The organism is Paenibacillus sp. J31P316 (assembly GCF_056269105.1).
Map to the genome: position 1 here is coordinate 346,029 of NZ_JBWDNI010000001.1, position 115,343 is coordinate 461,371.

A 115,343-nucleotide genomic window follows, 5' to 3' on the forward strand; every position below is an offset into this window, starting at 1 on the left:
TTCGACGGCAATGCTTCCCGCAGCGAGCATGTCGAACAGCTTCTCGCTCTGCTCGATGGCTTCGTCGATGACCACGGCAAGCGTTTCGCGGATTTCGCCTTGCAGCAGGCGCGTAATGATGGATTCGAATACGCTGTGCTTGAATTTATAGGTCAGCGCGCTCTGCGCGGCCGTCTCCAGCAGATGGCCTTCGTCGAAGACGATCGAGCTGTGCTCCGGCAGCAAGGGCAGCTGTCCCTCGCGCTTGCGCGCTTCGTAGGTCCACACATGCTCCATATAGAAATCATGCGAGCAGATGATAATATCCGCCGCTTTGCGGTAATGCTCCCGAGAGAGCGTCTGGCCGCAGCGGTGGCGCCTGCTGCAGACGAGGCAATCCTGAAACACGTCCCAAGAAATCGCATTCCACTGCTCGTCCGTCAAATGAGGATAATCCTTCCGATTGCCGTAAGGCTGAAAAGCCTGCATCGTACCGGGATTGTTCACGAAATCCGGCAGCGAAGCATGGACCCCTCCGAACGCTTCCAAATCGTCGTTGCCGCCCCGCGCGTCATCCAGCTTATTCAGACAAATATACTGGTCCATCGATTTGCCCAGCCGTGCATCGATCGTCAGATCCAAATAGCGCGCAAGCTTGGCTATATCGCCTTCAGGCTTGACTAATTGCTCGATCAGCGATTCGTCCGCACACGCGATAATCGCCGGCTTGCGCGTATACCGCGCATAGTTAATGGCATAAAGTAAATAGACGAACGTCTTCCCCGTGCCGACGCCGGCTTCGGCGAAAATCGTCCGTTTCTCGTTGTAAGCGCGCTCCAGCTGAAACGCCATGTAGATCTGCTCATCCCGCAGCTCGAAGCCCGCTTCGGGCAGCCGCTCATAGAAGACGTCGGCGATCCAGTCGCTCGCTTGCTGGATGAACGGCGTTTTCGGGTCAAATTCAAACGGATAATTGTTCACGTCTCGAGAGCCTCCAATCAAACATCAATCATAGCATGACCGCGCAAGAAAAGGCTAACCCGTTTTTGCGGATTAGCCTTGAAACTGGCCCTGGCCTGCTTCAATTTCATTCCAAATACGATTCTAGACAGGAATCGAGACACGAATCAAGAGACGAATCAAGTCACGAATCAGGACATGAATTAGGACACGAATCAGGACACGACGTCGAAGCCTTGGTCCTCGATCGTCGATTTGATCTGAGCGATCGTGATTGTCTTCTCCTCGAAGTCAACCGTCACGCGGTTGGCCGGGAGATCCACTTTCGCGGCTACGCCCTTCTTCTTCAGCGCACCCTCGATGCTGTTCACGCAATGCTGGCACGACATGCCTTTTACTTCAATAACGCTCGTCATCGTCTCATCCATCTCCTTCTATAAATAATCGCAAGCTATATGACTTTCGTCTTAACGCTGCCGGTACCGCTGCAGCCGCAGCGCGCTGAGCACGACCGATACGGAGCTCAGCGCCATCGCCGCCCCCGCTACCCATGGTGCCAGCAGTCCTGCCGCCGCGATCGGAATGCCGACCGCATTGTACGCCAAGGCCCAAAATAAATTCTGCTTGATATTCGCCATCGTCCTGCGGCTCAGGTCCATCGCATCGGCAAGACTGTTCAAGTCGCCGCGCATAAGCGTAATGTCGGCCGCCTCCATCGCGATATCGGTGCCGGTACCCATGGCGATGCCGATATCCGCCGTAGCCAGCGCGGGAGCGTCGTTGATGCCGTCTCCCACCATGGCAACCTTCTTGCCCTGCGCCTGCAGCTTTTTGACCTCTTGAGCCTTGCCCTCGGGAAGCACTTCGGCAAGCACACGGTCGATCCCGGCCTGCTTGGCGACGGCGAGCGCAGTCGCTTCATTATCGCCCGTTACCATCATAACCTCCAAGCCGAGCGTCTTCAATGCGGCGACCGCCGCACGCGATGTCGGCTTGATCGTATCCGCGACGGCAAGGCTTGCCGCATAGCTGCCGTCGACGGCAGCCAGCATGACGGTCTTCGCGCGCTCTTCGAGCTCCGCAAGACGCTCAAGCCGGGCTTCGCTTAGGGCGATCCCGCGCTGCGACAGGTACCGGCGGGTGCCGATGACGATCTCGCGGCCATCGACCACCGCTTCGATGCCGAAGCCCGGCACGGCTGCGAAGCGCTGCAGCCCCGCGGATGGCGCATGTCCCTGTTCCCGCAGTCCGGCGACGATCGCTTCCGCGAGCGGATGCTCGGAACTGCTCTCCGCCGCCATGATCCAGCCTAGAAGCTGCTTGGACTCAAAGCCTGGCTCAAGTTCCAAATCGGTCAGCCGAGGCTTGCCTTCCGTCACCGTGCCCGTCTTATCCAGCACGATGACATCGAGTCCATGGGCACGCTCGAGATGCTCGCCGCCCTTGAACAAGATGCCGAGCTCGGCTGCCCGCCCCGAGCCGGCCATGATGGAGGTCGGCGTTGCCAATCCCAGCGCGCACGGACAGGCGATGACCAGCACCGCGATGGCCGTGCGAAGCGCATCCGTGAATACGCCGGGACTGAATGCGAAGTACCAAAGCAGGAACGTAACGACCGCAAGCCCGATGACGATCGGCACGAAGATGCCCGAGATCGCGTCCGCGATTCGCTGGATCGGCGCCTTGGATCCCTGCGCCTCCTCGACGACGCGGACGATCTGCGCCAGAACGGAGTTCCGTCCGACGCCGACAGCGCGAATCGTCAGCGATCCTTTGCCGTTCATCGTGGCGCCGATGACGCGGTCATCGGCTTCTTTGCTTACCGGCACGCTCTCTCCCGTCAGCATGGACTCGTCTACGTATGAACTGCCGCGGACGACCGTGCCGTCGACGGGGATTTTCTCCCCGGGCTTGACGAGAACGAGATCGCCCGCCACGACGTCCGCGAGCGCCAGCTTCAGCTCTTGGCCGTCGCGGACAACCGTCGCATGCTTGGCCTGCAAGCCCATCAATGCCCCGATTGCCTGCGAGGTGCGTCCTTTGGCCAGCGTCTCCAGCAGCTTGCCAAGCAGCAGGAAGCTAATCAGGAGCGCGCTCGTTTCATAATACAGTTCCAACCTATGCGCGCCGTTCTTGAGCGATGCCACCGTCTCATATAGGCTGTAGAAATAAGCGGCCGACGTCCCCATCGCGACCAGCACGTCCATATTGGCGCTGCGGTTCCGCAGCGCTTTATAAGCGCCGACATAGAATGGGCCGCCGATCCAGAATTGTACCGGCGTAGCCAAGGCCAACTGGAGCCAGGGGTTCATGAGCCACTCCGGGATCGCCAAGAAAGACAAGAAAGGAAAATGCCCCGCCATGGCAGCAAGCAGCGGGAGCGATAGGACGGCTGCAATATAGAAGCGCAAGCGCAGCCTCCGCAGCTCTGTCGACTTGCCTGGTAGAACGGTCTCCGTATGCAGCTCCGCCTGATAGCCGAGCGCCTCGATTCGGTCCACCATGGCCGCGGGATCGGTAACGTCGCCGTCGTATTCCACCCGCGCGGTTTCCATCGTCAAATTAACGGCTGCATTCGCCACGCCATCTATTCGATTAAGCCCTTTCTCGATCCGGGACGAACATGCCGCGCAGGTCATCCCGCTGATGCGAAGGGTCGTGTTTTCCATCGTCATCGTTGTCAAATCCTTTCCCGATCTATATACCTCCATGGGGTATATGTTGTCTCAAAACCACTATAACATACCCCATGGGGGTATTTCAATAGACAAAAAAAAGACCTTGCAATCGCGGACGCTGCCGGCCTTCTCCTTATTTGATCAGCTTGTTCATCGTGACCATTAATTCCTTCACGACCTCATGGTCGCCCTGCTGTATGCGATCGATGACGCAGCTGTTCATATGATGCTCCAACAACAGCTTCCCTACGCTGTTCAATGCCGATTGGGCAGCGGCAATTTGGTTCAGTACGTCGTCGCAATACGTGTCTTTATCAATTAAGCCTTTAACGCCGCGGATCTGTCCTTCGATTCGATTCAGCCTGGAAATCAGTTTGTTCTTCGTCTCCTGGCTGTGCGAACTCGTGCGGTGTACGGCATGACCCTCATCCGCATTGGTTACATCGTGGCAGGTTTGGTCCATCACGTTACCCTCCCTTATTATTACTCACTATATCATACCTAAGGGGGGTATACAATGTGCTGTCATCCTTGATACAGAAACACGGCAGCCAATACGAAAATGCCCAAACCGAATACGTACGGATGAAGCAGCACCGTCCCTGCTTGGGAAGCCTCCGTCTTCTCCGAGGCGCCGGGAGCTGCCGTCTCTTCGTTAATCAGCTGATGCAATACAATATGTATGAACACGAAAATAACGTCTACGAATAAGACCATCATCGCGGCGTGGCGGCCGATCATCACGCCAAGCATCGCTCCCATCATGCCGCCCATAATGCCTGCGAGCATGCCGTCGAGCGCGGCCATCGTACTGACCGGTTTGCCTGCCAAATACCCGCATACGACGCCGAGCAGCACCGCGCCGGCCGTTGGAACCGCAAGATCGCCGGGGAGCATTAAGCCCGCGATCGTACCTGCCGCAAGACTTTGCATCATGCCGATGGTCATCGCGATCATCATGCCTGCCATGCAGCTGATTGCCGCGCGTCTTCGGTAGGCGCAATAGATCGAACGGCCGGACAAGCCCGTCACGGCTGCCAGGCTTGCGAGATAGAACACGTTCATGATTCCGGCTCCCTTCAACCGTTTATCTAGAATCGTATTCGTAAAGCGCTGTCAATATTCATTTCATGAGGAATTTCTAATCGAATTCTCATAGAACCTATGAAAGCCTTATCACGCATGTATTCCAAAGGTTTCAAGTAAATGTTGGAAGAAAAACATGTGGTATAGTTGTCCTAGGTTAAAAGTCCTACCGTCTTGTAAGCGATCGTCAAATCCAATCACCTACACCAAGGGGGAACTTCACATGATGAAAAACAAATTCGGTAAATTAGTATTGAGCGTTACGGTCAGCTTCTCGCTGCTTTTGGGCGGCACGGCAGTACTCCAAGCAAAGCCGGCTCACGCCATTTCTTCTTCGAAAGCATCGAGCGTTATCTCGTCCGCCAAAAAATATTTGGGCACGCCGTACAAATTCGACGCTTCCACGTCGACGACGCGTAACTTCGACTGCTCATCGTTCACGAAGAAAGTATTCGGAATGCACGGCGTTACGCTTCCGCGATCGTCCCAAGCCCAATCTAAAGTCGGCAAGGCCGTAAGCAAGTCCAACCTGCAGCCTGGCGATCTGGTCTTCTTCTACAAGCCCGTTCATCACGTCGGCATCTACATCGGCGGGGGTAAAATCATCCACACGTACGGCGATCCGGGCGTTACGATCGACACGATCAACTCCGGCTGGTGGAAATCGCATTACGCCTTCGCGCGCCGCGTTTCTTAGCCGAATGGCTTATCATTAATAATACCCGCACTTACGCTCATTTAATCAGAAGGAGCGCCGTTCCGATGCGAACGGCGCTCCTTCTTTGCGTTGTCGTTGTATGCGTTCGTGTTGGCGTTTGCGCGACTGTCAGGCCGGCTACTCGCCGCGTCGTTTTTTCCACCGATCCCTGATAATCGCAAGACCAGGGAATCGGACAAAATATCGCGGCCGCTCGACGCCGGCTAACTGCGCGCCGTAGATACCGGCATGGCCGGAGAACATGTAGCTGACCAGACAGACGATTGCCATGTAACCTGCACCATGAAAGCCGAACAGCTCCAAGCCGAGGCAGAAGCAGGCGGCAGGCGCGTTAGCCGCTCCGCTGAAGACGCCGATCAAACCAAGTCCCGCCAGGAAAGGAACGCCAAGCTGCAGCACCGGCGACAAAGCGTTGCCGAGCGTTCCTCCGATGACGAACAAAGGCGTCACTTCGCCTCCCATGTAGCCCGAGCCAAGCGTAATGACCGTGAAGATCGTTTTCCACAGGAACGCGAATGATGACAGCGGCTCGTCAAAAGCTCGCTCAAGCAGCGGAAGGCTAAGTCCCAAGTACTCGCGCGTCCCGACCGCATACACGAGACCAATCACGATGAACCCGCCGATAAAGCTCCTCCAGCCGGCATGTTCGGCAATCGCAGCCATGCCTCGCTTAACGATTAGAATGCCAAGCGTGAACAGCAGGCTCATCAAACCGAACGCCGCCGCTGCCGCCAATACCTTCAACAATACGAACAATGAGAATGCCGGAATGTCTCCCCAGGCATAATGCAGATGATGAATTCCCCATGCGCGCGTTACGAAATCGCCTGCGAAGGCCGCTGCGACGGAAGGCACGAGCATGCGGAGCGCTATCCATCTCCCCATCGTGACGACTTCCAGCGCAAACACGGCGCCAGCCAGCGGCGTGCCGAACACGGAGGCGAACCCTCCGCTGATGCCACACAGGAGCAGCATGCGTCGTTCGGCACCTTCGGAACGAACCAGCCGGCTCAGGAAATCTCCAATGCTTCCGCCCATCTGAACCGCCGTTCCCTCTCGGCCTGCGGAACCGCCGAACAAATGCGTCGCCCACGTGCCCAGCAGCACGAACGGCGCCATAACGGCAGGCACCGGCTCGAACGTGCCGGCCGGCCCGTCGCCGCGGCGAATTTGCTCCACGATCAAATTATTGCCTTTTCCGGCATTCGCGCCGTACTTCTTATACATGAGGCTGACAAGCGCCCCGCTAAGCGGCAGCAGCCATAACAGCCACGGATGGTCCAGCCTCGTATCCGTCAGCCGGTCCAAGCCTGCCAGAAACAATGCCGACGCCGTTCCGGTCAAGCCGCCCATTATCAAGCTGAGCACGGTCCATCGTATGATTTTCCCCATATTCCCCTCATAAGCCAATGCCGGGTTCCCGTTCATCGCTTGCCGTTGTTTTCTCTATGATAGCGGCTTTCCTCGCCATCCGGCAACATTTCTGCGGGTATAGAGTATAAAAGGCATGCAAAAACGTCCATCCTAAACAAAAGGATGGAGGTGAACCAACCATGGCAAAAGACGTACTGTGCGAAGTGAACTCCTGCAAGTATTGGGGAGCGGGCAACAACTGCAACGCGTCCTCGATCTACGTGGTCAGCAACCGAGGCAAGGAAGCGCATAACTCCGAAGAAACGGACTGCAAAACGTTCGAAGCGAAAATTTAACGTATAGCTGCGGGCCGCCTTTTCCTAGAAGGCGGCCCGTTTTATTGCCTCACCACCAGTATAGCCAATGGTGATAATAATTATCAGTGAGAATGAAAGTTTCGAAATTCAGTGCATTTGCGCGGCTGCGACGTCCTGTTCCTGCAGCCGCAGCTGCTGCGTCGCGAACTCGCGGTACATGGCATGACTGCCGAGCAGCTCCTCATGCGTCCCTTTGCCCGTCACGCGGCCCTTCTCCATAAAGACGATCTGATCCGCATCCACGACTGTCGACAGACGATGCGCGATGACAAGCGTCGTTCGTCCCGCCATCAGATTTTTAAGCGCCTCTTGAACAACGACTTCGGATTTGCTGTCCAGACTGGATGTTGCCTCGTCCAGCATCAGAATCTTCGGATCCCGCAGCAGCGCCCTGGCAATCGCGATCCGCTGCCGCTGACCGCCCGAGAGCTTGATGCCGCGTTCTCCGACCTCCGTCTCGTAGCCTTTCGGAAGCTCGCTGATGAAGTGATGCGCATACGCCATTTCCGCAGCGCGCTCCAGCGTTTCCTGACTGACTTCGCTGTCGATGCCGTAGCAGATATTCTCGCGAATGGTGCCGGCGATCAACGGGCTTTCCTGCGAGACGTATCCGATCTGCTTGCGCCAGGAGGACAAGGAGAAATCCTCGATATCGTCGGCGCCTAGCTTGATGGTGCCGCCGGTCGGCTCGTAGTAACGTTCCAATAGCGAGAACAACGTCGTCTTGCCGCCGCCGCTCGGTCCGACGATTGCCGATACCGTGCCTGGCGCCACGTCGAAGGTCAAGTCTTTGAGCACGGGCTCGCTGTCGTTGTAGCCGAAGCTCAGCTGCTCGAAGCGAATCGCTTGATCGGCCGCTTCGGCCGGCTTTCCAAGGTCGTGATTTTCTTCAGGCGAGTCGAGAATGTTGATAATGCGCTCCGTTGCGCCGATCGTTTTCTTGAATTGGGTGAAGAAAGTAGAGATTTGCGACATCGGCATGACGATTTGCATGAGATACAGAATGAACGCTACCAGCTCGCCGGCCGTCAAGGCGCCGGAGGATACCCGCATGCCTCCGTACCCGACGATGACGACAAGCAGCATCATCATGACGAAGAACATCAGCGGCGCGATCAAGGCTTGGATTTTGGCTTCCCGGCGACCGAAGCGGAACAAGCCGTTAATCCCTTTCTCGCCTGCCTTGTATTCCCGCGGCTCGGCATTCATCGATTTCACCAGACGAATCTCGGAGAGCACCTGGGTCAACGTCGAAGTAAAGGAGGCCGTCTCGGCCTGCAGTCCTTTGGATACTTGATACATCTGTCTGCCGAGCGGGACCATGAACAGCGCCGCCACGGGAATGACCGCCAGCATGACGGTCGTCATCTGCCAATCCATGTAGAAGAGAACCACGATGGAGCCGATGACCGAGATCATGCCGGTGAGGAAGCCCGTGAAGTTCTCGGCGATGAGCTGCTTGACGACGCCCGTATCGTTCGTCATGCGGCTGATCGTCTCGCCGGTCCGGTTGTTGTCGTAGTACGACACCGGCAGCTTCAGCAGCTTCTTCCACAGCTGGTCCCGAAGATTAGCCACGAGCCGTTGGCCGGCCATATTCAGCATATACATCGACAATCCGCTGACGACCGCCTGCAGGATGAATATCCCGCCGAACGAAGCGATTTGCTGAACGGACAAGCTACTGATATCGAATCCGTCGACGAGCTTCTTCGTGAACAGCGGGATGACGAGCGAGATCAGCGTGCCGGCAAGGCTCATGACGACCGCGGTGATGATGAGGCTTTTGGACGGCTTCGTCCGTTTGAGCAGCTTCAAGAAAAGCTTCCAGCTGCCTTTCGCCTCGCGTTGTTGTGGTTCATGTTGTTTGGGTTCTTGCTGATTGGGTTCTTTTTGAGTGCGTTCTTGCTGCTTGGGTTCTAGTTGATCTGTTTCTTGTTTATATCGTGAATCATCCATTCGATCCAGTCCTTCCTTCATCCATCCAGGTTAGTTTGATTAGCGCTTGAACCAAGCTTAACAATGGATTTTGAACGGATTATGAACAGAACGGCACGATGTGCTCGAACAGCAGACGCTTCGCGAACATGGCGCTCGGCTTGCCCTCCGGTTCTTTCCGAATCGCCGCGACCAACGAGAGCGACGGAACGACGAAGATGAATTGACCGCCATACCCCTTGGCAAAATAGCAATCCACCGTGCCGTTATGCGCCGCGTCGGACACCCACCAATGGTAGCCGTACGTGCCGAAGATCGGCGGATCGTAATGCTGCAGCCCTTTATGATGCGTCGTCGTCGACGCTTGCACCCACGCTTGGCTGATGACGCGATTGCCCTCCCACTCGCCGCCTTGCAAATACAGCTGGCCGAATTTGGCCATATCGCCCACCGTTAAGTGCAGGCCCGTGCCGCCTTCGTGAATCCCTTGCGAGCTGTTCCATCTCGGCTTCTTGAAGTTCAGCTTGCGAAACAGCGTCTCCTGCGCAAATTCATACGCGGAACCGCCCGTCGCCTGAGCGAGAATCGCCGACAACAGATGCGAGCCCCCTGAATTGTAAGCGAAAGCTCCCCCGGGTTCATGCGCCATCGGCTGCGACAAAATATACGCGATCCAATCGTCGGAACGCCTCATCTGCCAGTACGGCTTATCGAAATCCGGCCAGTCCAGGCCGGAGGTCATCGTCAGCAGATGCCGGAGCGTTATCCGGCCATAGCGTTCGTCCGCCGCTTCGGCAAGCGCCGGAAAATACGTGGAGACGGGCTCCTCGATACCGGTCAAATCCCCTCGGTCGATCGCAATTCCGATCAGCGCCGACACGAAGCTTTTCGTGGCCGAATAGACCGCGCCAAGCCGGTCCGCTCCCTTCTCATGCCAGATCCATAACGGTTCGCCGTCCCGCAGGACGACGACGTCTTTGATGCTCCACTCCCGCAGCCTGCCCAGAAGCTCCGCCGTAACGAATGACGGCTGTCGCGACACTGTATATGTACTCATAGCTGCCCACCTTTTTCTTCGCATGAATTATGCCTTTATGTTCCAGTGCGGATGTGTACAATAGAGAGGGGCGCATCCGTCGGCATCCTGCCGCGGCAACGCATTCCCTGCACTTCTAACTAGGAGGTTCTACCTGAAATGGCCTTTATCCAATGCGACTTCTTCTCCGATGTTCTCGGCATCTCCAGCTCGATGTACGTTATTTTACCGCAAAACGCGCAATCGCAAATCGGCATGTCGTCGAAGGCGGAGCAAACGAAGCATAAGACGCTGTTCCTGCTACACGGCTTGTCCGACGATCATACCATTTGGCTTCGCCGCACGTCCATCGAACGGTACGTCGCCCCGCTCGGCCTGGCTGTCGTCATGCCTGCCGCGAACCGCAGCTTCTATTCGAACATGGTCAGCGGCGCCGATTACTGGACGTTCATCAGCGAAGAGCTGCCCGCGCTGGCCCGCTCCTTCTTCCCGCTGTCGGACCGCCGCGAGGATAACTTCGTCGCCGGCCTGTCCATGGGCGGCTATGGCGCATTCAAGCTTGCGCTGAACAAACCGGAGCAATACGCTGCCGCAGCCAGCCTGTCCGGCGCGCTCGACATTTCCACCATCGAAGAGCGGATGCCGGCAGACTACAAGCTGATTTACGGCGATACGGAATTGGCCAAGCAGCTGCCGAACAATCTGTTCTTGGCCGCGCAAGCGTTGAAGGATTCAGGCAAGCCGATCCCAAGCTTATTTCAAGTTTGCGGCACGGAGGACTTCTTGTATGCGGATAACGTCAACTTCCGCAAGCACGCCGAAGAACTGGGACTTCCGCTTACGTATAAGGAAGGACCTGGAGACCACAACTGGGAGTACTGGGACGAGCATATTCAGCAGGTGCTGAAATGGCTGCCGCTCGGCAAATAAACGTCAACATGAACGGCAGTCAGCTTTTGTGCAGCGCTAAGCACGCAAAGCCGCGGCAGCAGGCATCAGCCTTGCTCCGCGGCTTTGCGTCGTTGGATGCGGTCTCGAATGCATACGTCGGGCATCAGCCATGCAGCAAGATCGGCGAAATCGCGATACCCGAAGGAAAGCTTCCCGTAGGCAAAATCGCGATCGGCAATTGACTGGCCACTTCGATAGCGGCTACATAGCCGAACGTCAGAATGGTCACGTAAATTTTCAATCCGTCCGCGGTGATGGCGATATCGCTCGCATTGCTTCCTTTCGGCAGCTCGATCTTGGTCAATATTTCGTTGCGGGTGACGTTGATTGCCGTGATTTCGTCCGAGCCGCGGCAAACCACGTACGCAAGCGCTCCGTCCGGCGTTACGATGACTTGCTGCGGCTCGCTCCCGGCATCCAGCTGAATCGTTGCGGCCAAGTGGTGCTTCGAGGTCTGCATGCAATAGAGGCGGTCATGACGAACGTCGGTAATATAAGCGAACGCGCCATCTGGCGTAATTGCGACCGCGGATGGGTGTGCGTCAATCGGCAGTTTGACGGTCGCTTCGATGGCTAACGTTTCCGTGTCGATGATGGCAATGGCCCCATGGTTGATCAGACCGCAATAAGCCTTCTTGCCGTCCGGCGAGATCACGATCGAAGCAGGGTCGCTTCCCTTCGGAAGCGGCAGGAGCTTGATGAGCGACCTGGCATCCGTGTCGAACACGGCGACGTAATCCTGGATCATCGTCGTCACGAAAGCTTTGGCACCGAAGGGCGATATGGCCAGCGCAAACGGAACCGCCCCTTCCGGGAAGGTCAGCTCGCCAACCGTCTCGTGCGTGAGCGTATCGATGATTTTGACCGTCTTATCCCCTTGGCAGGTCACGTACACCTCTCTGCCGTCCGGCGTAAAATCCAGCATTCGCGGGCTGCATCCGGCCGGCAGCTTGATCGTGGCGACTCTAGCATTCGTGTCGGTCTGAATGACCGTGAGAGAATGGTGGGTGTGGTTGGCGACATAGGCATGCAGCAGATCGTCCGCGTTCGACGACTGCGGCTCCAGGACGCGCTGATCGATCACGAAGCCCGAAGCGTCCAGCTCCGCAAGCGACGCCGATACTTCTCCGGCCGACATGCCGCTGACCGTCACGCGAATCCCGTAAATCGCGGGCAATAGGACACCGCGCGTAACCGAATATTGACTCTTCGCACGTCCGGCGGCACCTAGAAGAACATTCGCGAGCGTTTCCGTTCGCACGGAACCGTACCCTGTCTCTATGCCTGCTTTGGCCTCCTCATCTCCTTCGCCGTTGGTTACCGAATACAGCTGAACGACCGCCCTCGCCTGCTGCCTGCCCCGATTCAATAGACTGATACTCAAGCTGGCCGCACGCCGCTTCTCCCGATTAAACAGCAAGCCCGTGTCCAATACCGGCAAAGGTGGACGCCTCCTCTACTCTTCCATTCCTCTATTCTATGATTGGCCGGCGCGAATGGAGCGGGCATTCCTCCCGGGAGCGAATAGTAGATTGCAAAGGCAGCTTATAGACCGGATGGCGATAAAAGGATCTAACAGAAAAAAGACATTCCTGAGCGTACCCGGGAATGTCTTTTCATGTCCTCAGCCTTGCGGGCCGTCTGCCAGGAGCGTGCGGATTTCGTCCAGCCGGGCAATCATCGTTCTCAGCTCGATGGCGAGGAAATCCTCGTCGGCTTTGCGGAATGCCTCGCGCAGCCGTTCCAGCTGGCCGATGGCGTCCGGAAGCAGCCGGAAGGCGTCTTCCGCATGCTGATAATAGGCGTGTACGTGCGTTGAAGGCGTGTCGCTCACGGGTGTCTTCTCCTCCTTGGCTTGATGCTCAGACTTCACTCTAGCATTTCAAGCCGAAGCGTGTAAAGCGGCACCTTTGCTGCTACTGTCCTTGCTGCACTCGCTGCTCTTGCTGCGCCTCTATCAGCACTTCCCCCTGCACTCCCGTCCTAGCTCCCTCGGTACGTACTGTACCCGAACGGCGCCACGAGAAGCGGCACGTGATAATGAACGCTCGGATCGTTGACGGTAAACCGGATCGGGACCCAATCGAGAAAAGCACGATCGCCGAAATACCCGCCTACGTCGAACAAGAGTTCATACACGCCGGCGTGCAATTCTTCATCGGCAAGCAGCGGCCGATCCACGCGTCCGTCTTCGTTCGTCGTCACTTCGGTGACCAGGATCGGTTCTTTGCCGGACGCGGAATGGACCAGCAGCCGAATTCGCAGCCCCGCTGCAGGAACGCCCCGTGACGTATCGAGCACATGCGTCGTCAGCCTGCCGCCTCCGCTCATGGCTTAGCGACTTCCTTGGCCTCCGCCTGCACCGGATAAAGTCCGTCGGCGTCAAAGCGGAACTGCGGATCCGACAAATCTTCGCGCGTCATGGTGAAGCCCTGGAAGCCGAACGGCGGACGCGGCTCCGTATATACGCCGGCCGAAGTATCCGGGTCCTTGTCCACGATCGTTTCCCATGTCCGGTTGTTGGATTCGAAACGCACTTCGGACAGCTGCGGGAAGCGGTCCAGCATATGCAGCCCGATGCGGGTAATCAGATATTGAATGGACGGCGACGAATAAGCATGGAACGCCTGCTGGGCAAGATCGCGGACGTGCTCCGCCGGGACGTAGCCGCCCCGCTCGCCGTACCGCGCATCCGCGAGATCCCGATAACGCCAATGGATGTTGAGGAAAATATATAAGGGCCGGTCGTAGCTTTCGGGCAGCGTCGTATATTCGTCCCGCACGAAGCCGTAGAAGGAGCTTCCGCTGACTTTGATCAGCTGCAGATCGGACAGCCCGCTCCAATGGTCCGCGACGTCGGCGCCATCCTCCGCGCGTCGCAGCGTCATAGCCGCGAAAGCATGATCATTATGAGAACGGCGATAGACGAGTTCGCTCTCCTGCAGACCGCCGTCACCCCGGACGAGCAGCGCTTGGAACGGAAGCCGGTCGCCGCGGATTTCGATAGCCGAGATATGGGCGTATTTCTCGAAGAACGCCTCGCCGATAAAGGCCAGGAATCCTTCCGTCGTGCTGCCATCGTAATCCGCCGCGCGGCGCAAAATGAAATTCTTCATCGAGTCCGTCGCGACGACGCGGCTGTTGTCGCCTTCGCTGAACGAGGTCATCAGCTGCTCGCTGCTGACGGCGAACGTAATATTGTGCGCGAAAATGACGTTACCGTCTCCCGTGAAAGCGGACTCGGGAATCGGCTTTACTTCAAGCGGAGTCGCATAAGTACGATAAGTCAGCACGTCGCCTTTGCCGTAGTATAGTGTACGGCCGTTGTTTAATTGCAGCATGTCGTCATCCCCTTCGTCGTCGTTACTCTTCAATGCGGCCGTGCAGCCGCAGCTCGGCAATGCGCTGCACTTCCAACAGCGCCTGCCTGCGTTCCTGCTGCTTCGTATGATTCAGGCGTTCAGCCATCGCGGCCAAAATATCCGCTTTCGTCTTCCCGCGGACGGCGATAATGAACGGAAAACCGTGCTTCTCTACATAGGCGGCGTTCAACTCGGCGAACCGTTCGAATTCATACGGCGTCAACCTGTCCAGACCGGCAGACTGCTGTTCCTCTATCGAATCCGCAGTCATGCTGACGCGCGAGGCCAAATCCGGGTGGGCGCGAAGGAGACCGAGGATCCGTTCTTCCGGCGCTTCTTGCACCGCCTGCATCATGGCTTCGAGAAGCTCGTTGACGGAATGGAAGGGACGGCGCTTCCATGCGTTCTCCGCCACCCAGGGCGAATGCTCGAATACGGAACCGAGCTGATGGACGAATATCTCGCGGCCGAGCGTGTTCAACTGCCATAATTGAATGTTCATCGCCAGTACCCCTCGTGAACGGACGCGGCTTCCTGTTCAAGCTCCGAGAACGGACCGATGACTTCGATCGGCTTGCGCCCGCGGTCGAAGACGTCCCTGCAGGGCAGCTGAAGCGTCAAGTTGCGGCCATCGTCGCCGGTCATCGAGGAGAGCCGTTCCTCCGCCATCGCGTAGACGACCGTGCCGACGTTGCCCCAATAAATCGCCCCGGCGCACATCGCGCAAGGTTCCGTCGAGGTGTACATCGTGAAGGTCCACAGCTCTTCTTTCGCGAAGCGCTTGGACGCTGCCGCCATCAATGCGGCTTCGGCGTGACCGGTGCAGTCGCGCTCCGTCACCTCGATGTTGCCCTGCTCCAGCACGACGCTGCCGCCGGCATCGACGAGAATGGCGCCGAACGGCGTGTTTCCCGATGCTCTGGCCTGTCTCGATACCTCGATGCTTCTGCGTAAATAATCGATATGCCGTTCACGTTGATTCACGGTCGTTCCCTCCTTTGGTCAATGGCGCGCTTGACGGCGCGGACGATGCCGCCGTAGCCCGTGCACCGGCAAAGATTGCCGGAAAGCGCCTCTTCGATCTCGTCTTCACTCGGATTCGGGATGTCTTCCAGCAGCGCGGTCACGGAAATAATCATGCCCGGCGTGCAATAGCCGCATTGATAGCCGCCTTCGTCCAGAAAAGCTTGCTGCACGGGGTGCAGCGATTCGGGCTGCGCCAGCCCCTCGATCGTCGTGATCGTCTTGCCGCTGCATTGATACGCCATCGTCAGGCAGGCATTGACCGGTTTGCCGTCGATCAGTACCATGCAGGCACCGCAGCGGCCTATTTCGCACGATCGCTTCGTGCCGGTCAGCTCCAAATCCTCGCGGATGATCGCCAGAAGCCGTTTATCGGCCGGCTGCCGAAGCTGAACGTCTTCGCCGTTTACCGTGCAGTGAAAGACGGATGAGGGCGTAGGCTGCAAGTCGGATTGCTTCTTCATCGTCCTTCCTCCCTTCTAGGTAAACGCAGGGCGCTCGGCAAGCCGCTGCGGATCGATCGGCAGCCGGTTCAGCCGTTTGCCCGTCGCATCGTGAATGGCAGCCAAGATAGCGGGAGCAAGGCCGACGGAACCGATCTCGCCGATGCCGCGCGGTCCGTAATTGTCGCCCTCGGGCAGTTCTTCGATCGGTTCGACGGCCATCTCGCCTGCCGCATCGACGATCGTCGGGATCAAATACGTGTCCAGATTAGCCGTCACGTACTGCCCATCCTGCATGAGCGCTTCCTCCGTCAACGCGTACCCGAGCGCCATGATGCTGCCGCCCTCGATCTGGCCAAGATACCCTTGCGGGTTAACGACCGGACCGGCGGCTACGGTATGATATTGCTCCAGCACCCGAACGCGCCCGGTTAACGTATTGACCTCGGCTTTGACGGCTACGGCGGCGAATGTATATAAGTAGTGCGCGCCGGTTCTCGGGAAAGGCGAGGCTGGAAAAGCGAACGACGTCTCGGCAGCGATCGGCCGCGGAGAGCGGCTGGCGAGCTGCTCGTACGTAAGCAGCAGCCGCTCCTGCGCATCGCCGCGCGCAGCGTCGCTGGCGATATTGCCGCCGGCTGCATGGTCAGCGGCTGCAGCGACGAGGTCGACATGATTGCCGGCAGCTTGCCTGCCCGCGCGGCCGTGCCCCACGCGAGTTGCATGGCTGCTCCAAATGCCGCCGCGGCCGAGACGCAGCCGTTCCTCCGGCAGTCCCAGCAAGACGCCGGCTGTCGCAAGCAGTTCCTTCTGAAATCCCGGACGCAGATGCTGCAGCGATTTCCACATCATCGTCGTCGCTCTGGAAGCAGTCGTCGAACCGCTGTTAGGCACGACGTCCGTGTCGCCGATGACGAGGCGCAGATCGTCAGGGGCAAATCCGAACTGCTCGATCAGCATTAATTCCAGCGATGCGAGCAGCCCTTGACCGCATTCCTCGTAGCCGAACTGAGCTTCGATTTTACCGTCCGGGGACAATTTGAGCCGCCCCCCGCCCGGGTCGGGGATGCCCACGCCGAGCCCGGCTCCATGCATGATGAACGCGGCGCCGATGCCGGTTTTGAGCCATGGCGCCTGCGAATTGTTCATGATCTCGGAGGTTTGCCCCCTCTCTTTCACCGCATGCTTAAGTACGCGTTCGCTCCATAGCGGCGAAGCCGCCAACGCATCCCATACCTGCTTGGCGCCGTTCGTCGGCGCGATCGGCTGCCCGAACGGTCCGGGCGCATCAGGCTCCCTCATATTGCGAAGCCGGAAGTCCCACGGGTCCATGCCGCACGCATCAGCCAGCCGGTCCATCTGTCCCTCCAGCGCGAAGATCGCCTGGTTGCCTCCGAATCCGCGAAACTCTCCGGACATGCCGTTGTTCGTGTAGACCGACACGCTGTCCACCTCGACGCTTCCATAGCGGTAGGGACCGATTACATGCTCCGTTGCGAAGTTCAGCACTTCAGCGCCGAGTGTCGCGTACGGCCCTGTATCTGCCGTAATCCGCACCTGATGCGCGAGAATGGCGCCGCTCTCGTCGATGCCCGTTTTCATGCGGATCACCATGGGATGACGCTTCAAGCCGGCCCTTACCGATTCTTTCCGGGAATTGTGGATTTTGACCGGACGATTCGTTGTCAGCGCGAGCAGCGCGCCGTACGGCTGAACGTTGAGCTCATCCTTGCCGCCGAAGGAACCGCCGATCGGACTCGACAGAATGCGGATCCGCTCCTCCGGCATCGCCGTAATCCGCGAGAGCTGCAGCCGATCCATGAAACCATGCTGCGTCGGCGAATGTACGGTCAACCGGCCGTCCTTCTCCGGCACGAACAAGCCGCCTTCCGTTTCCATGTAGGTGTGCATCTGCCGCGGTGAATCGTAGGTCTCTTCAATAATGTACGTACACGAAGCGAACGCTTCGTCCACATCCCCGCGTTGATAATCGGTCCGATGCAATATATTTCCATCCCCGTGCAGACGCGGCGCACCGTCGGCAAGCGCGGCTGCAGGGCTATCCACGATCGGGAGCAGCCGGTACTCCACTTCAATCAGACTCAGCGCCTGTTCAGCGATCGCATCCGTATCGGCAGCGACCGCCGCGACGGCGTCTCCGACATATCGAACCCGATCGACGCATAACACAGGCTGATCCTGAACCGCGATACCGTATCCGTTCAAGCCGGGAACGTCCCGATAAGTCAGCACGGCATGCACGCCGGGCAGCGCCCGCGCCTTATCGGCATGAATGGCGAGAATTGCCGCGTGGGGATGCGGACTCCGAAGCACCCGGCCGATGAGCATGTCGGATGCGGTCCTGTCAGTGAGATAGGCAAGCGCGCCTGTTACTTTGCCGGGGCCGTCCGGTCTGGCGCGCCAGCGTTCTCCGCTGGATTGGCGGTTTAACAGCATGTTCATCCCTCCTTCGCTGGTTGTCGTCTGTCATCCCGCTGCTTGCAGCGCTTTAAGCCGATACCGCCTCGCGGTAAGTCTGCCATAAGCCGGCGGACATGACGGCCGCCGTCGTTTGCTTACGGTATTCGTAGGAGACGAAAGCATCCTGCCTTGGCTGCACTTCTTGCAAAATCACCTCATAAAGCCGCTCCATCAGCTGCGGGCTCATCATCCGGCCTTGCAGCAAAGCCTCCGATTCCGTAAGCCGTTGGGGAATCATCAATCCGCCGCCAGCCGCTAGACGGATTGATTGGATTACGCCGTCCTGCGATAGAACGGCACGGTACGCCGCGGTGACGACCGAAGGGGTGAATGCCTCCCGCCGGCCGATTTTGTGATAGCCTTCGATGACGCGTTCCGCGCCTCCTTCGAACTCGGATGCATCTCCTAATACCAGCTTGACCTGAAGCAGCAAGCCGGTTGACGGTCTCATACCGCCGCGAATGCCGTCCAGCCAATCGGCTGCAGATTCCGCAGACGGGCGGAGACCGTCATGCCAGTTCAGTTCAGCGTCGCAGACGAGCAGCGCAGGCAGCAGGTCGCCTGTCTTGCAGGCAATGTTGCCCCCAAGCGTTCCTAAATTTCGAATGGACGGAGCGGCAATGTTCTTGGCCGCCTCGCGCAGCAAGGGGATCGATCTGCCGATTAGCGGATCCCTGCGAATGACGGACAGCGGCGTCATCGCGCCAATCGTTAATTCCTTGGCTTGGACGGCGATCCCCCTCATCGCCGGGATGCTGGAGACGTCGATCAGATGACCGGGTCTATGCGCGCCGTTCTCCCATTGCGCCGAAAGCCAGGTGCCACCGGAAATAAATGCGCCTTCCGCACCGAATGTTTCTTTCAGCCGGATGGCTTCCGCCGCATCTTGCGGGTGCCAGATGACGCTCATTGGCCTTCTCCTTCCCATTGGCTAGAGTTTTTTGTCAGCTTATATCACACGTTCGTTACGCTCCATACGCGCATTACTTACAAAACGTCAATCTTGCATAAAACGTCAATCTTGCGCAAAACGCCAATCTCATACATCGATTCCACATTCGCTCACTTCGCTCGCGCTTGTACTTGCGACCAGATCAGCCGCGCTTTATCGAGCTGTTCCTTCGTATCCACATCGACGAACGACCATTCCGACGCATAGCGAACGACCTTTCCCCGATAATCCGGCGACTGCAGAATGCCCCGGGCTCCCGCATCTCCTTCGAGCTGACACAGCTGCGAAAACAACGATTTGCTGAAAATAACCGGAGGCGCCGAAATCTTGCCGTTCCCGCTGGCCACGAAATCGACCGTCGGATCTTCCTTGTAGACCGCTATCAACCGCTGCAGCTGCATGACGGATATAAAAGGCTGATCCGCCAGCGTGATAAGCACGGCGTCTAGCTCTTCCGGCAAGAGCGCCTCTACGCCTGCACGGATCGAACGCGACATCCCCTCCTGCGCGTCCTTGCAGGGGGTAATACGGAATTTCGGCAGACTGCCGAAGCTCCCTGCTTTGTCATAGAGCCAGAGCAGCGGATCTCCGGGACGAACCACGACTACGATCGGCTGGAAGCCGCAGCTGCGAAGCGCAAGAAGTCCGCGGCTGCCGACCGTAATGCCCGGAGCAAGCTCGAGCGGAAGCTTCGCCTCACCCATTCGCCGGCTGAAGCCAGCCGCCAAATATATCGCTCCGATTCTCATAAGATACCGCCCTCCTCTCCCCTTCGCTCACCCTAGTGCTGCGAACCGCAATCAGCTGCGCCGCAATGCTGATGGCAATTTCCCGCGGCCCGTCCGCGCCGATCGGCAGTCCCACTGGCGCATGGACGTTCGGCGATCGCTCGAGCCCATCGAACAGCTGCTCGATCCGAGCCCGTGAGCCAAGCACCCCGATATAACGCAGACCGAGCGGAAGCGCCAGCTCGAGCAGCTCGCGTTCACGATGCAGCTGATGGCTGCAGAGCAGCAAATAATCACCGCTGTGCATCTGCAGCGTCGACGCGATAAAAGCCGGCGTTCCGATTACGCATTCGCCTTCTCCGCGCCCTTCCCGCCAATCGGCCGTAATGACTCGGAAGCCAATGCCCGCAGCCAATCCGGCAACCGCTCTGGCGTCCTGGCCATCGCCGAACAAGATCAATCTTGGCTTAGGCATGATCCGCACGGCCAGATAACCGCTATGCGGTGCAGAACCTGCAGCCATCCGCTTGGATGCGTCTTCTGTCAACGCCGACCGAACGCTTCCCGGCGTTCCGATTTCTTCATCTGAATGACAAGGAACCTCCGCAAGCAAGACATCGTCACCGCAGGTCAACGTGTAGGCAATCGATTCCTCATCCCATTCCCGAATCAGCAGTGCTTCCAGGCCTTGTTCCAGGCAGTCCTGCGTTAAGCGGAGCAGATGCAGCAGTTCGCCGGCTACGGGTTCCAGCAGAATCGTGACTTCTCCGCCGCAGCCCATCGCCTCGCCCCATATGGCATCTTCCTGCGGTCTCATGTTATAGGTGATGCATTCATGTTTGCCTGTCGCCGAGATCGCTTCGGTTCTCGCCTGAAGATCCTCTTCCAGGCAGCCCCCGCTGATGCTTCCAACTCGTCTGCCGCAGGGCAGAAACAGCATCGCTGCGCCTTCCTTCCGATAGGCGTGACCTCTGACATGTACAACGGTCGCCAGTACCGGTGTGCTGCCCTCTGGATGATCGAGGACAACGTTCAACAAGGATGCCATATCCATCGCGCTCTCCTCCTCGGTAATCGACGGCCCGAATGCGGCACGGCTTGCGGCCGCGCATGATTTCCGACTCTCATAGGCTATGTTATGTTATATTATATTACATGAAAACTCGTTAGTGAATGCTTATGTTATGTTTGCGTCAGGTTCATCGATTTGAAGACAAAAAAATCCTCCTTGCCATAGCCCCGATCAGGGCGGCAAGAAGGATGATTTCGTTCCTTATTTCAATTACTGCATGTAATTTTGCGTCGTTGACTGGCCGCTTCCCGCAGTCGGCAAGGAGCCCTGTACTTGAGCCATCGCTTGATGGATCTTTTGCTGAACAAGCTGGATTTGACGCCTTTGGGCATCCATCTGCATCTGAATTTGGTTTTCCGCCAACTTCAGTTCGCTCTCCACGCTGTAGAGCGCTTGGGCGATAGATTGCAAATGCTGCGACTTCGGGTCCAGTCCTGCGCTCTTGAGCGCTTCCTTTGCCTTCAGCTGCTCTTGCTCCTGCCTGATCTTCACCTGCTCCTGAAACTGCTCGTACGATAGCTGCTGACTGTTGATCGATTGTCCCGACAGATCGTTATTCATGGACGTGCCTCCTCGGTATGCATCGGTTTCTGCCGATTTAGCTTGCCCCGTCCATGGATAATTATGTATGCCGGTCCGCGGACAGTCAGGACTTGGTCTGTCCGAGCTGCGCCGCCAATGCTTGTACCTGCTCGTCGCTCAGCTTTCCTCCGGCGTAGCGGACTTGCTGGTACTGCTGCAGGAGCGCTTCGGAGGCGGCTGCCGGAACGGTCTCCAACCCTTTCGCGTTCAGCTCGCCTTGAATTTCGCGAGGCGTCAGATGCGCCTGATGCGGGAAGCCTTTTTTGACGGCATTGCCCACCCAGCGCCGATATAAGTAACGAATGCGCGATTCATTATCCGTCAGGTCCTTCCATTTGACCCGGTCTTCCTTGTTTCTTCCGAAACGCTGCCGGAATGACCGCTCCGTCCTCTTGATCCGCTCGACCTCATCGACGTAGCCGCGAGCCGTTACCGCATGATCCCGTTGGAACAATCCTGCAAACTTTCGGCGAAGGTCGTTCAGCCAGCCAGGCAGACGGTTCAGACGCCGGGCGATCACGTAAAGAAACACGAGGGCGAATAAAGCGACGATGCCGTACATGATGTAATCCGCCCAAGCCGGCAGCTTCTTGGATTCGTCCGCCGGCGGGAGCATCGAAGTCGGGGGCGTCATGTCCTGCACCGGAGGCGGTTCTTGCTGTTGGTCGCCGTTACCGCTGAACAGGCCGGTCAGCCAATCCGCAAACGCATGCCACGCCTGGCTGATCAAATGCTGCTGCTGGAAGGCCAGCGAGATCAGCACGGCAACGCCGATGGCGATGCCGACGAAGATGCGATTATTGCGCCGGACGGAAGGCTCGACCGTCGGGCTCGCCGCGCCGGAGAGCGTCTCGCGTCCGACCATGTTCCGGTTCGTCAGGAACAGCGAGATGAACAGCGCCGCCATCCCCGCAAGGAGATAGAGCGCGCGGTACCCATCGAATGTATCCCGGACGACATCCACGAGCGAGCCGACGAAATAAAGAAAGACGCCGACGATAAAGTCCTGCGAAGCCAGCCGCGCCCCGAGCGGCATTCCCGGAAGTCTGCTGCCCCGATACGCGAAGAATACGGCAAGCACCATGAAGACGATGCTTCCTGCCGTAACGCCCAGAAGAGGGATGCCGCAAGCCGCTGCTACGAGAAGGCCCAGCAGTAATTTCGGAAAAGGATGCACGAACTTGAACAACGCATTAAGGCCATAACCGATCCAATAGACGGCAAGAAGCAGCAAGCAGACGAGCGCGAGTTCCATCGCGCCAGGCGGCTTAAGGACGTAAGCGCCGAGCACGATCGGGAAGAAAAGCATAAGCTCCAGCAGGGAGCCCAAGATCAGACTGCCGCCATAGCGCCTTAACAGCGTACTCATACCGCCTCCGCCTCCTCTGCCGCGATCGGAAGCCAGTCGACGGCGTGGCCGTCCTTCCTCAGCTTCGCCATCATGTTCTCGATGCGTTCGCTCATGAACGCGGAAATAATGACGATGTCGCTCCGTTCGCCCCACTCCGGCGCAAGCTGTTCCAGCATCGCATCGAACGGAAGCGTGCGGGCAATGACGAGCTTCGACAGCTGGCCGAACAAATAATTCAGATGCTCGTGCCCGCCTCCCCGCTCAGTCGTCATGATGCTGCCCGGGTTGTCCAGTTCATGCCCGTTACAAGCGAAAGCGGTTTCAAGTCCCTGTTCGGTCGCCATTTGCAAAATGCCCGCGGCAAGCCGGATGCCGTGCTCGATGACGGCCGTATCGTTGACGGCCTGCCACATGCCGGCGTGATCCTCGACGTTCAAAAGGACGATCAGGCGAAAATCCGCCGTGTAGTCGCGACGGTGAACCTGCAGTCCCCCGGTGCGCGCCGTAGCGCTCCAGTTAATCATTTTGAGCGGATCGCCCGGACGGTATTCGCGAACGCCGCTGATGGCGAACGGATCCTCCACGATCCATCTCCGAACGGCAATATCCCCTTGCCAGCTCCTGGACGGCAGCTGGATCAAGTCGCGGTCCGCCGGGAGCGGATATACGAGCAGCTCGACCTGCAGCGGCACGGATTTCCAGGTGCTGAATAAACCGAACAGATCGCCGAACGTAAGCGAAGCGCTCGAGATCCGATAACAGCCCCGCTGCGCGGCCGAGACGGCATGTCGCCGCGTCAGCTGCTTATTGCCCATCAAGCTGAACAAGCTGCGATGATTTTGAAAATATTCCCCGTTGCTGACGGCGAAGTTGGCATCGCTTTGGAACCGGAGTCCCGCATGAAGCTGCGATTCCACCCGGAGCCAAGGTACGGGAAGCAGCTTGTCGTTCACAAGCTTCTCCACCATCTCGACGTCGTCCCCCTCGAAGCAGGTGCTTACGCTGAACGAACGGGTATAGCCGACCTTGCGCATGCCGAAATACCGAAACAGATAACGCTGCAATACGATGACGATCACGGCGCTAATGATATACCAATGTATGCCCATGTGTGGCCTCCCCTCTGCATTGGCGCCGGCTAAGCGCGGCTGATGAGCGGCGCGTCGGCAGGCACCGGAATGGCCGCCAAAATGCTCTGAACGACATGCTCCGCCGCATCCGCCCGCATCCGCTGCACGCTGCGCAGCGAGATTCTGTGCGCAAGCACAGGCACTGCCATCGCCTTGACGTCGTCGGGAAGCACATGGCTTCTGCCTTGGATCGCCGCTCTAGCCTGGCAGGCGCGCAGGAACGCCTGGCTGCTTCGCGGACTGGCGCCAAGCGCGGCGTCGGGATGCTTGCGCGTCGCTTCCACGATCGCGAGCATATAGGAGAGCAGTTCTTCGCTGACTTCTACGCTCGTATACTGCGACTTCGCTTCTTCGATTTGAGCGGTATCGACGACGGGCACCAGCTGTTCGAGCGGACTGTTCGCCATGAAGCGTTTCATGATCGCGATGCCTTCCTCCGTCGACGGATAGCCCATCTTCAGCTTGAATAGAAACCGGTCGAGCTGCGCTTCCGGCAGCGGGAACGTCCCCTGCTGCTCGACCGGATTTTGCGTCGCGATAACGAGAAAAGGCCGTCCCAGTTCATGCGTCGTGCCGTCGATGCTCACCTGACGTTCTTCCATGCATTCCAGCAGACTGGACTGCGTCCGCGGCGTAGCCCGGTTGATTTCGTCAGCCAGTACGATATTGGCGAACAGAGGGCCGGGGCGGAACTCGAATTCACCCAGCTTCTGATTATAGAAATGGATGCCCGTCAAGTCCGACGGCAAGAGGTCAGGCGTGAATTGAATCCGTTTGAATGCGCCGCTGATCGATTTCGCGACCGCTTTGGCCAGCAGCGTCTTCCCCGTGCCAGGCACGTCTTCGAGCAGGACATGACCCGAGGTCAAAATCGCGATGATCAATTGATCTACAATGTCTTCCTTGCCGACGATGACTTTGCTTACGTTTGCGCGTATGATGCTCGCGGTTTGCGCAATATTCCCCACATTCATCTTGCTGAGCTCCTCTCGTTTTCCAGCGAATGGCAGTGCTTACTCTAGTAGTATACCTGCATTTCTCTCGATGGGCTACCTATTGAGAGCGTTATCGCACCGGGGTAATTGCTTCCATGCCCCGCATGTAAGGCCGCAGCGCCGGCGGAATGTAGACCGTACCGTCCTCCCGCTGATGGTTCTCGAGGAGCGGTATAAGGAGGCGCGGCGTCGCTGCCATGGTATTGTTCAGCGTATACGCATGCTTGAGCTTGCCCGTCTCGTCCCGATACCGGATATTCGAGCGTCTGGCTTGAAAATCGAGCAGCAGCGAAGCCGAATGCGTCTCCCCATAGTTTCCGCGGCTCGGCATCCACGTCTCGATATCGTATTGCTTGAAATTCTTCTGCGACAGATCGCCGGTACAGACGGCAACGACGCGGTAGGGCAGCTCGAGCAGCTGCAGTAGTTCCTCACTGTTGGCCGTCAGCTCTTCCAGCATAGCCAGCGCTTCCGGCATATTCGCCTGGCAAATGACGACCTGTTCGACCTTCGCAAACTGATGCACGCGGTAGAGTCCTTGCACGTCCCTCCCCGCCGAGCCGACCTCGCTCCGATAACAAGCGCTGATCGCGCCGAGCAGCTTCGGCGCTTGGAGATCGACGATCTCCCCGCCATAATACGAGACCAGCGGTACCTCCGAGGTACCGGCCAGCCACTTGTCTTCGCCTTGGATGGCATAGCTTTGGTCGCGGTTGCCTGGGAAGAAGCCCGTCGATATCATCGTCTCCTCCTTGACCATGACCGGCACATCTAATACGTCGAAGCCTTTGCTGATCAACAGGTCCAGCGCCAGCTGCTGTACGGCGCGATGCAGCATTAAGCCGCCGTTCTTCAGGATATACTGGCGGGTTCCTCCGACTTTGACGCCGCGCGGAATGTCGATGATGTCCAGCGAGTCGCCGAGCTGTACATGGCTTTGCGGCTCAAACGCAAATACAGGGAGCTGTCCCGCTCTCCTTACCTCCACATTATCACGGTCGCTTGCCCCATCCGGCGTATCCGGCGAGATGAAGTTCGGCACTTGCAGCATCAGCACTTGGAACTGACGCTCCAGCTCCCGATGCAGCTCTTCCGACTGCTTCAGCTTGGTCAGCAGCGCCGCCGTATCCTGCTTCGCGCGATCCGCCTCGTCCTGCCGCCCGTCGCGAAGCAGCTGTTCTACCGCCTTCGAACCGCGGTTGCGTGCCGCGCGCAGCTCCTCCATCTCTCGTTGCTCCGCCCGCCGCCGTTCATCGACCTTCAGCAGCTCGTCGATCTCGATCGCGATGCCCTTCCGTTTCGCCGCCGCTTGAACTTCCTCTGACCGTTCTCGAATCACTTGAATTTCCAACATGTCGAACACTCCTCGATTGGTTTTGGGTAAACAAAAAACGCGCTCCGATCCCACTATCATGGGACGAAGAACGCGTTCGCGGTGCCACCCAAATTAGTCAATCCAGAATTGACTCTCTCGGTTCCGCGGGTAACGGCGCGGTGCCGGACTGCTTGGAGAACGAGGCATGAGCATGCCTGTTCTGTACGCAACGCCTCCGAGTTGGATACTCATCATTGGCCTGTTAGCTTATTGCATGAAGTATAGCAGAGCATCCGCCGGATGGCAACCGGCATTGCCCCAGTTCGGTCCTGCGAATTAAAGCACGGAAGAGATGAGCTCGTTATCCAACACTTCGCGCTCGAACGCTTCGGCGTACTTGGACATGCAGTTGCAGTAGTAGTCTCTTCTGCAGATCGGGCAAGGCACCGTCAGAAGGCGGTTTACGCCGATCAGCTTCCATTCTGGATTCTTCGAGAAAATGAGCCGTATTTGCGTATTGTCGGACATCGTTACGACGAAATGATATAGACCTGCTGCCGGATTCACATCAGCCGCTGCAAAATCTTTAAATTTAATGTTGAATTTCATAATCGATCTCCTGTTTTTGTAGATTTGAAAATTCCTTGTAAGCTTATTAAATTTGCGTCTGAATGTCAATTTATTTATCTAGTCTATCCCAATTGCGAGCCTCTCAATCATGCAAAGAGGCAGTTCTCTTCCTATTAGAAGAGAACTGCCCCGGCTCGGGCTCTACTAAGCGCCCGTCTGGATGGCCAGCGACTGCTGCATCTCGAATTGGGTCATGTACAGCTTCTTGTACAGACCGCCCTGCTTGATCAGTTCGTCATGCGAGCCCTGCTCGGATATTCGGCCGTCCTGCACGACGAGAATGACGTCCGCGTCCCGAATGGTCGACAGCCGGTGCGCGATAATGAACGCGGTACGACCCTCCAACACCGTCTGAAGCGCAGCCTGGATATGCTGCTCCGTCTCGGTATCGACGCTGGACGTCGCCTCGTCGAGGATGAGGATACGCGGATCCGACAGCAGCACTCGGCCGAAGGCCAGCAGCTGGCGCTGACCGACGGACAGCTTGGAGCCCCGCTCCTCGACCTGCGTCATGAAGCCGTCCGCGAACTGCGAGGCGAACTTATCGATACGGACGCTTTCCGCGGCCTGGTGGAGCGCTTCATCGGAGGCGTCTTCGTTGCCGTAGCGGAGATTGTCTTCGATCGTGCCGGAGAAGATAAACGAATCCTGCAGCACGATGCCCATTTGCCTGCGCAGCGATTCCAGCTTCACCGACGATACGTCCTGGCCGTCAATCAAGATCGTCCCGCCTGTCGCGTCATAGAAACGCATGAGCAAATTGACGATCGTGCTCTTGCCGGCTCCCGTCGGCCCGACGAGCGCGACTCGCTGCCCCGGCTTGATGCGCAGGTTCACATTCCGCAGCACGTCCGGCTTATCTTCCCCATACCGGAACGATACATTGTCGAAGACGACCTCGCCTTGAATTTGTTTCATCGCCTTGGCATCCCGGCGATCCTTCACTTCCGGTTCGGTATCGAGAATCTCGAAGATCCGTTCCGCCGAAGCCATCGCCGACAGCACTTGGCTGTATACTTTGGACAGCGCGCTGAGCGGTCCCCAGAAACGCCACAAGTAGTTGATGAACGCCATGATGAAGCCGAGCGTCAGCTCTTCGTTCATGACTTCCCGCGCGCCGAACCATAACACGATGCATGTTCCGATCATCCCGATCATCTCGACGGACGGCCATACCATCGATTCCAGCGTGATCGCGCGCATGAACGCGTTCTTGTTGCGCGTATTCAACTGCTCGAATCGCTTATTGTTCTCCTTCTGCCGGGAGAAGGCTTGGATGACGCGAATGCCTTGGATCGTTTCGTTCAGATTGCCGTTAATCGCCGACATCGTCTTGCGGGAATGCGACCAGGAGCCTTCGATCTTCGGCTGCATCAAACCTACGATGATGTACAGCAGCGGCAGCGTAATGAAGGATAATAGCGCCAGTTTCCAGTCCATCCACAACAGGATGGCAATGATGCCGACCAGATGCGTGAATTCCATGACCATCGTGATCAATCCGCCGTTGATGAGCTCTCCGATGGCATTCGTATCGTTCGTAATCCGGGACATGATCTTCCCTGCCGGCCTGCCGTCGAAGAATCGGAACGACAAGCTCTGCAGGTGATTGAACAGCTGCTGGCGCAAGTCGAACAGGATGCGCTGCCCCGTGAAATTGATCATCTTCGTATGCAGATATCCGAGCAGCCAGCCGATGGCTTTAGTACCGAGCAGTATGGCACCGAGGAGGTTAATGATCATAAAATCTTTATCCATGATGCCGTTATCGATGATGTATCTGACAAGCAGCGGCTCTGCCAGGCTGAGTGCCATATTAATAAGAACAATGATGGTAACAAAGGTTAATACCTTGCGATAGGGAAGCACATAGCGGAAGAGCCGCTTCAAATATGCGCGGTTAAACGGCTTCTCTTCGATCTCTTCGCCGGAATCCCATTCCACCTGACTCACGTCTATCCCCTCCTGAATCTCGATATGGATGCCATTCTGACGCTACCTTGAAGCGGCAGCTTCCTGCATTTGGAACAGGTTGCGGAAGAATCCTTCCTGCGCGAACAGCTCCCGATGCGTCCCTTGCTGCACGATCCGTCCGCGGTCCAGCACGACGATGCGGTCTGCCCGCTTCACGGACGACAAGCGCTGCGCGATGATGAACGTCGTGCGTCCCTTCATGACCTCGAGCAGCTCCTCGTGAATGGCCGACTCCGTAGCCGTATCCACGCTCGCCGTCGCTTCATCCAAGACGAGAATCGGCGGATCCATCAGGATCGCCCGGGCCAACGCGACACGCTGCCGCTGTCCGCCGGACAGCCCAACCCCGCGTTCGCCGATGATCGTGTCATAGCCGAACGGCATGCCTTCGATGAACGTATGAATCTGCGCCTTGGAGGCCGCCCATTCGATCTGCTCCTGCGTCGCTTCGGGAACGCCGTAAGCGATATTCTCGCGGATCGTGGCGGAGAACAGGAACGTCTCCTGCGGCACGATGCCGATCTTCCTGCGCAGGCCTTCGAGCTCGTAATCTTTGACGTCGACGCCGTCGATCAGCAGCGCTCCGCGGCTCACGTCGTAGAACCGCGACATCAGCGCGATCAGACTGCTTTTGCCGGAACCGGTTGCGCCAAGCACCGCGATAACTTCCCCCTGCCGCACGTTCAGCGTGATCTCTTCCAGCACGCCGTCTTCCTTCTCCGGATCTTGATCGGCGAAATGGAACGCCACGTCTTTGAACGCGACATTGCCCTCGATTCGCTTCACGTCCTGGCTGCCGTCCGCTTCCGCAGCGATGTCGACAGGCGTATCCAGCACCTCGAATACGCGCGGCGCCGCTTTCATCGCTTGCTGCATGATGTTGATCTGCCAGCCGAGCATGTTCAGCGGCCAGATAATGCCCCATGTGTACCACTGGAACGCCATGAACGTACCGAACGACATCTTGTCGTTGGCAACGTACAGCGCGCCGAACCATACCATCGTGACGAACACGATGCCGCCGTAGAAGTTCATCAGCGGAAAAGCTGCCGCTTCCATCTTCGCCCGCTCCATGTTGGTCGCGAAGTTATCCTCGTTGCGCGCTTCGAATTTGCGCTGCTCCACTTTCTCGCGAGCAAATGCCTTGACGACCCGGATGCCGGAAATATTCTCCTGCAAAGTCGTCGTTAATTTGCCCATCTGCTCCCTGACCTGGCCCCACGCCGGACCGACCTTCTTATTGAACCGGTACAAGGCGTACATGAGCAGCGGAATGGTCGCCATGCTGAGCAACGTGACCTGCCAATTCATGAACAGCATGAAACCGATCGTCCCGATGAAGGTTAAAGCCCCGGTAAACATGGCCATCGCGCCGAAGCCGATGAAGTTCTTCACGGATTCGATATCGCCGGTCATTCGCGACATTAACTGTCCGGTCTGCGCTTTGTCGTAATAGCTGAAGGACAGGCGCTGCAAATGCGCGTACATCTCTGCTCTAAGCTTGAAGATGACGTTCTGGCCGACAAGCTCCTGCGAGCGGCCCTGCACGAACATGGCCAAGCTTTTGGCCACCTGGATGCCGGCCAGTGCCAGCGTAAAGCCCAAAACCATTTTTACGTTCTTGTTTGCGATCCCCTTATCGAACACTTCTTTGAGCAGCCAAGGCGCCGTTAGGTCAACGATCGTTCCGAAAACCAGCAGCAGCACCGAGATCACGACCCATTTCAGACTGGGACGCAAATACTTCAGCAAGCGAAGCATCATGTTCATGGCCTGTATTCCCCCTTTATCAAAACCGGTCCGAGCGATGCCGCAACAAAAAAGGAGACCTCGAGCCGCATGGCTCAAAGTCTCCTTAAACGCACGTAACAGGGCAGCTGGCTACAGCTGTCTCGTGCGCAAGAAGTCGGGCCGATGGACTGGATTCAGTTCAGTTCTGATCGCGTCATTCATGAAGTAAATCATATCCATCGCCCTCCTTTTCATTGTCATTATTCGCCGGAACATCCAAATCTTATCATCACTTCCAGCAGCGCGCAAGAGGCTCCGCCGAAATAAATTGTTTGAATTAGGTATCATAATCGCTGACCGCAGCCACGGCGCAAGCTCTGCCTTCGGCTTACAGATCGCGCATTTCGAAATCGGAGGCGGTTATCCCTTGTTCCACCGCAAATTCATAATCCTCGATATCGTACACTTGAACGGGCACTTCGGCTTCCAGCAGCTTATCCTGGAATTCGAATTGATCGGATAAGAGCGGCACGCTGAGCTTCATGGACGTCAGCAGAAGCTCCGTCTCGATCGGGTCGAAATATTCGCCGTATTGGGCATTGTCCACGGCGTACACGACCGTGAACTGAACGAGGTCATTCAGCAGCAGCGGCGAGCTTTCGCGCCAAGGCATCTGCAGCGAGCGCTCGATCTTCTTGCGGTTAAACGGATCCTCGAAGAACGCGATCAGTTCTTGAATCTTGCCTTTCACGTGCTTATCGTCCTCCGGATCGTCCATTACGGGCTCCGAGCCATCTTTCATATCGTAAAGCTCCATGATCGTCGAATATGGCAAGACAAAATCGACCGGCCGGCTTGGCACGAGCAATTGACCATAGGTAGCAACCATTACGGCTTCAATAACGAATCGCCGTCGCATTCTATCTCCCCCTTCAAGCAGTGATAGCTTATTATACAACATATTGTTCCCGCGACACAGAGCCAAATGCTTGATTCCGCAAGGCAGACATCCATCTTATGCTTTCGTAACAGGTACCGTTAAGTAAACGCTCCCGTCAACGCGCGCTTCTCACCGCCCCCTCCAGTTCCATCGCCAACAGGGTATTCTCGCCTGTGTTCCCGCCAGCCGGCGCGCGTCCGGCACGTGATTATGATAGAATTAATCGTATTCCTGTTTAGGCTTCCTATGCGCATTGGAGTTGATCTTAATTATGTTTATGCCAGACGAACAAGTAATTATTATTGGTGCCGGACCATGCGGGCTGGCCGCCGCAATCGAATTGCAGGCGGCCGGATTCAAGCCGCTCATCATCGAGAAACGGAACGTCGTCCATTCCATCTCGCAATATCCGACGTACATGCACTTCTTCAGTACGCCGGCCAATCTCGAAATCGCGGATATCCCGTTCACGACCGCAAGCGAGAAGCCATCGCGGCTGGAAGCACTCAACTATTACCGTACGGTCGCGCTTCGCCGGAACGTTCGCATTCATGCCTACGAGACCGTAGCTGCCGTAGAGCCGCAGCAGGACGGCGGTTTCGTGCTCCGCAGCTCCGACCGTTACGGGGAGGCACGACAATATCGGGCTCGGGCGGTTATCGTCGCGACCGGTTATTTCGATCATCCGAACGTGCTTGGCATTCCCGGCGAAGACATGGACAAGGTCACCCATTTCTTCCGCGAGGCCCATCCGTACACGGGCATGAACGTCGCCATCATCGGCGGCAGCAATTCCGCGATCGACGCGGCGCTTGAGCTGGACCGCGTCGGCGCCAGCGTCACTGTCGTCTATCGCGGCGAGTCTTACTCATCCAGCATCAAGCCATGGGTGCGGCCCAACTTCGAAGGTCTCGTCGGCAAAGGTCGAATCGGCATGCGCTTCGCTTCGCGGGTCGTCGCCATCGGACCGAGAACCGTGACGATCGAGCACGAAGGCGAACGCGAGGAGCTTGCCAATGATTTCGTGCTTGCGCTTACGGGCTTCCGTCCCGATCGGGCATTCCTGAACGCGACCGGCGTCACCATGGAAGACGAAGGCTATCCGACCTTCGACGACGAGACGATGGAAAGCAATGTGCCGGGCGTCTATTTGGCCGGCGTCGTCGCCTCGCGGCACAAGGCGAACGAGATCTTCATCGAATCCGGACGCTTCCACGGCCGTAAAATCGCTGCGCATTTGATCCGATCCGGCGTTATCCAAGCCAATCGGTAATCAACATGACCGAGTAGAACGCGATGGCCGTCGTAACCCGGCAACTGAAAAGGCTTTGATTCCGGCAGCCAGTCGACTGTAAAGGAATCAAAGCCTTTTGTCTGTAAACTTGTCTAGTCTAGAAAAATGTCAGCAATAGTGCCGAGGTTCGTGTCGGAATCCGCGACCGCAGCCGGCCGAATTCAAAGGCTCGCAATCGGCTGCAGGCCGTCCGAATCGGCGCCTGAGACCGTAATCAAGGTCGCGATTTTTTGCAGGCGAATATATTCGCTGTTCGCGAGCTCCGTGCGGAAATAAGAGAACATATAAGCCGCCTCGATAAACGTCAAGCCCGGATAGACGGCGATGTTCTGATTCGAGAACGGATTGTCCAGCAGCACCTGCCACTCGCCTTCGCGGCTGGACGCCGGGATATCCCGGAAAATCTGGGCTTTGGTGCGGATGATGCCGTCATACTCGCGCCATATGTAAGTCCAGGACGGACTCATGCGCCCGGGCTCGGGAACCGCCTCCATCGCCCGTCGCAGCAGCTCGGCAGCCACGCTGCTCTCCCCGTCCTCGTAAACGCGGAGGTAGACTCGGAATTCGTCCAGAAACTTTCGCATCGGCGTGAATCCCGCCTGTCGCAGCGCCTTGCCGAACGTTTCGATCTCGCTGCCCGCCCGCAGCTCCTTCAGTTGAGCGAAATGATTATCCACGCTTGTATCATTCATATGAGCTTGCCCTCCTGCGCATATCCGGATCTAGCCTTTGACGACGGCGATCGTGCCGTCCGGCTGCAGCTGCAACCTGCGCCTGCCGTCGTTGTTCAGCTTGACGTTGAACAGCTTCAGACGCTCTTCCTGGACCTCAAGCAGGTCCCAGCCGCTGTCGTCCTCGTAGCCGGCAAGCGCCAGCGCCTCGCTCGCCTGCTGCTCGGCCGTCTCGTTATCCTCCCACCATAACGCGCCGTAATATGCAAAATCATAGACATTCTTCAGCATGCCGCACGCGATTTCCCCGGTCGTGCGGTGACGTAATACGATTGGCATCCTCCTAGCTCCCTTCTGCCACGATCGTCAAGATCCTTTCTTCAATGCCCGAAATCAAACAAAGACACGGCACTTTCGACGCCGCGCCTTTGCTTGAAGACCGTGAATGCCGCGATAATTGATTACGAGACTCTCGACAATTACAGATACATGTTTTCGTGCTTCGCTTTGAGACGCTGCCAGCGCCGATCGACCTCGTCCTCGAAGCTCTTAAGCGCGTCGGCATACTCCGGACGCGTCATATGCTTCGTCTTGCCCATGTTCTTAAGCCAATCGCCGAGCGGAATCCGCTTGCCCTTCTCTTCCGGGTTGTACGTGATCGTGGTAATGCCCTCCTCCACCTCGTACATCGGGAAGAAGCAGGTATTGACCGCTTCGTCAATCAAGGTTTGCCCGATTTTTTCTTCGGACAGCCAGTTCAGCGGGCAAGTGATCAGAATTTTGCCGTAAACGAGACCGACGTTTTGCGCGTAGTACTGGGCTTTCGCCGCCTTGCGCAGCAGATCCTGCGGCAGCGATTCCGAGCCGGTGAAGACGTACGGAATGTTCGTGGCTGCCATGATTTGCGCGGTGTCCTTGTGATGGAACAATTTGCCGCCTTGATGCTTGCCGACGTTCGACGTCGAGGTACGGTGGCCGAGCGGCGTCGAGTACGACAGCTGCGCGCCCGTGTTCATGTAGCCTTCGTTATCGTATTCGAGAATGATCATCTTATGGTTGCGCAGCGCGCTGCCGATTGCCGGCCCCATGCCGATATCCATGCCGCCGTCGCCCGTGATCATGACGAACGTGAAATCGTCCTTCAAGCCGTATTGATCCAGCTCGCCGCGGCGCTTGCGCTCCCAGAACATCTCGACGACGCCGGACAGCGTGGCCGCTCCGTTCTGAAACAGATTGTGAATGTACGTCGCTTTATGCGAGGAGTACGGGAAGCCGGTCGTAACGACCATCGCGCAGCCTGTTTGGTACAATGCCACGATGTCGCCCTCGATACCCTTGAAGAACAGCTCCAGCCCGGAGAAAATGCCGCAGCCCGGACAAGCGCCATGCCCCGGAGCCAGCCGCTTCGGCTTCTTCGTCAGCTGCCGGACCGGCGGTACCTTCACCTTCAGCTTGCCGCTCGCTTCATCGCGGTCGACGGTGATGAGACCCGTCTTGAGATCCTCGTACTTCAGCGGCTCCAGCACGCGCTTAGGCGCCTTGTCGGGATCGCCCGGCGAATGGCCCCAATAGTCGAACGGCACGTCGACCTTGCCCGTGCTCGCCGCTTCAATCGCCAGCTCGAACAAATGATGGCCGTCCTCGGCGTAGAAGTCTTTGCCGCCAAGGCCGTAAATGCGGCTGATGACCAGCGTATCCTTGACGCCGTGCGTAAACAGCGCCGCCTTGATCTCGTTGGTCATATTGCCGCCGTGACCGCCGTAGGAGTCGGCGCGATCGCCGATCGTGACGGCCTTAACGCCGCGGAGCGCTTCCGCAATCTGCTTCGCCGGGAACGGACGGATCATATTCGGCGCAATGGAGCCGGCCTTGATGCCCTTGGCGCGCAGCTGATCGACGACGTCCTTGATGATCTCGGATGCCGAGTTCATCAGGAAGACGGCCACCTCGGCGTCATCCATGCGGTACAGATCGAGGATCTGATAGTCTCTGCCCGTCAACACGGCGTATTCCTGGCGAATGCGGTCGAACACTTCCGATGCGTTGTACATCGCCATCGACTGCTGATAACAGTTATTGATGTAGTCAGGCTCGTTCATGTACGGCCCGACCGTAATCGGATTATTGCGGTCCAACACATGCTTGAAGCCTTCGGGCGAATGCTCGCCGACGAACGCATGCACGTCGGCCCGGTGGGCAAACGTCTGCACGCGGCGCTTCTGATGGGACGTGAAGTACCCGTCGGATGCTACAAGCACCGGCAGACGAACCTCAGGATCCTCCGCAAGCCTCAGCGCGATGATGTTCATGTCGTACACCGCCTGCGGATCGCGGCACATCAGAATCGGCCATCCCGTATTGAGGGCGAAGTACAAGTCGGAGTGGTCGCCGTGAATATCGAGCGGACCCGATACGGAGCGGCAGACCAAATTCATGACCATCGGGAAGCGCGTACCCGATTGGACCGGCATTTGCTCGAGCATATAGAGATATCCGTTCGAGCTCGTCGCATTGAATACGCGTCCGCCGGCGGCCGAAGCGCCGTAACAGATACCCGCGGAGCCGTGTTCCCCGTCCGCCGGAATCAGCTTGATGTCGTGCTGGCCGTTCGCTTTCATGAGATCGAGGAATTGCGCGACCTCCGTGGACGGCGATATCGGAAAATAACCCATGACGTGATAGTTGATTTGATGCGCGGCGTAAGCTGCCATCTCGTTGCCCGATTCGTATACCATCCGCTGCTCGACCGTGCCCGTGCTCACTTCTTTGTTAATTTCAATGGCCATGTGAAAGCTCCTCTCTTTCGTGTGCGGTGAAACACGACGACGTTAATTCGCTGCTGCCCAAATAAATTTGTGAGGTACGCGGTGCTCTTCTCCGTAGCCGTCCGTTTCGCGTTCGGAGGCGAGCGCTTCGGTCGGACAGGCGACGACGCATTTCAAGCAGCCTTTGCAATATTGATAATCGATGCCCTGCAGGAACATCTGCGGACGCCCCTTCTTGTCCGGCTGTTCCTCCCACACGAAGCAGAAGTCCGGACAGGCCGTGTCGCAGGCCGCGCAATGAATGCATTTCTCTTCGTCGAAATGAGGCATCATGCCTTGTCTCGAAATGCTGATATCCTTCAGGACGCTGTTGCCCGGGTTGACGATCATGCCGCCCATCGGCTGCGTCAGGTATCCGAGAGACGGGACGTCCCAGCGCGTCGGCTGCGGCATCGCAATCCCTTCGGGAAGCGCGAACGTCTGGAATTTTACTTCGTCGTAGCCGCGCTGGAACGTACGAAGCGCAGGATCAACGGCCTGCGGATATTTCTTCTCCAGCGATTTGCGGATAATGCCTTTCATATGTTCGAAATCCAGGAAGTCGCAAAGCCGGAACAAGCCTCCCAGCATCGCCATGTTGACGCGGTTGTTTTCTTCGAGCGCAATCCCTGTTGCATCGACGACGGCTAACGTGCCAGCGGAAAGTTTCATCTTTTCCTTCAGCTGCTCCGATGTTTTGGAGGAGTTGACAAGGACGACGGTGTCTTCGTAAATCCCGCTGATGACATTGACCGTCTTGGAGAGGTTCTCGTGGAACACGCCGACGATGTGAGGACGTTCGACGGGCGTCGTGTCGCGGATATTCGTCTCCAAGTCGCAGAAACGGATATGCGCCTTAACCGGCGAGCCTTTTTTCTCCGAACCGTAAGAAGAGAAGCTCACGCCATTGAAACCGCTTCCAACAACGCCCGCCTCCGCGAGCATTTTTCCCGCCAGATTCGCACCGAGTCCGCCGATCGATTCCAGTCGAATTTCAAAGAATCCAAGCTCATTCTGCTTTGGAAGTATTGCCACTTGCTCCACTCCCTTCCCGAATTAACTGAAAACTTTTTATTTTCACAACAGTCAGTATATCACTAGAAAAGGATGGCGAATAGCGTTTATTTCCATAACAGCCCCTCCCAAACGGTAATACAGCCTTTTGTCCGCCCGCCTGTGATAGTACAGCTCGTCCGCCTGCAAGAAACAAGGCTGGAACAGCGTTTCCCGCCTTGCCGATCGCCGGTTACGGTATTCCATGCTTACGTTGATGCGTCCTCAGTTCTCGCCAGCCGATTTGGAGTATACCTTCCTTGTGGAGCGTATCCTGGACCTCCGAGTCGCGGAATACGTCCAGTTCCATTCCTCTCCTCGCCGGTTCGCCGTGAAAGGCCAGCAGTTCGTCCGTCACGAAGGAGGGATGCAGGACAAGCTCCGTTACGCCTGGCTTCAGCCGCTTCAAGAGCGCGATCATTTGAGCTTTGAACTGCGCGTACGTTTCCGGCGGCGAGGCGCGGAATGGCATCCCCACAAGATAATCGAGCACCACAACGCCTTTGCGCGCTGCAGCCTCCGCTTGTTTAAGCGCCAGGCCCGCAAGCTCCGGAGGTGCCGGCATCCCGCTCTCCAGCAGCAAAAAGCGAGGCAGACGAAAAGGAAGTCCGTACTGGGCGCAGACGTCGAACACGTCGCCAAGGAAATCTCTGCCTGTCTGCAAGCCATATAAGCTGCCCATATGGTTGTCGGCATGCGTGATATCGATGCCGAGGGTAAGCGCCATCTCAATCTGAGCATTCATTTCCTGCCTAACCTGCCCGGCGTCGGCACGACGTTCGAATGATTTGGCGTCTTTATAGAAATAGCCCTCCCCGGTCGTGAGCGACATCGTCGTGCCGCCGCGGTATACCGGCCCCCATTTCATGGCGTCCCATTCGCTCGTGAACGTCAAGTGGACTCCGACATCCAAATGGGTACGCGAGGCGCTCCACAGTGCCGCTTCCCTGGCCCAGGCGCACGGCATCATGATCGTGGCGGAAGCAACCGCACGCGTGTCCAGCAACAATTGAATGGCTTGGTTGGTCGAATGACACACGCCAAAATCGTCGGCGTTAATGATCAATAAGCGCTCATTCGGACCGTAACCGAGCTGCTCGGCCGTGCTTTTCATCCGTTCGTCCCCCTCCTGCTGCGCCTCCGGACGCGGAAGAATCGTGTCGACATCATGCTTAGATTTATATGACAAAAGCCCGGCGAATCATTCTTTGTACGCAAAGAATGATTCGCCGGGCTCGGCCCGCTGCCCTCAAACGGGCAGCCGCGCCTCCATGACTTGAAATGCCACATATAACTCCGCGCGCTTCCGTTCTACCCAGTCGCATACGAACGACACCCGTTCGATCTGGCGAAGCCACACGTCCTCGGAATCCAGCCCTTCCGCAAGCCGCCCCGCGAAATGAAGCCAAACATCCATCATGCGCAGCTGGATCAAATCCGGCAGCAGGCTGATCTCTTCGCTGCCGAGCTTCTGATTCTCGCCGAATCCGCGGCATAGCAGCGAGATGCGTTCCAGCGCCTGGGCGTCGTCCACGCTCGGGAATTCCGCAATCATGACCGCTGCCTCCATCGCTCTGACATCGACGGTGCAGAACTCGAAGTCCAGCAAGCCGACGATCGAATCGCCTTCGGCGAGCGCATTCGAGAATACGATATCGCCGTGAATCCATTGGTGCGGAAGCGCTCTGATTCGATCGATTAATGACGTTAATCGTTGTTTGATCACCAATAGATGTTCGACTTTATGCCGCTCTTCCAAGGTCAGTGATAGCTTCCCGCTCAAGGATCGTATAGCGTCATCATCCATCGCAGCATGCGTTTCTTGGAAATCGTAATAAGGCTTGTACAGCGGCTGCAGGGCACCGAGCGTATCCAGCTTCGCCAGGCATTGGACCAACTCGCCTGCCGCGCGTCCCAAGCCTTCGATGTGCGGCGCAGCCTCTGACATCGGGCGCTCGCCAGCAATATGCTGGAATACCGCCGCAAGCTTGCCATCAGGTCCGCTCGTAATCGTCACGCCTGCCAGATTGACTGCGGGATTCGGAACCTTGAAGGACAGTCCCGCTTCCTGAAGCGCGGTCAATATCGCGTGTTCAATGCCTACGACGTCGCTGTCTCTGTGGTTATCGTACACGCGCAGCACATAGCGCCCGTTCCCGGCATAGATCATCCGGGTCGTATTGTTCATGCCGCTTTCCTCGCGTTCGATCCGCAGCGGCTCCAGAAGCGGATACTGCTTGACGATCGCGGAAAAGAGGTCGTCTGCCTGACTCGTCATGTCGGAACGCAATCCTCCCGATTCAGTCTTCATAATCCAGCTTTGATAACCGTTTACGCAGCGTGTGCTGCCAGCTCTCCGACAGTTCATCGACGGCGAGCAGCTTCACGATTCCGTCGCGGTCACGTTTGTCCTTATGCATAATCCGGTTGGCTTCCGCCACCTTGACGCCGGCTTCATGACGCTCCCGAAGCACCAATTTATCGCCTTGCGCTACTTGTCCTTCTTCCAGCACGCGGAAATAGAATCCGGTAAAGCCGGTTTCCTCGACGTCCTGTTGAAGGCTTGGCAGCCCGTGCTTCATGCCGAGCTTGAAGCACGGCTGACGCGGCTGGCTGACCTGCAGCAGCGCTTGTCCGACCGACACGACATCGCCGATGCAGACCGACTGCTCCGTCAGCGCGGAAACAGTAAAATTTTCGCCGAAAGAGGCGGCGTTCGCGGAACGCCCCCACCTCTCCGTCCAATATGGGAAATGGACCTCCGTGTAGACGCAAACGGCCTTATCCGCCCCGCCGTGATGAACGGTATCGCCCTGGGCATCGCCAGATAAGCCTAACCTGCCAAGGTGAAGCGCGCCGTCAAACGGCTTCTTGTTGATTCCCGTCACGACTTCCTTCTTTCCGAACGGCACAACCTCCAGCATGGAAACATTAAGCGAAACCAGCATTCCGAGTTCCATTTCCCGATCCTCCTGCAACCGTTTATTACCGAAATTATACGTGCTTAGCCCGTTGGCTGGCAATGCTTAACGAGATTAAGTAGGACTTCGGCAGCGAAGTGTTAGTCAAGATGTTACAGTCCGTGTCGAAAGCGCGCTAATCGTGTTATTTCTTGCGAATACCCGGGAAATGATTTTGAATTGCCTATCGTTATTTCCCCGTTTTCGTAGCAAACATTTCCCGTGTCAAAGCGGACTTTGGACGCCGATTGATTTGTTGTTATTGCGGAAATTTTCTCTCAATTCTGATACATTCGTCCATCGACCGCCTGCCGAAGCGCAAAGACCCGACGATTTTGACCGGCGTCCTCCTGCGTAAGCTGCGCTGCTTCCGCTCAATACAGCAGGCTCCCGCTATTAGGCAGCCTGCCGCGATCATAAGCACGGACGGTTTCAGCAGCCACAAGGCAAGCAAGGCGCTGCCGGTCAGCCAACAAACCACCGCGCCATCGACGGCCGCGGCGTATTTCCCAAGCCCCCATGGTCCGATCAGCTTGGAACGTTTCCGGATTCCGGCGCTCGACTTAATGGCATTTGAATCTTGACGTGTCTCTCTCAGTCTCCCGGCAATAGGGATGGCCAACGCAGCGTGCATCGCCACAATGCTCAATAGAACCAGCTGCCTGACCAGCGTTAGAAGCGAAGATTCGGATACCGCCGCAACGAAGACCGTCGCGATCCCTGCAGCTGCGGCGGCCAAAGTCAGCAGAGCCCGGATCGGCGCGCGATATTCAACCGAAATAACGGACAGCCTGCCCGAGAACGGAACCGATTCGTCGCGCGCCATCGCGAAGAGCGTCCTGGATCCGGCTGCCAGCGTGGATGCGCCGTTCATCCATACAAGGACGATTGCCAGCAGGAAGAAGGCCAGCGTGCTTGCAGCTCCCCATCTCTCCCAAACGTCGACCAGCCAATCGCCGAGCGCGGGAAGAGCACTTAAGCCATCCGATCCGACGCGCGCATGCATGATGATGAATGCGAACAGGACGAAACCGAGAATCGATAGCGCGGCAGTGGACAAGTAGATGGACCACGGCAGCGTGATGCGCGGATCTCTTGTCTCTTCCCCGGCTTGAGCAGTGTCGCCGATACCGAGGAACAGCCGCTGCAGAAGCAGGAGCCCGATCAGGGCAGACGACTCTCCGCCGTCGGCACCCTGAAGCGTATTCCAATGATCCGCCGTGTAAGCCATGATCTGAAACGGATATAGTCCCGGCCATGCGATGGCCGCGAGGATCGCGAGGATGGCAGCGAGAAGCGCCAGCTGAAAGCCAGCCGACCAGGACATCAGCTGACCAAGAACCCGGCTGGCCCTGGCATTGGCCGCTGCCTGCGTGATGAACAGCATCAGCAGCACCAGATAGAAAAAGCCCGAACCGCCGGTATAGCCCCATAGGCGTTGAAGCGTCCGGCACAACCAGTCCGCCAGCCAGACATTCGTCGTCACCAGCATGAGCGCCGACCCGGTTACATGCAGCCAGCCCGACCATAAACCCGACCGCCTTCCTCCCGTCGCAACCGCCCAATGGTAACAGCCGCCTGCCGTCGGAACTGCCGAAACGAACGCCGCAACGGAGCAGGCGGTCAACAGGCCGAACAGACCTAGAACCGGCCAGCCGATGCCAATCACCGCGGGACCTCCGGCGGCGACCGCAGGGCCGAGCAGAAATATAGCCCCTCCGATCAACGGCAAGGACGACAACGATAATCCGAACGTAGACAACCCGCCCATATGACGGGTCAGCTGCTGCGCGAATCCGAAGCCGTTCAAATCGTGTTTATCGCGCATATAGCGTACATAAGCCGTATGCTGGCGCAGCGGCTGATGCAGCGAAAGCAAGGTGTTGCGCTCCGCCTCCCGGGCCAATAAGAGAGACAACGCGCAAACAGCGGCAAATATCGCGCATCCGATCCACAGCCAAACCATGCCAGCACCCCCATACTTGAATTTATGAAGCCGTCGTTCTCATCAGCACAAGCAAGCTGACAGCGCAGCAGAAAAAACCGGACGCGGTCAAAATAAAAAAACCGCCGGCAAATGTCTCAGCCAGCGGATCACATGATTCTCCTGAGCGACTGCAATCATGATACTTCCCCATTCTTGTATTTCACCGTATCCCGGCAGTTTATAACATGCGCTCGCACGATTTCCAGATCGAATGGCTTCGTAAAAAACGTCCTGGCCCCGAAATGCTCGGCTTCGGCCCGCAAGCCGGGATCGACGGAGCCGGTCATGAACGCTACCTCTGCGTGAACGTTCAGCGCGCGAATCGACTTCAGCGCCTCCATGCCGTTCATCCCCGGCATGTTCATGTCCAAGAGCACGTGATCGATATGCTGCTCCCTTACGACCTTGACGGCATCGATGCCGTTCGCAGCCTCGACGACGAGGATGCCGTCAAGCTGGAGCATTTCGCTAAGCATCGCGCGGATTAAGGGTTGGTCGTCCGCGATCAGAACGATATATCCGGCTGAAGCATTCCTAACCCGTTCCGCCCTGACAAGCGGGTCGCCTAACGTCTGTACTTCTTCCGGCTGCTGCTGCATCGGCGATATGGCGGCGTGCATAACAATGGCCGGCTTATTATTCTCTCGCTGCCGCCGCTTTAGAGCAATGATGATAGCCGCGCAAACAGGCAGCAGTATGAGCGCATAAATCATGGCTGACTCCTTCTGGACGATACGTGTATTAGTCGTTCACATCCATTCGGCCGAGCGGACCGCCCGGATTCACGATATCGCTCAGCTCGTAAACGGATATCGGAAAGTATGGAAAACCGAATGCATAAGGCGTGATTTCGTAAAGCGCGAAATAGAGGACGAGCGAACGGTCGGCAATATAGAACGGCTGATCGGGACGGATCGACTTGAACGGCTCGAACGTCTCGATCTGCCTGGCCGCGATTTGAGCGCGCACCAGATCCGAGAGCCGTTTCATGTAATCGCTGCCCGGCTTGAACAGCTCTGCGAGCGTGTACGATTTGCCCGTCTTCATATCGAAGGTGAGCGATTCCTGCAGGGTCAGCCCATGTGCTCCTCCGGTATACGCATAGTTGAAGACCGAAAGGCTGAGCACGTTTTTCTCGTTCGTTTTCGTCTCGAAATAGCCGATCATTTCCGCTCTCGGGTCGGAAAGCGAGCCTTGGTCATGGACGAGGCCGCGTTCGGTTTGACGAATTTTATCGTTGATGGCGCTGCGCGCCGACGCATTCTGAAGTCCGCCGACGACCGGAACGTACAGTTCGGCTTTCGGGAACGTCACGCGCGAACTTTGAATGACGGCCGGACTTTGAAAATGGAAAGCCATACGGAACACCTGCCTATTTAGGTTGATGCTCCATTCTATGCCGCAGGTACGTTTCCATTGCATTCGGTTTTGACCGCATGCCCGGTCAATTCACCCGCAGCTTCATTTCATGCCATTGCAAACCTCCGTGCTCGGAAGCCGAAGGTCCCTCGTAGCGGAAACCAAGCCGTTCATAGAATCCGATCAGATGCTCCTCGCACATCAGAACGACCAGCTCGAGTCCATCCGCGCTAGCTTGGCGAATCAATGCTTCCATAAGAGCTCCCCCGACGCCATTCCCTCGATGCCGATCGGCGACGGCCACGGACAGCACGCACAGATGCCGCCCGCTTGGATCGGAGCCGTGTGCGCTCTTCACCTCATCCGACTCGCAGCTGCTGTCGGCCGTACGTACGCCGCAGGCGAGTCCGAGCAGTTCCCCGTTCCGCCAAGCGGACCAAAAATAGCCCGGGAAATGCTGCTGGCGGAACGTAAACGCTTCGCGGGTTGCCGCCGCTTCAAGCGGATAACAGGCGAGTTCAAGCTCATGCGCGGTTTCAAGCTCATCCGCGCGAATCAACCGCAGCTCGTACGGGTAAACGGATTCATTCGTCATCACAGCAGGTTCTTCTCCCGCTCCGTCATCCTTCTGCCCTTGATATCCAGCACGATCCGGCCATTATTCAGGCCGATGATACGGTCCGCGAATCGTTCCGCCCAATCTCCCTGATGCATAACCGCAACGACGGAAACGCCTTGGATCCGGCACATCCGCTTCAAATCGGAAAGCACCTGCTCCGCAGCATGCGGATCAAGGCCGGACACGGGCTCGTCCGCCAACAGCGTCTTGGCGCCATGCGCCAGCGCTCTGGCCATTCCGATTCGCTGCTTCTCGCCGCCGCTCAGCTTGTCGCCCTTCTGATGGGCTTTGTCCAACAGTCCCATTTTCTCGATCATGTCCATCGCGCCCATGTAATCGTCGTTGCGGACCATTCCCGTCACCCTGCGCCAGAACGGCGTCTGGCCGACCGCTCCGATAATGACGTTCTTCAGCGCCGTCTTGTTGCCGTATAACGTCGGCTTCTCTTCCAAATAGGCAATCTCGCGACGCACCTTCAGGCGGCCCATGATGCCTTTGCCGAAGATATCGACGCCATCCACTATGTACTTGCCTTCGGTCCATTTCTCGCGCAGCGCCAAACATTTCAGCAGCATGGATTTGCCGCTTCCACTCGCGCCCTTGATGGCGATGAATTCGCCCGGTTCTATAGTGAAGTTCACGTCGGAGAGAACCTTAGGTCCGCCCGGAATTTGTTTTGACAATTGCGTTACTCTGATCATGACTGGGGCTCCTTATCCGCTTAGACGTTCTACTTCGAAACCTGGGGATGAAATCCCTATCAATCTAGTGTAAGGGAAAAAAATAATAGTTTCCATACGAACAAATGTTTGCTATAATAAAAACAAGAACAAACGTTCTAATCTTCCACTGACCGTAAGGAGGCTGACCATCATGACAAACTGTGAAAACTACCGATTTATTGAGACGCATCGACCATTCCGGGATTTGACCTTCAAGTTCTATTCCAACGGCTCGCTGACCATTATCGACAACAGTGCGGATACGGTCATCAGCCCCCGCGAATTGAAGGGCGCAAGCTACGATTTCTACGTCAAACGGAGACTCGCATTCATTAAACAAGATCTTGCAGCCAAGATGAATAAATATGCTTAACCATAGCAGTTCCCCCGACGTCTCTATAAGGCGGCCGCATTTCTTCGGAACTGCGACGCCATATAGAGACTTTTTCTTCGTGTATGCTTTCGGCCGCTTACGGTTGTTTGTTAATGCCGTTTAAGCTTGCCGGTCTGTTCGCTTCTTTCCCCGGCTTGAGACTCCCGTCATTTCCCTTTGCTTCGGTGTCGTTATTGCGATTCCGTTTGCTGTTTTTGTTCAACGCCATTCGCTCATCACCTCCGGTTACAGTATTTGTAAATGGCCCCAACGGTATACGATTTGACGGCGAATCCCAAGATGAGGTAGATTGTAGCTACAGCGAAATCATCTGGGGAAGGAGCCGTGCCTAAGATGAAACAAACCATTCTATTCGATCTCGATGATACGCTTATTTACTGCAACAAGTATTTCTTCTTCGTCATTGAACAGTTCTCCGACAGTATGATGGACTGGTTCAGGGGCTATGGAATTACAAGAACCGAGATCACCGACAAGCAAACCGAAATCGACATTGCCGGCGTTCATATCGACGGGTTCAAGAGCGACCATTTTCCGCAGTCCTTCGTTGAAACCTATCGTCATTTCTCCAATTTGTTCGGCCGCAAGCCTTCCGTCGCGGAAGAGGATTTTCTATGGAAGCTTGGTCGCAGCGTGTACGATTTCGATGCCGAGCCTTATCCGTTCATGGAAGAAACCTTATTCGAGCTGGCCAATCAGGGCCATGAGCTGCATCTCTACACGGGCGGCGAACTGCTTATCCAAACCAAGAAAATCAACCATATGCAGCTGGAGCGATATTTCGGCCCGCGGATCTATGTTCGTTCCAAGAAGAATATAGAAGCGATGGAGGGGATCCTTCAGGAAGGGAAATTCGATCGTCCTTCGACGTGGATGATCGGCAACTCGCTCCGCACGGATGTCATTCCTGCGTTGACGACGGGGATTAACGCCATTCATATGAAGACCGACTCGGAATGGATCTATAATATCGTCGGCGTCGACGTTGAACCGAAGGGCGCGTTCCTGACCCTCAACCAGCTTTCAGAAATTCCGGAGAGCATCCGGCATTACGTTACGCAGCGACCGCTATGAATGCAACCAACTTAAACAGGCTTGACTGCTGAAGGAGCGCCATGGCGCCTCTCAGAGTCAAGCCTGTTTTGGTGTTTATTACGTTTCCGGATGAAAGGCAACCGCCCCGGTGGTTGCGTCGGTCAACCGCCACTTGCCCGATACTGTCGTCCCGTTCGCCAGCTTCAGCGTCGATTTGCGCGTCTCGCCGTTCTGTGCCAAACCTTTCGCCATGGTAGACGTAATCGTCTTCCCTTGCTGTTCCTTCCAGATGACGAAGCTGCAGCCTTCTCTGAAGCGGAGACAGCCATAACCTCGCTTGCCTTCCACCACTTGGCCGCCGCAGCCTGGCCGCGGACAAGCTGCGATCGCGCCGCGCGCGGTAGGCGCTTCATCCGAAGCCGGCTTGGCATTCGGCCGTTCAGCCATCATCGTCGAGGCCTTGGCAGCAGGCGATGCAGCGGTTCGAGCAGCGGCTGTGCTACGACCTGACCCTCCCGATCCGCTAGCACTTGCGGCTGCTGATGGAGCGCCGGCAGATCGGCTACCTCGCGCGGCAGTTGCCGTGCTAGATTTGGCCGCTGTCCGGCTGCGCGTCCCTCCTCGTCCGGCTGCGGCGCCTTCCTGGCTCCCAACCGACTTGGTTCCGCGTCCTTTGCCTTTCGCCGCACCTTTGCCGGAGCGTTCCGGCTCGTCGAACATATTGGCAGCCGCCGGTTGCTGCTGCTTCACCTTCTCGACGATCATCTCGGCGAACTGCTTCACCTTGGCGATAAACTGTTCATCCGAGGCTTCGCCTTTCGAGATTTGATGGAGCCGCTGCTCCCAGCGACCGGTCATCTCCGGCGAAGCTAGAAGCTCGACGCCGGCGCCCCGAATCAACTCGATCGCCGTACAGCCTTTAATCGTAATGTCCAGCCGTTTCCCGGCTGACGTGATGTATCCGACCTGCTTCAGACGTTCGATGGTCGCCGCGCGCGTCGCCGGCGTGCCCAGTCCCGTCTGCTTCATCGCATCGCGCAGCTCCTCGTCTTCGATCGCTTTGCCGGCGCTCTCCATCGCCTTCAGGAGCGTACCTTCCGTATAAGGCTTCGGCGGCTTGGTTTCCTTCTCGATCGCGGCAGCCGAATCACAATGCACGGGCAGCTCGGCATTCACGAAGAAGGGCCGATCGGTCTCGACCAAGTCGTCCTCTCCGTCATCTGAAGCCGAAGCATCCGTAGACGTCTTCTTGCCCTTGCCTTTCCCTTTCGACGCGCTGGTGTCGGCATTGTCAAGCACGATGCGCCAGCCGATTTCCAGCTGCTCTTTGGCACGCGTCCGGAATTGCTCGCCCTCCACCTCGGTGATGACTTCGTGGTTGTTGTAAACCGCTGGCGGATAATAATGCGAGAGGAAGCGCCGAACGATCATGTCGTAGATGTTCTGTTCTTCCGTACTCAGCGTGCCCGGCTTCTTCGGCGTCGGCAGGATGGCATGGTGATCCTCGACCTTGGCCGGATTGCATACCGCCCGGTTCCCTTTATGTACGCGGCTGCGATCCGCTCCATTGGCGAGATCCGCATATGCGGTGCCTTTCAGCATTTGGAGCACGTTGCCCATAACGGGAATGTTCTCCTCTGTCACATAGTTGGAGCTCGTACGCGGGTAGGTAATGACTTTATGTTTCTCGTAAAGCGCCTGCGCGATATCCAGCGTCTTCTTCGCCGGATAACCGTATCTGCCGTTCGCCTCGCGCTGCAGCAAAGTCAAATCGTATAGCCGGTATGGGTATTCCTTGGATTCGTTCACATCGTAGCTTAAGATCTTGCCCGGCTTGTCGTTTACTTTGGCCGCCAGCTTCTCCGCTTCTTCGCGCTTGGTGATCCGTTCGCCCTGCCAAATCCCTTTGTATCCGAAATCTTGCTGGCTGAAAGCTGCCTGCACGATAAAAAACGTCTCGCTGTCGAAGGCCGTAATTTCTTTATGGCGATCATACAGCAGCGCAAGCACGGGCGTTTGCACGCGTCCGACGGACAACAACGCTTTGTGACGGATCGTAAACGCCCGCGAGGCATTCATACCGACCAGCCAGTCCGCTTCGCTTCTAGCGCGCGCTGCGCGCGTTAAAGCATCGTAATCCGTATCGCTTCGCAGCCCCTCGAAGCCGCGGCGAATCGTCTCCGGCGTAAGGTCCGAGATCCATAGCCGGTCCGTCGGCTGCGCCAGCTTCAAATATTGTCTTATCAGATGAAAAATAAGCTGGCCTTCGCGCCCGGCATCGCATGCGTTCACAAGCCGGCCGCATCGTTTCGAAAGCTCGCCGATCATCGTCAATTGGTCCTTCGTTCTCGCATTGGGCCATAGCTTGAAGCGATCCGGAATGATCGGCAGATCGGCTGCGTTCCAGCGTTTGTACTTCGGATCGTATTGATCCGGTTCGGCCAAGCTGACCAAATGTCCGATCGCCCATGTAATGATATAATTATCGCCCTCGAGGTAGGTCCTTTTGTTCTGTGCCCGTGGCTCCACGACGGCAGCGATCGTCCGCCCCATGTCGGGTTTTTCCGCAATGATTAATGTTTTCAGGACCATCCCTCTTCTTTACCGTTCGTTTCTGTTTATATACTGTTTCTTTACTGTTTGTTGTCCGTCATAATTTGCGCGGCCATCGCTTTCAAGATGCTGTTCACGCCGGTAGACCAGTTCACGTCCTCCGCGTACTCGCGGTTAATCCATTTGACCGCATCGACGCCGGCCGGCCGTTCAAAGCTTAGGCGGTTGATCGTATTGCCGGCAATTCTCGCCGACTCGTCAATCGTCGTATTGAACGCTTTCCAGCTATAGAAAACATTGAACGGATTGTTGGCGATCTTCCGGGCATTCTTCGCCGTTTTCGGAACGAAGCCCTGTTCTTGGCCCGTAATGGCAAACATCAGCAGCGGATGGATGTCATGCTCCTTCGCAGCCTTCATGATGGCACTGAGGTAGGGTTCTTCGGCCAGCAGCGAGGATTTGGCGCGCAGATAATGAACGAGGCGGCTGCGGTCGACTTCGACAAAACGCAATTGCTCCGGCAGCGCATTCTTCCGCTGAATCACCGATGGTACGGAAGGGGGCTGATGGACGATAGCCGGAGCCGGTGCAATCGCAGCCGGTTCAGGATACAGGAGTTGCCAACCGTAAACGAGCATCGCCGCCGAAAGCACGACCGACATCCCCAAATAAACGGCTGCGTTCAAGCGCCGCTGTTTGGCTGGCAGTGCGGTCGCACTGATGGATGACTTGCTCCAGCTTCGTTCTTCTGCTGCGCCTCCATCTTGCAGTCCGACGGCGCCGATGACCGCATCCCAAGCGGATACGCCTAGCTCCGGAGAAGCGGCAATGCGTTCCCCTTCTTCAATGGCCTCACGAAATAACCGGAGATCGATCTCAGCCGCCAGTACTTTCTCAGCCCAGTCATGCAACGGAAAGAGCACTTCAGGCAGCCCAGTGTCCAGCTTCATGCAGGCTTCGAAGATATGCGATTTGCTCACGGGCATTCCCTTGGCGGTAACCACGTCTCGGAGCAGCGCGCGCATCACCTGCTGCTTCTGTTCCATGGGGAACTCCGGCAATTGGCGCAGCACGATGCGCTGCATCGCGTCCGCCACGATCTCGGCTCGCCGTTCCTTCGGCAGGTCGGCATGTTTATGCTGGACATAATGCCGGATTTTATGAATTTCGGCCCTCGTTAGGACGCCTGCTGCATGGCTGTACAAGACATCGCCTCCTGAACAACAAAGCTATCAGGAACATTTTACCACAGGTAGTCTATTATTGGGCTGCTAGATTTGCGATGGAGGCTTGCATGCCTTCGCTCTCGATAAAGGTGCGAATTTGCTCCTTCTCGTCGCTCGTAAATTGAAACTCGCAGTCCGTTCCTTCATCCAGCGGAACAATTTGAGCGATGGCACCGCCATGCGTGCAAATCACGAGTACCGTCAGATCGGTAAGTTCCACCGGAACCGGTGTCGCTTCGTTGACTTCGATTGAAAGTTCAATGTCGATCCACTGGTTATCGCGCCGCTCCATTCGAGGCTTGAAGGATACGAACTTCAATTGCGTTATCGTCTCGGAACCATATTGTATCATGAATGCCCTCTCCTCACTTCGGACTGATAACGAAACAAAAAGCGCCCGAAGGCGCTTTGCATTATTGATGTGGTTGAATAATCGGTTTACGGAAGCATCGAAGTGCCCATCAGATAACGGTCCACTTCACGCGCTGCTTCACGGCCTTCGTTGATCGCCCAGACGACCAAGCTTTGTCCGCGGCGCATATCTCCGGCTGCGAAAACTTTCTCCACGCTTGTTTTATATTTGCCATAAGCCGCTTTCACGTTGGAACGGCGGTCTTGTTCCAGGCCCAGCTTCTGGATCAACGTATTCTCAGGTCCTTCGAAGCCGACCGCGATCATCACGAGATCAGCTGGCCATATTTTCTCCGTACCCGGAATTTCTTTGTATACCTTACGTCCAGTCTCATCTACCGTACGTTCGATTTGAACCGTATGCAGCTCTTTCAAGTTGCCATTGCCGTCGCCAACGAATTTCTTCGTCAACACGGAGAATGCGCGAGGGTCTTCGCCGTACAGCGCGCGCGCCTCTTCTTGCGCATAATCCAATGTGTACACGTTCGGGAATTGCGGCCATGGGTTCTTGTCGTTGTCGCGCGTCAATGGAGCTTTGGCATGCGTGCCGAATTGCGTGACGGTTTTGCAGCCATGACGAAGCGCCGTTGCTACGCAGTCCGTACCCGTGTCGCCGCCGCCGATCACGATGACGTCTTTGCCTTCCGCATTGATGTAGTTGCCGTCTTCCAGATTGGAATCGAGATAGCTCTTGATCGTGCCGTTCAAATAGTCCATCGCCATATGAACGCCATTCAGATCGCGGCCTTCGATTTCAACGTCACGAGCCTTCGTGGCACCGCCGCAAAGAACGACTGCATCAAACTCGTTCATCAGCTGTTCTGCAGGAACGTTCGAGCCGACTTCCGCGTTCGTCACGAACGTAATGCCTTCCGCTTCCAGCAGGTCAACGCGGCGCTGGACGACATGCTTCTCCAGCTTCATCGTTGGAATACCGTACGTCAGCAGTCCGCCGATACGGTCAGCGCGCTCGTATACGGTTACCGTATGACCGGCTTTGTTAAGCTGCGCCGCGGTAGCAAGACCGGCAGGGCCGGAACCGACAACGGCTACTTTCTTGCCCGTACGCATGAGAGGCGGCTGCGGTACGACCCAGCCTTCCTCGAAGCCTTTGTCGATAATGGCGGATTCGATCGTTTTGATGGTAACGGCGTCGCCGATCAAACCGACGGTACAGGAGCCTTCGCATGGCGCCGGGCATACGCGTCCGGTAAATTCCGGGAAATTGTTCGTTTTGTGCAAACGATCAAGCGCTTCGCGCCACAGTCCGCGATAGATAAGATTATTCCATTCCGGGATCAGGTTGTTGACCGGGCAGCCCGAAGTTCCGCCCGTCATTTCAATACCTGTATGGCAGTACGGCGTGCCGCAATCCATGCAGCGTGCGCCTTGCGTTCTTAGTTGATCTTCGTTGAAATGCTTATGAAATTCATTCCAATCCTTAATCCGTTCAAGCGGATCACGATCAGCTGGCAATTCGCGTTTGTAGTCCATAAATCCTGTAGGTGTAGACATGATTGCTTCCTCCATCCATTATCCCGTTGCCGAATGCACGTAATCTCTCTAAAACTATATCGAGAATACCATGATTATTCAATATCAAACTTTCCCATAACTATTTACAATATAGTAGCAATAAGGTCCCATTCATTAAATGGATTTTCCGTACAATCATTTGCACTTTGTGACATGATATTCGTCTTTTGGCCATAATGCGAATCAGCGCTGCGGCTTTATCCTGACATAAGTAACGATTGTAAAGTCATATGCATTTTTCTCGTCTTTCGCATGATCCTCGCGACTCTCGGCATGCCACTGCGCATCGTCGAACATCGGGAATCTTGCGTCACCCTCGATCTTCGCATCCACTTCCGTAAGCAGCAGCTTGTCCGCGAGCGGGAGGAATTGCGCGTAGATCTCCGCGCCGCCAATAATCATCAGCTCGTCTTCCCCGCCCAAGACAGCAATCGCTTCTTCGACGGAATGCACCGTCTCGGCGCCCTCCGGTCTATAGTCACCGCTGCGCGTCAACACGACGTTCCGTCTGTTCTTCAGCGGACCGCCGAACGATTGAAAAGTTTTCCTGCCCATGATGACCGTCTTGCCCGTCGTGGAGCGCCGAAAATGCGCCATCTCGGCCGGCAGATGCCAGGGCATTCCGTTATCGATGCCGATGACACGGTCCTGAGCCATCGCGGCAATCATCGTAATTTTCATTGGCCAGACACGCTCCCTTTCATCAGCTGCACGATTCCAAGCTTATACCGCAACAGGCGCTTTAATAGAAGGATGCGGCGCATAACCTTCCACGCTGACATCCCCGACCTCATAATCGAACGCGGACGCAACGTCAGGATTCAGCTTGAGCGTCGGCAAATCCCTAGGCTCGCGGCTGAGCTGCAGATCGATTTGTTCCAAATGGTTCAAATAAATGTGCGCATCCCCGATCGTATGCACGAACTCTCCGACTTCCAGTCCGCATTCCTGCGCGATCATATGCGTAAGCAGCGCATAGCTGGCGATATTGAACGGGATGCCAAGGAAGATATCCCCGCTGCGTTGATAGAGCTGGCAGGACAGCTTATTGTCAGCTACGTAGAATTGGAACAACGTATGGCACGGCGGCAGCGCGGAGCGCTGCGGCGTCGCGTCTTCCGGCGACCATGCCGTCACGATCAAACGCCTGGAATCCGGATTCTTCTTGATCTCCGCGATGACGTTCTTCAGCTGGTCGATCGTCTCCCCTTGCGACGTTTCCCACCTGCGCCATTGCTTCCCGTACACGTTGCCGAGATCGCCGTATTCGGCCGCGAACCGATCATCGTTCAGAATCCGATCGACGAAGAGCTTCTCCTGCTCCTGATACAGTGCGTTGAATGCCTCGTCCTGCTGCGAGCGCAGCCCGAAATTCGTCATGTCGGGACCGTCATAGGCGTCGCTTTCCACCCATTTCTTGAACGCCCATTCGTTCCAAATGTTGTTCTTGTGCTGCAGCAGGTAGCGAATGTTCGTGTCGCCCTTCATGAACCATAGCAGCTCGCTCGCGATCAGTTTCATCGGCACCCGCTTGGTCGTCAGGAGCGGAAATCCCGCCTGCAGATCAAAGCGCATTTGATAGCCGAAAACAGACAAGGTCCCCGTGCCGGTCCTGTCTTCCTTCTTCGAGCCATTGGCCAAAACATGCCGAAGCAGATTCAAATATTGCTCTTCGTTCGTACTCAACAAATTTCACTCCTGCCAGCCACATAGTAACTCTTAGTTTATCACTTCTTGTCGATTCTGTCCTGCTTTCGCTGCATGCGAAGTTCATAACGGGCAGGTGCCGAGCTGTGAAGCGCCTCTTCCTCCGGCGTTTGGGGAATGATGGATGCGACAGGCCTTGGCCTGTTATTCTCATCCAGGGCGACGAACGAGAAAAAGGCGGTTACCGCCGTTCTCCGCTCCCCCGTATAGACGTTCTCCGTCTCTACTTTCACATAGATTTCCATGGAGCTTCGGTGCGTCCATGTCACGAATGCTTCCACGTCGATCACATCGCCGACCCGAATCGGAGCCACGAAATCCAGGCTGTCGGTCGATGCCGTCACCACGGGTCCCCTTGCGTGCCGCATGCTGGTAATCGCCGCGATCTTGTCCATGTACTCCATGACCTTGCCGCCGAACATCGTGCCGTGATAATTCGTATCCGACGGGAAAATAAGCTGCATCATGGAAGAACGGGATTCGTTCGTTGATTTGCTGTTCTCGGACATTGCCGTTCACCATCCTTCGTTATGTAAGCCAATAAGAGAACCTCGAGCTATGTAAAAAGAGGCCCGCCTGCAGAACTGCTGCGGCGTGACCTCTCGCTCATATTCGTATTACCTTATTCGTTTGTGCAACGATCGGTGATTATTTCGCGATGGCGTGGATCGGATGGCCAAGAGCCATCTCGACCGCATCCAGCACGATCTCGCCGAGCGTCGGATGAGCATGGATCGTAAGGGCGATATCTTCGAGCGTCGCGCCCATCTCGATTGCAAGACCCAGCTCCGCGATCATGTTGGACGCTTCGATACCGGCGATTTGCGCGCCCAGTACCAGACCGTTGTCTGCGTCCGCGATGATTTTAACGAAACCTTCTTTTACGCCGAGCGACAATGCGCGTCCATTGATGTTGAACGGGAATTTGCCCACTTTGACGTTGTGGCCTATTTCTTTCGCTTCCTTCTCGCTGTAGCCCACGCTGGAGCATTCAGGATCGGAGAAAACGACGAGCGGGATGCATTTGTAATCGATCGTGCTAGGTTGTCCGGCAATAACTTCAGCCGCGACGCGGCCTTCGTACATCGCTTTGTGCGCAAGCGCAGGTCCTGCGATGATGTCGCCGATCGCGAAGATATGCGGAATGCTCGTACGGCATTGCTCGTCGACTTCGATCAGACCGCGGTCCGATACCTTCATGTTGATCAGATCAAGACCAAGCTCGCCGTCCGTATTCGGACGACGTCCTACCGTGACGAGCAGGTAGTCTGCCGTAACTTGCTTGTCTTCGCCGCCAACGGTATACGTAACCGTTACGTCTTTGTCCGTTTGCTCAGCGCTCTTCGCCTGGGCACCGGTTACGATTTCGGCTTTCGCCGCTTTCAGCTTCTTCGCCACGAGCGAGGACATGTCGGAATCGAAGCCCGGCAGAATGCTGTCGGAGCCTTCGATAATCGTCACTTGCGTACCGAATTTCGAGTACATTTGACCAAGCTCGATGCCGATGTAGCCGCCGCCGATAACGACGAGGCTCTTCGGAATTTCAGGCAGCGACAACGCGCCCGTGGAAGACACGATGCGTCCGCCGTAAGGGAATGCCTTCAGCTCGATCGGACGCGAACCTGTAGCGATGATGCAGTTCTTGAAGCGGTAACGAGGCGCTTCTTGGTCATTGAAGACACGCGCTTCGTTCTCGTTGATGAACATCACTTCGCCGGCAAAGTATTGGATCTTGTTCGCTTTCAGAAGCGAAGCTACGCCGCCCGTCAATTTCTTGACGACGCCGTTCTTGAACTCCTGAACCTTGCTCCATTCCACCTTCACATCGGAAGCGGTGATGCCGAATTCCGAAGCGTGGCTGATGGATTCATATTGATGGGAAGCGGAGATGAGTGCTTTGGACGGGATACAACCCACGTTCAAGCACACGCCGCCTACATATTGTTTATCCACGACAAGTACGTTTTGACCAAGCTGCGCTGCACGAATAGCTGCAACGTAACCCCCTGGTCCCGCACCGATGACTAGCAAATCGATATCGAGTGAAGCGTCGCCTACGACCATGGTTTTAGACCTCCATTACAAGTAATTGCGGATCAGCAAGCAGCTGTTTGATGTAGTTCATGAAGTTTTGAGCTGTCGCGCCGTCAATCAGACGGTGGTCAAAGCTTAGGGACAGAGCCATGACATGGCCTGCAACGATTTCGCCGTTCTTGACGACCGGTTTCTCGGAAATGCGGCCTGTGCCGAGGATCGCGACTTCAGGGAAGTTGATGACCGGCGTGAAGAACATGCCGCCCGCGGATCCGATGTTCGTGATGCTGATCGTGCTGCCTCTCATCTCTTGCGCGCTCAGCTTGCCGTCGCGCGCTTTGACTGCGAGGTCACGAATGGCGTCAGCGACCATCCATACGTTCTTGCGGTCCGCATCCGGGATAACGGGAACGACCAATCCGTTGTCCGTATCCGTAGCGATACCGATGTTGTAGTATTTCTTGTAGACGATTTCTTGCTTCTCTTCGTCCAGCATCGCGTTCATGATCGGGAACTGACGGCAAGCCGCTACGAGTGCTTTTACGATAAACGGCAGGTAAGTCAGCTTGACGCCTTTCTTCTCGGCCAGCGGCTTCGCTTTAGCGCGAAGCTCGACGAGCGCCGTTACGTCCACTTCGTCCATGATCGTAACATGAGGCGCCGTGTAGACGGATTTAACCATCGCGTTCGCGATCGCTTTGCGAATGCCTTTGAACGGCACGCGCTCTTCGGCACGGTCGCCGACAGGCGCTGTCGCTGCCGAAGGAGCAGCTTTGGCTTCGCTAGGAGCCGTTTCCGGTGCTTGGCCAGCAGGCGTGCCGGCTGGAGCCGCGCCGCCGCCCGATGCGAATGCCGAAATGTCTTCGCGCGTAATGCGTCCGTTCTTGCCGGAGCCCGATACGGTTGCAATATCAACGCTTTGTTCGCGAGCGAACTTTCGAACGCTTGGCGTAGCTAGTACAAGTCCGCCTGCCGGCTTCGAAGCCGGTGCTGGGGCTGCCGCCGCTGGTGCTTCTGCCTTAGGGGCCTCGGCCTTAGGAGCTTCGACGACTTTCGTAGCTTCCGCAGCCGGTGCCGGCGCGCTGTGACCGCCGCCTGCCGGTGCTGCCTGCTCAGGCACTTCGCCTTCGGCATCGATGACTGCGACAACGTCGCCCACGTGGCAAACCTGTCCGTCCTTCACAAGCACTTCGAGCACTTTGCCGTTCACAGGACAAGGAACCTCGACGATCGCCTTGTCGTTCTGCACTTCCATGATGATATCTTCATCCGTTACCGTATCGCCGGGCTTGATATGCATTTTAACGATTTCGCCTTCATGCAAGCCTTCGCCCAACTCCGGGAAACGATACTCAAACTTTGCCACGTCCCGTGACCTCCTTCCAGGTCTCACAACCTGCCCAATTGTCGTCCAGCGATGCAATTAAAAGTTAATGACTTGGTTAGCGGCCTTCACGATACGTTCCACGTTCGGAAGCCAGCTGTCTTCGATTTGAGCGTATGGATACACCGTGTCCGGACCTGTAACGCGAAGTACCGGCGCTTCCAGGTGAAGGATGGCATGCTCGTTGATTTGCGCGATGATTTCAGCTGCGGCACCGGAAGTTTTCTGCGCTTCTTGAACCACGATGGCGCGGTTTGTTTTCTGGATGGAAGCGACGATCGTCTCGATGTCGAGCGGAAGCAGCGTGCGCAAGTCGATGACTTCGGCTTTGACGCCGTTCTTCTCGAGCTCGTCGGCGGCTTTCATTGCCGTGTGCACCATCAAGCCGTAAGCGATGATCGTGACGTCGGCGCCTTCGCGAACGATGTTCGCTTTTCCGATTTCAACGGTATAGGCCTCTTCGGGCACGTCTTGGCGGAAAGCATGGTAGAGGTTCAAGTGTTCCATGAAGAACACCGGATCGTTGTCGCGGATGGCTGCCACGAGAAGACCTTTGGCATCGTACGGGTTCGAAGGCACGATGACCTTGATACCCGGCGTTTGGATAGCCAAGCCTTCGAGCGAGTCCGTGTGCAGCTCGGCTGCTTTAACGCCGCCGCCGAAAGGCGTGCGGAATACGATCGGCGAGTTGTAACGGCCGCCGGAACGGTAACGCATGCGCGCGGCTTGCACGAACATTTGGTCGAGTGCTTCATAGATAAAACCGACGAATTGGATTTCTGCTACCGGACGGAAGCCTTGAAGGCCCATGCCGACAGCCATGCCCGCGATCGCGGATTCCGCCAGCGGCGTATCGAATACGCGCTCTTCGCCGAATTCGCCCTGCAGTCCTTCCGTCGCGCGGAATACACCGCCGACTTTACCGACGTCTTCACCGAAGACGATTACGTTCGGATCGTTCTTAAGCTCCACGCGCATTGCATCGCGGATCGCTTCTTTCATATTCATTTGAGCCATTGTCGCGAGTTCCTCCTTAGCTTGCATCTATATGCATCCCATTATTGAAAATCGGCTTTTTGCGCTTCCAAATAAGCTGGCGTCGTCTCGAACATGGAGTCGATCAAACCGCCGACCGTCATTTTATCCGTCGCTTCCGCTTTTTTGATGTGTTCGTTAACCGTTGCTTTCGCTTCCTCTTTCACGCGGGCCGTGTCATCTTCCGTCCACAGGCCTTTCTTCTCGAGGAATTTGGCGAAGCGCGTAATCGGATCCTTCAGGCTCCATTCGCCTTCTTCGTCCTTCGTGCGGTATTTCGACGTATCATCCGCCATGGAGTGCGGACGGAAACGGTAAGTGAGCATCTCGATCAGCGTCGCGCCTTCGCCGTTGCGGCCGCGTTCTGCTGCTTCGGATACGGCTTTGATGACAGCCAGTACGTCCATGCCGTCGACTTGCACGCCGCGCACGCCTGCAGCCAGCGCTTTATGGGCGATGGATTGCGCGGCCGTTTGCTTCGCGAACGGCGTCGTGATGGCATAGCCGTTATTTTGCACAACATAGATAACAGGGAGCTTGAATGCGCCCGCGAAGTTCAAGCCTTCGTAGAAATCGCCCTCAGAGGAACCGCCGTCGCCCGTGTACGTGATCGCAACGCGTTTCTCGCCTTTTTTCTTAAAGGCCATCGCTACGCCGGTCGCGTGCAGGATTTGAGCGCCGATGATGATTTGCGGCATAAGAACATGAACGCCTTCCGGAATTTGTCCGCCGTGCTGATGACCGCGGGAATAAAGGAATGCTTGGTACAAAGGCAGGCCGTGCCATACGATTTGGGGCATGTCGCGGTAGCCGGGGCATACGAAATCGTCTTTGTTCAAGGCGTATTCGCTGCCGACCATCGAAGCTTCCTGGCCGGACACCGGCGCGTAGAAACCAAGGCGGCCTTGGCGGCCCAGATTCACTGCGCGCTCATCCCATGTGCGTGTAAAGACCATGCGGTACATAATTTCTTTTAATTGTTCGTCGGTCAAATTCGGCATGTAAGCCTCATTTACGACTTCTCCTTCAGGAGACAAAACGGAAAGCGGGGTTACCGGTTCCGCATGAACTTCGTAAGGCAGCTTGCTCATTATTGTTCACCTCAGTTGAATATTTGAAAAAACGAGTAGCTCTGTTATAGAATGATTATAAACCTGTTTAACCGTAATGGTCAAAGCATAAAGCACCAAAAACCGCTGAACTCGGCAATATTTTCTCTATAATCCTGCTAAATTGTATATGTAACAGATATTACTCATTACTAGTACAGCATAATACAACAGCACGGAAAACCCGCGGCCACGCCGAACTAGCCTCCCTTTTGTTTACCCAATCCATTCCTAATCCATGCAAGCGAAAGGAGATTTCATCTCATGACGGATGAACGTTATTTAAAGAGAACGATCGTGAAAGAAGTCGTATCGAGCCGTTATTTGCCGGAAGGCTCCCGTAATCTCCGCGTCTATTTGCCGCCTGGCTACAACGAGCTTCTAAGCTATCCGGTCGTTTACTGCCAGGATGGCGAGCAGTTTTTCAACTTCGGCCGCATCGCGACGACGGCCAATCAGCTTATCCTGGACGAGGGCATCGAGCCCTTCATCATCGTCGGCGTCGATGTCGATCTCCAGCATCGCACGAGCGAATATTCGCCTAACGGCGATCGGCATCAGGCGTATGTGTCTTTCTTCGGCGAGGAATTGATTCCTTTTATTGAAGATAAGTATCCGATCCGCCGCGAATCGGAATCTCGGATTCTGGCAGGCGACTCGCTCGGAGGCTCCGTCAGCTTCCATATCGCCTTGGCGTTCCCCAATTTATTCCATCAAATTATTGCCCTGTCCGGCGCCTTTTATCCCGCAACGCGAAAAATCGCCGAAGCGACAAGCGATCTGAGCGCGTTGGTTCTCTATATGATCGTCGGCCTGCAGGAGACCGCATTCAAATCCGACCATGGCGTCTACGATTTCGTCGAGATGAACCGGGAAATGCGCGCCATCCTGGAAAGCAAAGGCGCATCGACGATCTATGGCGAGCATGACGGCGATCATGTTTGGGGCTTCTGGCAGCCGTACATTCCCGAAGCGCTGCGGTGCTTCCTGCAGTCGGAGAGCTGATCACATTACGAAAAAAGCAGCGCAGCTTCCCGCGGGAAGCGCGCTGCTTTTCGTTTTCTCGGACTTGACCTGCTAGACTTGGACTTGGTCGGGATGCTCTTCCCTGATTCTGTCCAGCAGCCTGTCGCAGCCTTCGGCGACAAGCCCGTACACCTCTTCGAAATTGCCCGTGTAATACGGATCCGGTACGTCGTCGCTCTCATGCGTCGGAAGCAAATCCATGAACTTGAATACCTTCGCGTTGTTGTCCGCCTTGCTTCCGAACACTTGCCTGACGTCGCGTTCGTTGTTTCTGTCCATGCATACGATATAATCGAATTGGCTAAAATCATCCAGCAGCACCTGGCGCGCACGAATGCCTTCGTACGAAATGCCATGGTGATCCAGCAGCGCCCGCGTTCCTTCGTGCGGCGGCTTGCACAGATGCCAATCTCCCGTTCCCGCGGAATCCGTCTCGATCCGCTCTTCCAGTCCCAACGCCTTCAAACGATCGCGGAATACCGCTTCCGCCATCGGCGAACGGCATATATTGCCGAGACACACAAACAATACTCGAATCATTGCCGTTCTCCTTCCTTAAGCTCTAATTGCTCGTTCATCTTCGCGGCAGCGGCCGCCCGATTCTCATCCTCGAAGACGGACTGCGAAAGCGCGTACTTGAGCGACCTCCGCGGCAGCCGCCAGCCGTAATGAACGGACAACATGCGGAACAAGGTGACGATCGCGAACAAGACAAGCAATTCCACCGGCGATTTGAACCAGCCGAGTCCGATGACGGCACCTGCGCCCAAAGCCCACACCGCATAGATCTCGTCCCGCAGCACGAGCGGCTTTCGTCCCGCCAGCACGTCGCGGATCATGCCTCCGCCGATACCCGTCAGCATCGCGGCGACCATGACCGCGCTGAGCGGATATTTGCCCGTTGCGTACAACGCGCCTTGAATCGCGAATGCCGACAGGCCGATGGCATCGAAGAACGCCTCGCTTTTCTTCCACGTGCGAATCCATTTCAGCGGAAGAACAAAGGCGACGGTCATCGCGATGACAGCCGTCTTCAGCAGCATGCCCTGCGTCCAAATCGTCGGAATCGGCACGCCGATCAACAAATTGCGAATGACGCCGCCTCCGAAGGCAGTGACCAGCCCCAGTACGTACACGCCCAAAATATCGTACTCTTCTTCCATCGCGACGATCGCGCCGCTCACTGCGAACGCGATCGTGCCGATAATGCTGAAAACCGTAAAAATGTCCATATCCATCGCCGCATTCATCTCATGTTGCCTCCGCCAGTTCCGCGCTATTCTTAAATCCTTACTCATTTTAGCCGTGGCCGCCGCATTGTTCAAGCGTAAGTTTGCTTAGAGGCGATCGTCTGCGCTTGCGATAACCGCATTGTTACGATGTATGGTCAACCGCTCCTATCGGAAGTATACTGGCTAAAGCAATCATCGTACAGAAAAGAAAGGCGGCATCGTCAGCAATGAAAGATAGACGCATCATCATCGTAACAGGCGGCCGATTGGGAGAATGGGCCATCCCGTTCATCGGACCGGACGACTATATCATTGGCGCGGATGCCGGCGCGTTATTTCTCGTGCAGCACGGCATCCGGCCGGATATCGCGCTCGGCGACTTCGATTCCGTAACCGCCGAAGAACTGGACTTGATTCGCCGGTCCAGCGGCGAAACGCATGACTACGACCCCATCGACAAGGACTACACGGATACCGAGCTTGCATGGCGTCTGGCAGTGGACAAGAAGCCGAGGGAGATTGTCATGGTCGGCGCACTCGGTACGCGGTTCGACCATACATTGGCGAACGTGCATCTGCTCCGCTTCGCCGCGCGCGCGAATGTTCATGCTTGCTTGGCGGACGAGCATAACCGCATTCGTCTCGTAACCCGGGAGCTGCGAATGGCGGATCAAGGCTTTTCCTACATCTCGCTGCTTCCGCTCTCGGAAACGGTGACCGGCATTACGCTGACAGGCTTTCAATACCCGCTTCGCGACGCGACGATCGAGATCGGTCAATCGATCGGCATCAGTAATCGCTTGCTGGAACGCGAAGGCCTGATTCAGATTGAAGACGGTTTATTGCTCGTTATTGAAAGCCGGGATTAATATGGCGCTGTGCCTGTATTGCACAGGCTTCAGCTGTCCTTCTCCTCCTCCGGCGTAACGATCGTTACGCCGGGGGCGTATTTCCTCCCCATCAGCTTGCGTTTCTTCCTGTTCTCTTTCGACTCGAAGACGATATCCATATCGTAATCGCCCCCTGGATACAACTCCGCGCTCGGGATATAGAGCGACAGCCGCTTCCGGTTGAAGGTCATCTTGGTCTTCTGCACCTGCACGACGATGTCTCCTCGTTCGTCCGCCGCACGGTACACGATGCCAGTCCGTTTGAGCGGATATATCCACACGCAGTCCCCGATCTCGAACGGGCGTTTCTTGGGATCCTCCACAGGTTTCTCCATGTTCTCAGCTGTTGTCTCGGCCGTTTGCCTGGACGATGATGAGTTGGCTTTCACCGTCCGTTGCTGCTTCTTTCGCTCCGGCAGTACGGCTTTATTCTCGTTTTCAGCTACATTAGTATCAAACTCTCCAGTTGCACCTGTTTGCGGCCCATCCCGAATGACACGCTGCTCCGCGCGTTTCACGACGCGCTCAGGCAGTCCGAAACGCCTGGCAATCGCAAACGCATAGCTGTCGCCGGCTTCTCCGACTTCCAGCGTATAGGTCGGCTTCAATGTCTCGGGATCGAAGGCCATCCGCGCATTCGTGCAGGCGGACATCGCAGCGGCGAAACGTTTAATCTCGTTAAAATGCGTGGTAGCCGCCACGAGAGAACCGCGTTCAAGCAGCTCCTCCAGCACCGCGATCGATAAGGCGATGCCTTCGCCGGGATCCGTCCCTGCCGCCAGCTCGTCGAGCAGCAGCAAGGAGCGACCGTTCGCCGAGCGCAGCATGCCGCTCAAGCAATCCATATGCGCGGAGAAGGTGCTGAGCGACTGCTCGATGCTTTGCCCGTCGCCAACATCCGCGAGGACGGTCTCGAAGATTCCGAGCTCCGTTCCCTTGTCGGTGGGCAGCAGCAGACCCGATTGACACATAAGCGCGAAGAGTCCGATCGTCTTGAGTGCGACGGTTTTGCCGCCTGTATTCGGCCCGGTGATGATCAGTTGGCGCCAATCCGCGCCGATTTCGAACGTAAGCGGTACAGCCTTCTCCCCGAGCAACGGATGCCTTGCGCCGGTTAAACGGACATACGGCCGATCCACGACGGCCGGCGCAATGCCGTTGTACGTTCGGGCCAGCTTGCCCCGGGCGAATATAAAATCAAACGTCGCCATCGCTTCCACGTTCCATCGGAACTCGGCGCTGTGCGTTTCCGCGAAGTCCGACAACCGCGATAAAATTTGCGTGCGCTCGCGCTCTTCTTCGCTTTTCCACAGCTGCAATTCCCCTTGCAGGTCGGATACGTCAGCCGGCTCGACGAACAAGGTTTGGCCGCTGGCCGACTCATCCCATACGGTGCCGGGAACCTGCCTGCGAAGCTCGCGCTTGACGGGAATGACGAAACGGCCGTTCCGCTTGCTTACCAGCTGCTCCTGCAGCGCGTTCTTGTATTTGCCCAGCAGCTGATTGATTTTCCGTTCGATCCGATCCTCCGCAGCTGCGATATGGCGGCGAATGTCGGCAAGCTCCGGACTGGCTTGGTCGGTCAATATGCCATGCCGAATACAGCGCGCGAGCTCCTTGACCAATTCCGGACAATCCCGCATCGAATCCGCATACGCGCTGACGGTCGGAGCCGCCATTCGCTTGCCGTCCATATAACGCTTCATTTGCGCTACAGCCGTCAGCCAAGCGGCCAAATGGCCAAGCTCCTGCTCCGTGTAGATCTTCCCCTTACCTAGCAGAGCCATGAATGGCCCGATGCCCTCCATGGCGGAGAGCGGAATGCTGGCACCTGCAGTCAAAAGCGCCGCCGCTTCCTCCGTTTCGTTCAGCCAAGCTTTTACCTGACCAAGCCGAGTGCTCGGCGCCAGCCGTTCGGCGAGTGCTTTTCCCGCATCCGATACGGTGTATTCCACGAGCATCGCTTTGATTTTATAATATTCCAGCGTCGTTAACGTCCTTTGATTCATGGTTGGTATCCATCCTTTTCGCATTAGAATAAAAAAAAACAGGAACGGAAAGCGCATAAACGCATTCCATTCCTGTTTGGGATAACGGTCATCACGCTATGACGGTTTCCCCATTGCGGGCGAACCATAAATAGCATGAAAAAAGCGTGCTCGAAGAGCACGCTCATTAACCGTCCAGCAGGCGGAAATGGGTCATGTTCTTAACTCATTGGCAACGGAAACCGAATTCGCCGATAACAAGTTAAACCTGCGCCATTTGGGCAAGCCGACTCGCATCAAGCCGATTCAATTCCGTTCCTGGAAGCACTTCAGGCCCCAGGTTGTATCCAATTAGAAGTTAAGAACACCGACACGCATCAAAATTTCCCCTTGCTGCATAAAGTTAGCTTTATCATAGCCGCTGACCACCTGAAAAGTCAAGGATCAGGCGCCTACACCGAAATCGTTAATCCCGTGCGCGCGTAAGCCGTTCCCGCAGGCAGACCATAGTCGCGGGTCACGTCGATATCGTGCGACATATGGGTGAACAACGTTCTTCCCGGCTTCAATTGCTCGATCAGCTGCAGCGCTTCCCGGACATCGTACACGGAACGGGTCTTGAAAGGGTATGGCTCCTCGTAGAAGCTCGTTCCCAGGATCAACACGTCCAGCCCGTGAAGCGGCTCAAGCTCCTCGCCTTCCAAGGCGATGGAATCGGAGCAATACGCAAAGCTGCGACCAATGGAACGGTTAGCAAACCGAAATGCGTACGCATGGCCGTTCTTGCCGTGATTGACCTTCCAGCACCGCGTCTCCCATTCTCCGAACGCAAGCGGTCCGTCAATCGGGATAAATTCGATCTGCGAGCCGAGCCAAGGAAAACGCATCAGAATCTCGCGGATCACATCCGGCATCGCGTATGCCTTGCCCTTGCGGCCGAGCCATCTGCACATATCCGCATACTCCGGAAGCCCGGCGATATGATCGAAATGCGCATGCGTGATGAGCAGGGTCACGTTATCTCTTAGACCGGATGCCTCCATGCCTCTACGCCAATCCGGACCGCAATCGATCAGCATCGTGCCGAACGAGGCATCGTCGAGCTGTACGAGCGAGCGAAACCGTCGATTCTCCCCTTCGCCTCTCGCTTCCTCGCAGACGGCGCACGAGCAGTATACCCGCGGCACGCCCATCGCGTCGCCTGTTCCCCAAAAGGTGATATTCATGTCATGCCGTCCCCTTTCCGCACATAGGTCATTTTGCAGGCGTGTCTGTTAAAGCGGAAGAAGCGTCAGCTTATCTTGGCCTTTCAACTGCTCCATCATGGCATACCACTCATCCGGCTTGTTCGGCAACGCCGAGTAATATTGGGTGAGGAACGCGGTGACGAGCGATGCGTCCAGCTCCGTGCGGTCTTCATCCGCCGGAAGGAAGCTTAAGTTAAGTCCGCGGACAGCCGAACCATCCTCTTCCCAAGACGGGTGGACATACGGAAAATCCAGGCGCATATAGCCGATATGGGACAGCACCTCGCGGCGAACGTACGGACTCATCGGATAAATACCGCCGAACTCGTAGGTCGATTGGACGGGATCGTAAATTTCGGCGAACATGCCGATCGACTCCGTTCCGCTTCGTTCCGCCAACCGCTGCAAATCGCGCGAACGATTGCGCAGGAGGAAACGGCCGATTCCGAGGCCGGGCCGGCCAACGATCGTAAAGTCCGTCATCGCGACTCGCATCGCAGGGTAATAACGGTATTCCGTCGTTCCTACGACTTCCCCTTCATGGACGGCGACATACACATGAATGCTTTCGTCTTCAAGCGGAGCCTGCCATTTCTCGTAGGCCAACACTTCCTCGGGCGGAAAGACGGTTTTCATCAGATCGTGCATCTTTGCGAATAACGGATTATCAATGGATTGAATGCGTATGTAGTCCAAGTTTCTCGCTCCTTTAATGGTGTGCTCGGTTATGCTTCGTCCCCTTCATAGAATGGGTTCTTCCACTCCATGAGAGCGGCATAATTGCGGGACTCTTCATCTTCCAAATAATCGGCAGCCGTTCCGACCGGCATGCGTCCGCAGCGCAGCAGGAACGAAACGACTGGATCATTGTACCGTCCCGAGACAACGCCCGACAAGTATTCATCTGGCGAAATCGTATCTGCATAGCGGTGATAACCCGGCATTCTTCCTCCGCCGAGCAGCCGCTTCAATCGTAAATGCACGACCGTCTCATACATGCTCTGCATGAGCCATTTGCCGATTCCGGCTTTGCGCATGCCGGGAACGACGCATATGTCGACGATATACAGCGTGTCGCCATTCGGAGCGTGATTGCGAATATAGCCGCCGTCCGTGATCGTCTCCCAGCTATGAGCGCCGCGGAGCTGTTCCTCGTCTACCTTGAGTCCGGTAATCGAGCCGATCAACCGGCCGTCAAGCTCGGCGCACAGCGCCCCTTCGGGAAACCGCGTCACATGCTCCTTCAGCTGCGATTCGTTCCACCACAACTCGGACGGAAACGGAGGCGGAAAGCATTGCCGCTGGATATCGATCAAATTAGCGAAATCGGTGTACGCATAATTTCGAATGACGATTTCAATCGGTTTGCCGTCGAGGTACACCATCATTTTTTTGTTCATGGCTGCCCTCCTCTCGGGTTCATTGGTCTGTCGTTAAGACCAATCCCCATACAAATCGATGCGACGGTCGCGCCACGTCGTGACGGATCCGGCCGCACGGACATCGTGAAGCAGGCGGACGTCGAGATCCGCGACGACAAGCATGTCGTCGTTGATGACGCCTTCCGTCATGATGCCTGCTGGCGGAAACGGAATGTCGTTCGGCGAAATAACCGCAGCTTGACCGTAATTGGCGCGCATGAAATCGACTTTGCGCAGCGAGCCCACCGTTCCAGTCGTCACGATATACACCTGGTTCTCCACGGCTCTTGCATGGCAGCAGTAACGAACCCGATAGAAGCCGTGCCGGTCGTCGGTGCAGGACGGACAGAAGATGATATCCGCTCCTTTGGCGCGCGCCATGCGGACGATTTCGGGAAACTCGATATCATAGCAGGTCAGCATCGCGATCGTCCCGAACGGCGTATCGAACACGTCCAGGCCTTCTCCCGGCGACATGTTCCATTCTTCGCGCTCCGTCGGCGTCATATGCAATTTCGGCTGTTTCTCCACCCGGCCGTCCGGATAGAACAGATGCGCGGCGTTGTTCAGCTTGCCGTCCGCTACTGCAATGACATGCGTGCCGCCGATAATATGGACGTTATACTCCGCCGCCAGCGCTTGAAAGAGCTCCAAGTAGGCATCCGTAAACGATGGAAGCTGATCAATGGTCAATGCCGCACCTGCCGCATCTCCGATCGAAAGCAGCTGCGTCGTGAAAAATTCCGGGAATAAGATGACCTGCACCCCGTATTCGGACGCATTCCGGACGTAGTGCCGGACCTGAAACGCAAACTGATCAAAGCTCTCGATATCCTCTAGTTTATATTGCACCGCGCATACGCGTATCCCGGTCATGGCCCTCTCCCCTTGGCTGCAGTTTTATTTTTTTTGCGGAATCGCGATCGATATGGTCGTTCCCTGCTCGGGCTTGCTGAAGACGTCGATTTGGCCCTCGTGCAGGTCAACGATGCGCTTGGCGATGGACAGACCGAGCCCGACGCCGCCCGTGGTGCGGCTTCTCGCGCCGTCTACCCGGTAGAAGCGCTCGAACAAATACGGCATTTCGTCCTCGGGGATCCCGATTCCTTTATCCGCCACGGAGAATCGGACGACGTTCTTGTGCATCGACAGACTGATATCGATCGGTTCCTTGCTGTATTTAATGGCATTATCGATTAGGATAACGAGCAGCTGGCGGATCTTTTCCTTGTCCGCGCTGAGCCGTATATCCTGCTTGTTCGTCGTATGGACGCGGATCATCCGTTGGAACGTCATATGAAGCATGTCCGCCGTCTCATCGGCCAGCTGCACGAGATTGAACGTCTCCAGCTTGAGCCAGTCTTCCGTTTCGGCCTGCGCCAGCTGGAGCATCGACTTCGTCAGATTTTGGAGCCGCTGCGATTCTTTGCTGATCGCTTCGATGGCTTCGTCCCGGATATTGGCATCGTCCCTGCCCCAGCGCTTCAGCATGCCGGCATAGCTGCTAATGACCGTAAGCGGGGTCTTCAGCTCATGGGATGCGTCCGCAACGAACTGCTTCTGCCGCTCGAAGGTCCGGTCCAGCCGCTCGATCATCTGATTGAACGCCCTGGCGAGCTGCAGCAGCTCCGCGGATTGGTCCCGCTGGGCCAGCTCGATCTTGCGCAGCTTCCCGCTTCGGTCGATCTCCCGCATCGTTTGCACCATGTGCTGAATCGGCGAGGTCAGCCGAGACGTAAACCAATACGTGCCGAAAATAGCGAACAGAATGGCGCCGATGCTCGTAATCGTCAGCGCAATGACCAGTACTTTCAAATAACTGTCGAGCAGCGTAAGCTTCCGGTAAAGCTCCAGCGTACCGATGATTTCATTGTTATGAAAGAGCGGCACCTTCATATAAAGCACGCGGCGTCCCTCGATGAAGAACATACCCGTATCATGCCGCTTGGAGAAGTCGGGCTTCAGCGCAAGCAGCTCCGGATCGGAGCCCTGCGTATTGACCGCTTTGCCGCTGCTGTCGATAACGCGCATCAATTCGCTGACATTATAATAATCCCGCAGCAGATCCGGATTGGCCAGCTGATGGGGATCGTTGATCCGCGGGTCTTCGAGCAGAATATTCACCTTGTTCGTCAACAGCTGATCCTCGCTGCGAATCGTGATCTTAATGACGAACAAATAAACGAAAATATTGAACAAGATCAATATAAAAATAAGCCAAAAAATCGTAAAAAACGTAAATCGCCGGCGAAGCGTCATGCATCAGGCTCCTTCAGCATGTAGCCGACGCCGCGGACGGTATGAATAAGCTTATGGCGATAACCCTTGTCGACCTTCTGCCGCAAATAGCGAATATAGACGTCCACCAGGTTCGTCTCCCCGATAAAATCGTAGCCCCATACTTCGGACAAAATATCTTCGCGGGACTTCTCTTCGTTCCGGTGCTCCGCCAAATAGACGAGCAGCTCGAATTCCCTCGGGGTCAGCTCGATCGGGAGATCCTTGCGGTACACTTTGCGCGTGCGAAGCTCGATGGAGAGATCGGCGGCCTTCAGCACGTCCGGGCTCTCGGCCTCTTTCGGCTGCGCCTGGAAGATGCGAAGCAGATTGCGCACGCGGGCAAGCAACTCCTCCATTGCAAAGGGCTTCGTTATATAATCATTGGCGCCATGCTCGAATCCGCTGACTTTGTCCGGAATCGTATCGCGCGCCGTTAATAGAATAATCGGTATCGGATTGCCGGCCTGCCTGATTCGCCGAAGCACTTCGATTCCATTCAGCTCGGGCAGCATCACGTCGAGCAGCAGCATGTCCCATTCGCCGTTCGTCGCTTGCTCCAGACCGCTCCTGCCGTCCGAAGCGCGGCCGACGAAATAACCTTCATGCTCCAGCTCGAGCTGAAGAATCCGCGCAATGCCGTCTTCATCTTCGATGACAAGAATGCGTTCGTTCATACTATCTCTGCACCTACTTTGCTCTAGTCTGTTGCGGGCCGAAGGGGCCCGTTCCCATAATCATAAATAAGCATGTCCGTCAATGCAAGCTTCGGACAGGTCCGAGCAGCACCGTCAGCATCGGGCATGCAAGTTTGTAAGCGCTGCACTTAAGGCGCTATGGACATCATTGTAGCATAGAACCGCAGCAATCGGAGTCATCGCGAAGCGAAGATGCCCTTCAACACAGGCTGCAAGGCGCGTTCCAGCTGCGCAGCCCATCTCGCGTTTGCCGTTGCCCAACGTCCCTTCCATACCTCATCGGCCCATTCTTGTGCCGGCAGCTGCGGAATCGAACAACTAGGCCTAACCGGCATCGAGGCGAGCCATTCGCCGCGGGCGGCGAATTTCCCGTCTTTGTTTGCGATCCAGCAGGTCGACCGCCCCTCGCGTTCGCGTTCGAAACAAATGCGTTTCGCCGCTGCCAGCCGTTGAATCGTCCATTTGGCCGGGTAAGGATCCACCACGAAGAGGAGGTCGTCGCAAGACGCCAGCAGGCGCTCCATATCCGGCGAGAGCCAGCGGCTGGACACGTCGGTGATAAAGACCGAGGCTTCAATGTTCTGCATCATGAGGCGATGCTTCAATTGAAGATCCGCAGCTTGCTCCGATGCACCAGACACTGTCGGATCCAGCGCGCACCAGACGAGACGCGATGAAGTCGATGCAAGAATCCGATACCGATTGTCTCCGATCGGACTCGTCCATGTCTGCCGCCTGTCGGCAGCGGGAAGCAGCGCATGCCATTCCGGTTCCAAGGAGGGATGCTCGACGCAGGCTACAGCAGGCCCCGCTTCCCGGTCCAGAAGGTGAGCCAGCGTCAGCGCCGTAAAGGTAGCCCCCGCTCCCGGAGACAATGAAGCGACAATAACGGACCGCTGCCGCTGCAGCGCCGACACCTTCCTTGATGCTGTCATCTGCGAATGAGCGGCTATTCCTTCTGGAACGCCTCCTTCAAGCAAACAAGCAGACAACGCAAGTCCAGCTTCCTTCATAGTGGCATACCGACATGCCGGGACGGGGTCGGTCATTCGTCCGATGACCGCCGTCAGCGCTGCCGATCCGCCAAGCAATCCAATGCCCGCACCGGATCCACGATCGTCGAAAAAGCCAACATGCCCATACTGCCCCGGCCTCTCGTCTCGATACTGCTTACCTTCTCCATAATGTCTATTTCCACCATATTGCCCCCGTCCCACTTTACCCCCGCCGGTCAGCAAATAATGAAGCAGTGCTCCTAGACCGAATACGTCCGTTCTTGCGTCGCTCTGCTGGTTTCCCTCCTGCTCAGGGGCGGCAAACCCAGGCGTGCCGAGCGTTACCGTATCCTTCGTCTGTCCCGGCTTGAATTCGCGCGCGATGCCGAAATCGATCAGCCGCACGAAACCGTTGTGGTCGATCATCACATTCGTCGGCTTCAGGTCCCGGTGGATGATAGCCGGCTGCCTCCCGTGCAAGTAAGCAAGCGCCGACGCCAGCTGCAGGCCGATGTCAATCGCTTTTGGCGCAGCAATGTAGCCGTCCTGTTGTTCCAGATAGGCCTGCAGCGTCATCCCGTCAATGTAATCCATCACCATCACTTCAAAGCCGCCGTTCCCCGCAGCGGGAAAATAGTCCACGATCAATGGCAAATGCGGGTGATCCAGCCGCATCAGCAGGCCCGCCTCCTCTGCGCTTCGTTGCCCGCCGCCTTCTTCTGCCTTGCTTACTTTCAATGCGCGAATCTTCCCATGCAGCCGCATATCCTCCGCCGCATAAACCTCGCCCATGCCGCCTTTGCCGATCCGTCCCTGAATGCGATAACGGCCTCCGATTATTGTACCGTTCTCCAACGCTGCCAAACCCTCGCGTTCCATTGCGCCATGCCTCCCCGTTCACGCAAAAAAGCACCCTGAAGGGACAGACCGTCGGCCTGCCCGTTCAGGATGCTTTCCTGTACGCGTCGCTATAATTATCGTTTGACCAAGTATAACGTAATTTCGTCCCGATTGTGGAACAGTTGCTTCGCCTTGCGCAGCTCGAACACGGTCTCCAGCTTCGCAACGACGTCCTTGATCGTCTGCAGCGGCTTCTTATGCATCAGCTTGACGGTAATCACGGCTGCCGCTCCGTCGCGCAGCGCATCGGCTTTCTCCAGCACCAGCTTGGCCATTTGCATCGGGCTCCAGCTCATATCGCACACAAGCAGATCGAAGGTGCCCGGAGCAAAATGAACGTCCGAAGCGTTCTTCTTTAATGCCGTTAAACGCGGATAGGCCGCAAGCTTCGGATGAAGCTCCGCGGGATCGACGGATGTGACGCGAAGGCCGCGCTCCAAGAGCAGCTGCGTCCATCCGCCCGGTGCCGCGCCGATGTCGAGCGCTTCCCGGAAGGTCTCCAGATACAGCTTGAATGCCCGTTCCGCCTCCAGCAGCTTAAACTTCGCCCGCGAAATTTGTCCGTCCTCGCGCTGGAAACGAATCGCGCCTCCAGGCCAATCCGACAGCTGCTCGGCAGGAGTTCCCCAGCCGACGTACAGCTCGCTCTGTCCTGCGAAGATGGACAGAATTTGTTCCGGCGACTGCATCGTCGTTTCCCCGCCCAGCTCCATGATCACGGCATCCAGCACCGCTTTCGTATCCGCGGCGGAATACGGGAATGACGTGCCGTCGACGCGCCTTAGATGAATCGCCGTCGATCCGTTCTCCCAGCGCATCCGCGCATGGCGTACAAGCTCGGAAAGCGCTTGAAGATCGTCGGCGCTGCCTTGAATCGGCACGATGCGATCGATCGGCTGGATATGCCGCAGAAAAATCGGCTCGCTCTCCTGCAGCTTCGCCAGCATCTCCTCGCGGTACAGAGGCACTTCCATCCGAAATACTTCCCCCGCGATAAGCTGCGTAAATTTAATGCCCTGAATCATTCTGCGAAGCTCTTCCATCGCAAGCGAGGCAAAGCCGTGATTCGCGGTTCCAATCCATTCTGTCACTACGTTCTTCCTCCTGATAATGCCCTTATCCACGGGCGGTCGTCTGCCCAATGAACTTCCACGGGCCAATCATAAGCGGAGCTTAGCCACTCCGCGCTCAAGACGTCTTTCTTCGGTCCGGCTGCCACGATTTCGCCGTTCTGCACGAGCGCGACATGCGTAAACAGCGGAACGATTTCTTCCATATGATGCGTAACATACACGACCATCATATCGCGCGCCCCGAGCCGGTCAAGGTCGATCAGCAGCTTCTCGCGCTCATAGAGATCCAGACCGGCGCATGGTTCGTCCATAATAAGAAGCTTCGGATTCAGCATCAGCGCGCGGGCAAGCATCACTTTCTTCCGTTCGCCTTGGGAAAGCGAACCGAGCGGCTGTTCGGCCACATGCAGCAATCCCACTTCGTCCAGCAGCGACAACGACTTCAAACGAACGGCCTCGTCGATCTCCTGGTAGAAACGGAGAAATGCGTATTCGCCCGTCGCCACGACTTCCCAGACCGGATCGCGAAGCGTCAGCTTCTCCATGACGGATTGACTGATATAACCGATCTCCTTGCGGACCTCCCGCACGTCGCATTCGCCGTACGGATAGCCCAGCACGTTGACTTTCCCTGAAGTCGGAAACTCGTAGCCGGTCATCATCTCGAGCAGCGTCGTCTTGCCGCAGCCGTTGCGGCCGAGGATAACCCAGTGCTCCCCTTTGTTCATCCTTAAATTAATGCCATTAAGAATTTGTCTATCCCCGCGGCGGAACGTAATGTCCGTTAATGAGATCATGCCAATCCCCTCCCAAGCTTACTGTTTCATCGGCCCATGATGGATGATTACTTCGGGCGGCGCATGCTGCTGCAGCAAATGAATCATGCTTATTCGCCCCGCCGAGCTGGAAGTGTGAAAATAGCATTCGCGCGGATAGCGACCGCTGTCCACGATATGCTGTACTACCTCCAAGCCGTTCGGCTGCCCCCAGCCGAGCTCGAAATCCAGGGAAAGCACGTCCACCTCTTCATGATCCAGAAGCAGCTTGCATTCCTCTGCTGTCGTCGCGAGCACGAACCCTTGCGGGCATGGCCTGTAATCATCCAAATAGACGTTGATCATATCGTGATTAGCCTCCCAATTGCCGAATAAGATCCATTTGTCCCTTATGCGTGCCGTCTTTCCCCGAAGGCGTTTCCAATATAAACGGCGTAGCTGCAAGCAGCGGATGCTGCAACAGCCACGCTAAGCCCGGCTCGCCGATGTATCCTTCCCCAAGGACAGCATGCCTGTCCCTTTTTTCCCCGCTCGGGAAGACGGAATCGTTCAAATGAACGGCCACGAGATGATCGATCACGCCGAGCTCGGCCGCCTTATCCAACCATAGCGCATCTGTACTTCCGTCCCAGACGCCGCTCGCGAACAGATGGCAGGTGTCCAGGCAAAAGCCGATTTTGTCGGAACCGGTGCACAATCCGCGGATTTGCGCCAGCTCTTCCATCGTCGTGCCCATGAACGTATGATCGCCGGCTTGATTCTCGATGAGGAGCTTCGCCTTGCCGCTCCACTGCTGCGCGATCTCGCTCAGCGTGACGACCGCGTTCCGATACCCTTCCAGCGGATCGGGTCCTTTGTAGACGCCGAAATGAACGACGACGCCGAGCGAACCGCAGGCCTCGGCGATCTCCAGATCGTTCAACAAAGATATGACCGTCCGCGCGCGATGCTCGGCATCTTCCGATGCGACGTTCGTCGGATACGGCGAATGCGCGATCGATACGAGGCCATGCTCGGAACAAAATTCGGCGCATCGGACCGCCTCGGCGCGGTCGAACGATTTCACCGACAGACTGCGCGGATTCTTGGGAAAATACTGATACGCCTGCGCCCCGCAAGCGGCCGCCGTTCTCGCCGCTTCGCGGTAACCGCCTCGCGTGGATACATGAAGTCCGGCCCGCATCTCCGATTACCGGTCCTTCTGGCAGGACGGACAATAAAAGAGCTTGCGCGAGTTCAGCTCGGTTTGGACGATCTCGGCGCCGCATCGCGGACAAGTCTCCCCGCCGCGATCGTATACGCGGCAATGGTCGTTGTAGCCGCCGGTCACTGTATCGTCGGCGGTCAACGGAAGCTCCATATAGCCGCCATGCGCGACAGCATCGTTAAGCACGGCGTGCATGGCTTCGTATATACGTTCCCAGGATGCTGGTTCTATGGCGTTAATTCTCGCGTCCGGGCGAATGCCCGCTTCGAATGCGATTTCGTCCGCGTAGCAATTGCCGATTCCGGCGATGACATGCTGGTCGACGAACGCGGTTTTGAACGAGCCGCGTTTGCTCTTGAAGCGCTCCTTGAACGCCTCCAGCGTCAGCCTTGGATCGAACGGGTCCGGTCCGAGTTCCGCCAGCCGCGCGTTCGCTTCTTTCTGGCTGAGCAAGTGGAGATAACCCAGCCGCAAGCCGATAAAGCACAAGTCGCCCGCCGGGAATCCGATCGTCACCTGAACGGTCCGATCGGGCCGTTCGGGCGGCAGCCCCTCCGGCGTCAGCAATGTATGCGACTCGTACCGGATCAGTCCGCCGAGCATCAAATGCAGCAGCATCCTTTTTCCGTTATCGAGGTGAAAGAGTATCATTTTGCCGCGCCGTTCGACGAACCAGACGGTACGGCCAATCAGCTCCTGTTCGAACGTATCGACGGGAACGTTGATGGACTTCGGCCTCGTCACGAGCACCTTCGTAATGGGCTGGCCGGCAATGCGTTCAGCCAGCAATCTGCGGTAATGTTCCATTTCCGGATATTCCGGCATGCCTTCAACTTCCTTCCTATCAGCGCTGCCTCTGTTCGGTCAGCTGGCTGCCGAGCCATTCCTGCAAACGATGCAGGTCAGCGATAACCTCGTCGGCCCCGCATTCTGCCGCTGCAAGCAGCTCTTTATAATTGTCGGCTGTTGCTAGCCCAGTTAATACTAGCACCGTCTTGCATCCTACAGCATTTCCCGCCGCGATATCGGTCGCCGGGTTGTCCCCGACCACCCAGGTTTCATTCGCTTCGAGGCCGAGACGCTTCAGAGCAAAATGCATCTGAATCGCGGATGGCTTGCCGATCACGATCGGCTGCACGCCGGAAGCGGCCCGGATGACAGCGGAAATCGAGCCCGCGCCGGGAATCAAGCCGTTCTCCGACGGCAGCAGCAGATCGGGGTTCGTCAATATGTACTGCGCGCCGTTTCGGATATGCCGGACGGCGGCAGCGATCTTATCGTAGGTCAGCGAACGGTCAATCCCCTGCACGACCAGCTCGGGAGCTTCGTCGTCCAGCTGCAGACCCGCTTCCTGAAGCGCGGCAAGAAGCCCGGCTTCGCCGACCGCGTGAACGCGCGCGCCTGGGCTGCGTTCCGCAATATAGGCGGCTGCCGCTTGCGCGGACGTGCAGACGTCATCCGCCACCGCCGGTATCCCCATACCGTTCAGCCGTTCTGCCACGGCCTCCGGCGATGCGGACGAATTGTTCGTTACGAATAAATAGCGGAGCTCTTCCTTGCGCAGCACGCCAATCAATGCATCCGCGCCGGGAATCATGTTGCTCCCGTGATACAAGGTCCCATCCAAATCGATCAACAATCCCCGGAGGTGATTGACCCCGTTCCCCATGATGCTCACCCCTTCGATCGTTTCAAGCGCAAACGGTCGATCCGTTTGCGAATCAAGTCCAGCTCGGTTCTTCGCTTGCTCTGCAGACGGTGGCCGGCTTGCCGCCGTGCCGCCATCTCGAGCGCCTGCTCCGCCAAGAGCAGCGCCTGCTCGAGCTCCTTGGTGCGATGCTCGTAATACATCGCGAGCTCAATATGAGCCTCATAGTCCGGCCATGTCAAATCGGCTGACAGATGCACAGCCTTCTGCCACAATAACACAGCCCGATGCCAATTTCCACATTTCTTGTCGCGTTCGGCCAGCAGGCATAGGCACTTCACGGACGGCCGCGCGTGTACGGCAAACCGGGCGTACAGCGGTTCCGCGATCTCCGTCTTCCCCATCCGCTCCAGCCATAACCCCGTGCGAAGCAGCTCCTCGGCTTCATCCGGCAGCGGGATATGCGTTCCCATCCCGCCGCCAAGAAAATGGCCGAAACGGATCGCAAGCGTTGCCAGCGAGAGCATATCCGTCTCGTTATGCTGGAAGACGCCGAGCAGCGGCTCCGGATTCCCGTCGGCGAGATATTGAAAATAGATCGCCGGCGCCAACGATCCCGGCACATCGTCTTCGCGCTTGATGCCGAGCCGCTCTTCTTCCACATGGCTGAGCCTGCAGGATACGAGCGTGTTGCGCCAGATGGCTCGGGACGGATGAAGGAGGTCGATATGTACCGGATTCCAATCAAACGTCCGGTACCCGTGCAATATAAACCGATTGTACAAGACAGGCCAGTCGAACGTGCGGCCGTTGTAAGTGACAAGATGCGAGAAGCTTGGCAGCAGCGCGCGCAAATAGCCGATCATGGCCCGTTCCTCGGCAGGATGGCGGATCAGCATCTGTTTGACGATAAACATGTCTTCCTGTGCATAGGCCAGCCCGACCATGAACGGTACATTGCCCGCGCCAACGCCGAGTCCCGTCGTTTCCAAGTCAAGAAACAGCAGATTCATCGCGCCTCGGCTGCCGCTGTCGTCTCGGTTAAAGGCTGCCAAAGACGGCTGCGTCTCCATCAGCTCGGCGAGCCGATGCGAGCCGTGCCAGTGAGACAAAGGGTAGCGGCTCTCGCGTACGAGAAAATCGCCTTCCGCCGACTCGATCAGCTGAACCCCGATCTCTTCCCATGCTGGCTCGAGTGCCGGCATGTTGGGTTCGATCTCTCCGCTGGAATGCTCAAAGCTGATTTCGCCCGTTTCCTCCGTATTCTTCCATTGCATGCCATCATCGGATGCATTCGTCGAATGCACCTCAATATCGTCGGCAACATCGACAGAAGACGATTCCACAGGAGCTCCCATAGAAGGTTCAACAGCACTCTCTGGCATACCTGCGAGCCGTTCTGCCTGCGCGGCCTGCGTGCTTCGAAGCCGAAGCAGCCGGTCTCTCAGCCCGCTCATATCGAAACACCCGCTTTCGCTGACTGTTCAAGCTGGATCCATTGACTTGGATCAGGCGAAATGATAATGGATACGTAACCTGACATGTTACAATCCCTCCAACAACAGAAGACTCTTCTTCTTCGCGTCCATGCCCTCGATGTCCGAGCTAATGCACGAAGGACAGCCGTCCACGCAGGGACATTTTCGGATCAGGTCGATCGCGGCGGCCTTTACCTCGTCGAAGCGCTTATAGACGTCGTCCGCGAGACCGATGCCGCCGGGATAGTGATCGTACACGAATATCGTGGGCAGCCCGGAATGGTTCGCTTTGATTTGCGCCGCGACGTGCACGTCGCTCCGATCGCACATGACGAGCACCGGCACGATGTGATTCATCACGTTGGCGATTCCGAGGAGCAGCTGTTCAAGCGCCTTCGTTCCGAGCCGTGGATCGACGTCCTTCAGCTCCAGCCAGGTTGCGCTCGTATGCAGCTCTTCCTCGGGCAGATGAATAGGCCCGGATCCGATATTTTCGAATGTGGTCAGCTTGATTTTTTTGAAAATCGTCGGAATCGCGTTGACCGTCACATCGCCGAAATGGATGGCGGCGCCGTCCCGCTCCCGGCTCCTGTCGATCTCCAGCACCTTCAGCTGAATCGCCAGGTTGGCATCCGTGTAATATTCCACGTCGACCTCGCGCACGTACGCTTTCTTATGCTCCCAATCCAGCTTCTCGACTTGGTATTGTACGCCTTCGTGAAGATAGATGGCTTCGTCATGAAGCAGCGTCATCGCGCTGAAGCGATCCATTTCGCCGATGATTTTGACATTGCCCGTATAGGTCTGATCCACGATCACCACATTTTCCTGGGATGCGGATCTCAAGCTGATATTGCTTGCCGGGAAAGCGAGATTCGCCCAATAGAACGTATCCTTGTTCTTGTTCAGCACCCGTTCTTCAACGAGATAGTCCATGATATCCGCCACGTCGAGCGGACCGAAGGTCTCGGTTTCCTTGAACGGAAGCTCGTACGCCGCGCACTTGAGATGGTCTACGAGAATAAGCAGGTTTTCCGGATTGATGCGGGCGAATTCAGGCGAACGTTCGAAGAAATAGTCCGGATTTTGGACGATATATTGGTCGATCGGGGTGGACCCGGCAACCATGACGATCAATGCTTCGCCATGGCGTCTGCCTGCCCTGCCCGCTTGCTGCCAAGTGCTCGCGATGCTCCCGGGATAACCCGTCATGATGCACACCTGCAATTGCCCGATATCCACGCCAAGCTCAAGCGCGTTCGTGCTGACGACGCCGAGTATCTCCCCGTCTCGAAGTCCCCGCTCGATCTCCCGCCGCTGCTTCGGCAGATAACCGCCCCTGTAGCCGCGAATCGACTTGGCCCCCAGCTCATTTCGGACCAACTCTTGAATATGGCTCAATATAATCTCGACGCGCACTCGGCTTCGTGCGAATACGATGGTCTGGATTTTGTTTTTGAGAAAATCGCGCGCCAGCTGGTTGACTTCGACCGTCGCGCTTTTGCGAATATTGAGCGGTTTATTGACGATCGGCGGGTTATAGAAGACAAAATGTTTTCGCCCGCTCGGCGCGCCGTTGTCATCGATCAAACGCATCTGGCTGCCCGTTAACTGCTCGGCTAAGGCTCTCGGATTGGCGATCGTTGCCGACGTGCAAATGAAGACGGGATCGCTGCCGTAAAACTTGCATATCCGTTTCAATCTGCGGATCACGTTCGCCACATGGCTGCCGAACACCCCGCGATAAGTATGCAGCTCGTCGATTACGACGAATTTCAAATTCTCGAACAGGCTCACCCATTTGGTGTGGTGCGGCAAGATCGCCGAATGCAGCATATCGGGATTCGTGATTACGATATGGCCCGCCTTCCGTACGACCTGTCGGATCGTCGGGGATGTATCGCCGTCGTAGGTGTAGCTTTTAATATCGATGCCCATCTCGCCGATGATCTCGTTCAATTCGCTCTTCTGGTCTTGCGCCAGCGCCTTGGTCGGGAAGATATAGAGCGCGCGGCTCGTGTCGTCAGCGGCGATCGCCTGCAAGACGGGCAGGTTATAGCACATCGTCTTGCCCGAAGCGGTAGGCGTGACGGCAACGATATTCTCGCCCTTGTCTACTGCCTGATAGGCAGAATGCTGATGCGTATACAGCTCCGTTATGCCGCGCTTGACGAGCGCATCTCGAATACGGGTATCCACGCTCTCGGGTATGGGCCTTGACTTGGCTTCTCTTGGTTCTATTTCATGCCAGTGGATGACATTATCGTTATGGCGCAGATCCTGAATCAGTTCAGGCAAATTTTTCTTTTTCAACATAAAACGGCTCACCTCTTATATGCACCATTTTAGCGAATATCTGTTCGCTTGACTAGCGAGAAGTCAAAAAAGCGCGGCAGCGAATCACCATGCAACGAAAAAGCCCCCGGCAGGGTCGAATCGCTTCGACATCCCATCCGAGGGCGCAATACCGGACATTCAATAAAGCTCGCGACATTCATGCATGGTCGTACTCATCCGTCATGGCTACGCGAAGGCTTAGGTACGTGAAATTCGATCATTTCCACGGCCGGCTCGATCGCGGCGAAAATCTCTTTCACGCCGTTCGCCAGCTCCGCCACCTGCTCGTCATCGTACCGGGAGCTGAAATGGGTGACGATCATCCGCTTCGCTCCCGCCTCTCTGGCGGTTTCCGCTGCTTGGGTGAACGTCGAGTGGCCGTAAGCGGCCGCCTTTTCTTCGAGTCCTCCCGCAAACGTTGCCTCGTGAACGAGCAGGTCCGCCTGCTTCGCGAGCAGGACCGCGTTCTCGCATGGACGGGTGTCTCCCAGAATCGTAATGACACGCCCCGGCTGCATATCGCCGACGACATCGGATGCGCTGATGGTGCGCCCATCCTGGAGCGTGACGTCCTCGCCTCGCTTCAGCCTGCCGTACCATGGTCCCGGCGGAACGTTCAGCTCCGCCAGCCGGCGCAGATCGAGCTGCCCGAATTGCGGACGTTCCGTAATCCGATAGCCGAAGCAAGGCATGCGGTGCTGAAGCTCGGCTGCTTCCACGATATATCGCTCGTCGGCCACGACCTCGCCTGCGCTTATTTCCACGATGTTCAGCTCATAATTCAGATGCACGCCGGTCAGCTCGAAGATGGTTTCCAAATAACTGCGCAGGCCGATCGGACCGTAGATGTTCAGCGGACCCGCGCCTTCAAAATAACTCCGGCTGCTAAGCAGGCCGGGCAGTCCATTAATATGATCGCCATGCAGATGCGTGATGAAGATCCGCTCCAGCTTGTTCAGCTTGAGCTTGGTGCCGAGCATCCGGTGCTGCGTAGCCTCGCCGGCATCGAACAACCAGAAGGTGCATTGCGGTTCAGGCAGCGACAAAGCGATCGATGTGACGTTGCGGGTTCTGGTCGGCCTGCCCGCGCTTGTGCCGAGAAACGTAAGCTGCACGCTGTCTCCTCCATTCCAAAGCGAATCGCGATATAGGATATTCCATGCTTACTAACACTACAAATTCGATAATCAACACACCGCAAGCCCACTGAAAGCTCATTGAAGCACACTGCAAGCCCGATAATCAAAACTGCAAACGCGAAATGCAATCCTTATAACAATACCCTCCAAAGGGCACGGTTCATACCATGCTTTGGAGGGTACGCCAAATTTCGGCTTACACTTTCTCGACGTTGAAATATTGCGCTTCCGGATGGGCGAACACCATGGCGGATACCGATGCTTCCGGTTCCATCATGAAGCCTTCGGTCAGCTGTACGCCGATATCCTCCGGATGCATGAGCTCGAACAGCGGTCCTTGGTCCTCGAGATTCGGGCACGCCGGGTAGCCGAACGATACGCGAATGCCTTGGTAACGGGCGCCATGGCGCTGCTTCATCGTCATGTCCGGATGATCCGGGAAGCCCCATGTATCGCGCATGAGATGGTGGACGCGTTCGGCCATCGCCTCCGCGACTTCAAGCGCCACGGATTGCAGCGCGTGCATGCGAAGGTAATCGCCTTTCTCTTTCGCCTCGCTCGCTTTCTCGCGCACGCCCTCTCCCGCAGTGACGACGAGGAAGCCAACGTAATCCATCACGCCGCTTTCCACGGATTTCAAGTAGTCCGCCAGGCATAGGAACGGCTCAACCTGTTGGCGCGGGAAAGTAAACCGCTTGATCTCCACGCCTGGCTGCTTCGGATCGTAAATGATGATGTCGTTGCCCGAAGACTGCGCCGGGAAGAATTGATACATGCCGTGGGCTTGGAGCGAGCCCTTCGCCGCTTCGTCGAGCAAGTCGTCGACCGTCGTTTTCAGATTGACCGCCTTCTCGTTGCCTTCTTTCAATAACGCGTCGACATTGCCTTTCAGCCCCAAGTGATGACCGAGCAGCATTTGCATGTTCACATACGGCACGATGTGCGGAATCGGCACACTGCGAAGAACGTGACGGTCAGTATCCGGCGGAATAAATACCGGTGCATCGACAGAAATGTTCGATTTGACCGCCCGCGTCAGAACGGGAAGCGGCTTCTTCTCTTCCTCTTCTACGCCGCCGTTCGCTTTGAAAGCGGCCATTTCATCCTCGTACGCGCGGCGATGATCGGGGTTCATCAGCTTGTTGGCAATATCCAAGCCATCCATGGCATCTTTCGCATACAGCACAAGACCATCGTATTCGGGACCGATACGCGTCTTCGTGAATTTCCGCGTCAGTGCGGCGCCGCCGACCATGATCGGCGCGTCAATGCCGGCATTGCGCAAATCCTGTGCCGTCACGACCATTTGCGCCGCGGATTTGACGAGAAGACCGGACAAACCGATCGCGTCGACCGGCTCTTTCCGATAGGCTTCGATCAACTGCTCCGGCGGTACCTTGATACCGAGGTTGATGATTTTGTAACCGTTATTGGACAAGATGATTTCAACCAAATTCTTGCCGATATCATGTACGTCGCCCTTAACGGTCGCAAGAATGATTTTTCCTTTAACCGCGGATTCCGTCTTCTCCATGTGCGGCTCCAGATACGTTACCGATGCCTTCATGACCTCGGCGCTCTGCAGCACCTCCGCCACGATCAGCTCGTTGTTGTTGAACAGCCGGCCGACCTCTTCCATCCCCCGCATCAGCGGTCCGTTAATGATTTCGAGCGGCGAATATTTTCCCATGGCTTCGTCCAAATCGGGATACAAGCCTTCTTTCGTACCTTCCACGACGTACGAACCGAGCCGCTCCTCCAGCGTCAGCGAGGATACTTTCTCTTTCTTCACGACCTTCTTCTCGCGGAAAGCCGCGACGAACGCAGCGAGCGTCTCGTCGTTCGTGTTATAGATCAGCTCTTCGGCCAAACGGCGCTCTTCCTCCGGAATGGACGCGTAGCGCTCAAGCTTCTCCGTGTTGACGATCGCGTAATCGAGGCCAGCCTTCGTCGTATGGTAGAGATACACCGAGTTCAGCACTTCGCGGCCCGCATCCGGCAAGCCGAAGGAAATATTGCTTAGGCCGAGAATCGTCTTCGCGCGCGGATATTTGGCCTTGATCATCTTGATGCCTTCGATGGTCTCGACTGCGGAGCCGATGTATTGCGGATCGCCGGAACCGACCGGGAACATGTTCGGGTCGAAAATGATATCCTCCGGCTGCATGCCGTACTTCTCCGTCAACAGCTCGTACGAACGCGTCGCCACTTCCATCTTCGCTTCGCGCGAGACTGCCTGACCGCGCTCGTCGATGAGAATACAGACGACCGCAGCACCGTAACGATGAATGAGCGGCAAAATCTTCTCGAACTTCGATTCGCCGTCCTCCAGGTTGATGGAGTTGATGATCGCCTTGCCTTGCGAATATTTGAGCCCCAGCTCGATGATATGATCGTACGTCGAATCGAGCATCAGCGGTACTTTGATCTTCTTCACGACTTCCGGCAGGAACCGGTGCACCGCATACTCCTCGTCGATATCCGTATCCTGCAGATTGATATCGATGACATGCGCGCCGCCCTTTACCTGGGCACGGGCGATTTCGGATGCCTCGTCGAACTTTTCTTCCTTGATCAGCCGTTTGAATTTCCGCGAACCGGAAATATTCGTCCGTTCGCCGATCATGATCGGCCGGTTGTCCTCTTCAATGAAGACCGTCTCGATTCCGGAAACGGCCGGCGGATGCTCGCCGTACTGCTTGCGCGGCTCGTAGTTCGCAAGCGTCTCGGCCATGGCGCGAATATGCTCCGGCGTCGTGCCGCAGCAGCCGCCTGCGATATTCAGCCAGCCGTTCGCGGCGAAATCGGCAATCTTCTTCGCAAGCGACGCGGGCGATTCATGATAATTTCCGTTCTCGTCCGGCAGTCCCGCATTCGGATAACAGCTGACTGCAGTCCGTGCGATTGCCGACAACGAGCGAATGTGGTCACGCATGAATTCTGGGCCCGTGGCGCAGTTCAGGCCGATTGAGATCGGATTCATATGCTCCAGGGAAATGTAGAACGACTCGATGTTCTGTCCCGCAAGCGTCGTGCCCATCGGCTCGATCGTTCCCGAAATCATAAGCGGCAGCGTGACGCCTGTCTCCTCATAAGCTTTGTGAATGCCGATCGTGCCGGCTTTGACGTTCAGCGTATCCTGCGACGTCTCAAGCAGCATGGCATCGACGCCGCCCTCGATTAACGCCAGCGCCTGTTCGTAATAGTCGTCGACGAGCTTGTCGAACGTCACCCCGCCCGTTACGGATAGCGTTTTGGTCGTCGGACCGAGCGCGCCGGCTACGAATCTAGGCTTGTCCGGCGTCGAGTATTTATCCGCCGCGGCACGAGCAAGCTTGGCAGCAGCGAGGTTGATCTCGCGCGCTTTCTCCGGAATGTCGTATTCCGCCAGTACGACGCCGGTGGCACCGAACGTATTCGTCTCGAGAATATCCGCGCCAGCGGCCAAATAAGCTTCATGTATATCTTGAATGACGTCCGGCCGGGTCAGCACGAGCATTTCGTTGCAGCCCTCCAGCTCCTCGCCGCCAAAATCGGCCGGTCCCAAGTCGCGCTGCTGGATCATCGTCCCCATTGCGCCGTCCAAAATCAGAATGCGTTTCGCCATTGATTCTTGTAGTGTAGGTTTCGTCATTGGTGCACTTCCCTTCCAAAGCTGCCGCTCGCAAGCCGAACCTTTTTTCAAGGCCTGCCCAAGGTTTCAGCTAAAAATCATTTCCTTATACTCTATCAGAATTCGACCTTTGTGAAAAGGCATTTCCAACCTCGCGGCGCTTGCTTCGACCGCTCTGTCGACAGACCAACCAATATGTTTTATAATTATTCTTATCGGAATTACGAAATTAAGTTGAAAGCAGGGGATAGGTATGGCTGAAATCCGTATTCGCAACACGAACGAACGCATTTCCGGCGAAGAGAACGTTCGCGCGTTTCTAGACAATCAAGAGGTATTGTACGAGCATTGGGATGCCGCCAAGCTCCCGGCTGAGCTTCAAAACAAATTCGTGCTGAACGACGAAGAGAAAGCCACAGTCCTCTCGACGTACGATGCCGAGATCCGCGAATTGGCCGCACGCCGCGGTTACCAGATCTGGGATGTTATCACCCTGTCGGACGCAACGCCGAATATCGAAGAGCTGCTGAAGAAATTCGAACAGATTCATACGCATACGGAAGACGAGATCCGCGGCATCGTATCCGGACGCGGCATCTTCATTATCAAAGGCGACGAGCAGACGGGCTACTTCGACGTCGAGCTGGAAGCGGGCGACGTGATCTCCGTTCCGGAGAACAAGGCGCATTTCTTCACGTTGATGGACAATCGCGAAATCATTGCCGTTCGCTTGTTCATCGAGAAGGATGGCTGGATTGCGAATAATATCGAGGATCCTTCGTTCGCGTAAGGGCATGACCTGCGGTCGGAATGGGTTTCCGCTCGCTGTTGTAGTTCGGATTTCTTTGATTATGTAAGAGAGTATCGGTAGAAATCAGACTACAAAGGCGACCGCTGACGCTGCTTCAACTCCATTCCGACCTCCGGTCACTTCTCGCTAACGCTCACTATTTAAAAACAACAAACAAAAAGGAGCCCCGTCCATAGATAGGGCTCCTTTTGTTTGTTGTTGAATTCGCAGTGATTAGCTAGCCCCAGTGTAAAGATTAGCATTGCAATTGCAGCAAGGGAACATAGCGGTTTCAAGGCTTACGCAAGCAGAGGAAGCAGCTCTTCCAAATGCTTGATTTCATGCGTAGGAATGATTTCATCATTGCGCTTCACGCCGTGGCGATTAATCCACACCGACGTCATGCCGATCGTGTTGGCGCCGAGTATATCCGTCGTCAGCTTGTCGCCGACCATGATGCCGTGCTCGGGCTCGATACCGAGCTTGTCCAGCGCATGACGGAAGATTTCGGCGGACGGCTTGCCTTTGCCGAACTCGCCGGAAATGATGATATGGTCGAAGTAAGGAACGATGTCCGGCACGCCGGCCAGCTTCTCACGCTGCAGATCCGGGGATCCATTGGTCAACAGCAGCAGCTTGTAGCTGCCCTTGAGCTTGTTCAGCACGGCGAACGTTTCTTCGTAGACGTAAGGGCGTCTGCGGCGTTCTGCCGGGAATTGCTCCGCCAGCTGCGCACCCAATTCTTCGTTATCGATGCCGAGAGCTAGCAGACCGCGCGTCCAGGCTTCCTTCCGGTAAGCAGGCGCCAGCTTCTGCAACTTGCGGAATTCCTCTTGTTCCCCTTCAAGGAAGTTGGCCCACAATCCCTCGAACGGGTTGATGCCGATCATCTTGGTGAACGGGAACGTCTCATACGATTCATAGAGACCGCGAGCCTCGCGTCGAACCGCTTCTTCTAATGCCTTAGCGTCTACGCCTGTTTGGGCGGCGGCCGCTTCGCAGGTCGCGTCGAACGCTTCCTGCACGCTGCGGTCATCCCACAGCAACGTATCATCCAAATCGAACAGGACTGCTTGTTTAGCCATTGTCTCTCTTGCACTCCACTCTTATTGTTTTTCGGTAAACGGGATTTCGTGCTGTTCCGCGAAAGCTTTCAAACGAACCGCCATCGCTTCCGTCGGGTAACGGTTCATGACGCGCGAGTAGACCCAGTTGCCGCCTTTATGCTGCTCGATGATGACGTAACCCTTCTGGGAGGTAATCGCTTTAATGTTGGAGACATTGACGTCGCGATCTCCCGTCATCCGACGGGAACGAACGAAGTCGCGACCCACGGACAGATACGGCCTACGTAGCGTGAAAACGCCCGCGAGCAGAATATACAGCCCGATCGTTACCCAGAACATCGTGTCGTCCGGCTTGAACTCCTTCGAAGTGACGGTTACGATCACATAGAACAGGATGAAGAGCAGCAAGAACGCTGGCATGAGATAGCTGCGGCCCTTGTATGTATCCAAGCCCTCTTTGCTGGATTTTGCTGACATTAGCGGACTTTGTCCGTGTTTTTTGCGCTGCTTGTTAATTTGCTCTTGGTTTTTCTGTACTTTACGCTGCCACGATCTTGACACGGTTGATCCCCCTTAACATTCTTCAAGCCTCTCTCTTCTTGCTCTGGTCGCCGTCAGAACGGACGCACGAACTTGGCGATAAACCGGTTTGGATATTCGCTCGGCAGTGCGCTGATATCGTTCAACGCTTGCCAGACGTCGTCCGGCATCGTCCAGCCGGTGGCACCCATATTATCTTCGTATTGCGCCAGCGTGCTGGCGCCGAAGATCGGCGACGTGATGCCCTCGCGCCGCAGCAGCCAAGCTAATGCCACTTGCGAAGGCGTCTTGTCCAATTGATCGGCCGCAGACCGCACGGCTTCGAGGATCGCGAAATTCTGCTCCGTCGCCCGAAGACCCCAAGAGCTTTCCCCTTGCTTCGCTGTCAGCCGTCCTTCCGTTGGCTCTTCGTTGGAATAGCGGCCCGTTAGGAATCCTCCGCCAAGCGGAGCCCACGGAATGATACCGACATTCTCCTCGAGGCAGAGGGACAGCATCTCGCGGTCCATTTCCCTGCTGACGAGGCTGTATTGCGGCTGAATGGATATAAAGCGTGCGTAACGGTTTCGGTCGCTGACAGCAAGCGACTTCATGAGCTGCCATGCGAAGAAATTCGAACAGCCGATATAGCGCACTTTCCCTGCCGTAATCAGATCATCCAGGGCCCGCATCGTCTCTTCGATCGGCGTTGCATGATCCCATACATGGACTTGGTAGAGGTCGATATAGTCGGTATCCAGCCGTTTCAGGCTCGCTTCGACCGCATCCATGATATGTTTGCGCGAGACGCCGCCGCTGTTCGGATGCTCGCCGGTCATGAACCGGACCTTCGTGGCAAGCACGACTTCTGAACGACGGTTCTTGATCGCTTTGCCGACGATCGTTTCCGAACGACCTTGTACATATACGTTGGCGGTATCGAGGAAGTTTCCGCCCCTGTCCAGGAAATCGTGCATCATCGTGATGGAATCCGACTCGCTCGTCGTATTGCCGAAGGTCATCGTGCCCAGGCATAGTTCCGAAACCGCAAGCCCGCTGCGGCCTAATAGCCGATATTGCATTTGGTTTCCCTCCTTGTACTTAGGTGGACAGTCTTCCTAATGCTTAATCGAGTCTCCGCCGTCCTCTTCGTCTTCCACGTACTTAATCGTATCGAGTTGGTTGCGGAAATTACGTTTGAAATTGTCCAAGTAGATGCGGCGAAGCTCGTCGCGTTCTGCCTGCTCTTCCGGGGTCAAGCCGATGGATTTATTCTTTCTGGAAAGCTCGTTGATGCGAGCGATGATTTTCTCCATTCTATTCGCGCTCCTCTCGTCATTCTGGTCAACATCACATTCTTTACTTTGACATTTTTAATTGCCCATTGTCAAGGCAAGAGCGACTCGCGCCCGCACTGGCAGGACACCCTTACGGAAAAACAAAAAAAGACCGAACGCGTTCCCGTTCGGCCTTCTGTTCCAGACATTCATATAATGAGAGAAAACATTCTAGCTGCTTAAAGGAATAATAAGCGTCTGTCCTGCCTTCAACTCGCTGGAGCTTAGGTTATTTCGCTTCTGCAAATCGAATACGATGCGTCGAATATCGTCGCCTTCCTTGCGAACGCTGCTTGCAATCTCCCACAGCGTATCGCCAGAGCCGACCGTAATAACTCGTTCGGCTTCGCTTGGTCCTGCGGGACGTTCGCCATCAGCATGTCCCGTTACTAACGATAGTCCGGCAAACAAGAGCACGAAGAGCAGAGACGCAGCTGCGATTCTGACAAGAACCCGTTCAACGGAACGTTCCTTTCTTGAACGGTCAGCCTTCCGTACTTGGGCAGAATTTCCTTTATAAGTAGTTGAGTATGAAGATATTGTTTGCATCATGATCAGCACCCCAAACGTTTGTTCTGTTTTGTGATTTCAGAATAACACGAACACCCGTTTGCAGTCAACACCTTTTAGAACGTTTGTTCGCACGAAAATACGAACCTATGTTTCTCGAACTTATGTTTGTACGAACTCCGGTTCTGTGCTATAATTTGACACAAATGAATCTTTTGGAGTGATTCCGGTGTCGAAACTTTCTAACCGCCAGCAGGCGATACTCGAATTCATCAAGTCGGAAGTTCGGGAGAAGGGCTATCCGCCATCCGTTCGCGAAATCGGCGAAGCGGTCAGCCTCGCTTCCAGTTCTACCGTACATGGCCATCTGGACCGCTTGGAGAAGAAGGGCCTGATCCGCCGCGACCCGACGAAACCGCGCGCGATCGAGATTTTGGACGGCGATAACAACGAGCTTCCCTTCCCGCTTGCGATCGCCAAGGTGCCTGTCGTCGGTAAAGTTACCGCCGGCGTTCCGATTACCGCGACGGAGAACATCGAAGAGTACTTCCCGCTCCCTGCCGATAAAGTGGGCGACCATAACGTGTTCATTCTGAGCGTTATCGGCGAGAGCATGATCGAGGCAGGCATTCATGACGGCGACTACGTCATCGTCCGCCAGCAGCAGAATGCATCAAACGGCGACATCGTCGTTGCCATGACGGAAGACGACGAAGCAACGGTCAAGACCTTCTATAAAGAGAAGGATCATATCCGTCTGCAGCCGGAGAATTCCACGATGGAGCCGATCCGCCTGCGCAACGTCAGCATTCTTGGTAAAGTCATTGGTCTTTTCCGCGACATTCACTAATTCAACCCATTTAAGGGGCAGTCACCGCTTATCCAAGCGTCTGGCTGCCCCTTTTATCGTGGTTCGACTCTTCTTCTGCCTCGTTCATCCGCTTTAGCCTGTAATCTCCCGGAACAACAAGTTGCGGTACGTAAATTTGCTGCTCGCATATTTAAAGTCGCAACTTACACCTGAGAAGCGGATCTGGATACTTTTCAATGCCGCGGTCGTTACCTTCTGTCGAATGAGAGCGCGAACGCGTGTGGTTTGATTTCCGTTGATCGCGGCTGCGAGCGCCGCCGCGTACGTTTTCGAGGATGCAAGCGCCCTATAGAACGGAAGTAGTGCTCGTGCGATCGCTTGGTGTATGGGCGTGGAGAACGTGAACTGCGTCAATCCGGGCGGAATTGTCGTTCCGTTCGAATATTGTAGCACCGGTTCCTCAAAGGCGAAATCGACGAAATAGCCGATGCCGTTAACCGAAAAGCTGTCCAGCTTAGCTGTCTTCACGACCGATTTGAACATGGCAAGCAGCGCATCCAAATCAGCCTTCCTGACCGCCTTCGACCAACGAAGCGCAAAGCTTCGATTGCCTGCAATCTTCCTATAGAAAGGGATCATGCTGGCAGCTACTCGGGAGAGTATCGATCCGCTGATCTGAAACGTCTCGGCTTTTGCCCTTACCTTCCCTGTCACATGAACCACATCCTTTCGAAAATGCCTATTGCGGCATTGTATGCAGCGAAGGACATACAAGTGCGGAATAACAAGCCTCCCTACCCTGCTACTCCTGCTACTCCTGCTCCTCCCCCATCTTCCTACTCCTCCTAATTGCGAAACATTCAGCGTGCAAAACGCAAAAAAAAGCCCTTGACGCCATCGGCGCCAAGGGCTTCTGAATACTAGTATAGGGTCAGATACTGATCGCGTTCCCACTCGTGGATCTGCGTGCGGTACATATCCCACTCGATTTCCTTCAATTCATAGAAGTGAGCCAGTGCGTGGTCGCCCAGCGCATCGCAGATGACCTGGCTGCGAAGAAGCTCGGTGAGCGCTTCCTTCAGGTCGTCCGGCAAGCTAGGGATGCCTTCGTCGATCCGCTCTTCGTCGGTCATCACGTAGATGTTCCGGTCCGTAGGAGCAGGAAGCGGCAGCTTGTTATGAATGCCATCCAAGCCTGCCTTCAACATGACGGCAAGTGCCAGGTACGGGTTAGCCGCCGGATCCGGGCTGCGCACTTCGATCCGGGTGCTAAGACCGCGGGAAGCCGGAATACGGATCATCGGACTACGGTTGCTTGCCGACCAAGCGACGTAGCAAGGTGCTTCGTAACCGGGAACAAGACGCTTGTACGAATTAACCGTTGGATTCGTGATTGCCGCGAACGAACGAGCATGGCGCAGCATGCCGGCCATATAATAGCGCGCGACTTGGCTCAAGCCAAGCTTGTCGCTCTCATCGTAGAAGGCATTAACGTTGCCGCGGAACAGCGACTGGTGACAGTGCATGCCGGAGCCGTTTACGCCGAACAGCGGTTTCGGCATGAACGATGCGTGGAGGCCATGCTGGCGCGCGATCGTTTTGACGACGAGTTTGAACGTTTGAATCTGGTCGGCCGCTTTGATGGCGTCTGCGTATTTGAAGTCGATCTCGTGCTGCCCTGGCGCCACTTCATGGTGAGATGCCTCGATCTCGAAGCCCATCTCTTCCAGCGTCAGTACGATTTCGCGGCGGCAGTTCTCGCCAAGGTCCATCGGCGCAAGGTCGAAGTAACCGCCTTGGTCGTTCAGCTCCGTTGTCGGATTGCCGTTGGCGTCTGTTTTGAACAGGAAAAATTCCGGTTCAGGACCGACGTTCATGGACGTGAAGCCCAGCTCTTCCGCTTCTTTAAGCACGCGCTTCAGAATACCGCGCGGGTCTCCGGCGAAAGGCGTTCCGTCCGGCATATAAACATCGCAAATCAAACGGGCGATGCGATCTTCCGCTACCCATGGGAATACGACCCATGTATCCAAATCCGGATAGAGGTACATATCGGATTCTTCGATCCGCACATAACCTTCGATGGACGAGCCGTCGAACATCATCTTGTTGTCGAGCGCTTTCTCAAGCTGGCTTACAGGGATTTCAACGTTCTTGATCGTGCCGAGCAAATCGGTAAATTGCAGACGAATGAACCGAACGTTTTGTTCCTGCGTGATGCGTCTGATGTCATCTTTCGTGTAGCTCACGGGATCAGCTCCTCTGGTAAAGTAGTTAAATTGGGATAAAGATAACTTGCGGTGTCATTATTTCTTGTTATAGAAACGGGACAGCTGGCCTTGAATGAGTGAGGCTTTGCCCGGTCTCTTCTCAAGAAGCTGCTGTTTCAGCAGTCGGTGGAGCTGCGCGTCCGACAATTCTCGACGTTTCACTTCGGACAGCTCACTGACGACGGTCGCGTCCTCCGATTCCTTCGTAACCGGATTCATCACTTGTTTGATACCGGCGATGTTGACGCCTTTCTCGATCAAAGACTTGATCTCTAGCAGCCTCTCCACGTCGTTGAACGAGAACAACCGCTGGTTGCCGGAAGTACGGGCAGGAACGATTAATTCATGCTGCTCGTAATAGCGGATCTGCCTTGCGGTCAAGTCGGTCAGCTTCATGACGATGCCGATCGGAAAAAGCGCCATATTTCTGCGTATTTCGTCACCCATATCGCATCAACCTTCCAGTGTCTGATATATGCTCTCATTGTAACGCCATGCCAAAAACGTGTCAAGTCGTGTGAGGTTTAATTACAATTAACTCACGATCGGCTAGCATGGCTAAAGCATTCAGAACACCGTATTTGACATGGGCATACGTAAGCCCGCCTTGCATATAAGCGATATACGGCTCCCGTATCGGAGCGTCGGCCGATAATTCCAGACTTCCGCCCTGCATGAACGTTCCCGCGGCCATAATGACGGGATGCTCGTAGCCGGGCATGTCCCACGGCTCGGGCACCACGTGGGAATCCACCGCGGAAGCACGCTGCACGCCCTGCACGAACGCGATCAGCTGATCGGCGTCTTTGAAACGAATCGCTTGGATCAGATCGGTCCGAGGCGCGTCGAAGCGCGGATTGCTCTCGAAGCCCAGCATTTCGAACATGACAGCTCCAAAGACGCTGCCCTTGAGTGCTTGTCCGACGAGATGCGGAGCTAGAAACAGCCCCTGATACATCGCGCGAAGCGTTCCCAGCGTTGCGCCCACTTCCCCGCCGATTCCCGGCGCCGTCAGCCGGTATGCCGTCAAGTTAACTGCATGCCGGGTACCGGCGACATAACCGCCCGTCGGAGCAATTCCGCCGCCGGGGTTCTTGATCAGCGAGCCGGCCATCAGATCGACGCCCACCTGCGTCGGCTCCAGCTCTTCCGTAAACTCTCCGTAGCAGTTATCCACGAAGACGTAAACGTCCGGCTTCAAAGCTTTTACCCGTTCCGTCATCTCGCCAATCTGCGCGACCGTATAAGAGGCGCGCCAGTCATAGCCGCGCGAGCGTTGAATGCCGATGACGCGCGTCCGTTCCGTGATCTTGGAGGAGACCGTATCCCAGTCGATAGAGCCGTCGGCCAAAGGCGCAACCTCGCAGTATGTAATGCCGAAGTCCTGTAATGAGCCTTTCCCGTCCCCCGGCTTCCCGATCACCTTATGAAGCGTGTCGTACGGGCGGCCTGTAATGTACATCAGCTCGTCTCCAGGACGAAGAAGGCCGAACAGCGCGCAGCTGATCGTGTGGGTGCCGGACACAAAATGCGGCCGCACGAGCGCAGCTTCTGCCCCCATGACATCGGCATAGACCAGATCGAGCACTTCTCTGCCCGTATCATTGTACCCATAACCGGTCGAGCCATTAAAATGAAAATCGCTAACCCGATGTTTTTGGAACGCATCAATAACCTTCCATTGATTGCGTTCGGCGACGCCGTCGATGGAACGAAAAACAGGGGCGGCCTGCTCCTCGGCAGCCTCCGCCCGCTCAGTCAAAGCCAACCAGTTGCTTCCTTGCCGTTTCACTGTCCGAGTCTCTCCTCATGTTCGCAGCGTGCTTAGGGGTTCAGGAGATAGTCCTCCAGCTTGTACCCGTGCACCTCGTAATCCTGTTTATTCAGCCGTACCCGCAAGACTAAGTTCTCGCCTTCTACTTCTTGTTCCAATACTTCGCCCGTCCTGTACGCAAGCGCAATCAGGTCGCCTCGATCCGCGGGCAGCGCGAATATTCGCGTATCGCCAACCAGTTTCTCCTGAATGGCTGCGCACAGACGTTCCAAATCATAGCCGTTATAGGCGCTGATCGCAAGCGTGCCCGGTCCGTTCGCCGGCACGAGCTGCGGTCCGTTCAGCCCGCAGAGATCGATTTTGTTGTAAATCATCAACTGCGGCTTGCCTGCGGCCCCCAGCTCGCCCAATATCCGCTCCACGACGGCGATTTGCTCCTCCCGCATCTCGGAGGATCCATCAATGACGTGAAGAACGAGATCCGCCTCGCAGACCTCTTCCAGCGTCGCCCTGAAGGCGGCGATCAAATCATGCGGCAGGTTCTGGATGAAGCCGACCGTGTCCGTCAGGATCACTTCCGCGCCGCCTGGAAGCTTCAGGGTCCGCGAGGTGGGATCGAGCGTGGCGAACAGCTGGTTTTCTATGTACACATCCGCTTGGGTCAGCTCGCGAAGCAGCGTGGACTTCCCCGCGTTCGTATAGCCGACCAAGGCGACCTGCTGCACGCCGGACTTCCGCCTGCGCTCGCGATGAAGCGTACGATGGCGGACGACTTCCTCCAGCGTATGCTTCAAGTCCGTAATGCGGTCGCGGATGTGTCGGCGGTCGGTTTCCAGCTTCGATTCGCCCGGACCTCTCGTCCCGATGCCCCCGCCAAGCCGGGAGAGATTCTTCCCGTGGCCGGACAGCCGAGGCAGCAGGTAGCTGAGCTGGGCCAGCTCGACCTGAATGATGCCCTCTCTAGTTTTGGCACGCTGCGCAAATATATCCAAAATGAGCTGCGTCCGGTCGATGATTTTCATATCCAGCGCTTCCTCGAGGTTGCGCACCTGCGCGCCCGACAGCTCTTGATCGAAAATCGCCGTCGTGGCTCCCAGCTCTTCCGCGGCCGCACGAAGCTCTTCGACTTTGCCTTTTCCGATAAACCACTTGGTATCGACCTTCTCCTTATTCTGCGTCAGCGACGTCAATACTTCCACGCCCGCGGTTTCCGCAAGGCTGACAAGCTCTTGCAGCGAATGCTCCGGATCTCCGGCGCCTCGCTTGATTGCTGGCGTAACCAGGCTGACGAGAATCGCTCTGTCCTGTACGTCTGTCTCCGTATCATAAGTTGTTTGCCGCATTCTGTCCTTACAGCTCCTTCAAGTCGCGCCTGTTACTTCTTCCTCAATTTCGCCCGTCATTACGACTCCCACTTTTAAGCTCCCGACATCACTTCTCCCACTTCAAATCCTCCGGCCGCACGGACATCAACTCCTGCTTCCCCGGCGAACCGGCGGGATATTGACTCATCAAACGGACCGCTTGATGGCGAAAAGCCTTCTCGATGATGTTGCGCACGTATCGCGCATTGCTGAAGGCGAACATCGACATCGTCTTCTCCTGCATCAAATGCTGGCGGAGCTTGAATATCGACTGCGGCATGAGCGTATAGTCCCGCTCCTTGGCCATCAGCTCGGCGATTTGGATCAGCTGATCGACCGAATAATCGGGAAATTCGATTTGAATCGGAAAACGCGACGGCAAGCCGGGATTCGTCATCAAGAAATGCTCGATTTCCAGCGGATAACCCGCCAGGATCAAGACGAATTGGTTGCGATGGTCCTCCATCGCCTTGACGAGCGTGTCGATCGCTTCTTTGCCGAAATCCTTCTCGCCGCCGCGCGCCAGGCTGTACGCTTCGTCCACAAAAAGCACGCCGCCGAGCGCTTTGCGCACGAGATCGCGTGTTTTCTGCGCCGTATGGCCGATATACTCGCCGACGAGGTCCGCGCGTTCTACTTCGATCATATGTCCCTTGGTCAGGACGCCCATCTTCTGAAACAGCTTCGCGACGATGCGGGCGATCGTCGTCTTGCCCGTACCGGGATTGCCCGTAAATATCATATGGTACACATGCGAGCCGCCCGATAAACCGGCATCCGATCGCATCCGGCTGATTTGCAGCAGCGCAAAAATTTCATAGACCAACTGCTTCACGTTCTCGAGTCCGACCATCGGGTCCAGCTCTCGTTGGATATCGTGGAACGGATCTCCCGGGGCCAGCGGCCTTGCCGTCTGAACCATCTCGGTTTCCAGCTGAGGAGGGGAACTGCTCGCAATCGCATAAGGCTCGCTGGTGCGAAGGACTACATTGATTTGGCGGGCCGGCCGGCCGCTGCCGCTTCCGCCCGAATTTAAGACTCGATCGTCCATATCTGCTTCATCACCTATCCTTCAATGGATCGCCTGCCTGACACGCATAATCCATTGTATTCTATTGATGACAGCCATATTAACAGATTTCAGTCGAGCTTTGCGGGGATTCAAAATGAGTCGGGAAGCCGCAGTCCGAGACGCATGAACTGCTCGTCCAGCTTCCATTTGGTGAATGCGAGCACTTCGCGCGTATAATTATAAGCGATCGGCAAAACCTTCGATTTGTAGCCAACGGTAAGCGTATTCGCCGGATAATCCAAATAATTCGCGATATCCTTGGCACGAGGCGCATGATAGGCATGCGTCACGATCAACAGCTTGCTCCAGCCCCGCTTGGCCGCGAGGGGCTTGCTGAAGAGCAGATTCTCGTACGTGCTCCGAGCGTCGTTCTCGAGCACCATAGCAGATGCCGGCACGCCTTTGGCTGCCAAATAATTGCGCATGCCTTCCGCCTCGGTAAGCGTCGAACCGTTGTGATCGAGCCCGCCGGTCAGAATCAAATAGTTCACCGTGCCCTGCTTGTACAAGGCCAAGCCGTTCTCAAGCCGTTCCCGCAAGCCGGGGCTTGGCTGATCGGCCCATAGCGCCGCGCCTAAGATGATGGCGGCATCCGAATGGGGAATCGGCTTCGGAGCATCGTAGCTCGTAATGAGCCATAACAGGTACGCACACCAAAGCACGCCCAAGGCGGCAGCCCAAGCGCAGATCCGCAGAAGGAGGAAGACCGGACGGAATCGTCTGCGGGAACTGCGTTTTGGGCGTTTGGGCGAGCGCTTCGGCGAAGCTGCCGGCGTCACGATTCGCTGAGTTCCCCGCTCTGGGCAAGCGTCTTGCGATGCTTCAGACTGAGCGTGAAGTAGCGAAACCGTCCATTTCGTATCGTGGAGAGCAGCCTGCCAGCCGTCTTGCGCGCCAATGCGGCATCCTTGTTCGTCACGGCTCCTTGCATGACTGCCTCCTCCAGCTCATCCTCGTCCAGCAGGAAGACTTCCCCGCTCGGCAGCACGACGACGTCGAGGTACAAATCGTCAAACCACGGAACCTGCTGGTCGGTCAATCCTTGCGTCTTGCAAATATCGATATACCATTGAACGACGCGGTTCTTATCGTCGAACATCGTCGTTACGACGAAATGTTCGCCCCGGGGGAAATGCTGCATCCACAAATAACCTCGATCGGCCAGGCAAAGCTTGCGCCCGTTGTATTCTTTCCACAGCGGTTCACGCAATTCATGAATCCGATAGAAGGTCACCAGTCCTTTAAACTCATCCCCGTCCATGGTCAAGCACGTATAGCTTCTACGCAGAATGCGGCGCCAATTGGCTCGGTCAGAAAATTTTCGCTTCATACGGAACGACCTTTCCGTTAGGATCTCGCTTCAATTGCTGCGCGGAAATGGAAACAGACAGCAGGGTAGATTTCCCTCATTAAAAAAAGATTACCACAATCAAGCGGCCATCTCCAGCGACCCCTGAAAATAAACCAAGCCCCGCTTTGTCCCAGGCGCACGACAAGCGCAAGGACAAGGTTGGCTGTCGCATCCTGATCGTTCATTGGAAGCAAACAAAAAGAGAACGGCATCCAGCCGTCCTCTTCGAAAGCCAAGCTTATTTCTCTTCAATCGTAATGGTATTGATGACAACGTCTTCCGTAGGCGCGCTAGCTTCTCTTCCGCTCGCATCCATGCCTACCGGAGTTGCTGCGATCGCTTCCACGATGTCCATGCCTTCGGTCACTTTACCGAAGATCGTATAATTGGGGGTATTGTTCAGACCCGCGGCATCCGCGCCGGAGCCGATGAAGAACTGGCTGCCGCCGGAATTCGGCTGGCCGGTGTTCGCCATCGCGATGACCCCCTCCTCGTACTTATACTTGGAGTCCAGCTCATCCGGAATGTTGTAGCCCGGGCCGCCAGCCCCAGTACCGGTAGGGTCCCCGCTTTGAATCATAAAGGATTGAATGATCCGGTGGAACTTGACGCCGTCATAAAACTTCTCCTTCGATAAAAACACGAAATTGTTGACCGTTTCCGGGCGATCCTTCGCGTACAGCTCTACCGTAAAATCGCCTTTGTTCGTCTTGAACACGGCGCTGTACGCCTTGTTCGTATCGATTGCCATCTTCGGCTTCTCGGACCATTGCTTCGACGTTCCTGCTTCGCCGTCGGCGTCGCTCTCGCTGTTCGAACCGCCGCTTGCGGAAGTTTCGGTCTGCGTGTTTGTACTGCCTTGATTCTGGGCCGCATTGTCTGGTTTGGTTCCGCATGCCGATGCTACGAGCAGCATGGCGGACAGGACAACGGTGAGCGCTGTCCGGTTCTTCATATTCATCTTCGATTTACCTCCGCAGTCTGATTAACAGTCTATTTGGTGTAAGGCGTTATGGCGTATCGAGCTTCGCCGCGCCGTCGTCCGTTCTCATGCCGGTGCCTGTCGGCGTCTGTTTCTTGCCGCCTGCGGGATTCGTACCGTCTCCGGCAGCGTTATTACCGCCGCCATCGGTCCCAGTGCCCGTGCCTGTATTTGTCCCGTCGCCGCCGCCTGTTCCGGGATCCGTTCCCGCTCCGGCGCCGGTTCCCTGGCTGCCATCGTTTCCGGTGCCGCCGTTACCTCCCGGCTGTCCCGAATTCCCTCCGCCGTTACCTGGCGTTTGACCGCCATCGCCCGGAGTTTGGCCGCCGTTATTACCGCCTTGTTCCGGCGGCGTGTTCCCGTTCCCGTTCCCGGGGCCGTCGGTTCCGTTACCCGGTCCGTTACCATCGCCGCCGTTATTGCCTCCACCATTATTGCCGCCGCCGTTACCACCATCGCCGTCGTTCCCGCCATTGTCGCCGTTGCCCGGCTGATTATCGCCCGGATCCGTCGGAGGAGGCGTAATTTCGGCTTCGGGGATATCCACTTTCACGGTTGCCGAAGGCGTGCCTTCCATGTCTTTGGCTGGATCATAGGCTACTACGTAATACTCGTAGCTCATGCCCGGCGCAATGCCCAAATCGTCGACCCCGGTCGTCGTCAGCGAGTCCATGTTCTTCGTGAACTCGGCTTCTCCGGTCGCTTTGCGGAAGATGCGATACTGAATCCCTTCACCGTCAACCGGCGACCATGCGAGTTGCACTGCCGCTTTCTGATCATTATAGACGGCGCTGAAGTTCGTAATGCCGACAGGCGGCTTTTCCTCTTGTTCGTCTTCGGCCGGCTTCGTGAAGCTGTCCTTCGGAACGCCTTCCATCGCTTCCTTCATGACTTTCCCGAACATGGCTGCCGACTGCTCGCTGCTCTTCTTAATCATGTGATCCTTATCGGTACGATCATAGCCCATCCAGACGACCGCTGTCCATTCAGCCGTGTAGCCAGCAAACCAAGCATCCCGGTTATATCCATTGCTAAGACCCGGAATCCCGTTTTGCGTCGTGCCTGTTTTGCCTGCCACCGGACGGTCGATGCGCGCGTTGACGCCCGTTCCGCCCTTCTCCAGCACGCCTTGCAAAACATCGGTTATGTAGCGCGCCGTGGAGGATTTCATGACCTGCTTGGCATCCGGCGCGCGATACGTATACACCGGATCATCTTCGCTGTCCGTAATCTTGATCAGCGCGTGCTGATCGACGGTCTTGCCGTCGTTCGCGAATGCGCTGTAGGCGGCGGACATCTGGTACGGCGTCACGCCGTACGTCAAACCGCCCAGACCGATCGCCAGGTTGCGGTCCTTCGAGCTGTCGAGCTCGAAACCAAGGTCCTTGGCAAAGTTCAATCCCGCTTTGACGCCGATTTCATTCAGCAGCCAGACCGCGGAAGCGTTCCGGGATTCCTTGATCGACTGGCGCATGCTGACGTTGCCGATATACTTTACCCGGTTGGAGTCGGACGGGCAGTAAGATCCGTAACATTTCTTCACGTCCTGCAGCGTCGACCACGGGAACCAATCGCCCGACTCGATCGCCGGACCGTAGACCGTGATCGGCTTGAACGACGACCCCGGCTGCCTTGGCGCGTCCGTCACCCGGTTCAGCCCTTTGTTGACGTAATCGCGGCCGCCGACCATGCCTTGAATCTCGCCGTTACGATGATCCACGATGATCATCGCGGCTTGCTCCTTCTGCTCGTCGACGCTCTTCTCGAAATTGTCGTCGTCCTCGAACTCTTTCTCCATGGCCAGCTGCGCCTGCGTGTTCAAGGTCGTGTAAATATGATAACCGGAGATGCGCAGCTCTTCCTCTGTCAATCCGCTGACCTTCTCCGCTTCGTCGATGACGTAATCGACGAACGCTTGATACGTTTCCGTTTCCTTCGAATGCTGCACGGGTTTGTAATCGACGGCTTTCGCTTCGTCCAGTTCTTCCTTCGTAATGTACTTCTGATCGTACATCAGCTGCAGGACGACGGCCCGGCGTTCCTTCGAATTATCCGGATGGTTGATCGGATTGTACGTCGCGGGCGCCTTCGGAATAGCGGCGAGCGTCGCGATCTGCCAGAGCTTCAGATCCTTCAAATCGGTATTGAAATAATATTCCGCCGCGGCCTTCACGCCGTAGGCGCCTTTCCCGAAATATATCCGGTTCAGGTACATCGTGATAATCTCGTCCTTCGTCATCTTGTGCTCGATCGCTACGGCAATGGATGCTTCCGTCGCCTTGCGGAAGAACGTTTTATCCTGCGTCAGGAACAAGTTCTTCGCGAGCTGCTGCGTAATCGTGCTTCCGCCTTCGACGGCGCTGCGCGCCACGACATCCTTGACGACCGCGCGGCCGATCGAATAGAGATCGATGCCGAAATGCTTCTCGAAGCGCTGATCCTCCGTCGCGATGACGGCGTCCCGCATCAGTTGGGGCATGTCGGCGAATTCCACGACCTCGCGGTTCGCCCCGAGCTTCCTTACTTCCTTGCCTTGGCCGTCATAAATCGTGGACGCTTCCGGCAGAACCAATTTATCCTGATTGTCGGCGAGAATCCGCTCGCCGTTCAATATGATGAGCATATATCCGATGATGCCGCATACGATCGCGATGGCCGCGCCGAAAAACAACCATACGGCCAGCTTGCGTTTATTGCGCTTCTTCTTGGTCTTGCCTTTCTTCTCGTTCTTGCTGTTCTTCATGCTGCGTGGTCCTTCTGCCATGAGCCAGGGTCCCCTCCAATTCGAATCGCGAGTCAGCCTCTTCTCTCTATTTATACCCTATATGTGTAAACGGCAACGGATGGACTGAAACAGGTCGTCCCCGCCCAAAAAAGCGGCTGCGGCCGCGCTTCCGAGGGTTATGCAAGTCTCCGTCCTGTCGCTTGACGAACGCGTATCCGGCCTGCCAATTCGTCCGTCAATAGAAAAGCAGCCCCGCACGTCGCAAGGCTGCTTTTTCGTGCCGATATCCAATTAAACGAAACATGCTTCAAAAAGGTTTCAAAACATGCCTGTCGGTTGGTTACGCTTCGTTGTCTTGAACCTGCATGAGCGATACGTTGCGTTGCGGGGTAAACGTCGAGATGGCATGCTTGTACACCATTTGTTGGCGGCCTTCGCTGTCGATGACGATCGTAAAGTTGTCGAATGCTTTAATGACACCGCGGATTTGGAAACCGTTCGTCAGATACACGGTTACCGGCACGCTGTCTTTGCGAAGTTGATTCAGAAATGTATCCTGAATGTTGATAGATTTGTTCATTGCGCGTTACCCCCATCGTCAAAAGGTTGGTTAAAAGTATATTCGAGTTCCATCCTAAACTTTCCTGCTATTATAGCATGAATTGCGTGCAAATTCTCGTTAAAATTTTCACAGGCGTCGATCCAGTGGATATCCGGCATATGCCGAAACCAGGACAGCTGCCGCTTGGCAAACCGCCTCGTATCGCGCTTTAGCAGCTCGACCGCTTCCGCAAGCGTCAGATGGCCCTGCAAATAAAGCACGATCTCCTTGTAGCCTAGGCCATGCATGGAGACGGCATCGGCGGGCACGCCGCGTCCCAGCAAGCCCTGGACTTCCTCGATCAAGCCTTCCGCAATCATGGCATCGACCCGCTCGTTGATGCGGGCATACAGAACAGCACGGTCCATCGTCAACCCGACCATACACAGTTCGTAAGGGGATGTCTTTTTCTGTCCCTTCTGCTGCTCCGTAAATGTCGTGCCCGTTAAATGATACACCTCGAGCGCCCGGATAACCCGGCGCTGATCGTTCGGGTGGAGCCGTTCCGCGGCTTCCGGATCGACGGCACGCAGCTTCTCGTGAAGCGCGTCGGCGCCGTTCTCGAGCGCGTAGCTGCTCATCTCTTCGCGGAACGCATCGTCGGAACCTACCTCGGCAAAATCATAGCCATAGGCAACGGATTCTACATAAAGGCCGGTACCGCCCACGATGAACGGCAGCTTGCCGCGGCCAAGAATGTCCGGAATAAGCGCGGCGCAGCGCTCCTGGAATTCCGCGACCGAGAAAGGATGCGTCGGATCGCAAATGTCGATCAAATGATGGGGAATGCCTTCCCGTTCTTCCGGCTTGATTTTGGCCGTGCCGATGTCCATGCCGGTGTATACCTGGATGGAGTCGCCGGAGATAATTTCGGCGTTCCACGCCTTGGCGATGTCCAGACTCATGCGCGTCTTGCCGACAGCCGTCGGACCGATCAGCACGAGCAGCTTCGGTCTCGCATTCGTATGCTCTTGGGAAGCTGGGCTCATGATGGAATAATCACTCCGTATGCGATTTTGTTGCGATGACGCTTCTCGAAGCCGAGACGTTCGAACTCACCGCTGTCTCCGTGCTCCTTCAGCACGACGCATTTGCGTGCGACGCGCAGCGCCTGCTTGACGGATTCTTCGGCGAGCGCCGCGCTGTTGGCCAGTCCTCTAAGAGGTGCCAGGGCGGAGGAATCGTGCAGCGGATGGCGGAACATCGGGTCGAAATACACGATGTCCACGCTCTTGTCCGCCTGCTGCTCCAAGTAAGACAGGTGATCGGTGCAGCGCATCTCGATGCGGCGTAGCGCTTCATTAACGTCCTCGTGTCCCGTCTGATACGACCGCAGACCTTCGCGGACGACCGTATACAATACACGCTCGCTCTCGAGCGCCGTCACCTTGCCATCCGCTCCTACGGCGTAGGAGAACACGATCGAATCCGATCCCAGTCCGGCCGTGCAGTCGATGACGGAGTCACCCGGAAGGCAGCCGGTCAGCGTAATCAACGGGTCCCGTTCCCCCTTGCGCATCCGCTTGACGCGGACGTACGCCATGCTGGGATGAAAATACAACGGTTCCTCCGAATCCTCATAATAGCGCAGTCCGCGGTCGTCTGCAACAAGGAGGAGAGGGTCGCCGTATTTGCGTCCGAGCAGCTGCAGCGAATCCTGCTTGCGAGGCACGAAGCGGCCTTCAAGCTCGGATGCGATCGCTTGCGCGTATGCAATTTGCTCGGGAGTCGGCTTCTGCGCCGTCGTCACGATCATGACATCACCCGCTTGAACATTTTCTCCAGCTGGTAGGTGGTCATGTGCACGACGATCGGCCGGCCATGCGGGCATGTATAAGGCATCGCGCAGGCGGCCAGCCGCCGGAGCAGCCCTTCCCCCTCTTCGCGCGTCAATCTGTCGTTCGCTTTGATCGATGCTTTGCACGCGCACATGATGGCCGACTTCTCGCGCAGCTTGCCGACATCGACGGCGCCGCGCTCCTGCAGCAGCCAATCCGTCATCTCGCTGATGACATCCCCTTCTTGGCCCTCTGGAAGCCATTCCGGATAAGCGCGGACCAGGAAGGTATTGGCGCCGAACGGCTCCAGCTCCACGCCCGCTTCCTGCAGCAAATGCAGCTTGCCTCGAAGAGCCCCGGCCTCGGCTGCCGTAAACTCAAGCGTCAACGGCACGAGCAGCTGCTGGCTTGCCTGTTCGGGCCGGCCGAATTTGGCTAGAAAATACTCGTAATGGATCCGTTCATGCGCGGCATGCTGATCGATGAGGAACAGACCCTCTTCGTTCTGCGCGACAATATAGGTTCCGTGGAGCTGACCGATCCAGTACAGCTCGGGAAACGATGGCTCCGCAGCTGCTGGCGGTTGAGCTTCGGACTCGGACTGTTCTGAGGCAGATGGCGAAGCTTCCGTGGCCGTTTGGCCATCGATGCCCAACATGCCGCTGCGCTCAGCAGGAATGTCGCTAGGCGCTTGCATGATTTCAGCAGATTGGCCAGAGGAGGACGACAGCTCGGAAGCGGAATAACCGCTACCCGTTGCTGGCGACTCCTGCGCACGCCATGGATCGCGCTGTGCGGCAGGCGGCGAATACAGCCGTTCCGTCGCATCGCGGGGAATCGACGGCTTCGTCTTCTCGCTGCTTGTCCAAGGCGTCTGCGATTGACCGCGCGTCGATGAAGAAGACCAAGGTTTGTCATCGGGGCGAATTCCGAATGACTGCTCCGCTTTCTCCAAAGCGGCAGCGACTTCAAGCGGCGACAAAGCCTGGCCGGAAGCCGGACGAGCGGATGAAGGCGCATTGACGGCAGCTTGCCGGGTTTCGAACCGCCCGCCAACGGACGGTTCGCTTGCAAGACGGCTCGAATCCGATGCCTTTTGTTCGGATCGCCCATCGCTTGGCGGCGGCGTCAATGAAGCCGTGTAGGCGGAAGCTTCCGGCTCCGGCTGATGGAACGAGATGCGATCCTGAATAAATGCCGGCTTCGACCGTTCGGCGGGCGCCGCAGGCCCTGGAATATGGCGCTGCTTGCCGAGCGCGCGCCTGATCGCGTCCTCGATGAATTCCCGCAGCTCCGCTTCTTTGCTGAAGCGAACTTCCATTTTGGACGGATGCACGTTCACGTCCAGCAAGGACGGATGCATGCCGAGCTCCAGCACCGCGAGCGGGAACCGGTTGATCGGCAGCAGCGTGTGGTACGCCTGCATCATCGCCTGATTCAGGACGAAGCTTCGGATATAACGGCCGTTCACGACGATCGTGATGCCGTTTCGATTCGAACGCGTCTGCTCCGGCTTCGATATGACGCCGCGCAGCTCGTAATCGGGATGCTCGCCTTCCACGGGCAGCATCGCCTTCGCCGTAGCGGTTCCGTAGATGGCGGCGAACGTCTGCAGCCGGTCGCCGCTGCCGAGCGTGCGCAGCAGCGTGCTGCCGTTATGCTTGAGCGTAAAGGCGATGCCGGGATGCGCCAAGGCCAGCCGATTCACGTAATCGGCGATATGGCCCAGCTCCGTCTGGATCGTCTTCATGTATTTAAGCCGCGCCGGCGTGTTATAGAACAATTCCCGCACGCTGATGTCCGTGCCTTGCGGCGCGCTGGTCTCTTCATTCGCGATAATCGTGCCGCCTTCGATCACGAGCTTGCGGCCGAGTCCGCTGCCGTCCGGAGCGGATATGCACGCCACCTTGGCGACCGCCGCGATACTCGGCAGCGCTTCGCCGCGGAATCCAAGGCTGGCGATGCGGAACAGGTCTTTGCTGGACGAGATTTTGCTGGTCGCATGGCGGTAGAACGCTGTCTGAATGTCATCGCCTTCGATGCCAGAGCCGTTGTCCGTCACGCGGATCAGCGTCAGCCCGCCTTCCTCGATCACGATGTCAATCGCGGAGCTGCCGGCGTCCACGGCATTCTCGACAAGCTCCTTGACGACGGAGGATGGCCGTTCCACGACCTCGCCCGCAGCGATTTGGTTGGCCAGCTGCTCGTCCAATATGCGGATTTTGCTCATGTTGCCGAACCTCCTTTTTACAATCCATCGATATATGAACACCTGCATGGTGCCAGGTGCTTATTTCTCTTCATTCAGCTTCAGCTTCATGTCGTTGAGCCATTGCATCGCCTGCATCGGCGTCAGATTGAACAAATCGAGCTTGCGAAGCTGATCGGCCAGTTGTTCGGCGCGCGGAGATGCTTTGCGCAGCTTGCCCGATTCCGAAGTCGCAGCGACCGGTGCCGGCTCCTCGAATATCGACAGCTGCACGGGCGAGCCGACTGCTGGTGCCTCCGCCTGTGGAGTAGCGTAGACAGCTGCCTTTTCGGCAGCGGCGTAATTCGGCTCAGAACGGATAGGCTCGCTCGAAGGCTTAACCGCGAATGCCGCCCCTAGCGTATCCCTCCCTGCCGAACTCGGTGTAAACGGAAGCTCCGATGCAGCAGCTGCTACCTCGTGACGGGCATGCACCTCCAATAGCGAGTATGCCCGCCCGATGATGCTGCTCGGAAGTCCGGCCAGCTGCGCGCAATAGATGCCGTAGCTGCTGCCTGCCGCGCCCGGAACGAGCTTGCGGAGGAACGTGACGTTATCTCCGGTCTCCTGCACGGCCATGCACGCATTCGCCAGATGCGGCAGCGAATCGCCCAGGTGGGCCAGCTCATGGAAATGCGTCGATACGAGCGCCTTGCAGCCCACTTCGTGGTGGACAAACTCGATGACCGCCTGCGCGATCGCCATGCCTTCGCCTGTCGACGTGCCCCGGCCAAGCTCGTCGATGATGACAATGCTCTGCGCCGTCGCCTTTTCCGTCATGATCTGGATGTCTTTCATTTCCACCATGAACGTGCTTTGCCCGCCGATGAGATCGTCCGCAGCGCCGATGCGCGTAAAGATACGATCGATCAACGGCACCTCTGCCTGCTTGGCCGGCACGAAGCAGCCGATCTGCGCCATGATGCTGATGAGCGCCACCTGACGCATATAGGTGCTCTTGCCAGCCATGTTCGGTCCGGTGATGAGCAGCATGGACGAGCCGGACTTCTCGAGCTTCGTCTCGTTCGCGATGAAAGCCGCGTCTTCCATGACCGCTTCCACGACAGGATGCCGGCCCTCGGCAACGACGAAATCATAGCCTTCCGTCACGTTCGGCTTCACGTACCGCTGCTCGCCGCTGACCGTTGCGAGAGATTGATAGACATCGAGAGCCGCAATCACCTCTGCCAGCTTCTGCAGACGATGCAGATGCGCGGTCAGATGATCGCGGAGCTCGATGAATATCCCGTATTCGAGGTCGACCATCTTCTCCTCGGCTTCGAGAATCAGCGCTTCTTTCTCTTTCAGCTCCGGCGTTACGTAGCGTTCCGCGTTCGTCAGCGTCTGCTTCCGTTCGTACCGTCCTTCCGGCAGGCTGCCGATGTTCGCTTTGGACACTTCCAAATAATAACCGAACACCTTGTTGTAGCCGATCTTGAGCGACTTGATGCCGGTCGCTTCCCGTTCCTTGCGCTCCAGCTCCGCAAGCCATTTCTTCCCGTTCACGCTGGCTTCGCGAAGCTCGTCCAGATGGCCGTCGTAGCCCGTGCGGATAAGCCCGCCTTCGCGGACGGAGACCGGTGGCTCATCCACGATGACCGTCTCGATCATCGCAGCCAAATCCGCGCAGCCATCCACGCCGGCGACCAGCTTGCGGAGCGTGGACGAATCCGATTCCGCGCACAACGCCGTGAGCGCAGGTACATGCTGAAGCGACGTCTTGAGCGCGTTAAGATCCCGCCCGTTCGCGCTTCCGTAAGCGACTCTTCCGACTAGGCGCTCCAAGTCATAAATCTCGTTCAGCTCCCGCCGAAGCTCGTCCCTGAGAATAAAGCTGAGATACAGCTTCTCCACCGCTTCCAGCCGCTCGTCGATCATCGCCTTCGACAGCAAAGGCTTATCGATCCATCTGCGAAGCAGCCGCGCGCCCATCGACGTTCGCGTCCGGTCGAGCAGCCACAGCAGCGTGCCCTTCTTGCTGCGGTCCCGCACCGTCTCCGTCAATTCCAGGTTGCGGCGCGTGAACGGATCCAGAACCATGAATTGATTCGGCTCGTAGACCGATATCCGGCGCACGTGGCCAAGGGAACGCTTCTGCGTCTCGTCCAGATAGCCAGTAAGCAGGCTGACCGCCCGGTGCCTTGCCGGCGCAAGCGCGGCCAGCTCTAATTGGCCGAACTGCTGCCGGAGCATCTCCTCCGCCATCGGCACGCGGTCCGTGAAGAGAACAGGACGGTTCCATCCCGCCGAAGCTTCGCGCAGCCGTTCCAGAACGGAGGAATCGCCGACGATTTCCGCCGGGTGGTAGACGTTGATCTCATCGGCCAGCGACTCGGCGGCGGCCGCGAAGGAAGTGACGTACAGCTCCCCAGTCGTCAGATCGCAAGCCGCCACGCCGTAAACGCCTGCAAGCTCCGAGACGGAGACGATGAAATTGTTCGCCTTCTCGGCAAGCGACTTCGACTCCATGACGGTGCCCGGCGTCACGACGCGAATGATTTCGCGCCGGACGACGCCTTTGGCCGCCGATGGATCCTCCACCTGCTCGCAGATCGCGACTTTGAAGCCTTTCTCGATCAGCCTTGCTATGTAGCCTTCCGCCGCGTGATACGGCACGCCGCACATCGGAATCTTCTTCTCTCCGCCGCCCTCGCGTCCGGTCAGCGTAATCTCCAGCTCGCGCGACGCATGGATCGCGTCGTCGAAAAACATTTCATAAAAGTCGCCCAGGCGGAAAAAGAGGATCGCGTCCTGCGCGCCCTCCTTGATCGCCAAATATTGTTGAATCATCGGGGTATAAGCAGTCATGCGGCCCCTCCTATGCGTAATTATCGTGCGTTAAACACTAGAGCTCCATTATAGCAGAAAAGCGCCCCCTCATGGAGCGCTTCGGCCATTCTATCGGTCGCGATGAACATTGCACTAGAAAGATCTACAAGCCTACCCTCCACTTCGCCCGAAAATCGCCGGCCGCATCCCAAACCCGTCCATTCCGTATCGCCTGCAGCAATGGCTCTATCCACTGGGCCAGCCCTGCATAGGACGGCGTGGACGCCATGGAGTCGGCCAATGGTTCCAAACAGCCGGCAAGAGACTCGCGGTCTCCCGCGTAATAAGCTTCGATAAACCGGTCGTCCTCCGAGGGAACATATTCGAGCGACTCGCTCTCGCGCGCGCAGAGCAGCGCCAGCGCGAAGGCCGCTTTCGCGGCAAGCGGGGACGCCAGCCAGCTCGGCAGCGTCCGATACTCGAAGCCTCCGTGCGGCTGCAGGCGAAAATCGCCGAGCGCGCCGTAGCGCGGGCGCCTTGCCCGCTCGGAAGGCGCCTCGATCATCGCGAGCGGGAACGCCACGTAGCTGTCCAGCTGCCTCAGCAGCCGGCCGGTCAGCGGCACCCCGCTCAAGTGAATATGGCCGCCGAGCGCGAAGCCGGCGGCCGGCATCCCGCCCGCCGCCCAGCGAAGCGGCGGCTGGTCGGGAATGCGGCGCGCCGCAGCCTGCAGCAGCAGCCGCAGGTTCCGCGCCAAGCCGTCGGGCGTCGGGGAAGGCGCCGGACGCAGCTCGGCGATGGGATGCCTGACCGCGCCGCCGACGAGGACCGCGTCGCAGCCTGCGCCATGGCCGCCCTCCAAATACCGGGCGGCGGATACGACGCGGCCATTCTCCGCGAGCAGCACGAACTCAGGGTCCGCGCCTAGCAAAATATCCGGCGCAGCCCCCGCGTTTCTTGAAAGCTCGGCCGCATGCAGCTCCGAGGCCAGCGCAGCCGACGCTTGCCGCCAAATACCGGCGCGGTACGCAGACGATGACGGGAGACGGATGCCCGCGACAAAGCACTTCCCGCTGCCGTCGTCCGCGACCTCGACGATGCCGTTATCGAGGCCGCAGGCATACAAGGCTCGCGCGGCCAATCGAACGATCGGCCTGTAGCGCGCGTCTTCTTCCGGCATAGCCGCTTGTCCGGCACTTCCTCCCGCTGCCATCGCAGCTCGTCCCCCGGCCAGCAGCTTCTCCACTCCAAGAGGCAGCAATTGAAAAAGCGAAACCTTAAATCGGCGGAGCGCCTTTCGTTCCGGAGTAAGCACGGCAGCACCGGACCGGCGCAGCCTGCGATCGATTTGCTCCCGCGTCCACGCGTTGAACGCGGAAGCGCCCCCGTTCAAGACAAGCACGCGACGGCCATAAGCATTACCATCGCCTTGTCCCGCCGAAGACTCCCCGGCAACGATGACGGCATCTCCGTCGGCCGGACCGTCGCTTGCGTCTCCCGGCTTCGCCCCGACGCCGCACAATCGGTATGCTTTTCCATCCCAGAGCCACACGGTGCCTGCCACGATCCAACACTCCGTCCCCTGTTCAAATTCTCCGCATCCCCCGCATACGCATATTTTTGGAAAAAAAAGAGGGCTCTCGCCCTCGAATCTTTCCCTGCATGCGCATACGATACATCAGACCTGTAACCCGCGAAAATTACAGTTCGTCGTCGAGCAGCTCCGGATCCAAATCTTCGAAGTCGCCGTCGTCGCCATACTCGTAATCTTTTCCGTCCTCGGATCCGCCAGGCAGCGTAGCTACCCAGATTTTCGTCTCGGCGACCAGCTCAACCGCGAATTCGCGCTCCACGCGAATAACGACGCCGGAACCGCTGGACGAAATGTTGGCCTCGATACAATTTGGCTCTTGCGTCGACTCCGCAGACACTTCCTCGGTCGAAGCCCGGTGCTTCGGATCCAGATAGGAAAGCGGCACATGTTCAACGTAAGAAAGCGTCTCTTTTGCTACGTCGGTTTGGGAGTTTTTGTTGTAAGAATACCAAATGTTGATATCGTAAGTACCGATAACCTCGATCCCGTCTCCGGAACGGACCGCCTCGTATTGATGATTGATAATCCACGCTCCCAGTATGCTAGTGGGATGATGAGGCGGCGTTACGTTGTGGGTTACTGTGGAAAACTTACGACCTTTTCCGCAGACAGCTTTGGTAATTATTTCTCTAGCCTTAAGCTGTTTATCTGCATAAGCCATCGATCTAACCTCCTCCATACAATCATTCAATTAAAGTGTATGCAGGACATTCGTCTAGGGTGACTATTTCTTTTTGACCTGTACAAATTTTATAGACGCTTTGGAAGAAACGGCTTTAGCCTGCTTTCTCAAGTCGTCTATTCGGTCATTTCAGCCTTTGCTGCTCCGCGTTCGGAGGCAGTCTTCAGGCTGTCTTTTTGCTTTTTGAGCCGTTTGGCGATCGCCAGATACCGCTTCAGTTCCAGCAGCAGATGCAGCAAGGCGGCCCTCATCTCGAACTCGTCGCGCGTCGCGGGAAGCGGCATCGCCCGGAAACGCGCTTCCAACGCCTTGATCCGTTCTTCCACGCCGCCCTCGTACACCTCCGACTTCACGTCGCCGGATAGATGATCGAACAGCTCCGCGGTCAATTCGCCCTGCGGCAGCTTCTCGTACACGAAGGCGAGCTGACCCAGCATATTCCCGATCGCTTCCAGCTGCTGCTGCCGCATGTCGAAGTAGCGGGACCAGTAGCGGTGATAATCGCTCCCATGCTGCCAAATCCGGTTCTCCCGGCTGATCTCCGCGCGGCGGATGCCTTCTTCGATCCCGCGGCCCGCGCTGAGCAGCTCCTCGCCGCCCCAGACGAGGGACGGATCGCGCAGCGTCTTGGCGAGCGTACGGAAAATGATGGCGAAATTTTCTTCCGTCTTATGCCGGAGCTCTACCAATATATGCTGATCCTTCGGCATGTAGATCAAATTAATGACGGTCGCCCAGCCGAGCCCCGTGAGCAGCAGCATGATTTCATTGCCGATCAGCGATAGCGTCACTTCTTCCCGGGCGTAGACGTGAAAGACGATGACGGCGCTCGTGGCGATGCCGTCCTTCAAGCCTGCGCGAGAGAGAATCGGAAACGCGAGCAAGACGAAGATGGAGATTGTCCAGAGATGAAACCCGAAGGTCATGAACAGTCCGGACGCGAAGATCAGACCGATCACCGAAGCCATGAACCTCGCAAACGCGCTCTTCAGCCCCCGAAGCCGAGTCACCTCGACGCCGAGGATCGCGAGCAGACCGGCGGACAGCGCCGGATTCAGTCCCAAATAATAGGCGGTGTATAGCGCGCCTAGCGCGGCAATCGCGGTCTTGATTACTCGAATTCCCAACATGCAGCGCTCTCCTTAGCAGATGCGGATGACATACCGAAGCCGCCATCATGCATCGTTCGAAAAAAGCCGCGAGCGTACCGCTCCGGCTTCGATTGTTCTTCTATGGTACCCTTCACGCTTGAGGGGAGTCAACCGCTTTGACGACGATGACCGCATTGTGGCCGCCGAAACCGAACGAGTTGCTTATGCCGATCGAGAGCTCCTTATGCCTCGCCTGATGCGGCACGTAATCGAGGTCGCATTCGGGATCGGGCTGATCGAGATTGATCGTCGGAGGAATGATGCCTTCCTGCAGGCTCTTCGCCAGCGCGACTGCCTGGGTGCCGCCGGCAGCGCCGAGCATATGGCCGGTCATCGATTTCACCGCGGTTACCGGAATGCCGGAGGCCTTGTCGCCGAACATCCGCTTAATCGCCCGCGTCTCCGACAGATCGCCGATCTCCGTGCTCGTCGCATGAGCGAAGATGACGTCCACCTGATCCGGGCTGATTCCCGCTTCCTTCAGCGCTGCCTTCATGGCCAAGTAAGGTCCGAAGCCTTCAGGATGCGTCGCTACCATATGATACGCATCGGAGCTCGCGCCATAGCCGATGATCTCGGCGTACATCCGCGCCTTCCGTTTGCGGGCATGCGACTCGGATTCCAGCACGACGATGCCTGCTCCTTCCGCGATGACGAATCCGTCGCGGCCGCCGTCGAACGGCCGGCTGGCCTTATGCGGCTCGTCGTTGCGCGTCGACAATGCCGTCGCGTTCCCGAAGCTCGCAAGCGAAATCTCGGTCACCGCCGCTTCCGTCCCGCCTGCGATAACGATATCCGCATAACCATGGCGGATGAGGCGGAAGGCTTCGCCGATTGCGGTATTGCCAACCGAACACGCCGTAACAGGCGCGAGCGTCGGGCCGTGCAGCCCAAAGCGAATGCTGATCATGGCCGCAGCCATGTTGGCGATCATCATGGGGACAAGCGTCGGACTGACGCGGTCAGGCCCGCGGCCCGTGAGCACCGCATCTTGAGCGAGCAGCGTTTCCAAGCCTCCGATGCCGGAGCCGACGTAGACGCCGACGCGTTCGACGTCGATGTCCGCTCCGTCCAGCCCGGCATCCGCCCAGGCTTGATCGGCTGCCGCCAGCGCGAATTGACTGAAGCGGTCCATACGCCGCGCTTCCTTCTTGCCGAATAAAGCCTCCGCATCGAAATCCTTTACGAGCCCCGCAATACGAGCGCGATGATTGGATACATCGAAGCGGTCGATCGCGGCCACGCCAGATTCACCCCGTTTCAAGCCTTCCCAATACGTATGAACATCGTTGCCCAGCGGGGAAACGACGCCCATGCCCGTAATAACAACCTTCTCCATCTCGAACTCCTCCTTCAACTATCCTTGTGGTGCTATGTTGCCATACATGTTATCCTATTACAAGTTGTCGTTTATCCTAGTATAATTACTAACACCACCACGATACGTGCAGCAATGGATGCAATAGAGCACGGGATAACGGAAGAAAGGAGCCTGATCATGAATCCGCATGCTAGATTGAAAGCCCTCTCCAGCTTCTTGATGGCCCAGCGCGCCAAACGGACACCCGAAGAGGCTGGATTGACGCCCGGCACGCGCCGCAGGACGCCGGGACTGCGCCGGGAGGAGGTCGCCCAGCTCGCCGGCGTCAGTCCGACCTGGTACACATGGCTGGAGCAAGGCCGCGACATCAAGGTGTCCGCTTCCGTGCTGGAAGCCGTCTCCTCCGCGCTGCGCCTTGATCCCGACGAGCGCAAATATTTGTTCGCGCTCGCGCTTGAAACAGGCGCCGGCACGACCGCGCTGCGCGAGGAAACGGCCCGTATCAGCCCTCCGCTGCGTCGAATTCTGGACGAGCTTCGCACGTGCCCGACGATCATCTCGGACCGACATTGCCATATCGTCGGATGGAATGAAGCCGCCGCGCACGTGTTCATGGATTTCGAGCTTATTCCGGAACAGCAGCGCAATATGATCGCCCTGCTGTTCGAGCGCAAGGAATTTCGCCGCCTCGCCGGCAACTGGGAGCATTTCGTCAGCGGCTTCCTGGCCATCTTCCGCGCCTACTACGGACAATACGTCGATGACGACTGGTACGAGTCGTTCCTGCGAGATATGATTGCCGCCTACCCCGACTTCAATCCGCTTTGGGAGAAAAGCCGGGTGAGCGCGGCCCCCGAGGTGCTGATCGAATTCCGCCATGCCAAGGCAGGCAAGATGCTGTTCCATCTGACCTCGCTGCAGCTGCAGGGCAACAACGATCTGCGATGCAGCATCTATACGCCTGCTCCCGACTCGCCGACGGAGTCGAAGCTCAAACGGCTCAT

General features: G+C 56.7%; 106 protein-coding genes (2 of these 106 cut by a window edge). 11 read left to right on the plus strand and 95 right to left on the minus strand.

What is annotated here, in order from left to right:
* The 5 genes from AC0YNU_RS01445 to AC0YNU_RS01465 all read right to left on the minus strand — a co-directional run.
* Positions 1-960, minus strand: the 5' end (the start) of a protein-coding gene (locus tag AC0YNU_RS01445) for an ATP-dependent DNA helicase (RefSeq protein ID WP_475752538.1). The gene continues 990 nt to the left of window position 1, outside the view; 960 of the gene's 1,950 nt are visible here — the first part of the coding sequence; the start codon lies at positions 958-960; its stop codon lies beyond the left edge, outside the window.
* 194 nt (positions 961-1,154) lie between these two features.
* Positions 1,155-1,355 carry a cation transporter gene (locus AC0YNU_RS01450; protein ID WP_475752539.1) on the minus strand — a complete coding sequence of 67 codons (201 nt, stop codon included), beginning with the start codon at positions 1,353-1,355 and terminating at the stop codon, positions 1,155-1,157.
* 51 nt (positions 1,356-1,406) lie between these two features.
* Complete coding sequence (locus tag AC0YNU_RS01455) at positions 1,407-3,614, minus strand: heavy metal translocating P-type ATPase (RefSeq protein ID WP_475752540.1); 2,208 nt, start codon at positions 3,612-3,614, stop codon at positions 1,407-1,409.
* Between the two features lie 136 nt (positions 3,615-3,750).
* Positions 3,751-4,080: a metal-sensitive transcriptional regulator gene (locus tag AC0YNU_RS01460; RefSeq protein WP_475752541.1), complete on the minus strand. Its 330-nt coding sequence runs from the start codon at positions 4,078-4,080 to the stop codon at positions 3,751-3,753.
* A 62-nt stretch (positions 4,081-4,142) separates the two neighbouring features.
* Positions 4,143-4,682: a hypothetical protein gene (locus AC0YNU_RS01465; protein WP_475752542.1), complete on the minus strand. Its 540-nt coding sequence runs from the start codon at positions 4,680-4,682 to the stop codon at positions 4,143-4,145.
* A 247-nt stretch (positions 4,683-4,929) separates the two neighbouring features.
* Between AC0YNU_RS01465 and AC0YNU_RS01470 the strand changes: the two genes are divergently transcribed.
* A complete protein-coding gene (locus AC0YNU_RS01470; RefSeq protein WP_475753912.1) occupies positions 4,930-5,400 on the plus strand; it encodes a C40 family peptidase in 471 nt (156 codons plus the stop codon).
* Positions 5,401-5,538: 138 nt separating this feature from the next.
* Here the strand turns inward: AC0YNU_RS01470 and AC0YNU_RS01475 are convergent, their stop codons facing one another.
* Positions 5,539-6,813: a chloride channel protein gene (locus AC0YNU_RS01475; RefSeq protein WP_475752543.1), complete on the minus strand. Its 1,275-nt coding sequence runs from the start codon at positions 6,811-6,813 to the stop codon at positions 5,539-5,541.
* 161 nt (positions 6,814-6,974) lie between these two features.
* Here AC0YNU_RS01475 and AC0YNU_RS01480 point away from each other — a divergent pair, with 161 nt between their 5' ends.
* Positions 6,975-7,130 carry a DUF1540 domain-containing protein gene (locus tag AC0YNU_RS01480; protein ID WP_475752544.1) on the plus strand — a complete coding sequence of 52 codons (156 nt, stop codon included), beginning with the start codon at positions 6,975-6,977 and terminating at the stop codon, positions 7,128-7,130.
* 108 nt (positions 7,131-7,238) lie between these two features.
* On the opposite strand, the gene AC0YNU_RS01485 is transcribed toward AC0YNU_RS01480, so the two are convergent.
* Complete coding sequence (locus tag AC0YNU_RS01485) at positions 7,239-8,969, minus strand: ABC transporter ATP-binding protein (RefSeq protein WP_475752545.1); 1,731 nt, start codon at positions 8,967-8,969, stop codon at positions 7,239-7,241.
* A 220-nt stretch (positions 8,970-9,189) separates the two neighbouring features.
* On the minus strand, positions 9,190-10,146 hold the full coding sequence (locus tag AC0YNU_RS01490) for a serine hydrolase domain-containing protein (RefSeq protein WP_475752546.1): 957 nt from the start codon (positions 10,144-10,146) through the stop codon (positions 9,190-9,192).
* Between the two features lie 138 nt (positions 10,147-10,284).
* Between AC0YNU_RS01490 and AC0YNU_RS01495 the strand changes: the two genes are divergently transcribed.
* Positions 10,285-11,055, plus strand: coding sequence for an alpha/beta hydrolase (locus AC0YNU_RS01495; RefSeq protein ID WP_475752547.1), 771 nt, complete (start codon positions 10,285-10,287; stop codon positions 11,053-11,055).
* Between the two features lie 124 nt (positions 11,056-11,179).
* Here the strand turns inward: AC0YNU_RS01495 and AC0YNU_RS01500 are convergent, their stop codons facing one another.
* The 20 genes from AC0YNU_RS01500 to AC0YNU_RS01595 form a co-directional block, all read right to left on the minus strand.
* Positions 11,180-12,517, minus strand: a complete 1,338-nt coding sequence (locus AC0YNU_RS01500; RefSeq protein ID WP_475752548.1) for a beta-propeller fold lactonase family protein — start codon at positions 12,515-12,517, stop codon at positions 11,180-11,182.
* 183 nt (positions 12,518-12,700) lie between these two features.
* Complete coding sequence (locus AC0YNU_RS01505) at positions 12,701-12,910, minus strand: hypothetical protein (RefSeq protein ID WP_475752549.1); 210 nt, start codon at positions 12,908-12,910, stop codon at positions 12,701-12,703.
* 149 nt (positions 12,911-13,059) lie between these two features.
* Positions 13,060-13,407, minus strand: a complete 348-nt coding sequence (gene uraH, locus AC0YNU_RS01510) for a hydroxyisourate hydrolase (protein ID WP_475752550.1) — start codon at positions 13,405-13,407, stop codon at positions 13,060-13,062.
* On the minus strand, positions 13,404-14,417 hold the full coding sequence (pucL, locus tag AC0YNU_RS01515) for a factor-independent urate hydroxylase (RefSeq protein ID WP_475752551.1): 1,014 nt from the start codon (positions 14,415-14,417) through the stop codon (positions 13,404-13,406). The genes uraH and pucL overlap by 4 nt, the downstream gene beginning before the upstream one ends.
* 22 nt (positions 14,418-14,439) lie before the next feature.
* Complete coding sequence (gene uraD, locus AC0YNU_RS01520; RefSeq protein ID WP_475752552.1) at positions 14,440-14,940, minus strand: 2-oxo-4-hydroxy-4-carboxy-5-ureidoimidazoline decarboxylase; 501 nt, start codon at positions 14,938-14,940, stop codon at positions 14,440-14,442.
* Complete coding sequence (locus AC0YNU_RS01525; RefSeq protein ID WP_475752553.1) at positions 14,937-15,422, minus strand: nucleoside deaminase; 486 nt, start codon at positions 15,420-15,422, stop codon at positions 14,937-14,939. The genes uraD and AC0YNU_RS01525 overlap by 4 nt, the downstream gene beginning before the upstream one ends.
* A complete protein-coding gene (locus tag AC0YNU_RS01530; protein WP_475752554.1) occupies positions 15,419-15,925 on the minus strand; it encodes a (2Fe-2S)-binding protein in 507 nt (168 codons plus the stop codon). Before AC0YNU_RS01530 ends, AC0YNU_RS01525 begins: the two co-directional genes overlap by 4 nt.
* A gap of 15 nt (positions 15,926-15,940) precedes the next feature.
* A complete protein-coding gene (locus AC0YNU_RS01535; RefSeq protein ID WP_475752555.1) occupies positions 15,941-18,361 on the minus strand; it encodes a molybdopterin cofactor-binding domain-containing protein in 2,421 nt (806 codons plus the stop codon).
* Positions 18,362-18,413: 52 nt separating this feature from the next.
* Positions 18,414-19,295, minus strand: a complete 882-nt coding sequence (locus tag AC0YNU_RS01540) for an FAD binding domain-containing protein (RefSeq protein WP_475752556.1) — start codon at positions 19,293-19,295, stop codon at positions 18,414-18,416.
* Positions 19,296-19,447: 152 nt separating this feature from the next.
* Positions 19,448-20,086: a nucleotidyltransferase family protein gene (locus AC0YNU_RS01545; RefSeq protein ID WP_475752557.1), complete on the minus strand. Its 639-nt coding sequence runs from the start codon at positions 20,084-20,086 to the stop codon at positions 19,448-19,450.
* Positions 20,034-21,119 (minus strand): XdhC family protein, encoded by a 1,086-nt coding sequence (locus AC0YNU_RS01550; protein WP_475752558.1) that lies wholly within the window; start codon positions 21,117-21,119, stop codon positions 20,034-20,036. Before AC0YNU_RS01550 ends, AC0YNU_RS01545 begins: the two co-directional genes overlap by 53 nt.
* 228 nt (positions 21,120-21,347) lie before the next feature.
* Positions 21,348-21,698 (minus strand): hypothetical protein, encoded by a 351-nt coding sequence (locus AC0YNU_RS01555; protein ID WP_475752559.1) that lies wholly within the window; start codon positions 21,696-21,698, stop codon positions 21,348-21,350.
* 85 nt (positions 21,699-21,783) lie between these two features.
* Positions 21,784-23,088 (minus strand): DUF4129 domain-containing protein, encoded by a 1,305-nt coding sequence (locus AC0YNU_RS01560; protein WP_475752560.1) that lies wholly within the window; start codon positions 23,086-23,088, stop codon positions 21,784-21,786.
* Positions 23,085-24,179, minus strand: a complete 1,095-nt coding sequence (locus tag AC0YNU_RS01565; protein ID WP_475752561.1) for a DUF58 domain-containing protein — start codon at positions 24,177-24,179, stop codon at positions 23,085-23,087. Before AC0YNU_RS01565 ends, AC0YNU_RS01560 begins: the two co-directional genes overlap by 4 nt.
* Before the next feature lie 29 nt (positions 24,180-24,208).
* Positions 24,209-25,174 carry an AAA family ATPase gene (locus AC0YNU_RS01570; RefSeq protein ID WP_475752562.1) on the minus strand — a complete coding sequence of 322 codons (966 nt, stop codon included), beginning with the start codon at positions 25,172-25,174 and terminating at the stop codon, positions 24,209-24,211.
* Between the two features lie 91 nt (positions 25,175-25,265).
* Positions 25,266-26,549: a serine--tRNA ligase gene (gene serS / locus AC0YNU_RS01575; protein ID WP_475752563.1), complete on the minus strand. Its 1,284-nt coding sequence runs from the start codon at positions 26,547-26,549 to the stop codon at positions 25,266-25,268.
* Positions 26,550-26,846: 297 nt separating this feature from the next.
* Positions 26,847-27,119 (minus strand): hypothetical protein, encoded by a 273-nt coding sequence (locus AC0YNU_RS01580; RefSeq protein WP_475752564.1) that lies wholly within the window; start codon positions 27,117-27,119, stop codon positions 26,847-26,849.
* Between the two features lie 165 nt (positions 27,120-27,284).
* On the minus strand, positions 27,285-29,093 hold the full coding sequence (locus AC0YNU_RS01585) for an ABC transporter ATP-binding protein (RefSeq protein WP_475752565.1): 1,809 nt from the start codon (positions 29,091-29,093) through the stop codon (positions 27,285-27,287).
* A gap of 42 nt (positions 29,094-29,135) precedes the next feature.
* Positions 29,136-30,884 (minus strand): ABC transporter ATP-binding protein, encoded by a 1,749-nt coding sequence (locus tag AC0YNU_RS01590; RefSeq protein WP_475752566.1) that lies wholly within the window; start codon positions 30,882-30,884, stop codon positions 29,136-29,138.
* A 349-nt stretch (positions 30,885-31,233) separates the two neighbouring features.
* Complete coding sequence (locus tag AC0YNU_RS01595; RefSeq protein ID WP_475752567.1) at positions 31,234-31,764, minus strand: ADP-heptose synthase; 531 nt, start codon at positions 31,762-31,764, stop codon at positions 31,234-31,236.
* A 298-nt stretch (positions 31,765-32,062) separates the two neighbouring features.
* Here AC0YNU_RS01595 and AC0YNU_RS01600 point away from each other — a divergent pair, with 298 nt between their 5' ends.
* A complete protein-coding gene (locus tag AC0YNU_RS01600; RefSeq protein WP_475753914.1) occupies positions 32,063-33,058 on the plus strand; it encodes a YpdA family putative bacillithiol disulfide reductase in 996 nt (331 codons plus the stop codon).
* 182 nt (positions 33,059-33,240) lie between these two features.
* On the opposite strand, the gene AC0YNU_RS01605 is transcribed toward AC0YNU_RS01600, so the two are convergent.
* From AC0YNU_RS01605 to AC0YNU_RS01660, 12 genes are all read right to left on the minus strand, one after another.
* Positions 33,241-33,771: a hypothetical protein gene (locus tag AC0YNU_RS01605; RefSeq protein ID WP_475752568.1), complete on the minus strand. Its 531-nt coding sequence runs from the start codon at positions 33,769-33,771 to the stop codon at positions 33,241-33,243.
* 30 nt (positions 33,772-33,801) lie between these two features.
* The gene (locus tag AC0YNU_RS01610) at positions 33,802-34,089 is read right to left on the minus strand and encodes a hypothetical protein (protein WP_475752569.1); all 288 of its coding nucleotides are present in this window, start codon (positions 34,087-34,089) and stop codon (positions 33,802-33,804) included.
* 140 nt (positions 34,090-34,229) lie between these two features.
* The gene (locus tag AC0YNU_RS01615; protein WP_475752570.1) at positions 34,230-36,536 is read right to left on the minus strand and encodes a thiamine pyrophosphate-dependent enzyme; all 2,307 of its coding nucleotides are present in this window, start codon (positions 36,534-36,536) and stop codon (positions 34,230-34,232) included.
* 42 nt (positions 36,537-36,578) lie between these two features.
* Positions 36,579-37,589 (minus strand): 2-oxoacid:acceptor oxidoreductase family protein, encoded by a 1,011-nt coding sequence (locus AC0YNU_RS01620; RefSeq protein WP_475752571.1) that lies wholly within the window; start codon positions 37,587-37,589, stop codon positions 36,579-36,581.
* 211 nt (positions 37,590-37,800) lie between these two features.
* On the minus strand, positions 37,801-38,721 hold the full coding sequence (locus AC0YNU_RS01625) for a polysaccharide deacetylase family protein (RefSeq protein ID WP_475752572.1): 921 nt from the start codon (positions 38,719-38,721) through the stop codon (positions 37,801-37,803).
* A 135-nt stretch (positions 38,722-38,856) separates the two neighbouring features.
* Complete coding sequence (locus AC0YNU_RS01630) at positions 38,857-39,885, minus strand: phosphotransferase (RefSeq protein WP_475752573.1); 1,029 nt, start codon at positions 39,883-39,885, stop codon at positions 38,857-38,859.
* A 22-nt stretch (positions 39,886-39,907) separates the two neighbouring features.
* Positions 39,908-40,567, minus strand: a complete 660-nt coding sequence (locus AC0YNU_RS01635; protein WP_475752574.1) for an MOSC domain-containing protein — start codon at positions 40,565-40,567, stop codon at positions 39,908-39,910.
* Between the two features lie 259 nt (positions 40,568-40,826).
* On the minus strand, positions 40,827-42,533 hold the full coding sequence (locus AC0YNU_RS01640) for an APC family permease (RefSeq protein WP_475752575.1): 1,707 nt from the start codon (positions 42,531-42,533) through the stop codon (positions 40,827-40,829).
* Between the two features lie 155 nt (positions 42,534-42,688).
* Positions 42,689-43,267, minus strand: coding sequence for a response regulator (locus AC0YNU_RS01645; protein WP_475752576.1), 579 nt, complete (start codon positions 43,265-43,267; stop codon positions 42,689-42,691).
* Between the two features lie 28 nt (positions 43,268-43,295).
* Positions 43,296-43,913, minus strand: a complete 618-nt coding sequence (locus tag AC0YNU_RS01650) for a DUF3298 and DUF4163 domain-containing protein (RefSeq protein ID WP_475752577.1) — start codon at positions 43,911-43,913, stop codon at positions 43,296-43,298.
* An 85-nt stretch (positions 43,914-43,998) separates the two neighbouring features.
* The gene (locus AC0YNU_RS01655; protein ID WP_475753916.1) at positions 43,999-44,508 is read right to left on the minus strand and encodes a GNAT family N-acetyltransferase; all 510 of its coding nucleotides are present in this window, start codon (positions 44,506-44,508) and stop codon (positions 43,999-44,001) included.
* On the minus strand, positions 44,508-45,233 hold the full coding sequence (locus tag AC0YNU_RS01660; RefSeq protein ID WP_475752578.1) for a phosphonate ABC transporter ATP-binding protein: 726 nt from the start codon (positions 45,231-45,233) through the stop codon (positions 44,508-44,510). Before AC0YNU_RS01660 ends, AC0YNU_RS01655 begins: the two co-directional genes overlap by 1 nt.
* Positions 45,234-45,405: 172 nt before the next feature.
* Here AC0YNU_RS01660 and AC0YNU_RS01665 point away from each other — a divergent pair, with 172 nt between their 5' ends.
* Both AC0YNU_RS01665 and AC0YNU_RS01670 read left to right on the plus strand, forming a co-directional pair.
* Complete coding sequence (locus AC0YNU_RS01665) at positions 45,406-45,627, plus strand: hypothetical protein (protein WP_161694592.1); 222 nt, start codon at positions 45,406-45,408, stop codon at positions 45,625-45,627.
* Between the two features lie 354 nt (positions 45,628-45,981).
* Entirely contained in the window at positions 45,982-46,722 is a 741-nt protein-coding gene (locus AC0YNU_RS01670) for an HAD family hydrolase (RefSeq protein ID WP_475752579.1), read from the plus strand.
* A 78-nt stretch (positions 46,723-46,800) separates the two neighbouring features.
* Here the strand turns inward: AC0YNU_RS01670 and AC0YNU_RS01675 are convergent, their stop codons facing one another.
* The 11 genes from AC0YNU_RS01675 to pdhA form a co-directional block, all read right to left on the minus strand.
* On the minus strand, positions 46,801-49,269 hold the full coding sequence (locus AC0YNU_RS01675; protein ID WP_475753918.1) for a type IA DNA topoisomerase: 2,469 nt from the start codon (positions 49,267-49,269) through the stop codon (positions 46,801-46,803).
* A gap of 47 nt (positions 49,270-49,316) precedes the next feature.
* A complete protein-coding gene (locus AC0YNU_RS01680; protein WP_475752580.1) occupies positions 49,317-50,441 on the minus strand; it encodes a hypothetical protein in 1,125 nt (374 codons plus the stop codon).
* A gap of 55 nt (positions 50,442-50,496) precedes the next feature.
* A complete protein-coding gene (locus tag AC0YNU_RS01685) occupies positions 50,497-50,814 on the minus strand; it encodes a hypothetical protein (RefSeq protein WP_475752581.1) in 318 nt (105 codons plus the stop codon).
* Positions 50,815-50,900: 86 nt separating this feature from the next.
* Positions 50,901-52,388, minus strand: coding sequence for a glutamate synthase subunit beta (locus AC0YNU_RS01690; RefSeq protein WP_475752582.1), 1,488 nt, complete (start codon positions 52,386-52,388; stop codon positions 50,901-50,903).
* Between the two features lie 204 nt (positions 52,389-52,592).
* The gene (locus AC0YNU_RS01695; RefSeq protein WP_475752583.1) at positions 52,593-53,090 is read right to left on the minus strand and encodes a dihydrofolate reductase; all 498 of its coding nucleotides are present in this window, start codon (positions 53,088-53,090) and stop codon (positions 52,593-52,595) included.
* Between the two features lie 42 nt (positions 53,091-53,132).
* A complete protein-coding gene (locus tag AC0YNU_RS01700) occupies positions 53,133-54,095 on the minus strand; it encodes a thymidylate synthase (RefSeq protein ID WP_475752584.1) in 963 nt (320 codons plus the stop codon).
* Positions 54,096-54,136: 41 nt separating this feature from the next.
* The gene (locus tag AC0YNU_RS01705; RefSeq protein ID WP_475752585.1) at positions 54,137-54,625 is read right to left on the minus strand and encodes an acyl-CoA thioesterase; all 489 of its coding nucleotides are present in this window, start codon (positions 54,623-54,625) and stop codon (positions 54,137-54,139) included.
* Between the two features lie 139 nt (positions 54,626-54,764).
* On the minus strand, positions 54,765-56,180 hold the full coding sequence (gene lpdA / locus AC0YNU_RS01710; protein WP_475752586.1) for a dihydrolipoyl dehydrogenase: 1,416 nt from the start codon (positions 56,178-56,180) through the stop codon (positions 54,765-54,767).
* A gap of 4 nt (positions 56,181-56,184) precedes the next feature.
* Positions 56,185-57,516: a dihydrolipoamide acetyltransferase family protein gene (locus AC0YNU_RS01715; protein ID WP_475752587.1), complete on the minus strand. Its 1,332-nt coding sequence runs from the start codon at positions 57,514-57,516 to the stop codon at positions 56,185-56,187.
* A 57-nt stretch (positions 57,517-57,573) separates the two neighbouring features.
* Positions 57,574-58,551 (minus strand): alpha-ketoacid dehydrogenase subunit beta, encoded by a 978-nt coding sequence (locus AC0YNU_RS01720; protein WP_475752588.1) that lies wholly within the window; start codon positions 58,549-58,551, stop codon positions 57,574-57,576.
* Positions 58,552-58,592: 41 nt separating this feature from the next.
* The gene (gene pdhA, locus AC0YNU_RS01725; RefSeq protein ID WP_475752589.1) at positions 58,593-59,660 is read right to left on the minus strand and encodes a pyruvate dehydrogenase (acetyl-transferring) E1 component subunit alpha; all 1,068 of its coding nucleotides are present in this window, start codon (positions 59,658-59,660) and stop codon (positions 58,593-58,595) included.
* A gap of 282 nt (positions 59,661-59,942) precedes the next feature.
* Here pdhA and AC0YNU_RS01730 point away from each other — a divergent pair, with 282 nt between their 5' ends.
* Positions 59,943-60,683, plus strand: a complete 741-nt coding sequence (locus tag AC0YNU_RS01730; protein WP_475752590.1) for an alpha/beta hydrolase — start codon at positions 59,943-59,945, stop codon at positions 60,681-60,683.
* 72 nt (positions 60,684-60,755) lie between these two features.
* Here the strand turns inward: AC0YNU_RS01730 and AC0YNU_RS01735 are convergent, their stop codons facing one another.
* Together AC0YNU_RS01735 and AC0YNU_RS01740 are read right to left on the minus strand one after the other, a co-directional pair.
* Positions 60,756-61,244: a low molecular weight protein-tyrosine-phosphatase gene (locus AC0YNU_RS01735; RefSeq protein WP_475752591.1), complete on the minus strand. Its 489-nt coding sequence runs from the start codon at positions 61,242-61,244 to the stop codon at positions 60,756-60,758.
* Positions 61,241-61,936 carry a trimeric intracellular cation channel family protein gene (locus AC0YNU_RS01740; protein ID WP_475753920.1) on the minus strand — a complete coding sequence of 232 codons (696 nt, stop codon included), beginning with the start codon at positions 61,934-61,936 and terminating at the stop codon, positions 61,241-61,243. The genes AC0YNU_RS01735 and AC0YNU_RS01740 overlap by 4 nt, the downstream gene beginning before the upstream one ends.
* 227 nt (positions 61,937-62,163) lie before the next feature.
* Here AC0YNU_RS01740 and AC0YNU_RS01745 point away from each other — a divergent pair, with 227 nt between their 5' ends.
* Complete coding sequence (locus AC0YNU_RS01745) at positions 62,164-62,805, plus strand: thiamine diphosphokinase (protein ID WP_475752592.1); 642 nt, start codon at positions 62,164-62,166, stop codon at positions 62,803-62,805.
* Between the two features lie 29 nt (positions 62,806-62,834).
* Here AC0YNU_RS01745 and AC0YNU_RS01750 read toward each other — a convergent pair whose 3' ends face one another.
* The 18 genes from AC0YNU_RS01750 to metH all read right to left on the minus strand — a co-directional run bounded on the left by AC0YNU_RS01750 (position 62,835) and on the right by metH (position 85,644).
* Complete coding sequence (locus AC0YNU_RS01750; protein ID WP_475752593.1) at positions 62,835-64,835, minus strand: endonuclease MutS2; 2,001 nt, start codon at positions 64,833-64,835, stop codon at positions 62,835-62,837.
* Positions 64,836-65,266: 431 nt separating this feature from the next.
* On the minus strand, positions 65,267-66,040 hold the full coding sequence (locus AC0YNU_RS01755; RefSeq protein WP_475752594.1) for an MBL fold metallo-hydrolase: 774 nt from the start codon (positions 66,038-66,040) through the stop codon (positions 65,267-65,269).
* A gap of 48 nt (positions 66,041-66,088) precedes the next feature.
* Positions 66,089-66,757 carry a GNAT family N-acetyltransferase gene (locus AC0YNU_RS01760; RefSeq protein ID WP_475752595.1) on the minus strand — a complete coding sequence of 223 codons (669 nt, stop codon included), beginning with the start codon at positions 66,755-66,757 and terminating at the stop codon, positions 66,089-66,091.
* A gap of 29 nt (positions 66,758-66,786) precedes the next feature.
* The gene (locus tag AC0YNU_RS01765) at positions 66,787-67,461 is read right to left on the minus strand and encodes a GNAT family N-acetyltransferase (protein ID WP_475752596.1); all 675 of its coding nucleotides are present in this window, start codon (positions 67,459-67,461) and stop codon (positions 66,787-66,789) included.
* A gap of 33 nt (positions 67,462-67,494) precedes the next feature.
* Complete coding sequence (locus tag AC0YNU_RS01770) at positions 67,495-68,358, minus strand: carbon-nitrogen hydrolase family protein (protein ID WP_475752597.1); 864 nt, start codon at positions 68,356-68,358, stop codon at positions 67,495-67,497.
* A gap of 24 nt (positions 68,359-68,382) precedes the next feature.
* On the minus strand, positions 68,383-69,741 hold the full coding sequence (locus AC0YNU_RS01775) for a HAMP domain-containing sensor histidine kinase (RefSeq protein WP_475752598.1): 1,359 nt from the start codon (positions 69,739-69,741) through the stop codon (positions 68,383-68,385).
* A complete protein-coding gene (locus AC0YNU_RS01780) occupies positions 69,738-70,436 on the minus strand; it encodes a response regulator transcription factor (RefSeq protein WP_475752599.1) in 699 nt (232 codons plus the stop codon). The genes AC0YNU_RS01775 and AC0YNU_RS01780 overlap by 4 nt, the downstream gene beginning before the upstream one ends.
* A 197-nt stretch (positions 70,437-70,633) precedes the next feature.
* Positions 70,634-72,331, minus strand: coding sequence for a serine/threonine-protein kinase (locus tag AC0YNU_RS01785; RefSeq protein WP_475752600.1), 1,698 nt, complete (start codon positions 72,329-72,331; stop codon positions 70,634-70,636).
* Between the two features lie 95 nt (positions 72,332-72,426).
* Positions 72,427-73,443 carry an SAM-dependent methyltransferase gene (locus AC0YNU_RS01790; RefSeq protein ID WP_475752601.1) on the minus strand — a complete coding sequence of 339 codons (1,017 nt, stop codon included), beginning with the start codon at positions 73,441-73,443 and terminating at the stop codon, positions 72,427-72,429.
* Positions 73,443-74,222, minus strand: coding sequence for an ABC transporter ATP-binding protein (locus AC0YNU_RS01795; RefSeq protein WP_475752602.1), 780 nt, complete (start codon positions 74,220-74,222; stop codon positions 73,443-73,445). Before AC0YNU_RS01795 ends, AC0YNU_RS01790 begins: the two co-directional genes overlap by 1 nt.
* A gap of 18 nt (positions 74,223-74,240) precedes the next feature.
* The gene (locus AC0YNU_RS01800) at positions 74,241-74,546 is read right to left on the minus strand and encodes a cyclic-phosphate processing receiver domain-containing protein (protein ID WP_475752603.1); all 306 of its coding nucleotides are present in this window, start codon (positions 74,544-74,546) and stop codon (positions 74,241-74,243) included.
* Positions 74,547-74,553: 7 nt separating this feature from the next.
* Positions 74,554-75,384 (minus strand): deoxyribonuclease IV, encoded by an 831-nt coding sequence (locus AC0YNU_RS01805; RefSeq protein WP_475752604.1) that lies wholly within the window; start codon positions 75,382-75,384, stop codon positions 74,554-74,556.
* A gap of 6 nt (positions 75,385-75,390) precedes the next feature.
* Complete coding sequence (locus tag AC0YNU_RS01810; RefSeq protein WP_475752605.1) at positions 75,391-76,233, minus strand: Fpg/Nei family DNA glycosylase; 843 nt, start codon at positions 76,231-76,233, stop codon at positions 75,391-75,393.
* Between the two features lie 19 nt (positions 76,234-76,252).
* Positions 76,253-77,077: a TIGR01457 family HAD-type hydrolase gene (locus AC0YNU_RS01815; RefSeq protein WP_475752606.1), complete on the minus strand. Its 825-nt coding sequence runs from the start codon at positions 77,075-77,077 to the stop codon at positions 76,253-76,255.
* Positions 77,078-77,082: 5 nt separating this feature from the next.
* Entirely contained in the window at positions 77,083-78,402 is a 1,320-nt protein-coding gene (locus tag AC0YNU_RS01820; RefSeq protein ID WP_475752607.1) for a ribonuclease H-like domain-containing protein, read from the minus strand.
* Between the two features lie 198 nt (positions 78,403-78,600).
* The gene (locus AC0YNU_RS01825; protein ID WP_475753922.1) at positions 78,601-80,847 is read right to left on the minus strand and encodes a DEAD/DEAH box helicase; all 2,247 of its coding nucleotides are present in this window, start codon (positions 80,845-80,847) and stop codon (positions 78,601-78,603) included.
* A 197-nt stretch (positions 80,848-81,044) separates the two neighbouring features.
* Positions 81,045-81,986 (minus strand): ribonuclease Z, encoded by a 942-nt coding sequence (gene rnz, locus AC0YNU_RS01830; RefSeq protein ID WP_475752608.1) that lies wholly within the window; start codon positions 81,984-81,986, stop codon positions 81,045-81,047.
* 220 nt (positions 81,987-82,206) lie between these two features.
* The gene (gene metH / locus AC0YNU_RS01835) at positions 82,207-85,644 is read right to left on the minus strand and encodes a methionine synthase (RefSeq protein WP_475752609.1); all 3,438 of its coding nucleotides are present in this window, start codon (positions 85,642-85,644) and stop codon (positions 82,207-82,209) included.
* 232 nt (positions 85,645-85,876) lie between these two features.
* Here metH and AC0YNU_RS01840 point away from each other — a divergent pair, with 232 nt between their 5' ends.
* The gene (locus tag AC0YNU_RS01840) at positions 85,877-86,413 is read left to right on the plus strand and encodes a 1,2-dihydroxy-3-keto-5-methylthiopentene dioxygenase (RefSeq protein ID WP_475752610.1); all 537 of its coding nucleotides are present in this window, start codon (positions 85,877-85,879) and stop codon (positions 86,411-86,413) included.
* Between the two features lie 299 nt (positions 86,414-86,712).
* On the opposite strand, the gene AC0YNU_RS01845 is transcribed toward AC0YNU_RS01840, so the two are convergent.
* The 5 genes from AC0YNU_RS01845 to AC0YNU_RS01865 form a co-directional block, all read right to left on the minus strand.
* Positions 86,713-87,498, minus strand: a complete 786-nt coding sequence (locus AC0YNU_RS01845) for an HAD family hydrolase (protein ID WP_475752611.1) — start codon at positions 87,496-87,498, stop codon at positions 86,713-86,715.
* Between the two features lie 21 nt (positions 87,499-87,519).
* Entirely contained in the window at positions 87,520-88,041 is a 522-nt protein-coding gene (locus AC0YNU_RS01850) for a hypothetical protein (RefSeq protein ID WP_475752612.1), read from the minus strand.
* Between the two features lie 53 nt (positions 88,042-88,094).
* Positions 88,095-89,081, minus strand: a complete 987-nt coding sequence (locus AC0YNU_RS01855; RefSeq protein ID WP_475752613.1) for an aldo/keto reductase — start codon at positions 89,079-89,081, stop codon at positions 88,095-88,097.
* Positions 89,082-89,117: 36 nt separating this feature from the next.
* On the minus strand, positions 89,118-89,315 hold the full coding sequence (locus AC0YNU_RS01860) for a DUF896 domain-containing protein (protein WP_475752614.1): 198 nt from the start codon (positions 89,313-89,315) through the stop codon (positions 89,118-89,120).
* Positions 89,316-89,507: 192 nt separating this feature from the next.
* Positions 89,508-89,888 (minus strand): LysM peptidoglycan-binding domain-containing protein, encoded by a 381-nt coding sequence (locus AC0YNU_RS01865; RefSeq protein ID WP_475752615.1) that lies wholly within the window; start codon positions 89,886-89,888, stop codon positions 89,508-89,510.
* A gap of 187 nt (positions 89,889-90,075) precedes the next feature.
* Here AC0YNU_RS01865 and lexA point away from each other — a divergent pair, with 187 nt between their 5' ends.
* Positions 90,076-90,696 carry a transcriptional repressor LexA gene (gene lexA, locus AC0YNU_RS01870; RefSeq protein WP_161694504.1) on the plus strand — a complete coding sequence of 207 codons (621 nt, stop codon included), beginning with the start codon at positions 90,076-90,078 and terminating at the stop codon, positions 90,694-90,696.
* A gap of 93 nt (positions 90,697-90,789) precedes the next feature.
* Here lexA and AC0YNU_RS01875 read toward each other — a convergent pair whose 3' ends face one another.
* The 19 genes from AC0YNU_RS01875 to fabF form a co-directional block, all read right to left on the minus strand.
* Positions 90,790-91,371 (minus strand): hypothetical protein, encoded by a 582-nt coding sequence (locus tag AC0YNU_RS01875; protein ID WP_475752616.1) that lies wholly within the window; start codon positions 91,369-91,371, stop codon positions 90,790-90,792.
* 206 nt (positions 91,372-91,577) lie between these two features.
* Complete coding sequence (glnA, locus tag AC0YNU_RS01880; RefSeq protein WP_475752617.1) at positions 91,578-92,906, minus strand: type I glutamate--ammonia ligase; 1,329 nt, start codon at positions 92,904-92,906, stop codon at positions 91,578-91,580.
* Positions 92,907-92,963: 57 nt separating this feature from the next.
* A complete protein-coding gene (locus tag AC0YNU_RS01885) occupies positions 92,964-93,374 on the minus strand; it encodes a MerR family transcriptional regulator (protein WP_161694494.1) in 411 nt (136 codons plus the stop codon).
* Positions 93,375-93,435: 61 nt separating this feature from the next.
* The gene (locus tag AC0YNU_RS01890; RefSeq protein WP_475752618.1) at positions 93,436-94,719 is read right to left on the minus strand and encodes a methionine gamma-lyase family protein; all 1,284 of its coding nucleotides are present in this window, start codon (positions 94,717-94,719) and stop codon (positions 93,436-93,438) included.
* 32 nt (positions 94,720-94,751) lie between these two features.
* On the minus strand, positions 94,752-96,044 hold the full coding sequence (hflX, locus tag AC0YNU_RS01895; RefSeq protein WP_475752619.1) for a GTPase HflX: 1,293 nt from the start codon (positions 96,042-96,044) through the stop codon (positions 94,752-94,754).
* An 88-nt stretch (positions 96,045-96,132) separates the two neighbouring features.
* Positions 96,133-97,116: an AAA family ATPase gene (locus AC0YNU_RS01900; protein WP_475752620.1), complete on the minus strand. Its 984-nt coding sequence runs from the start codon at positions 97,114-97,116 to the stop codon at positions 96,133-96,135.
* 110 nt (positions 97,117-97,226) lie between these two features.
* Positions 97,227-97,916: a YdcF family protein gene (locus tag AC0YNU_RS01905; RefSeq protein ID WP_475752621.1), complete on the minus strand. Its 690-nt coding sequence runs from the start codon at positions 97,914-97,916 to the stop codon at positions 97,227-97,229.
* A complete protein-coding gene (locus tag AC0YNU_RS01910; RefSeq protein ID WP_161694488.1) occupies positions 97,913-98,467 on the minus strand; it encodes a ribonuclease FAU-1 family protein in 555 nt (184 codons plus the stop codon). Before AC0YNU_RS01910 ends, AC0YNU_RS01905 begins: the two co-directional genes overlap by 4 nt.
* Positions 98,468-98,726: 259 nt before the next feature.
* Positions 98,727-99,449, minus strand: a complete 723-nt coding sequence (locus tag AC0YNU_RS01915; RefSeq protein ID WP_475752622.1) for a peptidylprolyl isomerase — start codon at positions 99,447-99,449, stop codon at positions 98,727-98,729.
* 49 nt (positions 99,450-99,498) lie between these two features.
* A complete protein-coding gene (locus AC0YNU_RS01920) occupies positions 99,499-102,234 on the minus strand; it encodes a transglycosylase domain-containing protein (RefSeq protein ID WP_475752623.1) in 2,736 nt (911 codons plus the stop codon).
* A 301-nt stretch (positions 102,235-102,535) separates the two neighbouring features.
* Positions 102,536-102,775: an RNA chaperone Hfq gene (gene hfq / locus AC0YNU_RS01925; protein WP_090635997.1), complete on the minus strand. Its 240-nt coding sequence runs from the start codon at positions 102,773-102,775 to the stop codon at positions 102,536-102,538.
* Positions 102,772-103,785: a tRNA (adenosine(37)-N6)-dimethylallyltransferase MiaA gene (miaA, locus tag AC0YNU_RS01930; protein ID WP_475752624.1), complete on the minus strand. Its 1,014-nt coding sequence runs from the start codon at positions 103,783-103,785 to the stop codon at positions 102,772-102,774. Before miaA ends, hfq begins: the two co-directional genes overlap by 4 nt.
* Positions 103,782-104,552, minus strand: coding sequence for a class I SAM-dependent methyltransferase (locus AC0YNU_RS01935; protein ID WP_475752625.1), 771 nt, complete (start codon positions 104,550-104,552; stop codon positions 103,782-103,784). The genes miaA and AC0YNU_RS01935 overlap by 4 nt, the downstream gene beginning before the upstream one ends.
* Complete coding sequence (gene mutL / locus AC0YNU_RS01940) at positions 104,549-106,804, minus strand: DNA mismatch repair endonuclease MutL (protein WP_475752626.1); 2,256 nt, start codon at positions 106,802-106,804, stop codon at positions 104,549-104,551. Before mutL ends, AC0YNU_RS01935 begins: the two co-directional genes overlap by 4 nt.
* Before the next feature lie 60 nt (positions 106,805-106,864).
* On the minus strand, positions 106,865-109,630 hold the full coding sequence (gene mutS / locus AC0YNU_RS01945; protein WP_475752627.1) for a DNA mismatch repair protein MutS: 2,766 nt from the start codon (positions 109,628-109,630) through the stop codon (positions 106,865-106,867).
* A 124-nt stretch (positions 109,631-109,754) separates the two neighbouring features.
* Positions 109,755-111,155 (minus strand): putative amidoligase domain-containing protein, encoded by a 1,401-nt coding sequence (locus AC0YNU_RS01950; RefSeq protein ID WP_475752628.1) that lies wholly within the window; start codon positions 111,153-111,155, stop codon positions 109,755-109,757.
* 136 nt (positions 111,156-111,291) lie between these two features.
* Entirely contained in the window at positions 111,292-111,846 is a 555-nt protein-coding gene (locus AC0YNU_RS01955) for an outer spore coat protein CotE (protein ID WP_475752629.1), read from the minus strand.
* A 137-nt stretch (positions 111,847-111,983) separates the two neighbouring features.
* On the minus strand, positions 111,984-112,997 hold the full coding sequence (locus tag AC0YNU_RS01960) for an aromatic acid exporter family protein (RefSeq protein ID WP_475752630.1): 1,014 nt from the start codon (positions 112,995-112,997) through the stop codon (positions 111,984-111,986).
* 112 nt (positions 112,998-113,109) lie between these two features.
* Positions 113,110-114,357, minus strand: a complete 1,248-nt coding sequence (fabF, locus tag AC0YNU_RS01965; protein ID WP_475752631.1) for a beta-ketoacyl-ACP synthase II — start codon at positions 114,355-114,357, stop codon at positions 113,110-113,112.
* 159 nt (positions 114,358-114,516) lie between these two features.
* Here fabF and AC0YNU_RS01970 point away from each other — a divergent pair, with 159 nt between their 5' ends.
* A protein-coding gene (locus tag AC0YNU_RS01970; protein ID WP_475752632.1) for a helix-turn-helix transcriptional regulator crosses the window boundary here: on the plus strand, positions 114,517-115,343 show its 5' portion. It continues 40 nt past the right edge of the window; 827 of the gene's 867 nt are visible here — the first part of the coding sequence; the start codon lies at positions 114,517-114,519; its stop codon lies beyond the right edge, outside the window.

Bases quoted from the DNA above. Each gene is read 5' to 3' on its own strand.
- AC0YNU_RS01695 (WP_475752583.1), bottom strand. From the start codon at position 53,090: ATGAAAATTACGATGATTGCCGCGATGGCTCAGGACCGTGTCATCGGC.
- pucL (WP_475752551.1), bottom strand. From the start codon at position 14,417: ATGCTGCAATTAAACAACGGCCGTACACTATACTACGGCAAAGGCGAC.
- AC0YNU_RS01955 (WP_475752629.1), bottom strand. From the start codon at position 111,846: ATGGCTTATGCAGATAAACAGCTTAAGGCTAGAGAAATAATTACCAAA.
- mutL (WP_475752626.1), bottom strand. From the start codon at position 106,804: ATGAGCAAAATCCGCATATTGGACGAGCAGCTGGCCAACCAAATCGCT.
- AC0YNU_RS01705 (WP_475752585.1), bottom strand. From the start codon at position 54,625: ATGTCCGAGAACAGCAAATCAACGAACGAATCCCGTTCTTCCATGATG.
- AC0YNU_RS01780 (WP_475752599.1), bottom strand. From the start codon at position 70,436: ATGAACGAACGCATTCTTGTCATCGAAGATGAAGACGGCATTGCGCGG.
- AC0YNU_RS01610 (WP_475752569.1), bottom strand. From the start codon at position 34,089: ATGCCAATCGTATTACGTCACCGCACGACCGGGGAAATCGCGTGCGGC.
- AC0YNU_RS01545 (WP_475752557.1), bottom strand. From the start codon at position 20,086: ATGAGAATCGGAGCGATATATTTGGCGGCTGGCTTCAGCCGGCGAATG.
- AC0YNU_RS01590 (WP_475752566.1), bottom strand. From the start codon at position 30,884: ATGAACATGATGCTTCGCTTGCTGAAGTATTTGCGTCCCAGTCTGAAA.
- hfq (WP_090635997.1), bottom strand. From the start codon at position 102,775: ATGAACAAATCTATCAACATTCAGGATACATTTCTGAATCAACTTCGC.
- AC0YNU_RS01685 (WP_475752581.1), bottom strand. From the start codon at position 50,814: ATGATACAATATGGTTCCGAGACGATAACGCAATTGAAGTTCGTATCC.
- AC0YNU_RS01460 (WP_475752541.1), bottom strand. From the start codon at position 4,080: ATGGACCAAACCTGCCACGATGTAACCAATGCGGATGAGGGTCATGCC.
- AC0YNU_RS01840 (WP_475752610.1), top strand. From the start codon at position 85,877: ATGGCTGAAATCCGTATTCGCAACACGAACGAACGCATTTCCGGCGAA.
- AC0YNU_RS01530 (WP_475752554.1), bottom strand. From the start codon at position 15,925: ATGAAGAAGCAATCCGACTTGCAGCCTACGCCCTCATCCGTCTTTCAC.
- AC0YNU_RS01805 (WP_475752604.1), bottom strand. From the start codon at position 75,384: ATGCGGGCCGGACTTCATGTATCCACGCGAGGCGGTTACCGCGAAGCG.
- AC0YNU_RS01755 (WP_475752594.1), bottom strand. From the start codon at position 66,040: ATGAATATCACCTTTTGGGGAACAGGCGACGCGATGGGCGTGCCGCGG.
- fabF (WP_475752631.1), bottom strand. From the start codon at position 114,357: ATGGAGAAGGTTGTTATTACGGGCATGGGCGTCGTTTCCCCGCTGGGC.
- AC0YNU_RS01915 (WP_475752622.1), bottom strand. From the start codon at position 99,449: ATGAATATGAAGAACCGGACAGCGCTCACCGTTGTCCTGTCCGCCATG.
- AC0YNU_RS01720 (WP_475752588.1), bottom strand. From the start codon at position 58,551: ATGGCTCAAATGAATATGAAAGAAGCGATCCGCGATGCAATGCGCGTG.
- AC0YNU_RS01605 (WP_475752568.1), bottom strand. From the start codon at position 33,771: ATGAATGATACAAGCGTGGATAATCATTTCGCTCAACTGAAGGAGCTG.
- mutS (WP_475752627.1), bottom strand. From the start codon at position 109,630: ATGACTGCTTATACCCCGATGATTCAACAATATTTGGCGATCAAGGAG.
- AC0YNU_RS01910 (WP_161694488.1), bottom strand. From the start codon at position 98,467: ATGAAGCGAAAATTTTCTGACCGAGCCAATTGGCGCCGCATTCTGCGT.
- miaA (WP_475752624.1), bottom strand. From the start codon at position 103,785: ATGAGCCCAGCTTCCCAAGAGCATACGAATGCGAGACCGAAGCTGCTC.
- AC0YNU_RS01455 (WP_475752540.1), bottom strand. From the start codon at position 3,614: ATGACGATGGAAAACACGACCCTTCGCATCAGCGGGATGACCTGCGCG.
- AC0YNU_RS01475 (WP_475752543.1), bottom strand. From the start codon at position 6,813: ATGGGGAAAATCATACGATGGACCGTGCTCAGCTTGATAATGGGCGGC.
- AC0YNU_RS01580 (WP_475752564.1), bottom strand. From the start codon at position 27,119: ATGAAATTCAACATTAAATTTAAAGATTTTGCAGCGGCTGATGTGAAT.
- AC0YNU_RS01635 (WP_475752574.1), bottom strand. From the start codon at position 40,567: ATGGAACTCGGAATGCTGGTTTCGCTTAATGTTTCCATGCTGGAGGTT.
- AC0YNU_RS01900 (WP_475752620.1), bottom strand. From the start codon at position 97,116: ATGGACGATCGAGTCTTAAATTCGGGCGGAAGCGGCAGCGGCCGGCCG.
- AC0YNU_RS01775 (WP_475752598.1), bottom strand. From the start codon at position 69,741: ATGACGCTTCGCCGGCGATTTACGTTTTTTACGATTTTTTGGCTTATT.
- AC0YNU_RS01665 (WP_161694592.1), top strand. From the start codon at position 45,406: ATGACAAACTGTGAAAACTACCGATTTATTGAGACGCATCGACCATTC.
- AC0YNU_RS01560 (WP_475752560.1), bottom strand. From the start codon at position 23,088: ATGAGTACGCTGTTAAGGCGCTATGGCGGCAGTCTGATCTTGGGCTCC.
- pdhA (WP_475752589.1), bottom strand. From the start codon at position 59,660: ATGAGCAAGCTGCCTTACGAAGTTCATGCGGAACCGGTAACCCCGCTT.
- AC0YNU_RS01600 (WP_475753914.1), top strand. From the start codon at position 32,063: ATGCCAGACGAACAAGTAATTATTATTGGTGCCGGACCATGCGGGCTG.
- AC0YNU_RS01540 (WP_475752556.1), bottom strand. From the start codon at position 19,295: ATGAGCGTCATCTGGCACCCGCAAGATGCGGCGGAAGCCATCCGGCTG.
- AC0YNU_RS01770 (WP_475752597.1), bottom strand. From the start codon at position 68,358: ATGACCGGGATACGCGTATGCGCGGTGCAATATAAACTAGAGGATATC.
- AC0YNU_RS01650 (WP_475752577.1), bottom strand. From the start codon at position 43,913: ATGGCTTTCCATTTTCAAAGTCCGGCCGTCATTCAAAGTTCGCGCGTG.
- metH (WP_475752609.1), bottom strand. From the start codon at position 85,644: ATGACGAAACCTACACTACAAGAATCAATGGCGAAACGCATTCTGATT.
- AC0YNU_RS01935 (WP_475752625.1), bottom strand. From the start codon at position 104,552: ATGATCGTGACGACGGCGCAGAAGCCGACTCCCGAGCAAATTGCATAC.
- AC0YNU_RS01655 (WP_475753916.1), bottom strand. From the start codon at position 44,508: ATGACGAATGAATCCGTTTACCCGTACGAGCTGCGGTTGATTCGCGCG.
- AC0YNU_RS01565 (WP_475752561.1), bottom strand. From the start codon at position 24,179: ATGGGCATACATTGGTATATCATTAGCGCCGTGATCGTCATCGTATTG.
- AC0YNU_RS01495 (WP_475752547.1), top strand. From the start codon at position 10,285: ATGGCCTTTATCCAATGCGACTTCTTCTCCGATGTTCTCGGCATCTCC.
- AC0YNU_RS01810 (WP_475752605.1), bottom strand. From the start codon at position 76,233: ATGCCGGAATATCCGGAAATGGAACATTACCGCAGATTGCTGGCTGAA.
- AC0YNU_RS01730 (WP_475752590.1), top strand. From the start codon at position 59,943: ATGACGGATGAACGTTATTTAAAGAGAACGATCGTGAAAGAAGTCGTA.
- AC0YNU_RS01745 (WP_475752592.1), top strand. From the start codon at position 62,164: ATGAAAGATAGACGCATCATCATCGTAACAGGCGGCCGATTGGGAGAA.
- AC0YNU_RS01465 (WP_475752542.1), bottom strand. From the start codon at position 4,682: ATGAACGTGTTCTATCTCGCAAGCCTGGCAGCCGTGACGGGCTTGTCC.
- AC0YNU_RS01855 (WP_475752613.1), bottom strand. From the start codon at position 89,081: ATGCAATATCGGCTATTAGGCCGCAGCGGGCTTGCGGTTTCGGAACTA.
- AC0YNU_RS01815 (WP_475752606.1), bottom strand. From the start codon at position 77,077: ATGGGGAACGGGGTCAATCACCTCCGGGGATTGTTGATCGATTTGGAT.
- serS (WP_475752563.1), bottom strand. From the start codon at position 26,549: ATGTTGGAAATTCAAGTGATTCGAGAACGGTCAGAGGAAGTTCAAGCG.
- AC0YNU_RS01800 (WP_475752603.1), bottom strand. From the start codon at position 74,546: ATGATCAACGTCTATTTGGATGATTACAGGCCATGCCCGCAAGGGTTC.
- AC0YNU_RS01765 (WP_475752596.1), bottom strand. From the start codon at position 67,461: ATGAACAAAAAAATGATGGTGTACCTCGACGGCAAACCGATTGAAATC.
- lpdA (WP_475752586.1), bottom strand. From the start codon at position 56,180: ATGGTCGTAGGCGACGCTTCACTCGATATCGATTTGCTAGTCATCGGT.
- AC0YNU_RS01550 (WP_475752558.1), bottom strand. From the start codon at position 21,119: ATGGATATGGCATCCTTGTTGAACGTTGTCCTCGATCATCCAGAGGGC.
- AC0YNU_RS01480 (WP_475752544.1), top strand. From the start codon at position 6,975: ATGGCAAAAGACGTACTGTGCGAAGTGAACTCCTGCAAGTATTGGGGA.
- AC0YNU_RS01920 (WP_475752623.1), bottom strand. From the start codon at position 102,234: ATGGCAGAAGGACCACGCAGCATGAAGAACAGCAAGAACGAGAAGAAA.
- AC0YNU_RS01865 (WP_475752615.1), bottom strand. From the start codon at position 89,888: ATGATGCAAACAATATCTTCATACTCAACTACTTATAAAGGAAATTCT.
- AC0YNU_RS01845 (WP_475752611.1), bottom strand. From the start codon at position 87,498: ATGGCTAAACAAGCAGTCCTGTTCGATTTGGATGATACGTTGCTGTGG.
- AC0YNU_RS01615 (WP_475752570.1), bottom strand. From the start codon at position 36,536: ATGGCCATTGAAATTAACAAAGAAGTGAGCACGGGCACGGTCGAGCAG.
- AC0YNU_RS01470 (WP_475753912.1), top strand. From the start codon at position 4,930: ATGAAAAACAAATTCGGTAAATTAGTATTGAGCGTTACGGTCAGCTTC.
- AC0YNU_RS01885 (WP_161694494.1), bottom strand. From the start codon at position 93,374: ATGGGTGACGAAATACGCAGAAATATGGCGCTTTTTCCGATCGGCATC.
- uraD (WP_475752552.1), bottom strand. From the start codon at position 14,940: ATGAACATTCAATTATGGCAGTTGAACACGCTCGGCCGCGAGATATTC.
- AC0YNU_RS01640 (WP_475752575.1), bottom strand. From the start codon at position 42,533: ATGGTTTGGCTGTGGATCGGATGCGCGATATTTGCCGCTGTTTGCGCG.
- AC0YNU_RS01690 (WP_475752582.1), bottom strand. From the start codon at position 52,388: ATGTCTACACCTACAGGATTTATGGACTACAAACGCGAATTGCCAGCT.
- AC0YNU_RS01490 (WP_475752546.1), bottom strand. From the start codon at position 10,146: ATGAGTACATATACAGTGTCGCGACAGCCGTCATTCGTTACGGCGGAG.
- uraH (WP_475752550.1), bottom strand. From the start codon at position 13,407: ATGAGCGGAGGCGGCAGGCTGACGACGCATGTGCTCGATACGTCACGG.
- AC0YNU_RS01625 (WP_475752572.1), bottom strand. From the start codon at position 38,721: ATGAAAAGCACGGCCGAGCAGCTCGGTTACGGTCCGAATGAGCGCTTA.
- AC0YNU_RS01785 (WP_475752600.1), bottom strand. From the start codon at position 72,331: ATGGAACGCGAGGGTTTGGCAGCGTTGGAGAACGGTACAATAATCGGA.
- AC0YNU_RS01535 (WP_475752555.1), bottom strand. From the start codon at position 18,361: ATGCTGTTAAACCGCCAATCCAGCGGAGAACGCTGGCGCGCCAGACCG.
- hflX (WP_475752619.1), bottom strand. From the start codon at position 96,044: ATGCGGCAAACAACTTATGATACGGAGACAGACGTACAGGACAGAGCG.
- AC0YNU_RS01750 (WP_475752593.1), bottom strand. From the start codon at position 64,835: ATGAATCAAAGGACGTTAACGACGCTGGAATATTATAAAATCAAAGCG.
- AC0YNU_RS01735 (WP_475752591.1), bottom strand. From the start codon at position 61,244: ATGATTCGAGTATTGTTTGTGTGTCTCGGCAATATATGCCGTTCGCCG.
- AC0YNU_RS01645 (WP_475752576.1), bottom strand. From the start codon at position 43,267: ATGATTTATGCGCTCATACTGCTGCCTGTTTGCGCGGCTATCATCATT.
- AC0YNU_RS01595 (WP_475752567.1), bottom strand. From the start codon at position 31,764: ATGCGACGGCGATTCGTTATTGAAGCCGTAATGGTTGCTACCTATGGT.
- AC0YNU_RS01630 (WP_475752573.1), bottom strand. From the start codon at position 39,885: ATGACGAGTCAGGCAGACGACCTCTTTTCCGCGATCGTCAAGCAGTAT.
- AC0YNU_RS01450 (WP_475752539.1), bottom strand. From the start codon at position 1,355: ATGACGAGCGTTATTGAAGTAAAAGGCATGTCGTGCCAGCATTGCGTG.
- AC0YNU_RS01960 (WP_475752630.1), bottom strand. From the start codon at position 112,997: ATGTTGGGAATTCGAGTAATCAAGACCGCGATTGCCGCGCTAGGCGCG.
- AC0YNU_RS01795 (WP_475752602.1), bottom strand. From the start codon at position 74,222: ATGATCTCATTAACGGACATTACGTTCCGCCGCGGGGATAGACAAATT.
- AC0YNU_RS01555 (WP_475752559.1), bottom strand. From the start codon at position 21,698: ATGAATAACGATCTGTCGGGACAATCGATCAACAGTCAGCAGCTATCG.
- AC0YNU_RS01670 (WP_475752579.1), top strand. From the start codon at position 45,982: ATGAAACAAACCATTCTATTCGATCTCGATGATACGCTTATTTACTGC.
- AC0YNU_RS01660 (WP_475752578.1), bottom strand. From the start codon at position 45,233: ATGATCAGAGTAACGCAATTGTCAAAACAAATTCCGGGCGGACCTAAG.
- AC0YNU_RS01740 (WP_475753920.1), bottom strand. From the start codon at position 61,936: ATGGACATTTTTACGGTTTTCAGCATTATCGGCACGATCGCGTTCGCA.
- AC0YNU_RS01860 (WP_475752614.1), bottom strand. From the start codon at position 89,315: ATGGAGAAAATCATCGCTCGCATCAACGAGCTTTCCAGAAAGAATAAA.
- AC0YNU_RS01570 (WP_475752562.1), bottom strand. From the start codon at position 25,174: ATGAATGTGGGGAATATTGCGCAAACCGCGAGCATCATACGCGCAAAC.